Here is a 114,774-nt window from a genome sequence, read left to right on the forward strand (position 1 = left end):
AGCGCAGGCCGATCGTGGCGTACGTGCCGTGCGCGGGCGTCTCGTCGACGGAGCCGGTGACGTCCTGGACGCGGATGTTCCAGCCGCCGGCCGGGGGCTCCCCCGCCACCGCCGTGTCGCCGCCGAGGCTCACCAGCACTCCGCAGCCGGCCACGTCGGCGAGCATCGCGGCGGCCTTGTCGGCGGCCCAGGCCTTCGCCGTCGCGCCGAGGTCCAGACGGACGCCGGCCGGGACGGTGACCGTGCCCGTCGTACGGTCGAGGGTGATCGTGCGCCAGCCCGGGGCGCGCTTCACGGTGAGCCGGACCGGGCAGTCGTCCTCGCGGACGAGGGTGAAGTCGCGGTCGTAGCCGATGGCGTTCATCGCCGAGCCGACCGTCGGGTCGACCGCGCCGTCCGTCGCCTCGGCGGCGCGCAGGGCGACCGCGAGGGCTTCGGCGAGCAGCGGACTCACGATCACCGGGCGGCCCAACGAGGCGTCCAGCGCGGCCAGTTCGGAGTCGGTACGGAATCGGCTGCACGCCGCGTCGACCTCGGCGAGGTGCCGGGCGAGGAGCAGGTTGCAGGAGTCCAGCAGAGCCGGGTCGGTGACGACCAGGCGGACGCCGGTGCCGAGGGCACGCCAGTCGGCGGCGGCGGTCGTACGCAGGGTCGTTGTGGTCATCACGACGCCCCCGACGTGGAGTCGGTGGAGCCGCCGGAGGAGGACGTCACACCGGACGAGGACGACTGGAGGTCCGACGAGGACGAGGACGAAGAAGATGAGGAGGAGGATGAGGAGGACGAAGAGGTCGAGCTGTCCGACGCAGAGGAACTGGATGAAGAGGCCGACGGCGACGGGGACGATGTGCTCGTCGTGCCGGTGCTGCCCGTCGCCGTGTCCGCTTCCGCGTCCGACTGCATCGTGCCGACCAGGGCGAACACCCCGGCCGCCGCCGCCAGCGTGACCGCCGCCGTGGCGGCCGCGACGCGCCGCTTGCCTCTGCGGACCGCCGTAGCGGCCCCACGCTCCTTGACTGTCATGACCGTTCCCCTCCGCAGTGACGCTCTGTCACGTACTACGGTCGGGGACCAGCCTGAGAGAAGTCTGTGAGGCGCCCATACGCCTGCGCAGAACTCCCTGAGAGATCTCTTACAGGGCGGGCGGCGCGGTGGCCAGGCGGGCGATCGCCTCGTCGACGGTCAGTTCCTCGCGCTCGCCGGTCCTGCGGTCCTTGAGTTCCAGGACGCCCTCGGCCGAGCGGCGGCCCGCGACCAGGATCTTCGGTACGCCGATCAGCTCCGAGTCGGTGAACTTCACGCCCGGGGAGACCCCGGCGCGGTCGTCGACCAGGACGCGCAGGCCGGCCGCGCGCAGCTTCTCCGAGACGTCCAGGGCCAGTTCGGTCTGGAGGGCCTTGCCCGCGGCGACCACGTGCACGTCGGCCGGGGCGACCTCGGCGGGCCAGCACAGGCCCTTGTCGTCGGCGGTCTGCTCGGCCAGGGCGGCCACCGCGCGGGAGACACCGATGCCGTAGGAGCCCATGGTCACGCGGACGGGCTTGCCGTGCCGGCCCAGCACGTCGAGCTTGAGGGCGTCGGCGTACTTGCGGCCGAGCTGGAAGATGTGGCCGATCTCGATGGCGCGGTCCAGCTTGAGGCCGGTGCCGCACTTGGGGCAGGGGTCGCCCTCCTGCACCACCACGACGTCGACGTACGCGCCGACCTCGAAGTCCCGGCCCGCGACGACGTACTTGGCGTGCGTGCCCGCCTTGTTGGCGCCGGTGATCCAGGAGGTGCCGGGGGCCACGCGCGGGTCGGCGATGTACGTGACCTTGTCGCCCAGGCCCTGCGGACCGACGTAGCCGCGCACCAGGTCGGGACGGCCGGTGAAGTCCTCCGCCGTCACCAACTCCACGGCGGCGGGGGCGAAATGGGCCTCGACCTTGCCCAGGTCGACCTCGCGGTCACCGGGGACTCCTACGGCCACGATCTCGCCGTCGACCTTCACGAGGAGGTTCTTCAGGGTGGCGGAGGCCTCGACGCCGAGGTGCGCGGCGAGGGTCTCGATGGTGGGGGTGTCGGGGGTGGGGATCTCTTCGAGCGCGGGCACGTCGGTCGCGTCCACGGACGTCAACTCATACGTGATCGCTTCGGTGTTGGCGGCGAAGTCGCAGTTCGGGCAGTCCGCGAAGGTGTCCTCGCCGGCCTCGGCCGGGGCGAGGAACTCCTCCGACTTGGAGCCGCCCATCGCGCCCGCGGTCGCGGCGCAGATGCGGTAGTCGAGGCCCAGGCGCGCGAACACCTTCTGGTACGCCTGGCGGTGCAGGGCGTAGGAGTGGGCGAGGCCCTCGTCCTCCGTGTCGAAGGAGTACGAGTCCTTCATCAGGAACTCGCGGCCGCGGAGGATGCCGGCGCGGGGGCGGGCCTCGTCGCGGTACTTGTGCTGGATCTGGTAGAGGATGACCGGCAGGTCCTTGTAGGAGGACGCCTGGTCCTTCACGATCAGCGTGAAGATCTCCTCGTGGGTCGGGCCGAGGAGGTAGTCGCCGCCCTTGCGGTCCTGGAGACGGAACAGCTCGGGGCCGTACTCCTCCCAGCGGCCGGTCGCCTCGTACGGCTCGCGGGGCAGGATCGCGGGGAGCAGCACCTCCTGGGCGCCGATCGCGTCCATCTCCTCACGCACGATCCGCTCGACGTTGGAGAGCACCTTCTTGCCCAGCGGCAGCCAGGACCAGATGCCGGCCGCGGTACGGCGGACGTAGCCGGCCCGCACGAGCAGCTTGTGACTGAGGACCTCGGCGTCCGCCGGGTCGTCGCGCAGCGTCTTCGCCATCAACTGGGACATGCGCTGGACCGGTACGTTCGCCATGGTTCCTGTACTCCTGCCGGGAAAGGGTGATGGCTAGGAGGTTAGCCGGGCGTGCTGTGCCGGTGGAAATCGGTTAGCGACGGCGGAGGGGCAGCGGGGCACCCATGACCGCGTACGGCTTGGGGGCGCTCGGGAACAGGACCTGGCGGGCGAGGTCCTCGTAGCCGAGGGAGCGGTAGAGGCCCCGGGCCGGGCTGTCGGTGTCGATCGCGGAGAGGATCGAGCGGGGTTCGGTGGCGGCGTCCGTGATGGTGGTGATCAGGGAGCGGCCGGCGCCGCGGTTCTGGTAGTGCGGGTGGACGTGCAGCTCGGTGATCACGAAGGAGTGGTCGAGCCACTCGTCGTGATCCCGGGCCCGGAGGTACGGCTCTACGACCGTGGACCACCAGTGGGCGCGGTTGTTCGGCATGCCGTAGACGAAGCCGACCAGGCGGCCTTCCGTGGTGGCGCCGAGGGCGCGGGCGCCGGGGTAGGTCATGTGGCGCAGGACGATCTGGCGTCTTACCGCTACCTCGTCCGCGCCCAGGCCGAAGGCGAGGGCCTGTACGGCGAGGGCTTCGTCTACGTGGGTCGAGAGGTCCAGGGGGGCGATCACGACGTCTTCGGGGTGGCGGTGGCCGTGACCGGGAAATCGCATGTGGGGAGAGTACAGGGGAGTTTTGGTTGTTGTTCGGGTGCGGGTCTGTCGTGGTTGCTCGCGCAGTTCCCCGCGCCTCTGGGGGGTGGGCCCTTAGGTGGCTCAGAAGAGAATGCTCATGAAGGCGCCGACCTCTTGGAAGCCCACCCTCAAGTACGCCCTTCTCGCTGGGGTGTTGAAGTCGTTGACGTAGAGGCTGACCATGGGGGCCACGTCCGCGAGGGCGAAGCGCAGTACCGATGCCATCGCGGGGGCCGCCACGCCCATCCCCCGGTACTCGGGGGCCACCCAGACGCCCTGGATCTGGCAGGCCTTCGGTGTCGCCGCGCCGATCTCCGCCTTGAAGACGACCTTGCCGTACTCGTCGAGGCGGGCGAACGAACGCCCGGCGCCCACGAGTTCGGCCACTCGGGCCTGGTAGAGGAGGCCGCCGTCGCCTGCCAGCGGGGAGACCCCTACCTCCTCGGTGAACATCGCCACGCACGCCGGCATGATCGTGTCCATCTCGTCCTTGCGGATACGGCGGACGTACGGGTCGGGGGCGATGTCGGTGGGCATGCGGTCGGCGACCATGAGGGGCTGACGGGCGCGGACCTCGCGGGCCGGGCCCCAGCTCGGTTCGAGGAGCCGCCACAGCTGGGCCGTGGCGTCGGCGGGGCCGACGATCGAGGAGCAGCGGCGGCCTGCCCGGCGGGCGCGGTCGGCGAAGGCGCGGACCGCGCGGGGCGTGGCGCAGATCGGGACGAGGTTGGCGCCCGCGTAGCAGAGGGACGTCAGCATGCCGTCCTCGTACCAGCCCCACATCTCGCCGCCGAGCCGCCAGGGGTCGAGGCCCGCGACCTGCACCCGTGACGTCACGAAGGCGTTGGTGACCGGCTCGCGGTCGAGTACGGCGAGCGCGGCGTCCAGGTCGCTCGGTTCGAGCACCCGAGAGGTGGTCTGGGTCAACACGTGCGGGGCCTCACCCTGAGGGTCTGCTGATCTCCGCACTGTACCTGCGGAAGCTGAGCGGTGCCGCACCGTGCCGCCGGCTTTTCCGTGGGGGTGGGGGGTGTGGGCGTCTCTGGGGGCTGCCGCCCCCAGGCCCCCGCTGTCGGCCTGGACGGCCTCGTCCTCAAACGCCGGACGGGCTGGGGATGCGGCCTGCGCTGAGAAGTGGAGCCTCCAGCCCTTCGCGAGTGGAGCCCAAGACCTCGACCGGTGCGGGCCAAGACCGTTGAGCTCGCCTCGGATCCTTCAGCCGGCGCCAGACCCACCGGCCCGCCTCGGTCCCTTCAGCCACCCCAGACCTTTGGCCGGCGTCAGACCAATCGCCCCGCCGAAGCCCCTTCAAACCGCCTCGGTCCCTCAGCCCGCCTCAGGCCTTTGGTCCGCCTCAGGCCCATCGACCCGCCTCAGACTTTGGCCTGCCTCATACCCATCGGCCCGTTTCAGACCTTGGCCGACCTCAGACCTTGGCCCGCCTCAGACACATCAACCCGCCGAAGACCCCTCAGCCGGCCTCGGCCCCATCCGGCCCGCCCCAGCCCCTCAGGCCCGCCCCAAACACGTCAGCCCGCGACAGCCACCGTCGGCTCGCCGGAGGCGACCCCGTCCGCCTCCATCTGCTCGGCGATCTTCATGGCCTCCTCGATGAGGGTCTCCACGATCTTCGACTCGGGGACGGTCTTGATGACCTCGCCCTTGACGAAGATCTGGCCCTTGCCGTTGCCGGAGGCGACGCCGAGGTCGGCCTCCCGGGCCTCGCCCGGGCCGTTCACCACGCAGCCCATGACGGCCACGCGCAGCGGGACCTCCATGCCCTCCAGGCCCGCCGTGACCTCCTCGGCCAGCTTGTAGACGTCGACCTGGGCGCGGCCGCAGGAGGGGCAGGAGACGATCTCCAGGCGGCGGGGCTTGAGGTTCAGGGACTCCAGGATCTGGAGGCCGACCTTGATCTCCTCCACCGGCGGGGCGGAGAGCGAGACGCGGATCGTGTCGCCGATGCCCTGCGAGAGGAGGGCGCCGAAGGCGACGGCCGACTTGATCGTGCCCTGGAACGCGGGGCCCGCCTCCGTGACGCCGAGGTGCAGCGGGTAGTCGCACTGCGCGGCGAGCTGGCGGTACGCCTCGACCATCACGACCGGGTCGTTGTGCTTCACCGAGATCTTGATGTCCTGGAAGCCGTGCTCCTCGAAGAGGGACGCTTCCCAGAGGGCGGACTCGGCCAGCGCCTCGGGGGTCGCCTTGCCGTACTTCTTCAGCAGTCGGCTGTCCAGCGAGCCCGCGTTCACGCCGATCCGGATCGGCGTGCCGTGGTCCTTCGCGGCCCGCGCGATCTCCTTGACCTTGTCGTCGAACTGCTTGATGTTGCCCGGGTTCACACGGACCGCCGCGCAGCCCGCCTCGATCGCGGCGAACACGTACTTCGGCTGAAAGTGGATGTCCGCGATGACCGGGATCTGCGACTTGCGCGCGATGGTCGCGAGGGCGTCCGCGTCGTCCTGCGTGGGGCAGGCGACCCGGACGATCTGGCAGCCGGACGCGGTCAGCTCGGCGATCTGCTGGAGCGTGGCGCCGATGTCCGACGTACGCGTGGTCGTCATGGACTGCACCGACACCGGCGCGTCGCCGCCGACCGCCACGGATCCGACCTGGATCTGGCGGCTCTTGCGGCGCTCGGCGAGCCGGGTGGGAACGGACGGCATGCCGAGAGAAATCGCAGTCATGTGCTGTGCAACCCCAAGTCGTGGTTCAAGGCCTGGTCCCGGAACAGCGGGCTCCAATATTCGAGATTACGGCACGGCCGTGAACGAGGGCACACAGTCTCCTGACGGTGCACTGAAGAGTGACGGCTGTCGGTCGGGCCGCAGGCCCAGGGAGAGCAGGGCAGGCCGCGCGGCGGAAGGGTCGCGGACGCGGTGGCTCCGAGCGGCCGACCGTCGGGTGCTCCTCGGCACGGCGGGATTCGTCCTCGCGGCCGACGGCCTGCGCCTCGCCGTGCGGCGCGGAACGTACCGCACGGCGAGGCAAATTTCTGCCCGGATGGCAACTCCGATGACAGACTTGATGACAGACCTGATGATCAACCGCTGTAAATCGGCGCGCTGGCGTGATTTCTCACAATTTCCTCGGCCTGCCCGGGATCGTCTATTTTCGTGAGACCGGCGAATTCCTCGGCATCGATATCCAATTCCCCGATCCTGCTGTCCTCGCTGCTGACGTACAGGACAACAATGCAGCGAAGGATTTCGGTCTGACTCGTCCTGTCGCGACGGGACGACTGGACGATCGCGAAGTGCTTGTGCGTCTGATCCAGATGCGGGCCAACCGGATCCGGGGCGATGCTGCGCAGGCCGCGCGCGAGGGCCGCATCCTGTAGCCGGGACAGTTCTCCGGCGGACATCTCGGCGACACGCACCGTCGACTCCCGGCCGGTGCCCCGCACTTGGGCAAAGAATATGCCCGCCACAACCGCGAAGACCGTCGCGGCGACCCAGGCCCAGGACCGACCGATCAACGCAGCGGCGAGCAGTGCGAGCGCGGTCAGTGCGAGGAGGCTGGCGGCTTTCGTCCTACCGGCACTCTTCTGCATTTCGAGTTCCTTCTCCGATCGAATCTGATACCGGCCGCGCCGGCGCGGCCTGTTGACGGCCGCGCCGGCGCCCAGTCTAGTGCGCTACCGGAACCTCCTCCAGCGCCACCTCATCCTGATTCGGGCAATCCGCAGCCGCATCCGGAGTCGCCATAGGGCCGCCCGGGTACCGAAACTGCTGCCCGCGGAAAGGCGAGCCGCTAGCCCGCCGCCTATCCCGCCGGCGGCGACACTGATGCCGAAGGAACCCCAGCTCCAATGCCCTGTGTGGTAATTGGAGACCGTATAAGCGGCCGCCGCGGCAGCCATGCCCACGGCTACACCGCACACCACGCTCGCGGCGCAGGCGACACCGCCGATGAACCCGGCCACGCCGAAGGCGCCCGCGGCGTAGTCGCGCCAATGGTTCCTGAAGTGGTGCCCGACCGCTCTGGCGCTACGGCACGCCCAGCCCCAGTGCCGCCAGCAGCGACCGTCGAGGTCGAACTTGTTCAGCGGATCGGCGCCGACGTAGTCGTAGGCGTTGGCCGATCCTCCGGGGACGGGATCCACCTGGAGGAACCGACCCGACGTCGGGTCGTAGAGGCGGATACCCATGAGGGTGGCCCCGGTGACCGTCTCGGTGGAGCGCTGCTTGCCGCCGAGCCAGCCGTAGCGGGCGGTGGTGGCGGTGCCCTCCGGGCTTCCGTACTCGTCGTAGGCGAGTGCGGTCGCGGCCTGCGAGGTGTCCAGCGGCAGGGTGACCGTCACATCGCCGTGGATGTCGGTCAGTTGCAGGATCGTGCCGCCGGTGGCGGTGGTGGTCGCGTCCAGATCGCCGCCGCTGCCCTGGACGTTGCGGGTGATGGTTGAACTGGTCTCCTGGATCCAGTCGGGGCTGTCACTGTCGGAGCCGTAGTGGTTGGTCCTGGATCCGGTCTGGATCCAGGTGCCGCTGGTGTCGGATTCGGTGGTCCAGGCGGCGAGGCGGCCGACCGCGTCCAGGTTCCAGGTCTGCCGGCCGGTGCCGGAGGTCTGCTGGCGGACGAGGTCGTTGGCGTAGTAGCCGATGGTGGCGCCGGAGGCCTGGGTGGTGGTGCGGCCGAAGGCGTCGTAGACCGTGCCGGTGGTCTGTAGTCGGTCCGCGCTGTCGTAGGAGTACGACGTCGTCGTTCCGCCCGTCGAGGTGCAGGCCGCGCCGATGTCGGCGGTCTCGGTGGCCAACGCCGTGCGGTTGGTGTTGTTGTCGAAGGTGTAGTCGCGGCGCGTGCAGGCGCCGTCCGGGTCGGTGTCGTCCGCCCTGGTGAGGCGTCCGGCCGCGTCGTAGGTGTAGCCGCGCGCCCGGGTTTGGCCGGCGGTGTCGGTGTCGGCCACGATCTGGCCCTGGACGCTCTCGTCCGTGCTGTCGGCGGCGACGACGGTGCCGTCACTGTCCTGGGTGTAGACCCGGGAGATCTCGGCGCCGGTCTCGTCCTGGCCGGTGGTCAGGGTGTAGCCGCCCGGCAGGGACTCGGTGCTCAGGTCGCCGTCCGCGTCGTAGGTCGCGGCGAAGGAGCCGGCGACGGAGTCGGTGCGGGAGGTCTCCAGGCCGCGCGGGTCCTTGGTGGTGTCGTAGGTGTAGGTGGTCGTCGAGGGGGCGGAGTCGGTGGTCCTGGTCACGCGGCCGAGTGCGTCGTAGGACGTGGCGGCGGTGTTGCCGGCGCCGTCGTTGTAGGAGATCTCCCGGCCGAGCTGGTCGTAGGTGTGGGTGACGGTCTGCCCGTTGGAGGTGACCGTGGCCACGTCACCGCTGCCGGCGTCGTAGGTCGTGGTCGTGTCGGGTACCGCGGTGCCCACTCCGCCGCTGACCGCGGTGGTCGTCAACCGGCCTGCCGCGTCATGGGTGTCGGTGGTGGTGCGAGTGACGGAGTTCGCGGTCTCGGTGGTCTTGGCGGTATTGCCCCAGCGGTCGTACTCGATGGTCTTGGTGGGCAGTTGGGCGGGGTTGGAGCCGCCGCCGGTGATGGTGCCGGCCGGGCCGGTGGAGCAGAGCAGGTCGGCCCATTCCGGTCTGCCGTTGCACGTTCCGGTGCCGGTGGCCGCGTAGTAGGTGGTAACCGTGGCGCCCGCGTCCGAGCCGGACGACTTCGGCAGGGTGGTCTTGATGACCCGGCCCTGCGAGTCGTACGACGTGGTGGACTTGAGCGCCAGCCCGGACGGGTCGGTGGTGGTGCTGGTGGCCACGCCCTTGACCCAGTCGTACGCGGTGCTCGTGGTGCGGGTGTCCGCGTCGGAGGGGTAACCGTCCACGTACGCGCCGACGGTGGAAGTGGTGACCTGGTTGGCGACGGTGGCCGTGCCGTCGGTCGGGCGACCCTCGTCGTAGGTGTTGACGGTGTGCTCGCGGGCCGGGATCTCCGTGCCCGTGGGCAGGTCGGTGCCGGCGGTGCCCGCCGCGAGCGCCGAGGTGAGGGTCACCTGGTGCAGCGGCCCGTACTCGTCGGTCTCGCGCAGTCCGTCGGAGGAGTACACCGAGCGGGTCGACAGCAGCTCGGCCCGGTCGGCCGAGGTCAACTGGTCGATGCTGAGCGCGACTTGCTCGGCCAGCCCGGCACCGCTGGTGGTCAGGGCCAACTCGCGGTTGGACGCCGTGAGTTGCCGGACGGTGTTGCCGAAGCGGTCGTATTCGGTGGTGGTGAGGTGTCCGCCCGGTGTGGCGGTGTTGACCTCCCGGCCGGAGGCGTCGGTGTAGGTGACGGTCGCCCGGGTGTAGGCCGAGGCCGCAAGGTCCGAGCCCGTGTTGGACGTCGGTACCGAGTCGGCGGGGAAGACCGCGGTCGCGTCCGTCGGTACGTCCGACTGCCCCCAGCCTCCGACGTCCGAAGTGCCCATGGCGTCGGGCGCCTTCGAGCCCGTCAGGGGCACGTCGTAGACCACGCTGGTGGTGGCCGTGGTGCCGTCGGTGGTGCTCTTCGTGCCAGCCGTGAGGTTGGGGCGGGAAGCCGACAGCAGCATGCCCGCACCGGCGGTGGCGGCGCTGCCGGCCGTGCCGTAGGTGAAGGTCCAGGGCAGTTCGCCGGGCGGGGTCAGCGTCGTGATCCGGCCCGAACTGTCGTAGGTGTAGGCGGTCTTCAGCGCGGGGCTGATCCGCGGGTCCCACTGCTCGCGCAGGTGGCCGGTGGTGTCGTAGGCGTACTGCGAGACCACGGTGGCGGTCGCCGCCGAGGCGCCCGGGTCGGTGGCCCACTCCTTGATCTGCTGGACCTGTCCGGTGTAGTCACCCAGCGCACTGGACGTGGCGGTGGTGGAGGTGGCGTAGACGAACTCCAGCAGCCGGCAGCCCGCCGTGGACGGTGTGGTCTGGCAGGTGGAGGCCGTGGCCGCCGAGGCGGGGGCGATGACGTACTTCGGACGCGCCAGGGTGCTGCTGCCCGAAATCACCTTCTCCGAGACCACTTTGGTGGTCGAGTTGTCGGTCGGCAGGTAGGTGCTGGACACCTGCCAGGTCGTCGCCGTCGGGTCCACCTTCACGAAGGTCGTCGTGGTGCCCGCGTCGTCCTTCAGCGTGAAGGAACCGGTCAGCGACCCGGTCAGGGTCAGGTCCTCCGAACCGGGTTCCGACTTCCAACCGCCCGCCGAGGTGGCGGTGAAGCCGGTCTCGTCCCCGTCGACGTCCACCAGCGCCACCGAAGTCGCCGACGTCCGGCGCACGTCCACCCAGTCCGAGTCGGTGATCTCCGCCGTCGTCCCCGAGGTCCACTGCGGGCCGAAGATCGCCACTTGGCCCTCGGCATCCGCGCCCGCCGTCGGGCGGCGGGACGAAGCCGTACGCGACACCGACAGGTCGAAGCCCGACGCGTCGGTCGCCGAGAGCGTGAAGTCGCCGGTGAGGGTGTTGACGGAACCCGGGCCGACGTCCGTGCTCGGGGCGGTGCCGGCATTGCGGTCGAGAGTGATCGTGTGTGGCTGGGAGTAGGCCGTGGTGGTGCCGTCGGTGAAGGCCGCCCGGATGTCGATCGGGCCGTCCTGCGACAACGAGGTGGTGACGTTCCACGTCAGCTCCGCCGGGGAGCCGCCGGTGACCGCGATCGGCCAGGCCGAAATCGCCGAGCCGTCCGCCGACTTGGTGACGTCCGCGGCCGGGACACTGGTCCAGGAGTCCGTCTCGCCACGCCGGTACTGGTAGGTGACCCCGGTGTAGGTGGACTTGCCGGTCGAGGTCAGGCTGAGGCGGCGGGCCGCGCTGTCGCCCGCGCCCGGGGTGAGCAGGCCCGCACCGTCGCCGACGCCGAAGGCGTACGTGGTGGTGGCCGTGGAGAGGTTGCCGCCGGAGTCGACGGTCTTGGCGTACAGCTTGTGCCAGTCCTCGCCCGGGGTGACCGTGATGGTCAGCGGGTCGCCGCCGTTGCCGTCCGTGGTGTCGTAGACCCGGTTGGGGATCGAGGAGTCGTCGAGACCCCAGGCGAAGCCCATACCATCCGTGGACGTGGTGTCCAGGGTGCAGGTCGCGCCGCCGGTCGCCGTCGCCGTCCAGGTGTCGGCGGTGTACGGGTCGCAGCTGATGGTGGGTGCGGCGGGCAGCGCGGTGTTCATCACGAACGTGGTGTAGCCGGACCAGGCCCCGTAGTCCGTGCCGTCGTAGCCGCGCACCCGGAACCGCAGGTGCGTGCCGGCCGGGAACGCGGACGCGGAGGGGATCTTGAAGGTCGCGCTCGCGCCGGAGGCCACCGAGGCGGAGGTGCCGGTGTACGTGTACGTGGTGTCCGCGTACACCGGGTCCGCCGTGATCTCGAACTGGCCCTTGACCGTGGAGCCGTCCGCGTCGGTGACCTTCGCCGACAGCGTCGGGGTCAGCGAGGTCACGTACCGCTTGCCGTTGTAGGCGTTGACCGCGCTCGGCGAGATCGCCGACGCGCTCGTCGTCGCGTACGAGTTGTAGGTCACCACCAGCTTCGGCGCGTACCCGGCGGTCGAGTAGTTCGCCGAGCGGAACCGCCGCCAGGTGGTCGAGTCGGTCTCGCTGTCGCCTCGGATCTGGAGGCCGTAGTTGGCGGAACCGTCCGCCCACGCCTGCGTGATCGTCTGGAGGCTCCAGTTCGACCAGTTCGCCGCGCAGGTGGAACCGCCCCAGTGACCGGTGTTGCTCGACTGGCCCGTGGTCGTCGTCGACGGCTGCGCACCCCAGGTGATCGCCGAGGACGTCCACGTCGAGGTGATCCGCTTGGCCAGCGTGGGCGAACCGCTCGTGTCACAGGTCGCCGAGTAGTAGTTGTACAGCGACATCACCGACGAGGTGATGTGCTTGCCGGCGAACTTCGACGCGTCGAACTTCAGATACGAGCGGGCGGTGTCCGTCCCCGCGTCGTACGTCCCCGACTTCAGTTCCTCCGAGGAGATCTGCGAGTCGGGATAGTCCGGGTTCTGCACCCAGGTGTCCGTGGTCACCGCGAGCGTGGTGGTCGGGTCGACCGTCACCGGGTACGTCGCGGTCGCCAGGAACGTGCTGTCCGGGGTGAGGACGAGGGCCTGCGCGCCATCCGCGGCGGTCTCGACCTTCGTCGCCACCTGCTCCTGATGCGCCGACTCGCCGGACGCCTTGTCCTTGCTGGCGTCCCACATCATCGGGGCGGGCGCCTCGGCGACCAGCTTCCCGGCCGAGTCCTTCAGCAGCAGATGCCCGGAGGCGGCCTGCGAGAGCTTCAGTCCGTCCAGGTTCAGCGGGATGCGGTAGGAGACCGCGTCACCCGTCGGCTGCTGGGTGAGCCGGATGTTCTCGGAGAAGCCCTGCGCGAGCGCGCTGACGGACAGGCTCTGGCCGCTGCCCAGGTCGTAAGTGGCCGTGTTCTTGGCCACCTTGGGCGTGGGCAGCTTGTCCTGCCAGCCCAGACCGAAGGACTCCTTGCCCTTGGCCACCGACGCCAACTGCTTGTCCCCGCCGTCCGACACGGCGATGTCGGCCGCCGCGGCGGCCGGGGTGAGGTCGGCGCCGGTGTCGGACAGCGCGGTGTCGATGTTCTTCCACGTGCCGTCGACCTTGGTCCGGATCGGTCCGGCGTACGCGGCTGTCTCCAGCTCCCCACTGGGCAGCGCGTACGTCGTCGAATCCGACGCCCGCTCCGACAGCACCTCGATCTTCCGGCCCTGAAGGCGGGCCATCAACACCGCCGACGCCTCGTCCTGCGCCTCGGCAGGGCCCTGCGCGCTCTTGGAATCGGCCTTTGTGGACGCGGAACCGGTACTCGTCGCGGGGGCGGCGAACGCCAGCCCGCTGTCCTCGGCCACCAGTGCCGTCTCGACGGCCATGACCATCACGATGCCGACGGCTATCTGCCGCAGCCACCTGGCCCGGTCTCGCCGGCTCGGTCTCGATCTGCCCTGGGGCAGGGTTCTGTGACGCACGATCGGAATCCCCCTCCGTCGTTTTGGCACCCCCGCGACTGGGGGCGCGGAAAAACGAACCGATCTTCACAGAGGGCTTAGATCGCGATCGTGGAGGCAGCACGAGGTCCCAAGCCAATCCCAAGTCGAGGCCAAGGACTGGGTGATTCCTCTTCTCGACCACCGCGCCGAATGCGGTGAATCGCCCCTCATCGAGCACTTCCGTTTCGGCTCGGCCGGGTACGACGAGACGCGGCCGGGACGACGAGGGGACCCGAAACTTTCCCCATAGTTGACGGAAGAGCCGACCAAAGCGCAAAGACCGTCGCGAGCGGGGTGAAGCGCTTGCTCAAGGCCACCAATCGCCACCAGCGGGACAAAGGTACGTCGTCACCAACACGACAAAGACGCGCTGCCCACTCGCGCACAACGCGAGCGGGCAGCGCGCCCCGAGGTCACCGCGACAGCGGACGAGCACTCACATCCACTGCCTATGTGATCTTGACCGGGTTCACGACATCCGCGATCAGGACCAGCAACGTGAAGCAGACGAAGATCCCCGCCACCACATACGCGACCGGCATCAGCTTCGCCACGTCGAACGGGCCCGGGTCCGGGCGCTTGAGCACCTTCGCCAGGTTCCGCCGCAGCGCCTCCCAGAGCGCGCCCGCGACATGCCCGCCGTCGAGCGGGAGCAGCGGGAGCATGTTGAAGAGGAAGAGGGAGAGGTTGAAGCCGGCCACCAGCATCAGGGCCATGGCCAGTTGCTGGGTCGGCGGGATGTCCAGGGTGAAGATCTCGCCGCCTACGCGGGCCGCGCCGACCACGCCCATCGGGGAGTCGGCCTGGCGGGGCGCGCCGTCGAAGGCCGCGTTCCACAGGGCCGGGATCTTGCCCGGGAGGGCCGCGATGGAGTCGACGGCCTCGCCCATCCGGTCTCCCATCCAGGTGAGCGAGTCGCCGAAGTCCTGGCGGACGATGCCGGTGGCCGCGCTGAAGCCGAGGAAGCCGGCGGTGACGTACTGGCCCTGGACGATCTGGCCGCCGGAGTCCTTCTTGGCGACCTGGTTGCTCGCGATCTTCGCGTGCAGGGTGACGTCCTGGCCCTTGCGCTCGACGACGATCGGGACCGTCTTGCCGGGCGCGGCGCGGATCAGGTCGGAGAGTTTGTTCCAGTCGGTCGTCTTGACGCCGTTGAAGCTGAGGATCTTGTCGCCCGCCTTGAGGCCCGCCGCGGCGGCCGGGGAGGCGGGGTCGGTCGCCTTGCAGGTGTCGCGGTTCTGGTTCTGCGCGATCACGCACTGGGAGACCGAGCTGACCGTGTTGGTCTGCTGCGAGATGCCGAAGCCCATCAGGACGGTGAGAAAGAGCGCCACCGCGAGGATGAGGTTCATGAAGGGGCCCGCGAACATCACGATGACCCGTTTCCAGGGCTTGCGGGTGTAGAACAGGCGGGTCTCGTCGCCGGGCTCCAGCTCCTCGAAGGCCGCCGAGCGGGCGTCCTCGATCATGCTGCGCCAGGGCGAGGTGGAGCGGGACTCGATCCTGCCGTCGGGGCCGGGCGGGAACATGCCGATCATGCGGATGTAGCCGCCGAACGGGATGGCCTTGAAGCCGTACTCGGTGTCGCCCTTCTTCCGGGACCAGATGGTCGGGCCGAAGCCGACCATGTACTGGGGCACCCGGATGCCGAAGAGCTTGGCCGTGGACAGATGCCCCAGCTCGTGCCAGGCGATCGAGACCAGCAGGCCGACCGCGAAGACGACTATGCCGAGGATCATCATCAGGGCTGTCATGCACGCGCCTCCGCGTTCGCCGTGGTCGTCTGCGCTGTCAGTTCGCGGGCCCGGGCGCGTGCCCAGGTCTCCGCTTCGAGGACGTCCGGCACGGTCAGGGAAGTTCCCGTGGCCGGTGTCCCGTGTTCCTCGACCACCCTTGTCACCGTCTCCATGATTCCGTTGAACGGCAGCGCGCCCGCGCGGAACGCCTCCACGCACTCCTCGTTCGCCGCATTGAACACCGCCGGGGCCGTACCCGCGAGCTGTCCCACATGCCGGGCGAGGCCGACCGACGGGAACGCGTCGGTGTCGAGCGGGAAGAACTCCCATGTCGACGCCTTGCTCCAGTCGAACGCGGGCGCCGCGTCGGGCACCCGCTCGGGCCAGCCGAGCCCGATGGCGATCGGCCCGCGCATGTCGGGGGGCGTCGCCTGGGCGAGTGTCGAACCGTCCGTGAATTCCACCATCGAGTGGACATACGACTGCGGGTGCACGACCACCTCAATGCGATCGAAGGGAATGTCGTACAGCAGATGCGCCTCGATCACTTCGAGACCCTTGTTCACCAGGGTCGCGGAGTTGATCGTGATCACCGGGCCCATCGCCCAGGTGGGATGCGCGAGAGCCTCTTCTACGGTCACCCGCGCCAGGTCCGCCTTCGTACGGCCGCGGAAGGGGCCGCCGGACGCGGTGACGACCAGCTTGCGGACATCGGCGCGGGTACCGGCGGCGAGCGTCTGGAAGAGCGCCGCGTGCTCGGAGTCCACCGGGATGATCTGGCCGGGCTTGGCGAGCGCCTTCACCAGCGGGCCGCCGACGATGAGCGACTCCTTGTTGGCGAGCGCGAGGACGCGGCCCGCCTCCAGGGCGGCGAGGGTGGGCGCGAGGCCGATGGACCCGGTGATGCCGTTCAGCACGGTGTGGCAGTCGGAGGCGGCGACCTGGGTGGCCGCGTCGGGACCGGCGAGGATCTCGGGGAGCGGCTCCCCTTTCCCGTACCGCGCCGCGAGCGCTTCGCGCAGTGCCGGTACGACGTCCTCGCGGGCGACCGCGACCGTCCGTACCCCCAGCCGGTGCGCCTGCTCGGCGAGGAGCCCGACCCGGCCGCCGTTCGCGGAGAGCGCGGTGACCCGGAAACGGTCCGGGTTGCGCAGTACCAGGTCGATGGCCTGGGTGCCGATGGACCCGGTGGACCCCAGGATCACCAGGGCCTTGGGACCGTCGCCCACGACGGGGTCGTAGACGAGATGTGGGTCGGCGAGGGGTGCTGGACTGTCGCTCATCCCTCCATTGTTGCCGCAACGGGTGCCCGGGGGGACAGCGGTTCCCTCGGGCGGGTGGCTTATCGGCTCTCGTCGGTGATTGAAGGGAAATCCCCCTTTGTGAATGAGGCGTGAAGGTCTTGTGATAACACTTCTGTCCTACGTCGGTGGACGACCGACGAGTGGACGACATCCTGGGGGGATTCTCCATGCGGATACGCGCTGCCCTGCCCGCGCTCGCGGGCGCCGCGATACTCACCGGCACCCTGCTGAGCACTCCGGCCGAGGCCGCCGGCGGGGTCACGATCTACCACGTCTGGTTCGACAGCCCGGGCTCGGACAACCGGTCCAACACGAGCCTGAACGGCGAGTGGGTGCAGATCAAGAACACCAGCAGGTCGGCGATCTCGCTCAAGGGGTGGGTCCTCAAGGACGTCTCGAACCACCGGTACGTCTTCAAGAACATCAAGATCGGCGCCGGCAAGTACATCAAGGTGCACACCGGCAAGGGCTCGGACACCGCGTCGAACACGTACCAGGGCCGTGCCGCCTATGTCTGGAACAACACCAGCGACACGGCGACGCTGACCAGAGCGACCGGCAGCAAGGTCGACACCTGCTCCTGGACGACACGGGATCCGAGCGACAAGTACTGCTGATCCAGGGTCAGTCGATGGTCCGGTGCACATTGTCCAGCTTGCTCGGACCGGCGGAGGCGTCGGCGATCCACGGGCCCTCGCCCGACGGGTCGACGATGCCCTCCTCCAGCCATGTGTACGCGCCGCCCATGACTCCCTTGACCACCTTTCGGTCGACGGCGTCGGTGTTGGTCCACAGCCGGCCGAAGAGTTCCTCGACGCGGATGCGGGACTGTTGGCAGAAGGCGTCGGCGAGTTGGTAGGCCTCGCGGCCGTGATCGCCCTGGGTGCGCAGGAGTTCGGCCCGTACACAGACCGCGCTCATCGCGAAGAGCTCCGCGCCGATGTCGACGATCCGGCCCAGGAAAGCCTGCTTGGTCTCCATCCGGCCCTGCCAGCGGGACATGGCGTAGAAGGTGGAGCGGGCGAGCTTGCGGGCGTTTCGCTCGACGTAGCGCAGGTGCTTGGAGAGGTCGATGCCGTGGCGGAACTCGCCGTAGGTGCGCGGGAGTTGGCCGCTGCCCGCGACCAGCTTCGGGAGCCACTTGGCGTAGAAGACGCCCGCGCCGGCACCCGCTTTCGCCTTGTCGGCAAGGGACTTGTCGGGGTCGATGAGGTCACCGGCGACCTTGAGGTGGGCGTCGACGGCCTCGCGGGCGATGAGGAGGTGCATGATCTCCGTCGAGCCCTCGAAGATGCGGTTGATCCGGAGGTCGCGCAAGACCTGTTCGGCGGGGACCGCCCGTTCGCCGCGGGCCGCGAGGGACTCGGCCGTCTCGAAGCCCCGCCCGCCGCGGATCTGGACCAGCTCGTCGGCCATGAGCCAGCCCATCTCGGAGGCGAAGAGCTTGGCCAGCGCGCCCTCGATACGGATGTCGTTGCGGTCCTCGTCCGCCATCTGGCTGGAAAGGTCGAGTACGGCCTCCAGGGCGAAGGTCGTCGCCGCGATGAAGGAGATCTTCTTGCCCACGGCCTCGTGCTCGGCGATCGGCCTGCCCCACTGCTCACGGGCCGCCGACCACTCGCGGGCGATCTTCAGGCACCACTTGCCGGCCGCGACACAGGACGCGGGGAGGGAGAGACGGCCCGTGTTGAGAGTGGTGAGGGCGATCTTGAGGCCCGCGCCCTCGGGACCGATGCGGTTCGCGGCCGGGACCCGGACCTGGTGGAAGCGGGTCACGCCGTTCTCGATGCCGCGCAGGCCCATGAAGGCGTTGCGGTTCTCGACGGTGATGCCGGGCGAGTCGGTCTCCACGACGAAGGCCGTGATGCCGCCCCTGCTGTCCTTGCCGTCTTCGGGCTTCGGCACCCGGGCCATCACGACCAGCAGGTCGGCGATCACGCCGTTGGTGGTCCAGAGCTTCACGCCGTCGAGGATGTACGCGTCCCCGTCCCGCACCGCGCTGGTCGCGAGGCGGGCCGGGTCGGAGCCGACGTCCGGTTCGGTGAGCAGGAAGGCGCTGATGTCGGTGCGGGCGCAGCGGGGCAGGAACTCCGCCTTCTGCTCGTCGGTGCCGAACAGCTTCAGCGGCTGCGGTACGCCGATCGACTGGTGGGCCGAGAGCAGCACGCCGACCGCCGGGCAGGCCGAACCCGCCAGCGCCAGCGCCTTGTTGTAGTACACCTGGGTGAGGCCGAGGCCGCCGTACTTGGTGTCGATCTTCATGCCGAGGGCGCCGATCTCCTTGAGGCCGGAGATGACCCCGTCGGGGATGCGCGCCTCGCGTTCGATGCGGGCCGCGTCGATCTCCGTCTCGCAGAAGACGCGCAGCTTCGCGAGGAACTCCTCGCCGCGCCGGGCGTCCTCGTCGGCCGGGAGGGGATGGGGATGGATCAGATCGAGACGGAGCCGACCGAGGAACAGTTCCTTGGCGAAGCTGGGCTTGCGCCAGTCCTGTTCCCGGGCCGCTTCCGCCACCTGCCGGGCCTCTCGCTCGGTGACGGTGGGTTTGCTGGATGGAGCGGACATGAGGCTCACCTCGCCGCGAATCGGACCCTCGGTGCCGTGTGGTTACCGATGGGTGCTACCCGTTCGTATGTACCCGATCCGCCGCGAAGCGGCCACCCTTCGCGCGTCCGTTCAGCCGATGTCGACGGAGTACGCCTTGGTGTCGAGGCGTCCCGAGCCCTTGAAGACCTCGGTGCCGGACTCGATGCCGGAGAGGTACTTGTCGTTGCTCAGCAGCTTGCGGCGGACCAGGGCCTGGGTGAAGTCGTCGATGTTCAGGCTCGCCTTCGTGGTGTTGGTCCGGCGCACGAAGGAGTACACGTTCCAGCCGATGTTCCCCTGGTAGATGTCCCACATGGCGCCGTCGAGGCTGACGCTGCCGTACTTGGTGCCGAGCGGGCCCGCGCCGCCCTGCCGGTTGAGCCAGATCATGATCTCGTCGGTGGGCTGGTCGGCCCAGTCGGCGGTGTTCCTGGAGTGCAGCCACAGGTCGTAGGCCACGTCGAGCGTGCCGGGATTGGAGCTGAGCGTGAAGTCCCAGGTCGTCTTCACCGGCTTGCGGTCGCCGACGCGGATCGGCAGTCCGGTGGTCGCCTTGTCGGCCTTCCAGCCCCAGTGCCAGCCGAGGACGGTACTGGCATACGACTTCACGTCGGCGTCGGTGCCCTTGCTGTTGTTGGCCCAGCCGAAGGACGTACCCCACGAAATGGTGGACCCCGACCGGGAGTTGTCCCAGACGCACTGGCTGCCGGTGGCCTTGTCCTGGCCCCAGAGGTTGTTGTTCACGTAGTACTTGCCGAGCGTGACGGTGTCGAAGGCCCCGCACTTCTTGGCCGACTCGCCCGCCTGGGCGACGGTGACGCCGGCGAGGGCCGTGAGCGCGACCGCGCCCGCGGCCAGCACCTTCGCCTTCTTCGAGAGGCGGGGTCTGCGGTGTTGCATCGGGGGTCCTTCCGAGGGACGGTTCGTCTACGGCCCACCAGCGGCCGCTACGACCTCTCAGTGGCCGCCGACCCGCCCGGAGGTTGCCTTCCCTCGCGGAGAATCTCGCCGAAGCGGCCTCGGAACCGACCTCGGGGCCGACCCCGACGAGAAAGTGTCGAAGCGCTTCGACAACCTATGGACACCCACACCGCCTGAAGCTAATGTCGAACCACCCTCACTCGCCCTTGTCAGCAACGCGCACTGTCGAAGCGCTTCACAAAGCTTGGAGAGCTGGATGGTCACCCTCGCCGAGGTCGCCCAGCACGCCGGAGTCTCGGCGAGCACGGTGAGCTATGTCCTCAGCGGCAAGCGGTCCATCTCCGGAGCCACCCGGCAGCGGGTCGAGCAGAGCATCCGCGAGCTGGGCTACCACCCGAACGCGGGCGCCCGCGCCCTGGCCAGCAGCCGGTCGAACATCATCGCGCTGATGGTGCCGCTGCGCACGGACATGTACGTACCGGTGATGATGGAGATCGCCATCGCGGTGGCGACCACCGCCCGGCTGCACGGCTACGACGTGCTGCTGCTCACCGGCGAGGAGGGTCCCGACGCGGTACGCCGGGTCACCGGCAGCGGGCTCGCCGACGCGATGATCCTCATGGACGTCGAACTCGACGACGAGCGGCTGCCGTTGCTGCGCGGCACCGACCAGCCCTCCGTACTCATCGGCCTCCCCGCCGACACCACCGGACTGACCTGCGTCGACCTCGACTTCGGGGCGACCGGCGCGCTGTGCGTCGAGCACCTCGCGAAGCTGGGTCACCACGACATCGCTGTCATCGGCGAGGCGCCCGCGGTCTACGAGCGGCACACCGGTTTCGCCGAGCGCACCCTCGACGGACTCCGGTCCCGGGCAAGGGAGTTGGGCCTGCGGGTGCTGCACCGCCCGTGCGAGGGCGGGTACGACGCGATGACGACGACCCTGGCCCGGATCTTCGACGAGCGCCCCGGCACCACGGGCTTCGTCGTGCAGAACGAGTCGGCGGTCGAGCCGCTGCTCGCGCTGCTGCGCCAGCAGGGCCGGGCCGTACCGGAGGACGTGTCGGTGGTCGCGGTCTGCCCCGACCAGGTCGCCACCCAGGCCTCGGTGCGGCTGACGTCCGTCGCCATCCCCGCGCAGGAGATGGGTCGTTACGCCGTGGAGCACCTGGTGGCCAAGCTGGACGGGCGCGGCAGTGACGAAGTCGTGCTGATCGCGCCGGAGTTGACGATGCGGGCGAGTACAGGACCGGCTCCGTCCACGTCCTGAACAGCCACGTTCCACGTGCTTGTGCGGTCACCCCTGTCTGTTTTCCTCCAGGAGCACTCCTCGTGAATCAGCCTGTCGAAACCCAGCCCAAGGTCAGCCTCGCGCAGTCCTCCCCCACCGTCGGCACCTTCCGTGAGCGGGACGGCGCGCTGGAGTGGAGCGGCCGTCAGGAGACCCTGCGGATCGAAGCGTGGGGGCCCGACGCGGTCCGGGTCAGGGCCCGGCTCGGCGGTCCGCTGCTCGACGGGCTGCCGGGCGCGCTCCTGGACTCGGCGCCGCCCACCGGGGCCACCGTCAAGATCGAGGAGGGTCAAGCGACCCTGACCGTGGGCAGGTTGACGGTCGAGGTCGACGCCGAGGGCCTGGTCCGCTTCCTGCGCACCGAGGACTCGGCCGAGCTCCTCGCCGAGGCCCGCGCCCACTTCTGGTGGCCCGGCTCGCGCCTCTACACGGCGGTCGGCAACGGCCATCACCGCCTGGAGCAGCGCTTCGCCGCCTACGAGGACGAGAAGCTGTACGGCCTCGGGCAGCACCAGCACGGGCAGTTGGACCAGAAGGGGCTGGTCCTCGACCTGGTCCAGCGCAACGCCGAGGTGAGCATCCCGGTGCTCGTCTCCAGCCGCGGCTACACCCTGCTGTGGAACAACCCGGCGATCGGCCGCGTGGAGCTGGCGGGCAACGGCACACGCTGGGTGGCCGATTCGGCCCGGCAGCTCGACTACTGGATCACCGCGGGCGACCCGGCCGACGGCCAGCGCCGCTACAGCGCGGTGACGGGCCGTACGCCGATGCTGCCGGCGTGGGCGGCGGGCTTCTGGCAGTGCAAGCTGCGCTATCGCACCCAGGCCGAACTCCTCGCCGTGGCACGGGAGTACAAGCGCCGGGGCCTGCCCCTCTCGGCGATCGTCTGCGACTTCTTCCACTGGACGCATCTGGGCGACTGGAAGTTCGACCCGGCCGAGTGGCCCGACCCGGCGGCGATGGTCGCCGAACTGGCCGACATGGGCGTGAAGTTGGTGGTGAGCGTCTGGCCGTCGGTGTCCCCGCTCAGCGAGAACCACTCGCTGCTGGAACAGCGCGGCCACCTCATCGGCACCCAGTACGGCCCGATGGCCCACGCCGACTGGCCGGACAAGGGGGTCGCGTCGACCGTCCAGGTCGCCTTCTACGACGCCACGAACCCCGAGGCCCGTGCGTTCCTGTGGTCGAAGATCCGCGACAACTACCTTGTGCCGTACGGCATCACGGCCTTCTGGCTGGACGCCTGCGAGCCCGAGCTGAAGCCGGGCTTCCCGGAGAACCTGCGCTACTGGGCGGGCCCGGGCCTGGAGGTCGGCAACCTCTACCCGGCCGAGAACTCCCGCACGTTCCACGAAGGCCTGCTGGCCGAGGGCGAGTCGGAGATCATCACCCTCAACCGCTCGGCGTGGGCGGGCAGTCAGCGCCACGGCGCCGCGCTCTGGTCGGGTGACATCGGCACCGACTTCCCGACCCTGCGCCGCCAGATAGCCGCGGGCCTCAACACCGCGCTCTCCGGCATCCCTTGGTGGAACACGGACATCGGCGGCTTCCACGGCGGCGACCCGGACGACCCGGCGTACCAGGAGGTCATGGTCCGCTGGTTCCAGTTCGGCGCACTGTCCCCGCTGATGCGGCTGCACGGCTTCCGCGACCCGGGCATGCCGCTGGGCCCCGACATGACCGGCGGCCCCAACGAGGTCTGGTCGTACGGCGATCGGGCCCTGCCGATCCTGGAGAAGTACCTGCGGCTGCGCGAGCGCCTGAAGCCCTATGTGCTGGACGTGATGCGCGCCGCGCACGAGGAGGGGCTGCCGGTGATGCGGCCGCTGTTCCTGGAGTTCCCCGAGGACCCGGCGGCCTGGTCGGTGGACGACGCGTATCTCTTCGGCCCCGACCTGCTGGTCGCGCCGGTGCTCACGGCGGGCGCCACGGTCCGCACGGCCTATCTCCCGGCGGGCGTGTGGTGGACGGACGCGTGGACGGGCACGGCGTACGAGGGCGGCACGGCGGTCACGGTCGACGCGCCGCTGGACCGGATCCCGCTGTTCCTGCGGGACGGGGCGACGTTGCCGGTGGCGGAGTAGTCGAACGCGGAGGGGAGTTGGGCCTCCCCTCCGGGCCGTGACGCTTCCGTTGCGCGGAACTGTGGCCTCCGTCACAGCCGTGCCGATCTTGTTCTGCTGGACTCCTCCGATGGTCTTACGCAAGCTCGCCGGCGCGGCGGGCCTGGTCGCTTTCGCCCTGTACCTCTGGGGCCTGCTGAACATCATGGGCGCCCTGCTGGAGGTGGGGGACGGCGGCAACGACTCCTCCCCCCTGCGGCCGTGCCGCACGGCCGACTGGCAGTACGACCAACGGGTGTTGAGCGTCACCGGCTACTCGGTGGACTTCGTCCCGCTGCGGTTCGTCTGCAAGACGAAGGACGGCGGCAGCTTCGTCTCCGGCACGGTTCCCGGTTACGTCAACCCGGCCGTGTTCGGCCTCGTCCTGACCGCCCTCGGCTGCTGGGTCGCCGCCCTGGTCATGGCGCCGCCCGGCCCTCGCGGAGTGCGGGGACCGGGCGGCTGAGCGAGGTGCCGTCGTGCCGGGTGGGTCAACTACTGGTGACACTCTCGCTGTTGGTGGTGAAGGCGAGCCCGCCGGACGAGGACGTGATCTCGAAGCCGAACTGCAGGTCCCCGATGGTCACGTTGCCGAACCAGCCCTTGGTGTCCTTGATCCACTTGAGGATGGGCAGGATGTCGACCGTGCCGGAGGTCGAGTTGGAGGTGCGCAGGAACGAGAACACGTCGTTGCTGCCGTTGTTGCCCTTGTAGACGGTCCAGGTCGAACCGCCCAGCGTGAGGGTGCCCTGCGAGGTGCCGAGGGCGCCGACGGCTCCGGTCCTGTTGACCCAGAGCATGATCTCGTAGTCGTAGTTGGTGTCCCAGATGTCGTACGACGTGTTGTACGAACCGGACGACGGCACCGTGACGTTGTAGCTGCTCTTGAGCGAACCGAGCGAGGTGATCGACTTGTTGATCACCTTCTTGGCGTTGGGGTAGGACTTGATGCCGCCGGTGTTGGGGTGGTTGGCGGTGACGCCCCAGTTGGTACCGGAGTTGGCCCAGATGCACTGGCTGCCGGCGCCGGAGCCCCAGATGTTGTTGTAGAGCGTGTAGCCGTTCAGGGTCGTGGTGCCCCACTGGTCGCAGGAGCTCCAGACGGCGGCGGAGGCGGGGGCCGAGGCGAGTCCTACGGTGGCGCCGAGCGCGAGCGCGGGGGCGAGCAGCGCCATGGTGAGCCTGCGGGTGCGTGTTGCCATGGTGTCCCTTCCATGGGTGGGGGGAGGTGCGAGTGGCTACCGCGCCCCCAGGGTGAGGACGCGGTCTTCTCCGGCGACGAGGTGGAGCGGCTCCGTGCCGGAGGAAGTCCGGAGTTCGACGCGGTGCGTACGGGACGGTCTGATGAGTGCGGTGACGGTTCGGGGCGTCCAGGTCAGGTCGATCTCCGCCCCGAACCTCGTGCGGACGCCGGTGAGTTGACCGTGCGGATACGCGGCCGGCAGCGCGGGCAGCAGGACCAGCCGGTCCGGGGTGGACTGCACGAGCGCCTCGATCAGCACGCCGGGGAGGGTGTGCGCGGCGTCCGCGTTGTAGACATCGCGGTTCGGGTAGTGCGCGCTCATCAGCGAGGCGTGGAAGAAGTCGCCGTCGAGGACCTGGCCGAGGGCGTGCGCGACCCGTTCGCCGTCGCGGAGCCGGGCGGCGACGAGCGCGTGGTGGAGGTGGCCGTGCGCGGAGTCGTTCTCGGCGCCGCGGAGTTGGAGGGCACGGTGGGCGGCCGCCGCGAGTTCCGGGGTGTCGTAGGGGTTGATCTCGTCGAGCGGCCAGACGCCGTAGAGGTGGCTGAGGTGCCGGTGGTCGTAGCTGTCGTCGAGACCCGGCCAGGCCCATTCGGCCAGCGCGCCCTGGGAGTTGACCCGGTGCGGCGGCAGCCGGTCGGCGAGCGTGCGCCAGCGGTCGGCGTCGGGGCCCGGGTGGTAGTCGGCGGCGGTGTGGAGTGCGTGGCGCGCGGCCGAGAGGTCCATCGCCGCGTTGATCGCGCCCCAACTGGCGTTCGCGGGGCGGTTCTCGGGTGAGTAGGAGGGGACGACGGCGAGTCGGCCCTCCGTATCCGTGCGGGTCAGGAAGTCCTCGTAGAACAGGGCGACTTCGGCCAGCGCGGCGGCGGTGCGGGGGTCGCGTGCGCCGCGCGTCTCGTCGTGGTCGACGAGTGGCTTGAGCAGCCAGTCGGCCCCGGCGGTCCACAGGTGCAGCGGGTACTCACGGCTGAAGTGGTACGACAGCCCGGACTCGCCGTCGGTGTGCGCGGGGGCGACGACACCCCGGGCGCCGAAGACGGCACGGGCGTTCTCCCGCCAGTCGTGGAGTTGACGGTGGATCAGGGAGGCGAGGGAGTCGGCGACTTCGGGGAGGGCCGCGCTCGCGGCGGAGGCGGTCTGGAGGTTGAGGTTCGCGTCGTTGGTGAACGCCCCGGACCAGGCAGTGTTCCAGTCGCCGGTCCACAGGCCGGTGAGACGGGGTGGGAGCAGGCCGCTGGCGGAGAGGAGGTGATAGCGGCCGGCGGCGAAGAGCCGTTCGAGGAGGGCGGGGCTGCGGGTGCGCTTCAGCAACTCCGAGCCGGGGAGGGCGCGTTCGGCGACGCCGGCGTCACGGTCGTTGTCGGCGTCGTCAGCTTTGCCCGCGCGGAGATCGAGGGTGACGCGGGTGTAGGCCGTGCGGTGGAGAGCGAGGTGCCGGTCGAGGAGGGCGTCGAAGGGCTGCTGGTCAGCGAGCAACTCCCGTAGGGCACGCGTCTCCGCTACGACGTCCAGCTCGCCCGTGTGGCGTCGGACTCGGGTGAGGAGCAGGACGTCGGTGGCCCCGGCGACGCGAACTCCCGGCGAGGTGAGCCGTGTTGATCCGCCGGTGACTACGGCCAAGGTGACCCCGGTGTACGCGCGATCGCTGTCGGGATAGCGGACGCGGAGGGTGAGGACGGCGCCGTCGGGGGTGAGGAGGGTGCCGTGGCCGACACCCAACCCGGCAGGACCGCCCGGGAGTTGATGGTCCGGGGCGAGGTCGAGCGTGAGGTCGGGGGCCGTGACGTGCTGGACGATCACGTCGTCGGCGCGGGAGACGAAGACGCGGCTGCGCCAGCCCTCGCTGTGGGCGGTGACCTCGCCGGTGGCGAAGTCGACGGATCGGCGGTAGTCGCTCCCCGTCTCGCCGGCCGGCCTGCGCAGCCGTAGCTGGAAGGCCGGGTGGAAGGGCTGCACCCACTGGAGCGGGCGGCCGTCGGTGAACTCCTCGGCGGCGGTGAGGTCACCGGCGAGCAACCGGTCCTGGAGTGCGGGGAGTTCGGCGGCCAGGCGGGGAGGCCGGGCGTGTTCGGCGCCGTTCGGGCGGACGAGGGTGTGATGGGTGACGATGACACGGTCATCGCTCGGATCGCCGAACACCAGGACGCCGTGGTGGCCGTTGCCGCTGAGGTAGGCGTCCTCCCAGCGGGTTGCCGGGAGGGGTTCCCAGGTGCCGTGCGTGGGACCGCCGGGCCCCGTATCGCCTGTCATGGTCGCAGCACCGCCACGCCGTAGCGGCCGAGGGTGATCTCGCCCTCGACGGTCACTCCGGTGAGCAAGTCACGGTGACTTCCCGGGAGTTCGACGGTGACCGGGTCGCGCCCGTGGTTGAGCAGGAACAGCGACTCCCCGCGCCGTACGGCCTCGACGCCCGGGGGAACCCCGTCGAGGACCGGACGGACGCCCGCGCCGTCGGCGATCCGGGCGAGCAGGGCGCGCAGCGCGTGCGGCTCCGGGAGCGTCGAGACGTACCAGGAACGGCCCGTGCGCAGGACGGCGGGGAGGCCGTCCAACTCGCCGCCCTTGTAAGGGATCGCCTCGTCGACGGTGTCCTCCTCGGGCTCGATCTCCTCCGACCAGAGCGTCCCGCGGAAGCCCTCGCACTCGACGGTCTCCCCCGCGTCCAGCGGCCACCACTCGTGCAGGGTGCGGATGCCGAACAGTTCGCGGAGGCGGCCGTCCATACCGCCGGGGCGTACCCGGTCGTCCTCGTCGGCGATGCCGGTGAGGAAGCCGGAGACGAGGGTGCCGCCGCCACGGACGTACGCGAGGAGGTTGTCGATCGCGGTGTCCGTGAGGAGGTAGAGCTGCGGAACGATCACCAACTTGTAGGCGGACAGGTCGCGTTCGGGGTGGGCGAAGTCGGTGGTGAGGTGGGACTCCCACAGGGCGCGGTGCCAGGCACGGACGACTTCGGGAAGGTCGACCTCGGTGGAGAGCCGACCGTCCTGCGCGCCGGCCCACCAGGCGTGCCAGTCATGCAGAATCGCGATGTCCGACGTGATGTGACTGTCCGCCACTTCCCCGCCCACGCGGGCGAGTTCGGCGCCGAGCTGCTTCACCTCCTGGAAGGTGCGGCCCCGCTCCCCCGCGTGACTGAGCATCCCGGAGTGGAACTTCTCGGCGCCCTGCCGGGACTGACGCCACTGGAAGTAGCAGACGGCGTCGGCGCCGCGGGCCACGGCCTGGAGGGACCAGAGGCGGTTGAGGCCGCGGGGCTTCGGGTGGTTCACACCGCGCCAGTTGACCGGTCCGGCCGCCTGTTCCATGAGCATCCAGGGGCCGCGCGCCTGGGAGCGGGTCAAGTCCTGTATCAGGGCGGCACTTTGGGCGGCCAGCGGATCGCGCGGATCGGGATAGAGGTCGACCGAGACGACGTCCTCCTCCTCGGACCAGCGCCAGCCGTCCTGCCCCACCCACAGCGGCATGAAGTTGGTGGTGACCGGGAGGTGCGGGGTGTGCCGGCGGACGATGTCGCGCTCGGCGGTGTAGCACTCCAGGAGCATGTCGGAGGTGAAGCGCCGGAAGTCGAGCACGTGGGTGGGGTTGTTGAGGTAATGGGCGTGACGCGGCGGCAGGACGCCGTCCCAGGTGTCGTAGCCCTGGCTCCAGAATGCCGTGCCCCAGGCCGAGTTGAGGGCGTCGAGCGTGCCGTATCGCGCACGCAGCCAGCGGCGGAAGGCGACGGCGGCCTCGTCGCCGTAGTCGAAGGTGCAGTACTCGTTGTTGATGTGCCACATCGTGAGGGCGGGGTGGCCGGCGTAACGGGCGGCCAGGGCCTCGGTGATGGCGGCGGCGTGGTGGCGGTAGACGGCGCTGGAGTGGGAGAAGTGCTGCCGTCCGCCCCACCACTCGATACGACCCTCCGCGTCACGCGGCAGCGTCTCCGGGTGGAGGCGCCCCAGCCACGGCGGCGGGGAGGAGGTGGGGGTTGCGAGCACGACCCCGATCCCGCCCGCGTGCATGAGGCCCATCAGCCGGTCGAGCCAGCCGAACTCCCGTGCTCCCGGCTCGGGTTCGAGCTTGGCCCAGGAGAAGACGCCGAGGGTGACGGAGTTGACGCCGGCGTCCCGCATCAGCCGGACGTCCTCGGCCCAGGTCTCCTCGGGCCACTGTTCGGGGTTGTAGTCACCGCCGAAGAGGATGCGCCCACGGGTGGTGTCGCTGAGCTGAGGCATCAGACGCGCTCCCCGTACTGGATGCCGCGCCCGTTGGTGGCGAGGTACACACGGCCGTAGACGCGCGGGTCACCGACGATGCACTGTCCGGTCCAACCCCACTGCTGCCGGTCGTCGTTGACGCGCACCCAGGTCTTCGCCTCGTCGTCGGAGCGGTAGACGGCGGTGATGGTCTCGGTCGAGCCGACCTGGTAGATCGCCGGATAGTCGGCGCCGGGGGCGGGCCTGCCGAAGCCGAGGGTGTAGGAGGCCCAGCAACTGGCGACCTTGCTGAAGCTCGCACCACCGTCGACGGACCGGTAGAGGCCGTTCCACTTGACGCTCAGCCACAGGTCACCGGAGCGCCCAGGCGCTGCGACCAGCTGGAACTGGCTGTCCCCGGCGGGCAGCCCACCCGCACGCGCAGTGAACGAAAGGCCACTGTCAGTGCTGGCGTATAGCGTTCCTGTGTCGGTGTCGTATGTGTAGAAGAGCGTCGGGTCGGCCGGGTCGGCGACCGGCGTGGCGCCCTTCGGGAAGGAGGAGACCTCGGACCAGGTCGCGCCGTTGTCCGCCGAGCGGTGGGCCGCGTACTTCGTGCCGTCCCAGTGCACGAAGGACCACAGCAGCGTACTGCCGTCGGCGCTGGTGGCGATCGGCCCCGGTGCGTCGTGGGCGAGGGAGGGCTGGGCAGCGAAGGGCGCCCAGGTCCGGCCGCCGTCGCCCGAGTAGGCACCGTTGCCGTTGTCGCCCCAGCCCGTGCGGACGACGTACGACGGCCTGCCCGCGGCCTGCGCGATCCCGGTCGCCGACCCGAACACGGGGTTCGTCGCCATGCCGCGCGACGGAGACGCCGTGAGCCGCTCGTGGTACATCACCCCGATGTCCCGCGAGGCGCTGATCAGGTGCGCCTCCCCGACCGGGGGCGAGATCAGCTGGATCACGGACGTCTCCTCCAGGCCACGGATCCGCGGTGCCCAGTGGGTGAGGTCACGCGTGCCGAAGAGCGTGGCGCCGGTGCCGTAGAGGACATGCTTCGAGTCGTACGGGTCGACGGCGACGGCCTGGATCCACCAGCCGAACTTCGGCTGATCCGCACCCCACTTGAGGAAAGGAGTCTCGGACACGTCGAAGACAGCGGTGTCCTTGAGGGAGGTCCAGGTACGGCCGCCGTCGGTGGTCCGGTACAGGGTGTCGACGGCCGCCCAGCGGTTGTTGGTGGAGACTACGACGGTTCCCGCGCGGCGGGCGTCGACGGCGACCCCGCCATAACCGAAGGAGTCGCTGCCACCGGGCTGGACCGGGGTGACGTCCGCCCAACGACCGGTGACGGTAGCCACCTTGTGCACGCTGCCGGCGGACTGCCCATTGGGCCCGGGCGCGTCGGCGTACGTCACATACAGCTCGCGCGCGTGACGGTCGTAGGCGGCACGGATCGGGACCTTGGCGGAGGTGCCGGTGGGCTGACCGGGTACGGCCGTCCACGTGGTGCCGTCGGTGGTGCGGTAGAGGTTGACGGCGCTCGCGCTGCCGTCGCCGTCACCCCACCCGGCATAAACGGCACGGCCGGCGGCGACGAGGAAGGTGACGCCCTGGCCGGACGCGCTCGCGGTAGCGGGGAAGCCGCTGACGGCTGCCCAAGTGGCGCCCCGATCGGCCGACTTGAGCAGCCCGTCGTGCCGGGTGCCGAGCCACAGGGTGTCACTGTCACGCGGATCGACGAGCAGCCGCTCTCCGGTGCCGCGCCCGTCCTCGTTGCCACCGACCTTCACGGTGAGGTCGGTGCGGGTCCAGGTGGTGCCTCGGTCCTCGGAACGGAGTACCGCACCATTGCCGGCCCAGGACTGCGCGTACGTACCGACGGCGAGGTACAGCCGGTTCGGATGCACCGGATCGACGGCGAGGGCCTCCACCCCGAGCAGATTCCAGTCGTCCCAGCCGAGTTGGTCGGTGAGGGGGGTCCAGCGGGCGGTCCGGTCGTCCCAGCGGTAGGCGCCGCCGATATCGGTACGGGCGTAGGCGAGACCGGGGACGGCGGGATGGAACAACACTCCGGTGACGAATCCGGTGCCACCGATTACGGCGTTGCGCCAGCGGTAGGAGGAGCTGACGGTGTCAAGTTCCCCTGCGTGCGCCTTCGTTGTGAGTGCCGGCAAGCCGGTGAGGGCGGCGACGGCTGCGGTACTGGCGAGAACGACACGCCGACTCGGGCGGGACGCACGCATGAGACATACCTCGCTCTATGAGATGGGGTGAGGAGTCCTACCTAAGGGGCGCGGGGAACTGCGCGACCAGCCCCAACGCGCCCGCAGACAAAAACGAATCAGCCCTTAACGGCACCCGTCAGCATCCCCTTCTTAAAATGCCGCTGCACAAACGGCGAAAGCACAGCCACCGGCAACAAAGCCATCACCATGACCGCCATCTGCACAGCCAGCCCCGACAACTCCCCCGTCTTGATCGCCTGCCCCAGCCCCACGGGAGCCTCCTGCTTCTGTACCAGCTGAATCATGACGTTCTGCAACGGCATCATGTCCTGGTCATTCAGATACAGAGACGCGTTGAACCAGGCACTCCAGTACCCCACGGCATAAAACAGCGTGATAACCGCCAGCACCGCACGGGACAACGGCATCACGATCTGCCACAGAATCCGGAAATCACCGGCTCCGTCGATCCGCGCACTGTCGGTGAGTTCCTGCGAGATCCCCATGAAGAACCCGCGCAGCACAAGGATGTTGAAGACGCTGAGCGCACTCGGCAGGATCAGCGCGAGATAGCTGTCGGTGAGGCCGAGCGACTGCACCAGCAGGTACGTGGGAATGAGCCCGGCGCTGAAGAACATCGTGGCGAGCATCATCATCAGGATCCACCGATGCCCGAGCGACCCGATACGCGAGAGGCCGTAGGCGCAGAGAACAGACACGGCCATGGAGAACGCCGTGCCGACGACGGTGATGAGGACGCTGATGACCGCCGCGCGGGTGACCTGGCCACCGCTGAGGAGTTCCTTGTAGGCGATGAAGGTGATGCCCTTGGGCACCATGACAAGCCCGCCGGCCTGGTCGATGGTCTTGCGTGAGGAGAGGCTGGTGACGAGGACGATCCACAGCGGGAAGAGAATGGCGAAGCAGGCAAGGGTGAGGACGAGCCCCTTGCCCGCGAGGCCGGCCCTGCCGGGTTCCTCCTCCCAGGTGGGACGAGGCGGCGCGGCCCAACGACCGGGCTGTCGTGGGGACTTGGTGGCCTTGACGGCTTTGACGGGTTTTTCGATGACGGCGGTCACTTCTTGTACACCCCCTGCTCGCCCATGAGGTGGGCCACTTTGTTCGCGGCGAGGACCAGGCCGAGGCTGATCACGCCCTTGACGAGTCCGGCGGCGGCCGCGTAGCCGAAGTCCTGGTTGCGGACGCCGTTCCACCAGACGAAGGTGTCGAGGACCTCCGCCGCTCCCGGTCCCACGGCGTCGCGTTGGAGCAGGATCTGTTCGAAGCCGACCGTCAGCGCGTCACCGACGCGCAGCACGAGCAGCAGCGCGATCACCGGCCGCAGCGCGGGCAGCGTGACGTGCCACATGCGGCGCCAGCGCCCGGCGCCGTCCATCGCGGCGGCCTCGTAGAGGTCGGGACTGACGGAGGACAGCGCGGCGAGGAAGACGATGATCCCCCAGCCCGCGTCCTTCCACACGCTCTGCGCGGTGATCAGGAACTTGAACGTGTTCGGGTCGGTCATGACGTCGAGGCCGTCGAAGCCGTGTTGCCGCAGGAGTTGCGAGAACAGGCCCGCCCCGCCCAGCAGTTGCTGGAAGACGGCGATGACCAGCACCCAGGAGAAGAAGTGCGGGAGGTAGAGGATGGCCTGCGACAGCGCCCTGACCCGGGGCCTGACCACGCTGTTGATGAGCAGCGCGAGCAGGATCGGGATCGGGAAGAACAGGATCAGCTGGAGGAAGAACAGGACCAGCGTGTTCTGTACGGCGCTCCAGAAGGAGGAGTCCGCGAAGATCTGCTGGAAGTTCTCCACGCCGACCCAGGGGCTGTGCAGCATCGAGACGATGCCGTTGTCGCTGACGTAGGGGTCGTAGTCCTCGAAGGCGACGATGTTGCCGAGGATCGGCAGGTAGTTGAAGACCAGGATGAGCAGGACGGCCGGCAGGGTCATCAGGAGCAGGACGCGGTCGCGTCTGAACCTGAGCCGCAGGCTCACCTTCGCCTTGGGCTGGTTGTGCTGGGAACCCTTGATGTCGCCGGACGCCACCGGGGTCCCGCCCGTCGTGTCGGCCTCGGTCCTGCTCCGAGGCACCGTGCTGTGGGACACGGCCGTTCTCCTTGCCTCGGTACCCGGTCAGCTCGTCGCGGTGCCGTTGTCGTCGAGCAACTTCTGGTACCAGGCGCGGAGTTGGTCGCCACCCTTGCTCTTCCAGTCCGACACGGCCTGCTGCATGTCGCTGATCTTCTTGCGGCCGCGGGTGATGTCGTCCTCCAACTGCTCGAAGTCGTTGGAGAGGTTGGTGTAGCGGCTCGGTTCGGTGATCTGCTGGCCGTAGAAGCTCGACTTCTTTGTGAAGGCGCCCATCCGCTGCTGCCACTCGACCTGCGCCTTCGCCACCTCGGGGAAGTCCGGGTGGGCGATGGTGGAGGCGGGGCTGGCGACCATGACGTAGGCGTTGATGACCTCGTTGTTGCCCTGGTCGGTCTTGGTGGGCACACCGTCCTTGACGGTGTAATGGGTGCCCTCCACGCCGTAGTTGGTGAGCATGTACTCCTTGGTGCCGTACGGCGCGGCGGTGACGTTGGCGACGGCCAGCGCGTCATGGATCACGGACTCGGAGGCCTTCTTGCTGATGAAGGCGAAGATGCCGGCCGGTTCACCGGCCCAGAGGGTCGGGGCGCCGCCCGCGTGGCCGAAGATGTCCATGCCCCAGATCTTGTAGTCCGGGTTCTGGGTGGCCTGTTCGGCGGTGCGGCTCCACCACTGCGAGATGTCCTGGTTGTAGATGAGGAACTCGCCGGCGGCGAACTTGGGGCCCGGGTCGGTGGCCGCGCTCTTGCCCAACTTGGCGTCGGGGTGCACGTATCCGGCGGCGAACAGCTTGCGGGTCCACTCCAGCGCTTCGAGGTACTCCTGGGTCTCGATGCGGTTGACCAGCTTGCCGTCGACGAGGTTCCAGCCGAGGGACTTCTCGCTGCCGGAGAGCACGCCCCAGGCATTGAACGCGGTCCACTTCATGTCCAGGCAGGCCCAGCGCTTGGCCTTGGCGTTGGTGATCTCCTTGGCCAGGGCCATGAACTCGTCGGCGGAGGTGGGGACTTCGTACCCCTCCTTGTCGAAGATGTCCTTGCGGTAGAGCGGCACGATGTTGGGCACGTACGAGGACGGCATCGGCAGTCCGCGCAACTTGCCGCCGAAGATGCAGCGTTGCCAGGCGTCGGACGGGATCGCGGCGAGGTTCGGGTAGTCCTTGACCTTGTCGCCGGAGAGGTAGGGGCCGAGGTCGGCGAACTTGCCGATGATGGCGCTGGGTATCTTGCCGCCCATGTTCCAGCCGGGGACGACCACGATGTCCGGGAGGTCGCTGGAGGCGAGGACCGCGCCGAGCTTCTGGTCGTAGGTGTTGCCGTCCTGGTTCTGCCAGGCCACGTCGACGCCGATCAGCGCGTTCATCGCCTTGTAGTAGGCGTTGTCGCTCTTCGGCGGGGAGCCCCAGAACGGCGACATGATGGAGACCTTGCCGCCCTTGCCGAGCTGCTTCGGCACCGAGGTCTTCAGGCCGGCGAGGTCGAGCTTGCTGGTGAAGCCGACCGAGGAGCCGTTCTTGGAGGCGATGTCCGGGGTCACCACATTGCCGGCGACGAAGGCCGGCAGCAGCTTCTTGACTCCCTTGCCCTCCGAACTGCCCCCGCCCGAACCGCTGTCCGAGGCGCCGCAGGCGGAGAGCAGCGGTACCCCTCCCGCCACCGCTGCGGCGACGACCGCCGTGGAGGCGAGGAAGCTTCTCCGGCTGGGAGCGGAGGCGGCGGAGGCGTTCGGCGTCATTGCGTCAACCCTTCATGGCGCACCAGGACACCCGGCGGTGGAGCCGTCGGCTGCGGTGTCTTGAGTGGAACAGAGCACTTAGTCGAAGCGCTTCGATGTTGCTGCGAGGTTAAGTGAACACCCAAGGGTGCACAAGGGTCGCTCCCAAGATTCCTCCGAGGTGTGTGAGGTGACCTGTCCGTATGCGCTGCTTGAAATTACGGTGAAGGTCTCTTGACACCCGGCGTTCGTCGAATCAGCATCGAAGCGCTTCGAAAGCGCCGCGCCGCTCCATCGCAAGGGGAACCCCACGTGACCGCACAAACGCCGCCTACGCCGCCTTTCCGCGATCCGCACCTGCCGTTCGCGAAGCGCATCGACGATCTGCTGGCACGGCTCACCCCCGACGAGAAGATCGGATTTCTGCACCAGTACGCGCCCGCCGTGGACCGTCTGGGCGTCGCCGCGTTCCGCACCGGCCAGGAGGCCCTGCACGGCGTCGCGTGGATGGGCCCGGCGACGGTCTTCCCGCAGGCTGTGGGCCTGGGCGCGACCTGGAACGAGGAGCTTCTGCGGCGGGTCGGCGACGCGGTGTCCAAGGAGGTCCGCGCGATGCGCGCCCGCGACGACCGCGTCGGCCTCAACGTGTGGTCCCCCACGGTGAACCTGCTGCGCCACCCGCTGTGGGGCCGTAACGAGGAGGGCTACTCGGAGGATCCGAAACTGACCTCGGCGATCGCCACCGCGTACACGCGCGGCCTGCGCGGCGACCACCCGACGTACTGGCGCACCGCGCCCGTCCTCAAGCACTGGCTGGCGCACAACAACGAGACGGGCCGCGACGTCTCGTCGTCCTCCGTCCGCCCGCGCGTGCTGCACGAGTACGACCTGCGGGCGTTCCGCGAGACGGTCGAGGCGGGCGCGGTGGCCGGGGTGATGCCCGCGTACAACCTGGTCAACGGCCGCCCCAACCACGTCTCGCCGTATCTGCGCGAGCACCTGCGCACCTGGACCGACGAGGACCTGCTGGTCTGCTCGGACGCGGGCGCGCCCTCCAACCTGGTCGACTCCGAGCACTACTTCGACACCCACGAGGAGGCGACGGCGGCCTCGCTGCTCTCCGGTGTGGACAGCTTCACCGACCACGGCACGGACGGCTCGACGATCGTGGCGCGCGTCCAAGGCGCCCTTGACCAGGGCCTGTTGACGGAGGCGGACCTCGACGCGGCGGTTCGCCGGCAGCTCTCGGTCCGGTTCCGGCTCGGCGAGTTCGACCCGGCGCACGACCCGCACGCGGACATCGAGGACTTCGACACCCCGGCACACCGGGCCCTGGCCCAGGAGGCCGCCGAACAGGCGGTCGTCCTCCTCAAGAACGCCGACGACCTGCTGCCCCTCGCCCACGACACCCGTCTCGCCGTGGTCGGTCTGCTCGCCGACGAGTGCAAACTCGACTGGTACAGCGGCACGTTGATCCACCGCTCCACTCCGCTGGAGGGCCTGTACGAGCGGTTCGGCGCCGAGCGCGTCGAGTTCGCGGAGGGCGTGGACCGGGTCAGGCTGAAGACCTCCCAAGGCGCCTACCTGTACGTCCCGTTGGCGGACGTACCCGACGAAGTACGCGGCGCCGAGGGCGCGCTGGACCCCGCCCTCCTCGCGGGCCGCACCGACCTCCCGCCGCTCACCACCGACCCCACCGGCACCGAACTCGCCCTCGTCGACTGGGGCGAGGGCATCCTCACCCTCCGCGCCCCCGACGGCCGTTACCTCTCGGTCGCCGAGGACGGCTACGTGCGCGCCGCCGCCGACCAGCCCGGCGGCTGGGTCGTCCAGGAGACATTCCGCCTGGAACCCCATGAGAACGGTCACCTCCTGCTGCACATCGGTACGGGTCGCCACGTCTCTGTCGCCGCCGACGGCGTGAAGGTTGCCGAGGAGGACGGGGAAGTTTTCGAGCTGCTGGTCGCCGAGCGCGGCGAGGACGCGGTGGCCCGGGTCGCGGAGGCGGCCGACGTGGTGCTCGTCGTCGCGGGCAACGACCCGCACATCAACGGCCGCGAGACCGAGGACCGTACGACACTCCAACTCCCCGCCCACCAGCGGCGCCTGCTGCGCGCGGCCCGCGCCGCGAACCCGAACACGGTCCTGGCGCTGGTCTCCGCGTACCCGTACACGGTCGACCCGGCCGACCTCCCCGGCCTCCCCGCGATCCTGTGGACGGCCCACGGCGGCCAGGCGGCGGGCACCGCCCTGGCCCGCGTCATCGCGGGCGACGTCTCCCCGGCGGGCCGCCTCCCCCAGACCTGGTACGCGGCCGACTCCGATCTGCCCGACCTCCTCGACTACGACGTGATCGGCGGCCGACAGACGTACCTGTACTTCGAGGGCACACCCCTGTTCCCGTTCGGCCACGGCCTGTCGTACGCGTCCTTCTCCTACGGCGACCTGAGCGCGCGGGTCGAACTCGGCGCGGTACAGGTGGAGTTCACGGTCACCAACACGGGGGACGTGACGGCCGACGAGGTCGCGCAGTTGTACACGCGCGCCGCCGACCCTTCGGTCCCGCGCCCGCGCCGCGAACTGGCCGCGCACCGGCGCGTGACCCTCGCCCCGGGCGAGACGGCGGACCTCTCCTTCGAACTCCCTCTCTCCGCCTTCGAGTTCTGGGACGTGGCCCGGGGTGGCCACCGCCTCGAACCGGGCGCCTACGACCTCCTCGTCGGCGCGTCCAGCGAGGACATCCGGGTGCGGACGACGGTGACGCTCGCCGGTGAACCCGCCGCACCCCGGACCGTCCTCCAACAGGGCCTGGCGGCGGCCGACTTCGACGAGCAGTCGGGCGGCGAGATCGTCGACCGGACGAAGGTGACGGGCGACGCGGTGACCCCGGCGGGCGGCGGCACGGCCGAACTGGTCTACCGGCACTGCGACTTCGGCGCCGGCGTCACGGAGGTGACCGTGGAGGTGGCGGGCGAGGGAGTCGTAGAACTGTCCCTGGACGGCGGCCCGACCCTCGCCCAACTCGCCCTGCCCGCGCCCACATCCGGGCCGTACGACTACACCACGCTCGTGGCCGGGATCGTCGCCGAGGGCGTGCACGACGTGCACATCGGGCTGCGTGGTTCGTTGCGGCTCGCGCACGTCGGCTTCTCCGGCTGAGGGTCCGGGGAAGGCCGACGCCGGTCCGGGGAACCGGCAGCAAAGTAGGGGCCCGGCACCGGAAGGCATCGGTGCCGGGCCCCTACGGGGAGACTACATGAAAATGGTTCCCATTAGCTAGTGTCGCTCGGTGAGAGAACGGTCAGAGCGCGAGCCCCGTGAGCACCAGCACCCGCTCGTAGGTGTAGTCGTCCATCGCGAACTTCACGCCCTCGCGGCCGACACCGGACTGCTTGGCGCCGCCGTACGGCATCTGGTCGGCGCGGTAGGACGGGACGTCGCCGATGATCACGCCACCGACCTCCAGCGCGCGGTGGGCGCGGAAGGCGACCTGCACGTCATGGGTGAACACCCCTGCCTGGAGGCCGTACTTGGAGTCGTTGGCGGCGGCGAAGGCCGCTGCCTCGCCGTCCACCTTCGTCACGGTCAGCACCGGTCCGAAGACCTCCTCGCAGGAGATCGTGGTGTCGGCCGGGACGTCCGTCAGCACGGTCGGCGCGTACGAGGCGCCGTCGCGCTTGCCGCCGGTGAGGAGGGTGGCGCCCGCCTCCACGGCCTCCTGGACCCAGGACTCGACGCGCTGCGCGGCGGCCTCGCTGACCAGCGGCCCGACGTCGGTCTTGTCGTCACCGGGGTCACCGGTGACCTGGGCTTCCACCGCCGCGACGATACGCGGGAGCAGCCGGTCGTAGACGGCGGTGTCCGCGATGACCCGCTGCACGGAGATGCAGGACTGGCCGCCCTGGTAGTTGGAGAAGGTGGCGATACGGGTCGCGGCCCAGTCGAGGTCGGCGTCGGAGGCGTAGTCCCCGAGGACCACGGCCGCGCCGTTGCCGCCCAGCTCCAGGGTGCAGTGCTTGCGCGGCACCGAGTCCATGATCGCGTAGCCGACCTTCTCCGAACCGGTGAAGGAGATCACCGGCAGCCGCTCGTCCTGGACGAGGGCGGGCATGTGGTCGTTGGCGACCGGGAGGATGCTCCAGGCGCCGGCGGGCAGTTCCGTCTCGGCGAGCAGGTCGCCGATGATCAGGCCGGAGAGCGGGGTGGCCGGGGCCGGCTTGAGGATGATCGGGGCGCCGGCCGCGATGGCGGGGGCGATCTTGTGGGCGCACAGGTTCAGCGGGAAGTTGAAGGGGGCGATGCCGAGGACGACGCCCTTCGGGAAGCGCCGGGTGAGGGCGAGCCGGCCCTGGCCGCCGGCGTCGGTGTCGAGGCGCTGGGCCTCGCCGCCGTTGAAGCGCCGGGCCTCCTCCGCGGCGAACCGGAACACGGACACCGCGCGGCCGACCTCGCCGCGGGCCCACTTGATCGGCTTGCCGTTCTCGGCGGAGATGAGCTGCGCGATCTCCTCGACGCGCTCGGCGAGACGCCGGCTGACGTGGTCGAGGGCGGCGGCGCGGACGTGGGCGGGGGTGGCGGCGAACTCGTCCCGTACGGCGTACGCGGCGGCCACCGCCTCCTCGACCTGGGCATCGGTCGGCAGGCTGACCTTGCCGACGAGGCGTCCGTCCCACGGTGAGGTGACGTCGAAGGTGTCCTCGCCGGTGGCCTGGCGGCCGGCCAGCCAGAAGGCGTGGGTGGAAGTCATGTCCCGGCCCTTCCGCGTTGGGGGTGGTCTTGGGGCTTCTCGGTCAACCGTAGGTGCGGGGAGAGCGCGGTGCGTTTAGCCGAGTCGTAGTGGTACCGGACGGGAACACTACAGATCGGCAGATCCCGTCACTCGGCCGCAGTCGTCGCCTTCAGCGCCAGCCACAGCTCCATCCGTACGTCCGGATCGTCGAGCGACCGCCCGAGGATCTCCTCGACCCGCCGCATCCGGTACCGCAAGGTGTGCCGGTGCACCCCGAGGTCCGCAGCCGCCGCGTCCCACTGCCCGTGCCGGGACAGCCACGCCCGCAGCGAGGCCACGAGATCCCCCCGCCCGGTCGCGTCGTGCTCGGACAGCGGCCGTAGCAGACCGTCCGCGAAGGCGCGCACCGCGTCGTCGGCGAGCAGCGGCAGCACGGACCCGGCGGCGAGTTGCTCGTGCTCGACGAGCACTCGTCCGCGCCGCCGGGCCACGGAGAGCGACTGCTCGGCCTGCTTGTAGGCGGCGGCCGCGGCGATGGGGCCGGACGGCGCGGAGAGCCCGACGACCAACTCGTCGCCCTCGCCGCCCTGTTCGCGTACGTCCGAGGAGGCCCGTACGTCCGAGGCGGCCCGCGCGGCCTCCAGCGTCGCCGCGTACTCCCCGCACGCCTCGACCGCGGCACCGCCGTCGACGGCCAGCACCACCAGCCGCCGCGGCCCTTCCGCCACGACGAGCACGGCCTCGCCAGCCCTTGCCGCCGCCGACTCGACGACCTCGGCGAGCCCGCCCAGGGGATCGCGTTCCGCGGGTCCGCCCTCGCCGACGATCACCCGGAACGGCGCGTCGAGGAGCCCGCCGTACAGCTCCCCGGCGACCGCCCGCGCGTGGTCCGGATGCCCGGCGAGCAGCAGCCGCAGCACCGCCGCCCCGATCCGGTCCTGGGCGGCCTGGAGGGAGCGCGAGCGTTCCGTGGTGAGGGTGAGCAGCGCGATCGCGGAGTGCACGGCGTACCGCTCCGCCGTCCCGAGCGCCGACGCCGTCCCTACGGCGAGTGCGGCGCGCGGGCGGCGGCCGGTGCCGAGGGTGTGCAGTTCGACCCGGTCCTCGTTGTCGGGGTTGTCGGGCCCGCCGACCACGGACGAGGCCGGCGCCGGCCGGTCCCGCAGCCGTTCCACGTCCGGGGTGAGCCGGGCGGCGCGGCGGCCCGCCCAGTCCGGTGCGGTGGCGACGAGGGCGCCGGACGCGTCGTAGAGCGCGGCCCAGCCGTCGACCTGCGCGGCGAGTGCGGCGAGCAGCCCCTCCGGGCCGTCGGTGAGGGCCTGCTTGGTCAGCTCGCGCTGTGCGGCGAACCCGGCGGTCACGGAGCGGTACTGATCGGCGGCGATCGCGGCGGAGACGGCTTTGCTGATCGCGATGAAGGGGGTGCGCCGGGGCACTTCGAGGAGTGGCAGCCCCTCTTCCTCGGCCGTGTCGACGAGCACCTTCGGAATCTCGTCGTAGTTGACCCCGACGGCGAACCCCAGCCCCACGACCCCGGCCGCCACCAGCCGCTTCACATACCGCCGCATGGCCTTCGCGTCCTCCGCGTCCAGCTTCAGCGCGGTGGTCAGCAGCAGTTCCCCGCCCTCCATGTACGGCACCGGATCCGCCAGCTCACTGACATGCGCCCAGCGGACGGGCACGTCCAGCCGGTCCTCGCCGGCGCGGACGGTGAGCTTGAGCGCGGAGTGGTGGGCGAGGGAGGCGAGGGTGGGGGGCATGGGGCCTTCAGACGGGATCAGAGGGGAGGAGAGCGGGTGATCGGCGCGATCTTTTGGCCGCCGCGTATGAACGGCCTGTGCCGATTCTGCCTCACCGTATGGGCGTCAGGGCCTTGTATGTCCGGTTCAGGGGGTTGGGGGGCGTAGGTCCACGAGGGAGGGTGGTGTGTGCTTGCCCTCGACCGTCGTGAGCGACAGCACCGCGTGCCCCGGCGGGACCTCGTGCGCGAGCTGCGACGCGGACCATCGCTCCCGCTCGACCTGCCGTACGGTCACGGCCTCCGTCGTCACCGCCCGGCCCGTCACCAGTTTGCGCAGGGCGTGGATGGCGCGGGTCATCGGCTGGTCCGCGAAGACGGTGTGCTGGGCCACGTCCCGGGTCTCCACCCACTCCGTGCCCCAGGCGTGCGCGAAGCGGCTGCCGTCCCAGGTGGTGACTCCGGAGAAGGCCATCCGGCAGCCGACCGCCCCGTGCAGCGGTCCGTGCAGCGCCTCGGGGACATCGCCGAGCGTGCGCAGGGCGAGCAGCACGCCCGCGTTCTGCGAGCGCAGCCGCTGCATGTGCCGTACCGACTCGGTGGTCACCGTCCCGGTGGCGTCGTCGAGGACGAGACACGCGAAGTGACGGCGGCCGGTGTCGTGCACGACATGGTCGAACTGGGCCAGGACCAGCCGGGTGATGAGCCGGGCGGCCTCCTCGTGCCCGTGGGCCGGCACGTCGATGCGGACCCGCAGGGGGTGGTGCGCGACGGCTCGCAGCGAGAACGGCCGGGCTGCCGCGTCGCCGGTGCCGAAGAACTCGGCGAACACGGGCCGGTCCAGCAGCGCGAGCCGGTCGGCGAGCACGGGGCCCGGGTCGGCGGCGCTTCCGGTCTGCCGGGCACGGGCGTCGAGATCGCGGCGCAGGCCCGCGTGCTCCGGCGCCGACAGCGCTTGGCGCAAGGCGGCGAGCGCCGAGGGTTCGCCCTCCAGGAGTTCCCGCAGCACGGGCAGCGACGGGAAGGTGCCGTGCACCGCCCGGTACGGCCCGAGCAACTGGGCGAGCGCGGTCGTGGCCCGTTGGGCACCGACGGTGTCGAGGTCTCCGGCCAGTGCCTCGGCGAGGAACGCGGCGGCCGCGTCGGGGTCGGTGGTGTCGGCGTAGGGGTCCAGGTCGTAGACGGAGGCGGGGTCCCCGATCCGCACCACGACGTCGAACGCGGAGTCCGGGCCGAGCGGGGTACCGGCCGCGCAGACCGCCACGACGGCACACTGTCCGGTCAGCGCCCGCAGGGCGAGGGACTCGACGACCGGGGCGACCACGTGCCTGGTCTTGCCGGAGCCGGACGGCCCCACGACGAGGAGCGAGGTGCCGAGCGCGTCGGGGCCGAGGGCCGTGCCCGCACCTCGGTAGGCCGACGGAGTGCGGTCCCCGGCCGTCCACTGTCCGATGCGGACCTGCCCTTCGAGCAGGTCGTGCGGTGCGACACGGCCGGGCAGGTCCCGGGCGCCGGACGGGTGGACCCAGGCCACCGCCCCCGTGCGCAGCACCGTGTCGGTGAAGACCGCCAACTGGGCTTCCCTGCGGGCGGTTTCCCACGCGTACCCGACCCGGGAACAGTCCACGTCGTTCATCCGGCCGGTGAGGACTTCGGCGGTGAGGAGCTCGGCCGCTTCGTACTGGCCCGCCTCACGCAGTTCGGGCCACTGGGCGGGCACGAGAACAGCGGGAGCCGGGCGGATCTCCCCCTCTCCCGTACGGTTCCGCGCGACGAGTCGTTCCTTCGCCAGCGCCCACCAGCCGCCGAGGCGGGCGAAGGGCCACAGGACCGCCGCGGTGATGAGCGTGTACAGCGTGTCGGTGAAGAGCACCGACTGGAAGAGATCGGGGCCACCGTCGATCAGGACGACAAGGGAGAACAGCGGGTCCTGGACGGGGAGGGGCGCCCAGCCGACACCGGGGAACGCGGAGGGGAACACGAAGCTGAGGGCGATGAGGCCACCGACGAGCGCCAGCAGAGCACGAGCGGGCTGGGGGCGACCGCCGACGACATGGCGGGCCACCTCAAGCCAGCCGCCGAGCTTGACGACGGCATAGACGAGCAGGGCGAAGAAGGCACCGTCGTAGACGCTGATCGCGTCCACGCCCTCGGTCCCCTTGGGAGACACGGTGCCGGCCCACCACCAGTCGCTCGGGGTGAACAGCTTGAGCAGGGCCCATTGGTACGGCACGGCGCCGTGGCGCCAGAAGGACCACACGATCAGCGCCACCACGAGGGGGATCAGCAGACCGAGGATCGCGACCTTGGAGAGCCGCGTCGCCGCGCGGTCGGCCTTGGGCGGCCGATATCCGTAGCGCCAGATGCCGGGCGCGGCGGCCGGCCGGGGCTCGTTCAGCCAGTCGGCGACGGCCGGGGCGAACCGCGGCGGCTGTTCGGGCGCGGGCGCCGCACCCGGTGTCCGCGGTGGCCGCGGCGGCATGGCCGGCACGTCCGCCGGCCCCCCCGGACGCGGCACAGGATTCGCATGCGTACCCCGCGCGTCCCGCGTCCCGTCGCTGTCCATCGTCGTCGTCCTCGCCCTCGCCCCTTGACCAGCCGTTCCGTACACCGTCAGCGAGTCAATCTAACGCGCCCAGAAGGGGAGTTCACCGTTTACGCGGCCGGGCCCACCGCAAGCTCCGCGAACCCGGCACTGTCCACGGCGGACAACCCGCGTCGCCGACACCGCCCACATGGAGCATGCCCACCCCCCGTCCTCCGTCCTAGCCTGCGAGAAAAGAAGGAATACGAAAGCGCGTAAGCGTCCGCACCACCCCAGGAGCCCCTCATGACCGCACTTCCGCAGGAGCGCCGCGTTCTCACCGCCATCCCCGGCCCGAAGTCGCAGGAGCTGCAGGCCCGCCGTACCGCCGCGGTCGCGGCCGGTGTGGGCTCCGTGCTGCCCGTGTTCACCGCGCGCGCGAGCGGCGGGATCCTGGAGGACGTGGACGGGAACCGGTTCATCGACTTCGGTTCCGGTATCGCGGTGACGAGCGTCGGCGCCTCCGCCGAGGCCGTCGTCCGCCGGGCCACGGCCCAGCTCGCCGACTTCACCCACACCTGTTTCATGGTCACGCCGTACGAGGGGTACGTGGAGGTCGCGGAGGCGCTCGCCGAGCTGACCCCGGGTGACCACGCCAAGAAGTCGGCCCTGTTCAACTCCGGCGCCGAGGCCGTCGAGAACGCCGTGAAGATCGCGCGGGCGTACACCAAGCGGCAGGCCGTCGTCGTCTTCGACCACGGGTACCACGGCCGGACGAACCTGACCATGGCGCTCACCGCGAAGAACATGCCGTACAAGCACGGGTTCGGGCCCTTCGCGCCCGAGGTGTACCGCGTGCCGGTGGCCTACGGCTACCGCTGGCCGACCGGTCCGGAGAACGCGGGTGCCGAGGCCTCCGCGCAGGCCATCGACATGATCAACAAGCAGATCGGGGCCGACAACGTCGCCGCGATCATCATCGAGCCGGTCCTCGGCGAGGGCGGATTCATCGAGCCGGCGAAGGGCTTCCTGCCGGCGCTCAGCAAGTTCGCCGCCGACAACGGCATCGTGTTCGTCGCGGACGAGATCCAGTCGGGGTTCTGCCGTACGGGTCAGTGGTTCGCGTGTGAGGACGAGGGTGTCGTCCCGGACCTGATCACCACCGCGAAGGGGATCGCGGGCGGGCTGCCGCTCGCCGCCGTCACCGGGCGTGCCGAGATCATGGACGCCGCGCACGCCGGTGGCCTGGGCGGTACGTACGGCGGCAACCCGGTCGCCTGCGCCGGAGCGCTCGGCGCCATCGAGACCATGAAGGAGCTGGACCTCAACGCCAAGGCGAAGAACATCGAGGCCGTCATGAAGGCCCGCCTCGGTGCCATGGCGGAGAAGTTCGACATCATCGGCGATGTCCGCGGGCGCGGCGCGATGATCGCCATCGAGCTCGTCAAGGACCGTACGACCAAGGAGCCGAACCCGGAGGCGACGGCCGCGCTCGCCAAGGCCTGCCACCAGGAGGGGCTGCTGGTCCTGACCTGTGGCACCTACGGAAACGTGCTGCGCTTCCTGCCCCCGCTGGTCATCGGGGAGGACCTGCTGAGCGAGGGGCTCGACATCATCGAGCAGGCGTTCGCACGTATCTGAGCCATGTCCGAGCCGGGTCCGAGCCGGGTCCGAGCCATGTCCGAGCCGTGTCCGAGCCGCCCCACGAGTGCGTCCCGGCCACACGGAACCCGCGGCTCCCGCACAGAAGTCGCACCCCACGCGCCCCATCCGCCCCAGCCCTTTCATCCACAGTGATTCACAGGCTGGGGCGGCGGGCGTCAGGCCGTGTGAAGAAGGTGTGCGGGGTGCATGACGGGACGCGATTCCGCCTGTCGTACCCGCAGCCACTGCCGTAGGTTCTACCCAGATGAGAGATACACCCCGCCCACAGGGGACTGTGGGCGACATCAGGCCGGGGCCTCCCCAGCTTCGACCTGGTCGTGCCCTCGCGCACACAACAGGAGCCTCTGGCTCCGAATCTCCTCACCGATCGGACAGTCGCCCGCCCCAAACCCCCCGGGGCGGCCGACCCGCCGATCCGGACGGCCGGCCTGGAACTACCCCCCCTGTTCCAGGTCGGCCGACCTCCTTTCTCTGGCTGTTTCTCGCCCTTCCCGCGCTCCTCTTCGCGCTGATCACCTGGCAGGTCGCCGCCGACGGCCCCCTCCTCCGCCTGGACACCCGCCTCAGCCGCGCACTCGTCCACCCGGACCGCTTCTCCGAACTCCTCGCCGACCTCGGCAACATCCAGGTCGCGGTACCCGTCCTCGTCGTAGTCATCGTCTACGTCGGCCGACGCGCCCGTGCCAGTGGTACGGACCACTGGTGGCTGCCGTCCCTCGCGGCGGCCGTGCTGATGGCCCTGGTCCCGGCGCTGGTCGTCCCCGTCAAGGAACTGATCGCCCGCGGCGGCACCCCGGCGGTGCCGCCCGGCACCGGCTACTACCCCTCCGGCCACACGGCCACCGCGATGATCGCGTACGGCGCCTCGGCCCTGGTCCTCCTCCCTTGGATCCGGACGTCGTACGCCCGCCGCGGAGCCGTCGCCGTCTGCGTCCTCCTCGTCGCCTGCGTCAGCTTCGGGCTCGTCAGGCGTGGCTACCACTGGCCACTGGACGTGGTGGCCAGTTGGTGCCTCGGGACCGTGTTGCTCGCGTCGCTACTGCTGTTCCTCGGCCGCCCGACGAGAGAGCCTCAGCCGAAGTAGCCGTCGAACGTCTTCTGGAACTCCCAGTTCGAGTAGCGGTCCCAGTTGACCGACCAGGTCATCAGGCCGCGCAGGGCCGGCCAGGTGCCGTGGGTCGCGTACGAGCCGCAACTCACCTTCCTCGTCAGGCAGTCCAGGGTTTTCGTGACCTCGGCGGGAGCCACGTAACCGTTGCCCGCGTTGACCGACGCCGGCATGCCGATGGCGATCTGGTCGGGGCGCAGGGCCGGGAACACGTTGTTCGTGTCGCCCGCCACCGGGAAGCCGGTGAGCAGCATGTCCGTCATCGCGATGTGGAAGTCGGCGCCGCCCATGGTGTGGTACTGGTTGTCGAGACCCATGATCGGGCCCGAGTTGTAGTCCTGGACGTGCAGCAGCGTCAGGTCGTCGCGCAGGGCGTAGATGACCGGCAGATACGCCCCGCACCTCGGGTCCTGGCCGCCCCATTTTCCGGTGCCGTAGAACTGGTAGCCCATCTGCACGAAGAACGTCTCGGGCGCCATGCTCAGCACGAACTTCGCGCCGTACTTGGCCTTCAGGGTCTTCAGGGCCGCGATCAGGTTGACCACCACGGGAGTTGTGGGGCTCTTGAAGTTCGTGTCGCTCGCGTCGAGTGAGAGCGAGTGGCCCTCGAAGTCGATGTCCAGGCCGTCGAGTCCGTAGGTGTCGATGATGTTCGAGACGGATGAGACGAAGGTGTCCCTCGCCGCTGTCGTGGTCAGTTGGACCTGGCCGTTGGCGCCACCTATGGAGATCAACACCTTCTTGCCCGCTGCCTGTTTGGCCTTGATCGCGGCCTTGAAGTCGGCGTCACTCTCGACGTTCGCACATTCGCTGACCGGGCAGCGGTTGAAGCGGATGTCGCCCGAGGTGGCGGAGGTGGGTTCACCGAAGGCCAGGTCGATGACGTCCCAGCTGTCGGGGACGTCGGCCACGCGGGTGTAGCCGGAGCCGTTGGCGAAGCTCGCGTGCAGATAGCCGACCAGGGCGTGGGTGGGCAGGCCGGTGCCGGGACCCGAGCCGGTGGACGTGGTCGCGGTGACCGCCGTCGACTTCGCGGACTCGCCCGCGTCGTTGACCGCCGTGACCTGGAAGCTGTACGCCGTCGCGGCCGACAGTCCGCTCACGGTGGCCGAAGTGCCGCTCGCCGTCTGGACTTTCACGCCGCCGCGGTAGATGGCGTAGCTCGTCGCGCCGGTGACGGCGGACCAGGAGAGGGCGACGGAGGAGGAGGTGATCGTGCCGACGGCGAGGCCGGTGGGGGTGGTTGGCGGTTGGCCCGGGTCGACCGCCGGGCCGGTGAGGGAGATGTCGTCGGCGTAGTAGGCGCCGGTGGCGTACCAGCCGTGCGTGTAGATCGTGACCTTGGTGGTGGACGGGCCGGTGGTGAAGCTGGTCGTCAACCGCTGCCAGTCGGGGGCCGATTGGGTCCAGGTGGAGACGTCGGTGGTGCCGGTGCCGCTCGCGCCGAGGTAGACGTAGCTGCCGCGGACGTAACCGGCGAGCGAGTAGGACGAGTTCGGTTTCACGGTCACCGTCTGCGCGCACTGGGCGTAGTCGTTGCCGGCCGGGGTCGCCTGCAACGCCGAACTGCCGCCGTGCACGGGCGACTTGACCGTCGTACCGCTGTTCGCGGAACAGGACCAACTGTCGAGGCCCGCTTCGAAGCCTCCGTTCTTCGCCAGGTCCGCGTCGGCCGCACGGGCGGCCGACGAGAGCGCGGTGATGCCGGACACGGCCAGGGCCGCGGTCACGAACACGGCAAGGACAGGTCTGGAGCGATCCACAAGTGCCTCCGGGCATGGGGGAATTGGAGGGGTGGAGCGCGCCCAATTTGGTCCAGACCAATTCGCTTGTCAAGGCCTGCCGGTGCCGGGACCTCGTATGTCGAAGCGTCTGTCGGCTACCCGTCCATCACTGCTCCCCCTCCGTCGCCAGCCCCGCCGCCGCCTCGTGCATGGCGAGTTCGAGGAGTGCGGGATCGGTGAGGGTGCCGGAGCCGTCCGGCGGTACCAGCCAGCGGACCCCGCCGGTGGCCCGGCCGGGGTACGGCACGACGATCCAGGTGCCGAGTCCGGCCGTACGGATACCGGTGCCCAGCCAGCGGGCTGCGGTGCCCGGCGGGACCAGGAAACCCATCCGTGCGTCGCCGAAGTCGACGAGTACCGGGCCCAGTTGATCGATGACCCTGGTGAGCACATCGAGTGTGGGATAGCCGAGCTCACCCGGCAGGATGAGTACGTCCCAGGCCTTGCCGGCGGGCAGCAGCGCGACCCCGAGGGGGTTGCGCTCCCATTCCCAGCGGCAGGCCTCCGGATCCGGAGCCACGGATGCCAGCCACTCGACGGCCGTCTTCGCCCCAGTCATGAGGAGACCTCCCTTTCTCATGTCGACGCTGGTCGCGTCACAGGAGAGAGGGAGGTCTCCGCCAGGCATTACGCGGGTTCCGGCGCCCCGAAGGAGTGAACCGGATCACACCCGTAGAAGGGCGCGGGGCTCAACTGTCGAAGCCGAGGCCCAGCTTGTCCATCGTCCTCAGCCACAGGTTGCGCCGGCCGCCGTGCGCATCCGCGTGCGCCAGCGACCACTTGGTGAGCGCGATGCCGGTCCAGGCGAAGGGCTCGGGCGGGAAGGGCAGCGGCTTCTTGCGGACCATCTCCAACTCCGTGCGCTCGGTGCGCTCCCCCGCGAGCAGGTCCAGCATCACGTCCGCGCCGAAGCGGGTGGCGCCGACGCCGAGTCCGGTGAAGCCCGCCGCGTACGCCACCTTGCCCTGGTGGGCGGTGCCGAAGAACGCCGAGAAGCGCGAGCAGGTGTCGATCGCCCCGCCCCACGCATGGCTGAAGTTGAGCCCCTCCAACTGCGGGAAGCAGGTGAAGAAGTGCTCGGCGAGCTTGGCGTACGTCTCCGGCCGGTCGTCGTACTCGGCGCGCACCCGGCCGCCGTACGGATAGATCGCGTCGTAACCGCCCCACAGGACGCGGTTGTCGGCGGAGAGGCGGAAGTAGTGGAACTGGTTCGCCGAATCGCCGAGACCCTGGCGGTTCTTCCAGCCGATCGACGCCAACTGGTCGGCGGAGAGCGGCTCGGTCATCAGCGCGTAGTCGTAGACCGGGACGGTGTACGAGCGGACGCGCTTGACCAGGTTCGGGAAGATGTTGGTGCCGAGCGCGACCCGCCGGGCGCGGACCGAGCCGTACGAGGTGCGTACGGCCATGCCGGCGCCGTGCGGCTTGAGGGCGAGGGCGGGGGTGTGTTCGTAGACGCGGACGCCGAGTTGGAGGCAGGCGCGCTTCAACCCCCAGGCGAGCTTTGCCGGGTTGAGCATCGCGACGCCCCGGCTGTCGTACAGGCCGGCCAGGAAGGTCGGGGAGTCGACCTGTTCGCGGACCGCTTCGGCGTCCAGGAACTCGGTACCGTCGGCGAGGCCCTTGCTCTCCAACTCGCCGTACCAGTCGTGGAGTTCCTCGGCCTGGTGCGGTTCGGTGGCGACGTCGATCTCGCCGGTGCGCTCGAACTCGCAGTCCAGGGAGTAGCGGGCGACCGCGCTCTCGATCGCGTCGAGGTTGCGGGCGCCCAGCTCCTCCAGTTGGTGGATCTCGTCGGGCCAGCGGGTGAGGCCGTTGGACAGGCCGTGGGTGAGGGAGGCGGCGCAGAAGCCGCCGTTGCGGCCCGAGGCGGCCCAGCCCACCTCGCGGCCTTCCAGCAGGACGACATCCCGTTCCGGATCGCGCTCCTTGGCGATGAGCGCGGTCCACAGTCCGCTGTAGCCGCCGCCGACGACCAGCAGATCGCAGGTCTCGGCGCCGGTGAGCGCGGGCTCGGGGTGGGGCTTGCCGGGATCGTCCAGCCAGTACGGGACCGGCCGGGCTTCGGAAAGGGACTTCGTCCGATTGGTGTTACGGCTCATGGCGCTTGGGGCCATGATTTCAACTCCCTACAGGGCGCTAGCGGTTATGCCTTCACCTTGTTGCGGCGGTTGGTGACAGCCATCGAGAAGAGCACCAACAATACGGCGACGAGGAACATGGCCGTACCGATGACATTGATCTGGACGGGTGTCCCGCGCTGTGCCGAACCCCAGACGAACATGGGGAAGGTGACGGTCGAACCCGCGTTGAAATTGGTGATGATGAAATCGTCGAAGGAGAGCGCGAAGGAAAGCAGCGCGCCCGCCGCGATTCCGGGGGCCGCGATGGGCAGGGTGACGCGCAGGAACGTCTGCACCGGGCCGGCGTAGAGGTCCTGGGCGGCCTGTTCCAGGCGCGGGTCCATCGACATCACACGGGCCTTGACGGCGGTGACGACGAAGCTGAGGCAGAACATGATGTGGGCGATCAGGATGGTGTAGAAGCCCAGTTGGGCGCCCATGTTGAGGAACAGGGTGAGCAGCGAGGCGGCCATGACGACCTCGGGCATCGCCATCGGCAGGAAGATCAGCGAGTTGATCGCGCCGCGGGCGCGGAAGCGGTAGCGGACCAGCGCGAAGGCGATCATCGTGCCGAGGACGGTGGCGCCGATGGTCGCCCAGACGGCGATCTGGAGGCTGATGCTCAGCGAGCCGCACATGTCGGCGACTCCGCACGGCTGCTTCCAGGCGTCCAGCGAGAACTGCTGCCACTCGTAATTGAAGCGCCCCTTCGGCTTGTTGAAGGAGAACACCGTGACGATGACGTTCGGGAGCAGGAGATATCCGAGGGTCACCAGGCCCGCGATGACTACGAGATGGCGTTTGAACCAGCGTACGACGGCCATTTAAACCAGATCCTCCGTCCCGGACTTGCGAATGTAGATGGTCACCATGGCGAGAATGGCGGCCATGAGGATGAAGGAAAGAGCCGCCGCCGTCGGGTAGTCCAGAATGCGCAGGAACTGCGTCTGGATGACGTTTCCGATCATGCGGGTGTCGGTGGAGCCGAGGAGTTCGGCGTTGACGTAGTCACCGGCCGCCGGGATGAAGGTCAGCAGGGTGCCGGAGACGACGCCGGGCATCGACAGCGGGAAGGTGACCTTCCGGAAGGTGGTGAACGGCTTGGCGTACAGATCGCCGGCCGCCTCGTGCAGCCGTCCGTCGATGCGCTCCAGCGAGGTGTAGAGCGGCAGCACCATGAACGGCAGGAAGTTGTACGTCAGTCCGCAGACGACCGCGAGTGGTGTGGCGAGGACGCGGTCGCCCGAGGTCCAGCCGAGCCAGTTGGTGACGTCCAGGACGTGCAGCGTGTTGAGGGCGCCGACGACCGGGCCGCTGTCCGCGAGGATCGTCTTCCAGGCGAGCGTGCGGATCAGGAAGCTGGTGAAGAACGGCGCGATCACCAGGATCATGATCAGGTTCCGCCAGCGTCCCGCGCGGAAGGCGATGAGATACGCGAGCGGGTAGCCGAGCAGCAGACACAGGATCGTCGCGGCGGCGGCGTAGAGGACCGAGCGCAGGAACTGCGGCCAGTACTCGGACAGCGAGTCCCAGTAGGTGACGAAGTGCCAGGTGACCTTGTAGCCGTCCTCCAGGGAGCCCGTCTGGATCGACGTGGAGCCCTGGTAGATCATCGGCAGCGCGAAGAAGACGATCAGCCAGAGAATGCCGGGCAGCAGCAGCCAGTACGGCGTCCAGCGGCCCCGCTTCTTGCGCGCCGGGGGCTTCTCCTCCGGCGCGGGCGCCAGGGGCGGCGCCTCGGTAACAGCGGCCATCAGGCGGCCTCCTCCACGATGTCGACGCCGGCGTCGATGTCCTGCGCCGCGTCGAGGCCGAAGGTGTGGGCCGGGTTCCAGTGCAGGACGACGTCGGTGCCGGGCCGCAGCCGGGCGTCGCGGTCGATGTTCTGGGCGTAGACCTCGAACTCGGGGCAGACCGGGCTGTCGATGACGTACTGGGTGGAGACGCCGATGAAGCTGGAGTCGGCGATCTTGCCGGTGATGCGGTTGCGCCCGGCCGGGATCTCGCCCGCGTCGTCCGCGTGCGTGAGCGTGATCTTCTCCGGGCGTACGCCGACCAGGACCTTGCCGCCGGTCGTCGTGGGCGCGGAACATCGCGCCTCGGGGAGGACGAGTTTGCCGCCGCCCGCCTTGAGGATGATCTCGTCGCCGCTCTTGGAGTCGACCTCGGCCTCGATGAGGTTGGAGGTGCCGAGGAAGTTGGCGACGAAGGTGGTGTTCGGGTTCTCGTACAGATCGCTGGGCGAGCCGAGTTGCTCGACCTGGCCCGCGTTCATCACGGCGACCGTGTCGGCCATGGTCATGGCCTCCTCCTGGTCGTGCGTGACGTGGATGAACGTGATGCCGACCTCGGTCTGGATGCGCTTGAGCTCCAGCTGCATCTGGCGGCGCAGCTTGAGGTCGAGGGCGCCGAGGGGCTCGTCGAGGAGCAGCACCTTGGGGTGGTTGATCAGGGCGCGGGCGACGGCGACCCGCTGCTGCTGGCCGCCGGAGAGCTGGTGCGGCTTCTTGCGCGCCTGCTCGCCGAGCTGGACCAGGTCGAGCATGTCGACGACCTGCTGCTTCACCGACTTGATGCCGCGCCGGCGCAGACCGAAGGCGACGTTCTCGAAGATGTCGAGGTGCGGGAAGAGGGCGTACGACTGGAAGACGGTGTTCACCGGCCGCTTGTAGGGCGGGAGGTTGGTGACTTCCTGGTCGCCGAGGAACACGGTGCCGGAGGAAGGTTCCTCCAGACCCGCGATCATGCGCAGGGTGGTGGTCTTGCCGCAGCCGGAGGCACCGAGCAGGGCGAAGAAGGAGCCCTGGGGCACGGTCAGGTCGAGCGGCCGTACGGCGGTGAAGCCGTTGTCGTAGGTCTTGCTGATCCCGGAGAGGCGGACGTCGCCGCTGGTGTCCTTGGTGTTCATCGTCGTCACGCCCCTGTGAGCTTTGCGAACTTCTGCTGGTAGGCCGTCTCTTCCTTCGAGCTCAGGGAGCGGAAGGCGTGGGACTTGGCCGCCATGGCCTTGTCGGGAAGGATCAGCGGGTTGTTCGCCGCCGACTTGTCGATCTTGGCGAGGTAGGGCTTCACGTCCGCGACCGGGCTGACGTAGTTGACGTAGGCGGCGAGTTCGGCGGCCGGTTCGGGCTCGTAGTAGTAGTCGATCAGCCGCTCGGCGTTCGTCTTGTGGCGCGCCTTGTTGGGGATCAGCATGTTGTCGGTCGACGTCATGTAGCCGGCCTCGGGGATGACGTAGCCGACGTCCGGGTTGTCCGACTGGAGCTGCACGATGTCGCCGCCCCAGGCGACGCACGCGGCGAAGTCGCCCTTGGTGAGGTCGGACGTGTAGTCGTTGCCCGTGAAGCGGCGGATCTGGCCCTTGTCGACGGCCTTCTGGAGGCGGGCGATGACCGCGTCGTAGTCGTCGGTGGTGAACTTCGCCGGGTCCTTGCCCATGTCGAGCATGGTCATGCCGACGCTGTCGCGCATCTCGGTGAGGAAGCCGACGCGGCCCTTGAGCTTGGCGTTGTCGAGCAGGTCGGAGATCGACTTCACCTCGACGCCGTCGAGCGCCTTCCTGTTGTAGGCGATGACGGTCGAGATGCCCTGCCACACGTACGAGTACGCCCGGCCGGGGTCCCAGTCGGGGCTGCGGAACTGGTCCGACAGGTTGGCGTAGGCGTGCGGCAGGTTGGACGCGTCCAGTTTCTGGACGTAGCCCAGGCGGATCATGCGGGCGGCCAGCCAGTCGGTGAGGACGATCAGGTCGCGGCCGGTGGACTGGCCGGCGGCGAGCTGCGGCTGGATCTTGCCGAAGAACTCGTCGTTGTCGTTGATGTCCTCGGTGTACTTGACCTTGATGCCGGTCCGCTTGGTGAACGCGTCCAGCGTGGGACGGTGCTTGCCGCTGTCGTCCGTGTCGATGTACTCGGGCCAGTTGGAGAAGTCGACCTCCTTCTCCTTGGCCGAGTGGTCGTCGGCGGACACGCCGCCCTGTGTCTTGCCTGCCGCGGGGATCCCGCAGCCGCTCAGGGCCCCGAGTCCGCCGACCGCGAGCGCGCCGCCCGCGGAGGCGCGCAGCACCGAACGGCGGGTCGTCATCGCGGACCTGCTCTTGCGGAAGCTGCGCCGCACGGCGGCCACTTCGGCCGGGGTCAGGCGGTCGGGCTCGTACTGCTTCATGCGCGTGCTGCCCTTTCGGGAGGAGACGGCCGCGGCTCGGGCGGCCGTCAGTTCTGCTATCGGTCCCCGAAGATCGTGCGGTGCCAGTCCTTCCTGGCGACCGCGGTGTTGTCGAACATGACGTGCTTGATCTGGGTGTACTCCTCGAACGAGTAGGCGGACATGTCCTTGCCGAAGCCGGACGCCTTGTAGCCGCCGTGGGGCATCTCGCTGATGATCGGGATGTGGTCGTTGATCCACACGCAGCCCGCCTTGATCTCGCGGGTCGCGCGGTTGGCCCGGTAGACGCCCTGAGTCCACGCCGAGGCGGCCAGGCCGTACGGGGTGTCGTTGGCGAGCGCGATGCCCTCGTCGTCGGTGTCGAAGGGCAGCACCACGAGGACCGGTCCGAACAGCTCGGACTGCACGATCTCGCTGTTCTGGGCGGCGTCCGCGACCAGGGTGGGGCGATAGTACGCGCCGTTCTTGAGGTCTCCCTGAGGAGCCTCGCCGCCGGTCACCACGCGCGCGTAGCCACGCGCACGGTCGACGAAGCCGGCGACGCGGTCGCGCTGGACGTGCGAGATCAGCGGCCCGAGATCGGTGCCCGGGGCGAAGGGATCGCCGACCCGAACGCCTGCCATGAGGGCTGCGGTCTTCTGGACGAACGCTTCGTAGAGGGGCCTTTGCACGTACGCGCGCGTGGCGGCCGTGCAGTCCTGCCCCGAGTTGATGAGCGAACCGGCGACGGCTCCGTTGACGGCGGCTTCGAGGTCGGCGTCGTCGAAGACCACGAAGGGCGCCTTGCCGCCGAGCTCCAGGTGGATGCGCTTGACGGTGGCGGTCGCGATCTCGGCGACGCGCTTGCCGACGGCGGTGGAGCCGGTGAAGGAGGTCATGGCGACGTCCGGGTGACCGACGAGATGCTCACCGGCGACCTTCCCGGTGCCGGTGATGATGTTGATGACACCGTCCGGGATACCGGCCTCGGTGGCGGCCTGCGCGAACATCAGCGAGGTGAGCGGGGTCAGCTCGGCGGGCTTCAGGACGATCGTGTTGCCTGCGGCGATCGCCGGGAGGATCTTCCAGGCGGCCATCTGGAGGGGATAGTTCCAGGGCGCGATGGAGCCGACGACACCGATGGGTTCACGGCGTACGTACGACGTGTGGTCGCCCGAGTACTCACCGGCGGACTGCCCCTGGAGGTGCCGTGCGGCACCGGCGAAGAAGGCCGTGTTGTCGATGGTGCCGGGGATGTCGAACTCGCGGGTCAGCTTGAGGGGCTTGCCGCACTGGAGGGACTCGGCGCGGGCGAGGTCGTCCGCGCGCTCGGCGAGCACGGCGGCGAAGCGGTGCAGCGCGTCGGAGCGCTCGCCGGGCGTGGCGCCCGACCAGCCCGGGAAGGCGGCGCGGGCGGCGGCCACGGCCGCGTCCACGTCGGCCGTGCCGGCCAGCTCGTACGTGTACACGTCCTCGCCGGTGGCGGGGTCGACGACCGCGTGGGTGCGGCCGGAGGTGCCCTTGGTCAGGCGGCCCGCGATGAACTGCGCGCCGTCCGCGAAGAACTCCTGTGCGGGGAATCGTTCCGGGGTCTCGCTGCCCGGGTGGTGCATGTCGCTCTCCTCCGCCTTCGCCCCGCTTCGTCCGCTGGCGGGTGGCGTAGCTCCAGCTCGATTTGAATGCCGATCCTGACAGAGCAAAGGGACTCCAACAAGTGATTCCGTTGTTGCCTTTTGGTTACGCGACGGAATCCTTCGACCAGGTGTCGAGTCCGTATGGAAAAGGGGGGACGGAGTGTCAGTGGTGCCTGCAAGACTCGCGTGTATGGACAAGATCACGGGGAAGCTCGCCGGAGCGATCGATTCACAGGAAGCCCTGATCAGGGAAGTGCGCGCGGGGGTCAGGGTCAAGTATCTGCACTTCTGGGGCCATCGGCCACGCCCGGACGGACGGGTGGGCGCGAGCTGTCTGAGCCAGTGGTGGCCGTCGCCGTTCACCGTGGCCGGGGTGACGTATGCGACCGCCGAGCACTGGATGATGGCGGGCAAGGCGCGGCTGTTCGGCGACACGGAGGCGCTCGCGCGGGTGTTGGCCGCCGGTCATCCGTCCGTGGCGAAGAAGGCGGGGCGCCTGGTGCGGGGCTTCGACGAGGAGATCTGGACGCGGGAGCGGTTCGGGATCGTCGTCGAGGGGAGCGTCCACAAGTTCGCGGCGGACGCGGAGATGCGGGCGTTTCTGCTGGGCACGGGCGAGCGAAGCGAGATGGGGGTCCCCCCGGCCGAAGGTTGGGGGAGGGTGCTGGTGGAGGCGAGTCCGGTGGACCGGGTGTGGGGGATCGGGCTGGCCGCGGACGACGCGGCGGCGGAGGATCCCGAGCGGTGGCGGGGGCCGAATCTGCTGGGGTTCGCGCTGATGGCGGCGCGGGAGCGGCTGCGGGCGGGCTGAGTCGGGCCGCCTGCCCCCGGGGGCCGGGGCGACGACAGGTTGTACGGCGGGTCGGGACCGGACCAGTTGGACGGGGGCCCGGCAGGGACGTCGTAAGCCAGGGCTGACGGACGGCGGGACGGACCGTGGGGTACGTCGGGCCCGTCAGGCCTGGAGCAGGAAGGGGGCCGTCAGGCTGGGCGCGGAGTTGTAGAAGGGGTCGGAGTCCGTGGTGTCGGTGTCGTCGCCGTGCTTCACGGCGAACGCGATGAAGATGATCATCAGGGTGACCGTGATGACGCCGAGGACGGTTCCGATGATCCCCGTGATCAGCCCGGCCTGGGCCTGACCCCGGTTCGTGGCCTCGCCCCGGTCGGCCCGCCTCTTGCCCTTGACGCCGAGGATGATCGCGGTGATGCCGAGGCCCAGCGAGACGACGCCGTAGATGCAGAACAGGCAGCACGACAGGATGCCCAGCACCATCGCCGCGGTGCCCATGTTGTTCTGCGGGGCCATCGGCATACCGGGCCAGCCGTAGCCCTGCGGGTAACCGGGGTAGCCGTAGCCGCCGGGGGCGCCGGGGCCCACGCCGGGACCGGGTTGGGCGTAACCGCCGGGGGCGTTGGGCTGGGCGTAGCCGGGAGCGCCGTAGGTGGGGAGGCCCGGGGGTGTGCCGGGGTGACCGTAGCCGGGGGCGCCTGAAGGGGTTCCGGAGCCGGGCGCGGCGAAGCCGTCGGCCGGCATGGAGGTCACGGTGGCCTGGCTGTGCACGGACTGCGACTGTGCCTGCGGCGGCACCGCGGTGGGCGGGGGCTGGTCCTGCGGCTGAGGCTGGTTGCCGGGGGCGGGCGACGAGGCGCCCTTCTCCAGCGACGTCCTGTTCTCCGGCGGTGCCCACGGGTCGCTGCTCGCGCCCGCTCCCGCACCGGCGTCCGGCTGTGTCTGGTCCCCCACGTCGTTTCCCCGTCCCCGTCCCCGTCGGTCCATCGTCAGAGCGACCATGCTAAGGCGTGCCGGTGACGGTTCCGCCACGCGGGCTGTTACGGATGACGTCGGCGCCGGCGCCACCGGTTCCGGGCCGGGTTGGTTGCCCCGGCTGACCCGGCTGACCCGGCTGACCCGGCTGACCCGGCTGACCCGGCTGACCCGGCTGACCCGGCTGACCCGGCTGACCCGGCTGACCCGGCTGACAGCATGGTCGCCCTCTTCGGTGCGGCACCGGCACCGGCATCGCCGTCGAGGTCGGGCCGCCCAACTGGCCGTTGGCCACTGGTCGCCGCCAACTGTCAGCCGCCCGGTACCTGTTTGCCGTGCCCGCTGCCCGAAAGCCCCCGCCGCAATCACCGTCCCCGCATCACCCGCACCGCGCCACCCGCCACACCCCACGCCCCACGCCCCACGTCCCGCCAATCCGACCCGCACCCCCAGCGCCACCGCTGACCCCCGCCAACCGCTGGCCAACCACCGCCCACCGCCCCGGCACTGCCGGCCCCCGCACCCCCGCCGCCCCCGACCCGCCATACCCCCCACCCCGGCCTACGATGATCCCGAGTCATCGATCAGCCGATCACCCGCGTCCCGCCCGGCAGGGCCCGGGCGCCGTTCCGGGGAGGAACCTTGTCCGACCACAGTGCCGTCATCGCCGGCGGTCAGGCCCGTGACCTGCATGCCTTTATCGCTGGGTTGCCGAAGGCCGAGCTGCATGTCCATCACGTCGGCTCCGCCTCCCCGCGGATCGTCTCGGAGTTGGCCGCCCGGCACTCCGACTCCAAGGTGCCCACGGACCCCGAGGCCCTGGTCGACTACTTCAGCTTCACGGACTTCGCGCACTTCATCGACGTGTACCTGTCGGTGGTGGATCTGATCCGCACGCCGGAGGACGTACGGCTGCTGACGTACGAGGTCGCCCGGGACATGGCCCGGCAGCAGGTGCGGTACGCCGAGTTGACCATCACGCCGTTCTCGTCGACCCGGCGCGGGATCGACGAGCGGGCCTTCATGGACGCGATCGAGGACGCCCGCAAGGCGGCCGAGGCGGACTTCGGGACCGTGCTGCGGTGGTGCTTCGACATTCCCGGTGAGGCGGGGTTGGAGGCCGCCGAGGAGACCGCGCGGCTCGCCACCGATGAGCGGCTGCGGCCCGAGGGGCTGGTGTCGTTCGGGCTCGGCGGCCCGGAGGTCGGCGTGCCCCGGCCGCAGTTCAAGCCCCACTTCGACCGGGCCATCGCCGCCGGCCTGCACTCCGTGCCGCACGCCGGTGAGACCACCGGCCCCGGGACGGTCTGGGACGCCCTGAACGACCTGCGCGCCGAGCGCATCGGACACGGCACCAGTTCCGCCCAGGACCCGAAGCTGCTCGCCCATCTCGCCGAGCACGGCATCGCGCTGGAGGTCTGCCCGACCTCCAACATCGCCACCCGCGCCGTCCGCACGCTCGACGAGCACCCGATCAGGGAGTTCACCCGCGCCGGGGTCCTCGTCACGATCAACTCCGACGACCCGCCGATGTTCGGCACCGACCTCAACAACGAGTACGCGGTCGCCGCCCGCCTCCTCGACCTCGACGAACGCGGTGTCGCCGAGCTCGCGAAGAACGCCGTGACGGCCTCCTTCCTCGACCCGGCCGGCAAGGCCCGCATCAACGACGAGATCGACACCTACACCTCGACGTGGCTCGCCCCCTGACCGACGGCGCTCCCTGACAACCAGCACAATGGCCCCATGCAGAACGTGACCGCCGTGGGCCATCGCGGCGACCCCTACCGTGTCCGCGAGAACACCACCGACTCGCTGCGTTCCGCGCTCGACCAGGGCGCGGACGCCGTCGAGTTCGACGTACGGCTGACCCGTGACGGCGTCCCCGTGCTGCTGCACGACGAGACGCTGACCCGGCTGTGGGAAGTGGACCGGCCGCTGAAGTCGCTGTCGCTGGACGAGGTACGCGGGCTCACGGGCGACGCGGTGCCGACGCTGGTGGAGGCGCTCGCCGCGACCGAGGGCAGCCGGATCATGGTCGATCTGCCCGGGCCCGCCGACCCGCGGGCCGTGCGCCGGATCGTGGACGTGATCCGCGAGTACGGGGCGGACGACCGGGCGTACTACTGCGCGGGCGCCGACGCCATGCTCGCCGTCCGCGCGGCCGAGCCGTCCGCCGAGATCGCCCTGACCTGGACCTCGCTCGCGCCCCCGCGCCCCGCCGTGCTCAAAGCGGTACGGCCGCGCTGGCTCAACTACCGCTTCACACTGGTGGATCGGGACCTCGCCGCACATGTCCACCGCGAGGGCTACCTGCTGTCGGTCTGGACCCCTGACACCCGTCGCTCGATGCGCCGGCTCCTCGACATGGGCGTCGACTCGATCACCACGAACCGCGTCGGCGTCCTGTGCGGACTCAGGAAGCAGGGCTAGGGCTGAGGGCGGCCTCCTCGGCACGTGGCCCAGCCAACTCCCTTGGCGGGGCGATGGATTGGGCGTCCACTCCCTCCCCCACCCACAGCCGGATCAGCAGCGCGGCGGTCGCCTCCAGCAGCCCCGCGCCCTGGTCCAACTCCCCCGCCGCGAAAGGCTCACAGCCCACGTCCCGCACCAACTGCCGTACGACCGCGAGGGCTTCGGCGTCGTCTCCGCTCACGGGGACACCCAGGGGGCGGCCGTCGAACACCGGGGGTGTCAGGCGCCAGACGTCCTCGTGGCAGAGATTGAACGCCTTGACGACGTGGGTCTGGGGGCCCGTGGCGGTGGCGAGTTGTACGGCGGCGGGCGGGCCGCCCGCGGTGAGCAGGCGGAAGCCTTCGCCGACGGGGTTGGTGCAGTCGATCAACACGCGGCCGGTGCACGGGAGTTGGCGGGCCACTTCCACTGCCGCCTGCCACGGCAGTGCCATCAGTACGGCGTCGGTGCCGAAGTCGGCGGCCTGGCGAAGGCTGCCGGACGCGCCGCCCCTTCGCCGTGCCAGCGCCTCCGCGCGCCCCAAGTCCCGTCCGCCGAAGAGCACTTCGTGTCCGGCTCTGATCCACTGCGTACCCAGGGCGTCCGCCATGCCGCCGGTACCGAGAATTCCTATCCGCATCCGCATGCCACGACAGTAGGAAGCGGCTCGGGCACCATGTGGTGCGTGACCTCCGACCCCGTGTTTCTCGCCGACTGCCGGGCCCGGCTCGCCTTCGACCTGTTGGGCAACACCTGGAACTGTGTGGTGCTGTGGGCGCTGCGGCACGGTCCGCGACGGCCGGGTGAGCTGCGTGGGCGGATCGGCGGGATCAGTCAGAAGGTGCTGACCGAGACACTGCGGCGGCTGGAGTTCAACGGGCTGGTGGCGCGGCGGTCCTACGGTGGTTCACCGCCGCGGGTGGAGTACGAACTCACCGCGCTGGGGCGGACGTTGCTCGAACCGATCGACGCGTTCGGGGCGTGGGCCTTCGAGCACGGGGACGAGGTCATGGCCGCGCAGGACGCCTCCGTACGGGACGGTCAGACCCGGGAGGCCTGAGCCACCGTCGCCGGGTCGGCCGGGGTGGCGCGGGTGAGGTACTGGGGGACCGGGCTGTTGTCCTTGCCGGTGTCGCGGGTGAGGCCGTAGCGGGTCGCGCCCTGGGCGGGGCTGGTGGTGATGTCCTGCTCCACCGCGTCCCAGGTGGTGGGGAAGACGTTGAGGCCGTAGTCGGCGCCGCGTTCGTTGACCGTGAGGGTGACGCTGCCGTCGACGTAGAAGTACTCGTTCTGCCACATCTGTTGGGTGCCGGTGGGCAGGACGTCGTAGCCGGTGGTCTTGTTGCCCATGCCGGTGGCGGTGGTGTCGGTGGTGCTGACCGGGTCGTCCATACGGCGGCCACCGCCCGAGGCGACGTGGAAGAGCTTGCCCTTCAACGCGGTCCAACTAGGCATGACCAGCGCGCCGGAGCGGTACTGCGGCGAGACCTGCCAGCGGACGAGGACGTAACCCTGGCCGCTGAGCGTCACGTTGTCACCGCGGTGGTTCATGGTGGCGTGCGCGCCACCGGTGCTGGTCACGCCGGACGCGGGGCGGTGCGGGAGCGCGGCGGGCGGGCTGTCGGGGTCCGGCGCCCGGTCCACGGCGTCGACGACCGAGCCGTAGGGCGTCGCCGTGGTGCTCGTCTTCGACGAGGAGGGGGAGGGCGAGGGAGTCGGCGAGGAGGACGTGGTCCGCGAGGGCGCTGCGCTCGCGGACGGGGTGAGGAACGTACCGGCCGTCACCGAGGGGCTGACGGCCTTCGGGACCGGGGCGTCCGGGCTGTGGGTGACGACATACACACCCCCGGCGGCGATCGTCGCACCGGCCGCCACGGCGACAACGGGCTTGGTCAACACCCCGACAGCCTTCCCCACCCACCCGACCGGCGCCCCGGCCGAGCCGGCGATCCCGGCGGACCCTGCGGCACCGGAGGAGACTCCGGCCGCCCCCGAACCCGCGGCCCCTGCAACACCCGAAACTCCCGCACTCCCGGCCGAACCCGCAGCACCTGCGGCCCCGGCAAATCCCGTAGAGCCGGCAACGCCCGCAGTGCCCGCGACGCCTGAAGCTCCCGCAGCGCCCACGGTCCCCGCAGCATGCACCGCGCCCGCGGCACCGGCCGCGCCTGCCGAACCCGAAGCCCCCGCAACCCCCGTCGAACCCGCAGCCCCGGCCGCATGCGCCGCCCCTGCGACGCCCGAGGCCCCGGCCGAACCGGCGAAACCCGCAGCACCCCCCGCCCCGGCCGAACCGGCAAACCCCGCCGAACCCACGGACCCGGCCACCCCGGCCGCCCCAACCACCCCCGCCGTCCCGCCCACCCCACCCGTCCCCGCCGCGAAAGCCGCCCCCGCTGCCCCGGCCAACCCCGTCGCAGCCGCAGCCGTCTTCGCGCCGAAGGCGAGCGACAGGGTGAAGCCGATCGGGAGGGGGACCAGGGCGATGCCGACGAGGAGGCGTTCCGCGGGGACGACGGATTCGCGGGGGTCGCCGCAGTAGGTGCAGCCTCGTAGGTGGCGGGCCAGGCGTTTGCGCCAGACCGAGTCCTGGCGGCCGTCCCAGCGGGTGGTGACGTCGCGGAGGTCGGGGCAGGCGCCGTCGAGGGCGCGGACGATGCCTCGGGCGGTCTCCAGGCGTTCCTTCATGCGCTGGACGCGGACCGCCGCGTGCTGGCGGCTGATGCCGACCGCCGACGCCAGTTCGCGGCGGGTGAGTTCGCCGGCGACCTCCAGCCACCACAGGGAGAGGAGTTGACGGTCCTCGTCGTCGAGCCAGCGGACCGCCTCCGCGACCTCGCGCCGCTGGCCCTCCAACTGGAGGCGGAGGACGGTGAGTTCGGCGAAGTCGGCGGCGTCCCCGGGTAGCCCGTCCGGGAGTTGGTCGGGGGATTTGCGGCGGCGCGCCCGGTCCCGGATCTGCCGCATGGCGATCGCCACCAGCCAGGACCGGAAGCTGTCGGGGTCGCGGAGCGAGCCGAGGTGGTCGACGGCGCGCAGCATCGTCTCCTGGACCACGTCGTCCACGTCGGCATGGCCGTTGAGGGCGCGGCCGACCACGTTGTAGACCAACGGCAGCCAGCCCGCGACCAGTTCGTCCAGCGCCCGCCGGTCACCGGCCTGCGCCGCCGCGATGGTGGAGCCCCACTGCCGCCCGTCCACGTCGTTCCCCGCCCTCCCCGGCATCATCCGATGTCCCCCGACGTCACTTGCTGTACAGCAGGGTGCCGAAGCCCAGTTGGTCGAAACCGCCGCTGTTGGGGCCGTAGTCGCCACCACCGCCCTCCGCACGCACCTTCTCAGCCATGAGGCTGATGAAGGGGGTGGTCAGGCGGCGACGTCGCGCGTAGTGGTTGTGCAGAATCTCCCAAACCGGGCGAACGGCGCCCCGGGCTATGTCCGAGATCACAGGCTGTTCCATGTACCGGCCGTTGCCCTGGCCGCTGCGCCAGGCGTACGTCGTGAAGGGCACGGCCGCGCCGAGGTTGTACTTGGCGACGTACTCGGCGGACTTCATGAACCGGTTGTCGAGGTAGCCGTAGAGGTCGACGCCCTGGTTCCAGGCCATCTCGCAGACTGCGCCCATCAGGCCCATGCCCATCATGGTGTGGCCCTGGTCGCGGCCGCTCTCCTGCCACTGGGCGAGGTTCTGGCCGCCGTAGACGATGGGGATGGCGTGCTTGAACGAGCCGTTGCCCGCGCCGGACTTCATGTAGGTCACCGCGCGCTGGAAGTCGGCGCTGTTGTCGCACAGGATGCCGGTCGCCATGAGGGAAGCGACGTTGCACAGGTCCCAATTCGCCCAGTAGTTGGTGATGTTGGCGGTGTTGTGGTTCGTCAGGAAGTCGGTGTTCATGGGCAGGAAGACCGTGCGCAGCATCTTCTTGAAGCGGGCGAACTCGAAGTCGGGGTGGTCGCGGACGAGTTCGGCGGCGTTGGCGAACTGGTAGCCGTAGATCCCGGAGGCCAGGAAGCGGTCGGCGTTGCCGTCGACCGAAGTGAGCGTGGCAGACCAGGCGTTGAGGATGGCGACGGCCGTGTCGCCGTGGGCCTTGGTGCCGCCGATCCGCCAGCGCAGGGCGTTCTGGTAGGCGGCGTGGATGTCGTTGTAGAGGGTGACGTAGTTCTGGCCGGTGCCGCCGCGGACGACGACGGCCTGCGGGCGGGGCTGCCAGGTGCTCGCGGAGTGCCGGTTGCCGGTGAGCCGCGTCCAGCCCTTCAGCCAGGGGTCCTTGCGGGCCGCGACACGGACCTTGGCGCGGTGCAGGTCGCCCGCGTTGTGCAGCATGCCCGGGTGGACCAGGGCCTGCGGGCGGGCGGTCGCGGTACCGACGGCCGCGCCCGGCTGCGCGGCGTCGGCCCCGCCGCCGGAGAGCGCGGCGATCCCGCCCCCGACGACTCCCGCCGCCGCGACTCCACCGCCGAGTGTGAAGAGCCCCCTGCGGGTGAGGCGGTGCTTGTTGAGGGGGTTGCGGGCGCTGGCGGCCATGTGGGTGGCTCCGGTGCGTGAGGAGACTGCGGACGCAGGGGGAGACGTGGTGAAGGCTTCCGCGATAACAGTTTTTACGGCCGCCACGGCTCCGAGTGGGAAACCCGTAGGGGGCAACCCCGGCAAAACCCTTGCCCGGTAAGGGAGTTGGCCTTGGCGATACCAGGGGCGTGTGCCCTCCTCACCGACGATCCGCGGACGGGCGCGGCGGACGAGGCTGATCACCGACAGCCACCGGACATCCCAGCAGGAGCAGCCGATGCGCACCCGCCACCGCACCGCCACCGTCCTCACCGCCTCCCTCGTACTCGCCCTCGCCGCAGGGCCGTTGGCAGCCCCCGCGTTCGCCGTGTCCCCTCCGGCCACCGCTCGGCAGACGACCGGACCGGACGCCATCGCACTGCGCGCCGCGCTCGCCGGGCTGCCGGACGCGGACGCGACGGCGGCTCTCGTACGGGTGGGAGGGACGGACGGGAGCTGGCGCGGGATTGCCGGTGTGCACGACCTGGAGAGCGGTGCCGCGGCCGATCCCGACGCACGCTTCCGGGCCGGTTCGACGACGAAGGTCGTGACCGCGGCGACCGTGCTGCGGCTCGCCGCGCAGGGGAAGGTCGACCTGGACACGCCGGTCCAGCACTACCTGCCGGGGCTGCTCACGACGGCCTTCGAGCCCGTCTCCGTACGGCAGTTGCTGAACCACACGAGCGGCATCCGGGCCGGTGACGGTTTCGGGGACGCCTTCGAGGACCAGTACGCGCACCGCTTCGACACGTTGACGCCTCGTCAGGTCGTCGCGTCGGCGGTGGCGAAGGGGCCGGAGTTCCGGCCGGGTGAGCAGCAGGACTACCTCAACATCAACTACACGATCCTCGGCCTGCTGATCGAGAAGGTGACGGGACACTCGTACGCCACGGAGGCCACCCGGCTCGTGCTGCGCCCGGCGGGCCTGCGGGACACCTACTTCCCCGGCACCGACCCGCGCATCCTCGGCCCGCACAACCACGGCTACCAGGCGGTCCAACGGCCCGACGGCACAACGGAGTTCGTGGACGTCACCGACTGGAACCAGGCGGACCGCTGGGCGGCCGGCGACATGATCTCGACGACCGCCGACCTGGAGCGGCTGATCACGGCGCTGTTCCGGGGCCGGATCGTACCGCGACCGCAGTTGCGGGAGATGTTCACCGTCCCGGCCGGCATCGAGGGCGCGAGCTACAGCGCGGGGCTCCAGCGGTTCGAGTACGGCGGGACGGTGTACTGGATCAAGTCCGGTGCCCGGTACGGCTACAGCACGGCCGTCGCCGCCACCCGCGATCTGTCCCGCACCCTCGTCTACTCGGTCGGCTCCACGGACGCGAAGGGCGAATCGATGAACGCGGTGGCGATGCGGATCGCGCTGGCCGCGCTCAAGTAGCCGGGCGGGGACGGAAGTCGGTGCGGGCACCGCCTCGGGGTCGTGGGAGGGGCCGTAGGAGGCGACCGCGATGACGAGGCGCGGGAAGGGCGGCCGGCTCGATCCGTAGCGCGGCGGGGCCGGCCGCCGCGCACGAGGAGTACCGACTGGGCCCCGCCGTCCGGGAGGCAGGCGCCGCTGTCGGCGGCGTACTCGACGGGCCGCCGCGCACGCGGCGACCGTAAACGCGTCAGGTGCTCGGTGTCCCGAGGCTCCCCCAGAAGGCCAGGTCGTGTTCCTGGGCGAAGTCTCGGGTGGACCGGGAGCAGGCCGCCGGGGGGCGGTTGCCCGAGGGGGCCGTGTCGCAGGCCTTCAAGGACATCAACTCCCCTGTCTGTGTGCGGTACTTCGGCCAGGTCGGGGTGCCGGAGCCGTTCGGGTCGCCGGTGGTGGTGAAGTGGTCCCAGAAGGTGATCATCTGGCGGGACAGCTCCAGTTGGTCGTCGTCGTAGGGGAGGGTCTGGCCCAGGTAGTCCCAGAGGTAGCCGAGGTCGTCGACGTGGATGGCGCCGCCGAAGGGGAAGTCCCGTGCCGTGGCGCTCTGTTGCTGGAGGCGGTGGATCGAGGTGAAGTGCGGGGTGTCGCTCTCGGCGAACTCGTAGGCGTACGTCGGCACCCATCGCGACAGCCGTGCCATCAGCTGTCGGCGGTCGTAGGAGGTGGAGCCGTTCTGGACCGCCGTCCAGGCCTGGCCCGGGGTGGGGTAGGCCGTGAGCGGGTACTCGGCCAGGACCTTGGCCGCGTTCGTGCCGTACGTCGACCTCACCGCCTGGGTGTACTGGTCGGCGGTCATCGGTGTGCCGAGGTAGTCGTAGTTCTGGAAGGTGAACAGGCCGCGTTCGCTGTTGGTCTGGCCGAGCATGACCGGGACCCTGGTGAAGTGTCCGGTCTGTACGGCTGTTCCCGGGTCGAGAGGGAAAGCCGTGCCGCCGAGGGACGGGCGGACCGGGGCCTTGAGTTGGGCCGCGATGATCGATGTGGTGGGCTTGGCGCGCAGACAGGCCAGGACGTCGGGGGCGGTGGCGCAGCCGATCTCCTGGACGAAGGCCCGGCTCTGTGTCTCACCGGCCGCCGCCGACTGGAGGGCGCAACCGCCGCTCATGACGACCGCGCGGGCGAACAGGCCCTTGGCGGCGGGCGAGGCGATCTGGTCGCAGACCGAACTGCCGCCCGCGGACTGGCCCGCGATGGTGACGTTCCCGGCGTCGCCGCCGAAGTGCCCGATGTTGGACCGCACCCAGCGCAGCGCCGCCTGCTGGTCCAACAGGCCGTAGTTTCCTGCCCCGTCGGCGTTCTCGGCGCGCAGTTCCGGGAGGTTCAGGTAACCGAGCGGGCCCAGGCGGTAGTTGACGGTGACGACGACCGCGCCGGTCTGCTGGACGAACTTGCGCGGGTCGGTGTCCTGGCCCGCGCCGCCGAAGAAGCCGCCGCCGTGGATCCAGACCACGACCGGGGTGTCCGCTCTACTCCCCTGCGGGGCATAGACGTTGAGGTCGAGGCAGTCCTCGGTGGTGATCGCCTTCTCGTAGCCGGGGTCCCAGCCGGAGGGCTGGGCGCAGCGGTCGCCGAAGCGGGAGGCATCGCGGATGCCGGTCCAGGAGGAGGCGGGTAGAGGGGCCGTCCAGCGGTCGGCGGCGGTGGGGGTGGCTGCGTAGGGGATGCCGAGCCAGGCGTCGTATCCGGCCTGGGCCTGGCCCTCGAGCTTGCCGGCGGTGGTGGCCACCACCAGGGACGTGCGTTCCGAACTCCCTTGTGCGGGAGGGGACTTCAGTACGTGTACGGCGATCGGGGACAAGAGCCCGAGGCCGAGCACGCTCGCGGTCGCCAGGATGGTGCGGACTCTGCTGCGGAGTGTGATCGTCCTTCCCATGACCCACGTGTGTAATCGCTTGGCAATATTGTCGGCAAGATGCGCGACAGGATTGGCTGCAATTGCCCCTGTGGGCGCGGGAGTTACGGCGTGTGGGTCGGCACGGCCGCCGACGGTTCGTCGGTACGGGTGGCCTGTGACGCCGATGTCGTGGGGGCCCGGGACGGTTCCGTGCTGGGGAAGTTGGTGCGGCTCGGGTCCTGGGAGCTGTCGGCGGACCTCTGGCTCGCGGCGGAGCTGGGGGCCTTCGTCGCGGAGGGGACGGGCGAGGCGGGCAAGGCGGACGGGGCGGGCGGGGTCGTAGGACTGCTGCTCGCGGGGGGTGGGGCGAGGGGGACCGTGGGGGTCACGGGGGCGTCGTGGTGGGCCAGGCGGAAGGGGAGGGCGGCGAGGACGAGCACCGCGCAGGTCGCGCCGGCGCCGATCGTCGCGCGGAGCAGGCGACGGCGGTTCGCGCCGCGGCGGATGGTCTCGTAGCGGCCGGGGGGCGGGCCGAGGTACTCGGCGGAGGAGGGGCGCAGGATGACCGTGAGGGGGTCGTCGAGGTCGCGGCCCGGTTCCCCGTCACCCTCGTCAAAGTGTGTGGTCAAGGCTTCTCCTCAGATGGGCGCGGAGCAGTTCGCGGGCCGCGTGGAGGTCGGCCTTGATGGTTCCTTCCTTGCGTCCGGTCAGCACGGACACCTCCCGGATCGGCATGTCGGCGTAGTAGTGCAGGAGGATCGGGACGCGCAGTCGTTCGGGCAGCGACTGCACGAGCAGCCGTACGGACGGATCGGTCTGTTCGGTCGGCGGCCGGATCGCCTCCTCGGTGGTGGCGCGGCGCACGGCCCGGCGTTCGCGCTCCATTTTGCGCCAGTGGTCCCGGACGAGGTTGGCCGCGGTGACGTAGAGGAAGCCGCGCGGTTCCGCCACCTTCGTCCAGCGCGCCCAGAGCCGGGTGAACGCCTCGGAGGCGATCTCGTGGGCCGTCTCGTCGTCGTCGACGAGACGGCGGCACCAGCCGGCGAGGCGCGGGTAGACGGCGGCGAACAGTTCGGACGCTGCCGTCTCGCGGGACCGTTTCAACGCTCTCCATGGTCGTGATGTGGTGCGGGCGGTACGGGTGTCCGGGACATCACGCGGTCAGCGTGGCGAAGACGATCACGTTGTCCAGGTATCCCGTTCCGGTGCGGGTCCCGCCGCAGGTGATGAGACGCAGTTCGGGGCGGGCCACGTTCCCGTACACCTCGTCCGACGGGAAGTCGGCCTTGGCGACCGTCCGTACGGTGGTGACGGTGAACGTGGCCGTCGTGCCGTTCTCCAGGCCCGCCTCGATCCGGTCGCCCTTGCGCAGTCGCGTGAGGTGACGGAAGACACCGTCCCCGTACGCGCCGACGGTCACATGCCCGAGGATCACCGACGGCCCGGTCTGGCCGGGCGTGGGCGAGTGCCGGTACCAGCCCGCCCGGTCGTGCGCGGTGATCGGCGGCACCTGCACGGTGCCGTCCGCGGCCAGCCCCAGCTGCATGACCGGGGTGTCGACCCCGATCGCGGGGACGCGCAGGGTGACCGGGACGGAGCGGGCGAGGGCGTGCGCCTTGCCGCTGCCGGCCTTGGCGGGCGGCGTGGAACTCCCCCGGGTCGAACTCCCTTGTGTTGAACTCCCTTGATCGGGAGCGGAGTTCGCGGCCCGGGTGGTCGTCCCGTGACCGCCGCCGCAGCCGGCGAGCAGCGATGCCGTCGCCGCGGTGACGAAGGCGCGCCTGGAGAGCGAGGTCATGCCCCGGTCGCCCTCCGACGGCGTACGACGACGAAGGCGCCGCCGCCGACGAGCAGCGCGGCGGCTCCCCCGCCGAGCAGCGTGGTCGACGTGTCGTCGGACGACTTCGCCGCCGGTACGACACCGGTGTCGGGGGCGCCGACGGGGACCGCGGCGACCTGGCTCGGTGCCCGGCTGGGCGCGGTGGACGGTTCGGCGCTGGGCGCGGTGCTCGCGCTCCGGGTGGGCTCGGGGGTGGGGGCCTTGGTGGCGCTCGGCGCCGGGGACGGCGCGGTGGAGGCGGCGCGGGTGGGGGCCGCGGAGGCCCCGTCCGCGAACGCGGGCGCGGCGGACGCCAGGACCGCGCCGCAGGTGAGTGCCAAGGCGCTGAGGACAGTTCGGCGCATGAATCGCTCTCTCTCGTCGGCCGCGCCGCCGGGTCCGTGGGCAGGACCGGCGGCGGGACGGGCAGTTGATCGAGCGGAGAGACGAGGCAGCGGGAGGGCGGGTTGTAAAGAGCTGGCAAAGTCCCCGGAGGGGTCGGCGAGTTGAGCGGCGGGCCAGGCGGCGCCTCACATGTTGATCATGTGTCCGGCGAGGCCGTGCACCGCTTCCTTCACCGCCTCGCCCAGGGTCGGGTGGGCGTGCACATTGCGGGCGACCTCGTGGACGGTGAGGTCCCACTGCTGGGCCAGGGTGAGTTCGGGGAGGAGTTCGGTGACGTCGGGGCCGATGAGGTGGCCGCCGAGGAGTTCGCCGTACTTCGCGTCGCTGATCAGCTTCACGAAACCGGTGGTGTCGCCGAGGCCGTGCGACTTGCCGTTCGCGGTGAACGGGAACTTCGCGACCTTGACGTCATGGCCCAACTCCCGTGCCTGCGCCTCGGTGTGGCCGAAGCTGGCGATCTGCGGCTGGCAGTAGGTGGCGCGCGGGATCATCGCGTAGTCCAGTTCCATCGTCTCCGCGTCCGCGAGGGTCTCGGCGGCGATCACGCCCATCGCCTCGGCGGCGTGCGCGAGCATCAGCTTCGCGGTGACGTCGCCGATGGCGTACAGGTGCGGGACGGACGTACGGCAGCGGCCGTCGACGTCGATCGCGCCGCGCTCGGTCAGCCGTACGCCGGCGTTCTCCAGGCCGAAGCCGGTGACGTTCGGCGCGAAGCCGATCGCCTGCAACACCTTGTCGGCTTCCAGGACTTGCCGGGTCCCGTCCTTGCCGGTGACGGTGACGCGGACCTGCGGGCCGGACTCGTCGATCGACTCGACGCGGGTGGAGGTGAGCACGTCGATGCCCAACTTGCGGTACTGCTTGGCGAGTTCGGTGGAGACCTCGATGTCCTCCAGGGGCGCGACCCGGTCCAGGAACTCGACGATCGTGACCTTCACGCCGTAGTTGTGCAGCACGTACGCGAACTCGATGCCGATGGCGCCGGCGCCCGCGATGACGATCGAGCGCGGCAGGTCGTCGGCGAGGATCTGCTCCTCGTACGTCACCACACGCGCGGTGCGCTTGGTGCCGGGCAGCAGCCTGGGGGTGGCGCCGGTCGCGATGACGCAGTGCTCGAAGCCGATGGTGCGCGACTCTCCGTCGTAGCCCGCGACTTGGAGGGTGTGCGGGTCGAGGAAGGTGCCGCGGCCGTCGATCTCCGTGATCTTGTTCTTCTTCATCAGATAGTGGACGCCCTTGACCCGGCCGTCCGCGACCCGGCGGCTGCGCCGGAACGCCTCGCCGTAGTCGAAGGAGACCTCCCCCTCGACCTTGATGCCGAAGGTCTTCGCCTCGCGGGTGAAGATGTGCGCCAACTCGGCGTTGCGCAACAGGGCCTTGGTCGGGATGCAGCCCACGTTCAGACAGACACCGCCCCAGTACTTCTCCTCGATCACCGCGACCCGCTTGCCGAGTTGGGCGGCGCGGATGGCGGCGACGTAGCCGCCGGGGCCCGCGCCGAGTACGACGACGTCGAACCGGTCGTCCGGCCCGCCCTGCGCGTCCTGCTGACCCTGCTGGCCCTGCTGGTCCATCGGAAGATCCTTTCCCACGGGGAAGTCCACGCCCTCCAGGATGCCGCGCCGGTCGACGATCACGCGCATCGGCGCATGTGCGTTACGGCGGCATCGGCGCTACGACGGCTGCGGCTCCTCCGCGCCCGCCGGTGGCGCCCCGCGTCGGTACACGTCCTTCAGGTAGAGCACGAGGGCGGCGCCGAGCACCCACACCGGGAGGATCACCAGGGCGCGGGAGAGGCCGTCGTTCTGGAAGCGGGACAGGCCCTGCATCGCGCGGACGCCGATGCCGACCGGCAGGATCTCGGAGAGCGGGCGCAGCCAGCCCGGCAGATAGGCGGCCGGCAGGATGCCGCCGCTGCTGCTGTTGCCGAGGATCAGCATGAGGATCGAGGCGAGGGTGACTCCGGCCGGGCCGCACAGCCGTAGCAGGACCATGGTCGTGGCCGCGACCGCCGCGCCCATCAGGGAGATCACGACGACGAGGGGCAGGAAGGAGCCGGGCAGCGCGCCGAAGCCGGTGCTTCCGGCGATGGTGGCGATCAGCAGCCCGCCGACGATCCCGAACAGGGCCAGGCTGGCCATCCGCCAGCGGTACTGGAGGCGGGGCGCGAGTTGGTAGGTGGTCATACCGAAGAGGTAGCCCGCGAGGACCAGGCCGAAGGCGGCGTAGAAGACGGAGAGGCCCCGGGTGTCCCCCGCCGCCGCCGGGGCGACGTCCTCGACGGCGAGCTTATGGTGCTCGGCGTGCGCCACCGAGCCGAAGGCGGTGGTCACGGTCGCGGTGACGGCGGCCCCGTTGGCGCTGCCGTAGAGCAGCGTTCCGTCGCCGAGGTAGGCCGCGTAGACCTTCCGGTCCTGTACGGCGTTCCGGGCGGCGGACTCGTCGGGGTAGGTCTCGACGGTGAAGCCGCCCGGGGCGATGTGGTCGAGGTCCTGGCTCAGGCGGGCCTGCGCGGTGCCTATCTCCGTTGTGCCGACGCGGAGTTGATGGGGGCGCGGGGCGTGGAAGGCGGCGAGGTAGACGCTGACGAACACGGCGCCGATCAGCAGCACGACGGCCACGGGGAGCAGGACGGCACGCACGTTTCCGGGGCCCGGGGGCGGGTGGGCCACGTCGAGGGCGTGCTTGTGAGGTTGCCGGACGGCGACTTGCTGGGACATCGGAGCGGCCCTAGATTAGAAGGAAACTGATAATATTTGTACATCATAATCAGCTGCCTTACAAAAGAGGTCCACCCTGTGAACCATCCCGACCGCCGTACCGGCTACGTGACCTGGCAGATCGGCCAGATCATGGCGGCCCGGATGGAGCGCGCCCTGCGCCCGCTCCGGCTGACCCTCGCCCAGCACCGGGCCCTGATGCAGGCCGTCCTCGACCCGGGGGTGTCCAGCGCGACCGCGGCCCGCAGGGCGGCGATCACCCCGCAGTCGATGGGTACGGCGGTCAACGGGCTGGTCGAGCGGGGAATGCTGGAGCGACGCACCACGCCCGGCGACCGGCGCACCCAGCGCCTGCACGCCACGGAGGCGGGTGTACGGCTCGCGGCGGAGGCCGCCGAGACGGTGGACGCGGCCCATGCCGAGGCGCTTCAGGCCCTGACACCGGCGGAGCAGGAACAGGCGCATGCGCTGCTGCTCAAGCTGTTGGCCTCACTGAATCCCTCGGCGCTGGAGGGGGGCGACAGAGGGTGAGAGGCCGGGGGTGGGACTGTTCCTACGCCGATTCCGGCCGCGGGCGCCACGTGCCGTCCAGCGGAACGCCTGCCGCCGCCGCGATCCGGTCCCGGGAGGCGAGCAGCCGGGTCCGCAGTGCGGGCAGGTCCACGCCCAGGAGTACGCCGTCGCGCTTGACCACACGGCCGGCGACGAGGACGGTGTCGACCAGGCCGGGGTGACCGGCGCTGACGATCGTGCCGGCCGGGTCGGTGACAGGGAACACGGTCAGGTCGTCGGTGCGCAGCAGGATGATGTCGGCGTCCTTGCCGGGCGTGACGCTGCCGGTCCGGGCAGCCAGCCCGCAGGACCGGGCGGCGTCGACGGTGGCGAACTCCAGCAGGTCCCGGGAACGCAGACCGCCGTCCAGGCCCCGCTGCACGGCGAAGGCCGTACGCATCGTGGAGAACATGTCGCCGCCCACCGACGGGACGTCGTCGATGGACAGGGTCGGTCGCACTCCGGCGGCCAACGCCCGTCCGGTGACCGGCGATCCGAACCCCATCTTCAGTTCGACGTCCGGGCTGATCGACAGCGAACCGCCCGCGCCGGCCAGCATCCGCAGCTCTTCGTCGCTGATCCCGTTGGCGTGCACGAACGTGGTGGTGTCCCGCAGCAGGCCGTGCTCGTGGAGGTCGGTGACCGTCCCGGCGGCCTCGATGTGCAGGCTGGTGCGCAGGCCGAGTTCGGCCGCCAGCTTCAGTTCGCGGGCGACGGTGTCCATGCCGGTGTCGTCGGGGCCGCGCAGGCCGAGCGCCATGGTGACGAGCCCGTCCCCGGCCAGGTCGGCGCGGACCCTGCGGATGTCGTCGTCGACGGGGTCGGCGGTACCCCAGCCCGCGCCGAGGCAGAAGATCGACCGGCCCGGCGCGTCCCGCAGCGCGGCGACCGCGGCGTCCTCGTGCGCGTGGCTCTGGGCGACGTGGTACCAGTCCAGCATCGTGGTCACCCCGGAGTGCAGCGCCTCCAGGCGGCCGAGCCGGGTGCCCGCGTAGACGTCCTCGGGCCGGTAGTGGGGCTTGACCGTGCGGTGCATGGCCAGCGCCCACTCCAGGAACGTCCAGTCGGCGCCGACGCCCCGGAACGCGGTCTGCCAGGAGTGGCGGTGGTTGTCGACGAAGCCGGGCATGACGATCCGGTCGGTCGCGTCGATCACCTCGGCGTCCGGCGCGTCGACGCGCTCGGCCACCTCGACGATCACACCGTCCTCGATCAGTACGTCACCGCGTTCGAGATCGCCGACGGCCGGGTCCATGCTGAGCACGGTGCCGCCACGGAGCAGGGTCTTCATCGGAGTAACTCCTTGCTGGTGGGGGGTAGTTGGAGGTGGTGGCAGGTGGTGGGAATAGCGAGGGGAGTTGGGGACAACGGGGGGCGTTGGGGATAGGGAGGGAAGTTGGGGACAACGGGGGGAAGTTGGGGACAGCGCAGGCATGGCCGCACGGTCGGGTGAAGCGACGCGGCCCATCGCCGGGCGGCCGAGCCGGTGCCGCTCAGGCGGTCGAGGCTTCGGTTCCGGTCGGCACCGCGTCCGACACCGCGTCCGCCGCCGCGACCGCGTCCGCGACCAGATCCGCCGTGTCCTCCGTGCCCGCCGCCAGCCTGACCAGCCCCAACGGGACGGATTCCGCGAGCTGTTCGTCGCTGAGCATGCCGCGCCACATGGACGCCGGATGCACGGCCAGCGACTCCACACCGCCGAGGCCGGCCGACCGGCGCGGGTAGCGCAGCTTGCCGAGAAAGGCGTCGGCGGTCTCGAATCCACCCGTGAACTCGATGCCGAGCACCCCGCCGAAGCCGCTCATCTGGTCGACGGCCAGCTTGTGTTGGGGGTGGTTCGCCAGACCGGGATAGTGCACCTTGCTCACCGCCGGATGCGCGCTCAGCGCCTTCGCGAGCGCGAGGCCGTTGGCGTTGTGCCGCGGCACCCGCAGCGGCAGGGTGCGCATACCGCGCAGCAGCAGCCACGCGTCGATCGGGCCGAGCGTGGCACCGGTGAGCAGACCGACGTCCCATACGCGGTCGAGGAGTCGGGCCGGCCCGGCCAGCACTCCGGCGGAGACGTCCGAGTGGCCGTTCAGGTACTTGGTCGCGCTGTGCCAGACCAGATCGATGCCGAAGTCCACCGGCCGCTGGTTCAGCGGGGTGGCGAAGGTGTTGTCCGCCATGGTCAACACACCGTGCGCGCGGGCGAGTTCGGCCACCGCACGGAGATCGGTGATCTGCAGCAGCGGATTGCTCGGGGACTCCACCAGGATCAGCCGGGTCTTCGGGGTCAGCGCCCGCGCGAACGCCTCCGGGTCGGTCTGGTCCACCAGCGTGGTCTCCACCCCGAGCCGCGGCAGCAGGTTCAGCAGCACCGACGCCGTACCCCCGTAGGTGGATCGCTGCCCGACGACATGGTCGCCGGCGGACACCAGGGCCAGCACGGCCGTGGTGAGCGCGGCCATCCCGGACGCGGTGACCATGGCCGCCTCGGTGTTCTCCAACTCGGCTACGACGGCGGCGACTTGGGCATGGTTCGGGTTGCCGAACCGGGTGTAGAAGTCCTTGCCGCGCGACTCCACGGCGCCCCGCGCGAAGGTCTCCGCGTCCTCGGCCGAGAACGCCGCCGTCTGGTAGATGGGCGGGGCCACGGCACGGCTGGGGTGGACCTCGCGGTCGGCGTGAACGGTGACGGTGCTCTTGCCCGGCATGGCTGCCCTTCCATGGACTGGCGGTGCGGCTCCGGGAGGCCCGACTCCAGAGGGCCGGACTCCAGGACGCGTGTCTCCATGAAGCGTGACCGACCGACGGCCCGAAGTGTCCGATTCTCGGCAACTCTGGCAGCAAATTGCGCTCTGTAGGGGCGTACGATTGTGGTAGTGAGGCCCTCCGCACAATAATCTGCCGTCATGGACGAGGTGGACCGGTCGATTCTGGCCGTGCTGGAGCAGCACGGCCGCATCAGCAACAACGAGCTCGCCGCCCGGGTCGGCCTGTCGCCGTCACCCTGTCTGCGGCGCGTGCGCCAACTGGAGGAGGCCGGGGTCATCCGCGGCTACCGCGCGCTGATCGATCCCGCCGCGATCGGCCGCGGCCTGCGCGTCTTCGCGGGCGTACGGCTGCTGCGGCACACCCGCGCGGACGTGGTCGCGTTCGAGCGCGGGGTCACCCGGCTGCCCGAGGTGGTCGCCTGCCACCACATCACCGGCAACTTCGACTATCTCCTCCAGGTCGAGGTGGCCGACCTGCCCGCCTACGAGGACTTCCACGCCCACCGGCTGGCCACCCTGCACGGCGTGGCGACGGTGAGCAGCTACGTCACCATGAAGACACTCACCGCCGACACCGAGTCCGAGTGACGGTCAGAGGGCGATGGTCCCGCGGACGCACACGACGGCGGCCCCGCTGACCCACACCGTGCCGTCCGCGTCGGCGGTGACCTCGATGCTCGCGGCCCGCCCGAGGCGCGTGCCCTGGGAGACCCGGTAGGAGGAGGGCGCGGCGCCGGTCGAGGTGAGCCACTGCCCGACACCGGCGTTCATGCTGCCGCACGCGGGGTCCTCGGGCACACCGGCGCCGGGGGCGAAGGTACGCAGCTCGAAGCGGTGCGGGTGCCCGTCCGGGTGGGCCCCGATCGCACCGACCATCGCGTCCGGGAAACCGGAGAAGCCGGGTTCGAGGGCCAGCACTTCCCCGGCCGTGGCCAACCGCACCACCGCCCACCCGGGCCCGTTGTCGACCCACTGATGGTCCAGGATCCGCTCCCGCGCGACACCGAACGCGGCCACGATCCGCCGTAGCGACTCGTCGTCGAGCGCGCCTTCCCGCACCCGGGGCGGAGCCGCGAAGGCCAGCGTGTCCTCACCGCGCCGCACGGCGACCAGTCCTACGGCGCACTCCTGCACGATGCGTTCGGCGTGCCGGGGCGTGCCGCCGCCGTCCAGCCACGCGCGCGCGGAGCCGAGGGTGGGGTGCCCGGCGAACGGCAACTCGCCCCGCGGGGTGAAGATCCGCAGCCGGTAGTCCGCCTCGGGGGTGGTCGGGGGCAGCACGAACGTGGTCTCGGACAGGTTCGTCCACCGTGCCAGCCCTTGCATCTCCTCGTCGCTCAGGTCCGTCCCGTCCAGGACGACGGCGACCGGATTGCCGGAGTAGGGGCTCGTGGAGAACACGTCGACCTGCACGAACGGGCGGGTACGCGGCTTGGTCATCAGGGGCCTCTCGATCGACTGCGGCGGAAGCGGGTCCCTCCCGGGGCCGTCCCAGATCCATTCCGGGTCCATCCCAACGGGCGCCCGCCCGCCGAGGACAGGGCCAGTCACAACAAAGTGGATCCACCGGTTGCTCCGGGCCGTTTCCGGCTGCCGGCATCGATCTGAGCCGGATACGTATGGTCGCAGCGCGGAAGACGGACAGAGGACCGGACCGGCATGCTGAAAGAAAGCCACCCGCTGAGCGAGACGGACCGTCGGATCGCCGCCGCGATGCCGGCGTCCCCGCGGGCCTCGTGGCGCACGGTCGGCCGGGTCCTGGGCATCTCGGAACGCACCGTGGTGCGGCGCGCGGCGCCCCTGTTCCACGACAGGACGCTGCGCGCCACCGCCGTACGCAACCCGCTGTGGTTCCCGGACCTGATCCCGCTGGCCCTGCGCATCCGCTGCCGGCCGAACCGGATCAGCGCGATCGCCGCGACCCTGGCCCGCCGCCCCGACACCGTCTGGGTGGACATCCTCGGCGGCGGCGACGAGATCTGCACCATCCTGTTCCTGGACGGCCCGGACGCGCGCAACTCCCTGCTGCTGCGCGACCTTCCGGCCACCCCGGCGGTCCAGTCGTGGACCTCGCACATCCTCCTGCAGGTGTTCCCGGCGGCCTTCGACTGGAGCGGCGGCCTGCTCACGCAAACGGAACTGACGAGCCTACGGCCGGAGCCCCCGCGCCCGGACAGCTCCGCCCCGGCCGCCCACCCAGCCCTCCAGCCCCTCGACCACGCGATCGTCACCACCCTGATCGAGGACGGCCGAGCCTCGTACACCGACCTCGCCCGCCGCGTCGACACCACCGCCCTCACCGCCCGCCGCCGACTGGAGGCGCTGACGGCCGGCCAGGTCGTCCGCCTCGCGACCGAGGTCGATCTGGCCCGCCTCGGCATCCGCACCGAGGCGTTGCTGTGGATCACGGTCGCCCCCGGCGGGCTGGAGGAAACGGGCCGCCGACTGAGCAGCCACCCCCAGGTCCGCTTCGCCTCGGCCACCACCGGCCCGTCCAACCTCCTGGTGGCCGTCGCCGCCGCCGACCTCAACGCCCTCTACCACTTCCTGAACGACACCATCGGCGCCCTCCCCCACATCGCCACGCTGGACGTCACCCCCATCCTGAGCGGCGTGAAGAGAACGGGCCTGGTCCGCCCAGGCAGCCTCTGACCCGCCTCTCCCCGGGGCCAGGTGAGCGAGCCGTCGCCCGCCGCCGTCCGGTCGGGCCGCGACCGCGCCTCCGACATCGTTGTCGAAAGCGCGGCCTGCCCGAAGCACGGAGCTACGGGAAGCGGCGGGCCCCGAGGGGGCACCGAACGCCGGGGCGTGTGGTCTGCCTACGGCGTGTAGCGGGCGTCACTGCCGTACAACTGCCTGGTGAACGCGGAGACATCGGCGCTGCGATCGGCGCCGTCGAGGTTGTACGTCAGAAAGACGCCGTACCCCTCACTGACCGTGCGGGCGGCGAGTGCGGCGGACGCGCTCTGCGAGGTCCCGCCGATCTGGACGGCCGCCGGCGACAGCTTCGACTTGGGCAGGGCGATGCCGGGGACCTGCCAGCTGCCGTAGTACGGGTTCCAGGCGTAGTCGAACTTGGACGAGACGTCGACGCCGCCGTAGGACAGACGGGACGCGGCCGGACCGATGTTGTAGAGGCTGATGATCTTGTTCGGCATGTTGGCGCGCAGTGCCGACACCAGGTACACGAACGAGCCGGCGTTGGGCTGGGTGGTGCCGTTGTTGCCGTAGTCGGCGTACTCGTCGTCGAAGTCGATGCCGTCGAGGCCGTACTTGGTCACGGTGTCCGACAGTTGCTTCGCGAACACCGAAGCCGTCTGCTGGGACGGGAAGTTGGCGAAGCCCGAGCCCTGGTGGTTGCCGAGCACCGAGAGGACGACCTTGATGCCCTTCTGCTGCAACGGCCGTATCTGCGTGGCGGCGTTGTCGAGGACGCGCTGCACGTTCGGGTTGAAGTACAGGGTCCCCGTCTTGGTGCCGGCGTCGTAGTTGATGTTCGCCGCGAAGATCACGGCGATGTCGAAGACGTTGGCGCCGCCGTTGGAGAGGGTGTACTTGCCGACGTTCAGCATGCTGTTGTTGTTCACCTCGACGTACGCCACCGAGGTCGGTCCCTGTTTCGCGGCAGCGGGGGCCGCTGACGCGCCGCTCGTGGCGGTCGCGCCCAAGGCGAGTGCCGCCATGGTCGAGAGCGCGAGCGCGGCCGTCCGTACTCTTCTCCGCACCGGAGTGAACATCGTTGATCGGTCTCCCATCGCATGGAGCGGCGCCCGCCTGCTCGCGAACGCCGAGTGGGTCCCCCGCCCCTTCCGTTCCCGGGACCGAATCCCCGGAACCATGCGAGAACCCTTCCCGACTCCACGCACATCGCGCCACAACTCTCAATCCGGGCAAGGGAGTTGCCGGAACGCTACGCCGACGCGGACGGACAGCGCACGCACGCCGCGGATCCGCGGCACCTCCCCTACAGCCCCACGATCTTGTTCCACTCCTTCGCGAACTCCACCCGTTCCGTGGACGTGATGTCCCGCGCGATCGCGAGGTGCTTGCGCATCGTCGCGTCCGGGAAGATCAGCGGGTTCTCGGCGAGGGCCGCCGTGTCCTTGTCCTTGGAGGCCGCGAGGACGGCCTGGGCTGCCGGGACGGGGCAGACGTAGTTGACCCAGGCGGCGAGTTCCGCGGCGACCTCGGGGTCGTAGTAGTAGTCGATCAGCTTTTCGGCGTTGGTCTTGTGGCGGGCCAGGTCGGGGATCATCAGGGAGTCCGCCCAGAGTTCGGCGCCCTGCTCGGGGACGACGAAGCGGATGTCCGGGTTGTCGGCCTGGAGCTGGATCACGTCGCCGGAGTACGCCTGACAGGCCAGGACGTCACCGCTGACCAGGTCCTTGGTGTAGTCGTTGCCGGTGAAGCGGCGGATCTGCTTTCTGCTGATCTGGGTCTGCACCTGGTCGCACACCTTGTGGAAGTCCGCGGCGGTCCACTTGGTGATGTCGACGCCGTTGCCCTGCATCAGCAGCGCGAACGCCTCGTCGAGGCCGGAGAGCAGGGTGACCCGGCCCTTGAGGTCGCTCGCCCAGAGGTCGGAGACCTGGCGGATCTCGCGGCCCAACTTGCGGTGGTTGTATGCGATACCGGTGATGCCCGACTGCCAGGGCACCGTGTACCGGCGGCCCGGGTCGAACGCGGGCGAGCTGAGCTGCGGGTCGAGGTACTTCGCCACGTTGGGCTGCGTGGAGCGGTCCATCCGCTGGACCCAGCCGAGGCGGACGAACCGCGCGCACATCCAGTCGCTCATGACGATCAGGTCGCGGCCGGTCTGCTGGTGGTTCATGAGCGCCGGGCTGATCTTGCCGAAGAACTCGTCGTTGTCGTTGATCTCCTCGATGTAGTCGACGGAGATCCCGGTCTTCTTCTCGAACGCGTCCAGCGTCGGCCGCTTCGTCTCGTCATCGTCGTCGGTGTCGATGTAGAGCGGCCAGTTCGCCCAGGTCAGCCGCTTGTCCGTGGTGGACAGATCGGCGCCGGCGCGGTCGCTCGCCTTCACATACGCGGCGGGCACACCGCACCCGGCGAGCGCGCCGAGCGCGCCGGCAGCGCCGAGCGCGCGCAGCAGGGAGCGACGGGAGGGCGGGTACGACTTCGGAGTCTTGGGCACCCGCGCAGCATGACCCGTCGCCCCGCGCCCGATCAATGGACGCTGCGTCGAGCGGCTCCCCAGGGACCCGACACCTTGTCGATCGGTTGCCTGTGAAGTAACCGCCCGTTCACACGCGACGATCAGAAGAGCGAGTAAAAAGCGCGGCCCCGGACGGTCAACTCCCGTCCGGGGCCGCGCAGTTGGTCGTACGACAGCAGCGGTTGCCTACGCCTCCAGCGAGGTCATCACGTGCTTGATCCGCGTGTAGTCCTCGAAGCCGTAGCCCGACAGGTCCTTGCCGTAACCCGACTTCTTGAAGCCGCCGTGGGGCATCTCCGCGACCAGCGGGATGTGGGTGTTGATCCACACGCAGCCGAAGTCCAGGGACTTCGACAGCCGCATCGCGCGTCCGTGGTCCTTCGTCCAGACCGAGGAGGCGAGGGCGTAGTCGACGCCGTTGGCCCACTCGATGGCCTGGGCCTCGTCCGTGAAGGACTGGACGGTGATGACCGGTCCGAAGACCTCGTTCTGGATGATCTCGTCGTCCTGCTTCAGGCCGGAGACGACGGTCGGGGCGTAGAAGTAGCCGACCTCGCCCACCCGGTGGCCGCCGGACTCCACCTTCGCGTGCGCCGGCAGCCGCTCGATGAAGCCGGTCACCTGCTTGAGCTGGTTGGCGTTGTTGAGCGGGCCGTAGAGCACGTCCTCGTCGTCCGGCTGCCCGGTCTTCGTCTCGGCCGCCGCCTTCGCGAGCGCCGCCACGAACTCGTCGTGGATCGACTCCTGGACCAGGACGCGCGTCGCCGCCGTACAGTCCTGCCCGGCGTTGAAGAAGCCCGCGACCGAGATGTCCTCGACGGCCTTGGCGATGGCCGCGCTGTCGAGGTCCTCGAAGACCACGACGGGAGCCTTGCCGCCCAGTTCCAGGTGGACCCGCTTGAGGTCCTTGGACGCGGACTCGGCGACCGCCATGCCCGCGCGCACCGAACCGGTGATGGAGGCCATCGCCGGGGTGTGGTGCTCGACCATCGCGCGGCCGGTGTCCCGGTCGCCGCACACGACGTTGAAGACGCCCTGGGGCACGATCGAGCCGATGATCTCGGCGATCAGGACCGTGGAGGCGGGGGTGGTGTCCGAGGGCTTCAGGACGACCGTGTTACCCGCGGCCAGCGCCGGGGCGAACTTCCAGACGGCCATCATCATCGGGTAGTTCCAGGGCGCGACCTGCGCGCAGACGCCGATCGGCTCGCGCCGGATGATGGAGGTCATGCCCTCCATGTACTCGCCGGCGCTGCGGCCTTCGAGCATCCGGGCGGCGCCCGCGAAGAAGCGGATCTGGTCGACCATCGGCGGGATTTCCTCGGAGCGGGTGAGCCCGATCGGCTTGCCGGTGTTCTCCACCTCGGCCGCGATCAGTTCCTCCGCGCGCTCCTCGAACGCGCTGGCGATGTCCAGCAGGAACTTCTGCCGCTTGGCCGGGGTCTCGTCCCGCCAGGCCGGGAAGGCCGCGGCGGCGGCCACCATGGCGGCGTCGACGTCCGCCTCGCCGGACAGCGGCGCGGTCGCGTACGCCTCGCCCGTCACGGGGTTGACCACCTCGGTGGTCCGTCCGTCGGCGGCGTCCCGGAACTCACCGGCGATGTAGTTCTGTAGTTTGCGCAGCCGTCCCAGTTCGGTGCTCACTGCCGGCCCTCCAAGTCCAGGTGTCCAATCACTGAGACACCCACCCTAATCGCCCGGCCCACGTTTTCAACACCCCTGATCGCACCAAGGCTGCGAAATCCGCAAGTCTCGGCCACGTAAACAACGAATTTCATCGAAGCGGCCTTGCGGAACGGTCGAGACGTCGTGCACAGTGAAGCCGTGGCCAGTCGCAGCGCAGAACCCAGGGACTCCCGCGAGTCCAGGAACGGGACTCCTCACCTGGATTCCGTCTCCCTCGCCATCATCGAACAGCTCCAGGAGGACGGCCGCCGGCCGTACGCCGCGATCGGCAAGGCCGTCGGCCTCTCCGAGGCCGCCGTGCGCCAGCGCGTCCAGAAGCTGCTCGACCAGGGCGTCATGCAGATCGTCGCCGTCACGGACCCGCTCACCGTGGGCTTCCGCAGACAGGCCATGGTCGGTGTCAACGTCGAGGGCGACGTCGAGAACGTGGCGGACGCGCTGACGGCCATGCAGGAAGTGGAGTACGTGGTGATGACCGCGGGCTCGTACGACCTCCTCGCCGAGATCGTCTGCGAGGACGACGACCACCTGCTGGACGTCATCAACAAACGCATCCGGGCGCTGCCCGGGGTGCGCTCCACCGAGAGCTTCGTTTATCTGAAGCTCAAGAAGCAGACCTACATGTGGGGAACCCGATAACCGTGAGCAAGGACCTCAGCCGCACCGCGTACGACCACCTGTGGATGCACTTCACCCGCATGTCCTCGTACGAGAACGCGCCCGTTCCCACGATCGTCCGTGGTGAGGGCACCTACATCTACGACGACAAGGGCAAGCGCTACCTCGACGGTCTCGCGGGCCTGTTCGTGGTCCAGGCCGGTCACGGCCGCGCCGAGCTGGCCGAGACCGCCGCCAAGCAGGCGAAGGAACTGGCGTTCTTCCCCATCTGGTCGTACGCCCACCCGAAGGCCGTGGAGCTGGCGGAGCGTCTCGCGAACTACGCGCCCGGCGACCTGAACAAGGTCTTCTTCACCACCGGTGGCGGCGAGGCCGTCGAGACCGCCTGGAAGCTCGCCAAGCAGTACTTCAAGCTGGTCGGCAAGCCCACCAAGTACAAGGTCATCTCGCGCGCGGTCGCCTACCACGGCACCCCGCAGGGCGCCCTGTCCATCACCGGACTCCCGGCTCTGAAGGCCCCCTTCGAGCCGCTGGTCCCGGGCGCGCACAAGGTCCCGAACACCAACATCTACCGCGCCCCGATCCACGGCGACGACCCGGAGGCGTACGGCCGCTGGGCCGCCGACCAGATCGAGCAGGAGATCCTCTTCGAGGGCCCCGAGACGGTCGCCGCGGTCTTCCTGGAGCCGGTGCAGAACGCCGGCGGCTGCTTCCCGCCGCCGCCCGGCTACTTCCAGCGCGTCCGCGAGATCTGCGACCAGTACGACGTGCTCCTGGTCTCCGACGAGGTCATCTGCGCCTTCGGCCGCCTCGGCACGATGTTCGCCTGCGACAAGTTCGACTACGTGCCGGACATGATCACCTGCGCCAAGGGCATGACCTCGGGCTACTCCCCGATCGGCGCCTGCATCATCTCCGACCGCCTGGCCAAGCCGTTCTACCAGGGCGACAACACCTTCCTGCACGGCTACACCTTCGGCGGCCACCCGGTCTCCGCCGCGGTCGGCCTCGCCAACCTCGACATCTTCGAGCGCGAGGGCCTCAACCAGCACGTCCTCGACAACGAGGCCAACTTCCTCCAGACCCTCCAGAAGCTGCACGACCTCCCGATCGTCGGCGACGTCCGCGGCAACGGCTTCTTCTACGGCATCGAGCTCGTCAAGGACAAGGCCACCAAGGAGACCTTCACGGACGAGGAGTCGGAGCGCGTGCTCTACGGCTTCGTCTCCAAGAAGCTCTTCGAGTACGGCCTCTACTGCCGCGCCGACGACCGCGGTGACCCGGTCATCCAGCTCTCGCCGCCGCTGATCGCCGACCAGTCGACCTTCGACGAGATCGAGGGCATCGTCCGTCAGGTCCTCACGGAGGCCTGGACGAAGCTCTAGCCTTCGGCGGTTCAACGGTTTATACGGCCAGGGGTGCACCCGTACGAGTGGGAAGGGCGCACCCCTGGCCGTGTGCTGTCCGGGGTCACGTCCCCCGCTCCTTAGCGTGCCTGGTAACCGATCGGCCCCGTCCTCGTTCCCCCGCTTGGGGGATTGCGGTACGGGAAAACGGATCTGAACGAGGTGTACGCGCATGGTGACCCCGCCGGACAACGACGTGCTCTGGGCACGTGCCCTCCACTTCCAGCACCAGGACGGAACGCCCGCGCTCGGCGGCGTCTCGCTCGGGGTCCGGGAGGGCGAGATCCTCGCCGTCATGGGCCCGCGCGGCAGCGGCAAGACGACCCTGCTGCGCTGCCTCTCCGGTCTGGAGCGCCCCGGCCGCGGCGAGGTCTGGTTCAACAGCGTGCCCGTGCACACCATGGGCCCGATGACCCGGGAACGGCTGCGCCGCGACCGCTTCGGCTGGATCGACCCGGCGCCCGTGCTCGTCCCGGAGCTGAACGTCTGGGAGAACGCGGCCCTCCCCCTGATGCTGCGCGGCACCAGCCGCCGGCGTGCCAAGACCGCCGCCCTGGAGTGGCTGGACCGCCTCGACATCGGCGACCACGCGCGCAAACGCCCGCACGAACTGCGCCAGGCGGAGCGCCAGCGCGTCTCGATCGCCCGTGCGCTGGCCCCGGCGCCGACGGTCCTGTTCGCCGACGAGCCGACGGCCCCGCTGCACCGCGCGGACCGCGCCCAGGTCCTGCGCACGCTCACGACGGCCGCCCGTTCGCACGGCATCACGGTCGTCCTCGCGACCCACGAGGCGGAGACCGCGGCCCTCGCGGACCGTACGGTGTCGCTCCTCGACGGACGCCGTGTGAACACGGTTCACCTTCCCCCGGTCACCGAGTCGGAAGGCCGGGCCGCGTGCTCGCTCTCCGTCTGACCCGCGGCTCGCACCCCGCCGTCCAACTGCGCCGACTGCTGGTCGCGTCTGCCTCGGCGGGCACGGGCTTCCTCCTCCTCTGCACCCTCGGCTACGCGATGGGCCACCCCGACTCCCCCGCCGCCGCGGCCCTCCGCCTCGGCTGGTGCGCGACCCCGCTGGCCGCCACCGTCTACTTCGCGATGGCCGTCGCCCGCACCGACCCGGCGACGAGACCCCGCCCCGGCCTCTCCGCGATCGGCCTCGGCCCCGCCCGCCTGATGGCCATCTCGGCGACCACGACCGCGCTGGCCTGCACCCTCGGCTCCATGCTCGCGCTGCTCTTCTTCCTCCACCTGCGCGGCGACCTCACGGGCATGCCCTTCGACGGAGCGGCCGCGGAGTTCCTGGCCGCCGACCAGCCCCTGCCCCTCCCGGCCGCACTGACCCTCCTCGCCCTCGTCCCCCTGATCGCCTCCGTCGCGGTGGCCCTCTCCCTGCGCCCCCGAGACCTCCGCCCCGCCTCCGAGAAGGGCCCCTCGAGGTCGTACGGCCGCTTCGGCGCGCAGGGCCGCCCGGGGTCCCGCGAGACCTTCGGGACGTACGGCCGCTTCGGCGCGCACCTGCGCGGCGCCGGGCGCGGCAGCGGTCCGGAGGCCGAGCCGGCCGAACAGCCCGCGCGGCCCGAGGAGTTGGAGGCCACGACCGCCACCGCTCCCGGCGACCACCCCGACCCCTCGCGCCCGGCCGCTCCCCGAGAGGCCCCTCGCGGGCTCCCCTGGGGCATCGCGGTGCTGGCCGCCGGGCTCGCCGTGGAGGCGTACGCGAGCCGGGTGAAGGACGGCGGCGGACTGTCGCTGCCCGGCGGTCTGTCCGACGGACCCGCGAGTGTCCTGGTCGGCTGGGTACTGACCGCGATCGGGCTGGCACTGGCCGGTCCCGGGCTCACGCACCTGTGCGGACGGCTGCTCCAGTCCGTCAGCCCGGGCGCGCTGCGGCTGCTGGCGGGCCGGGTGCTGATGGAGGAGGCGACCCGGATCGGCCGCCCGCTGGGCGTGGTCTGCGCGGTGGCGTCCGGCGGCTTCGCGATGACGGCGCTCTACGACGCGGACGCCCCGGCCTTCGGCCCGCTGACCACCCTCGGCCTGCTCCTGGTCACCGGCTGCACGGTGGCGACCCTGCTCACCGCCGCCCTGGAGGCCAAGCACGCCCGCGCCGACACCACGGCCGCGCTGCTCCGCCTCGGCGCCCCCGCCACCATGCTGCGCAGCGCGGCGGCCCTGCGCACGGGCGCGCTGCTCGCCCTGTTCCTCCCGCTGACCCTGTTCGTGGCGGAGCTGGCGGCCCTGCCGCTGGCCGGCCGATGAGTTTTCCACGGACCGCCGGTCTACCCACCGAACAGCACGCACGCCCGATGGGAGACACTCCGCATGTACCAGCAGATGATCTTCGTGAACCTGGCCGTGAACGACGTCGACGCGTCGAGGAAGTTCTTCACGGAGCTCGGCTACTCGATCAACCCCCAGTTCAGCACCGACGGCTGCGCCTGCGTCGTGATCAGCGACACGATCGTCACGATGCTGCTGAGCAAGGAGCGGTACGCCGACTTCACCAAGAAGGAGATCGCGGACTCGACGAGGACCAGCGAGGTGCTGCTGTGTCTGAGCGCCGAGAGCCGCGAGAAGGTCGACGAGCTCGTCGACCAGGCCATCGCGTCCGGTGGCACGGGCACGGGGGAGGCCATCGACCACGGCACGATGTACGGCCGCGCCTTCGACGACCTGGACGGCCACACCTGGGAGGTCATGTGGATGGACCCGGCGGCGGTCCAGAACTGACCGGCTCACTGCCTAGCATGGGCCCGTGCAGACGAGCCCGGCCCATGCGGCCTCCCACGACGAACGCGAGATCGAGACGGTCGAGGACTTCGACGCGACCGTCTCGGCCCGCGGCACCCTCGCCGGACACCGCGTCCAGGGCGTCGATCTGACGGACCGTACGCGGGAGTTGCTCACCACGAGCGCCGCGGGCGCCGTCTTCCTCGGCTGCCCGATGCGCGAGGAGGCGGCGGCGAAGGTCCGCGCCGACGGCGCCCTGGTCTTCCCGCCCGTCCCGCATCTCCCCTTCGACCCCTACCGCGGTCATCTCTACACGCCGGACGAGCTGTTCGCCTCGCTCGACAAGGGGTACGAGCGGACGCCGGACGCGCTCGCGTACGCCTGGTTCCAGCGGACCAAGGCGGACGGCGACATATACGCGTCGATGCTGCGCGCCGTCCACGACGACTCCGTCTCCGACGCCCTCGACGAACTCCTGCGCGGCGCACGGGTGGTGGGCGTCATGGGCGGCCACGCGATGGCGCGCGGGACGGAGGCCTACGGCGGTGCCGCGCGCCTGGGCCGTGAACTGAGCCGCGCCGGCTTCACGGTGGCGACCGGCGGCGGTCCCGGCGCGATGGAGGCGGCCAACCTGGGCGCGTACGCGGCGCCGTACGAGGACAAGATGCTGGAGGAGGCCTGCGAACTCCTCGCCGCCTCCCCGTCGTTCAGCCCCTCGATCACCGACTGGGCCCAGCGCGCCTTCGAGGTCCGCACCCGCTGGCCCAAGGGCAACCACTCGATCGGCATCCCGACCTGGTTCTACGGCCACGAGCCGCCGAACGCCTTCGCCTCCCACATCGCCAAGTACTTCGCCAACGCCACCCGCGAGGACGGCCTGTTGGCCCGCTCGAACGCGGGCGTGGTGTTTCTGCCGGGCGCGGCCGGGACCGTACAGGAGATCTTCGACAACGCGACGCCGAACTACTACGCGTCGCGCGGCGAGCCCACGCCGATGGTTCTGGTGGACCGGGAGCACTGGACCGAGCGGCTGCCGACCTGGCCGCTGCTGTGTGCACTTGCCCGGGAACGGTCGATGGAGAGCCGTATCGCCCTAGTTGACCGGATCGAGGAGGCTCCGGAAGCATTGAAACGCCTCGCAGTGTAAAACGCAGGTAAAGCCAACTGCCGCACACCGCATATGCATTGACACTGCTTACGCAGCACTTATAGACCAGTGAGACCCCTGGGGGCGGTGGTGCCTCACCTCGATTGCTGCCTCATCTCCCCCTAAACCCCCCGCAGTTGCACATCCCGTGAAGGGCAAACGTGTCCATATCTCGACGTTCCGTACGCATCCTCGGCGTCGCGTCCGCCTCGGCCGCTCTCGCGCTCGGATTCGCGGGCAACGCGCTCGCCTGCGAAATCGGCGACTTCTCCGCCTCGGCCAGCTGTGACGGCGCCAAGGGTGTCATCACCGTCACCGACGATGACGCCAGCGGTACCGAGGCGACCATTACGGTGTTCCTGGAGAACAACAACGCCGACGTCCGGCAGGTCGGCGAGGCGCAGACCGTCAAGGGCAAGGGCGAAACGGTCTCCTTCTCCGAGGACTGGCTGCCGAATGCCACGTACCGCGTCCACGTCAAGGCCGGCAACAAGGTCGACAAGGACATCTCGCCGAACCTGACCACCCCGTCCAAGGCCTGCGCGACGGAGTCGCCCAGCCCGAGCCCGACTCCGAGCGAGACCACTCCGGCCCCCTCGGACTCCGCCTCGACCCCGGCCGAGTCCGACACCCCGACCCCGTCGGCCACGGAGAGCGGCAGCACCGCTCCCGCGACGACGACGGACAACGCGCCGTCCCCGGCGGCCGGTTCCTCGAACCTCGCCGAGACAGGTGCCAACTCCAACACCGGCATGATCGCCGGTATCGCGGGCGCCTTCGTCGTCGCGGGCGGCGGAGCCGTCTACTACGGCATGCGCCGCCGCGGTGCCACCAACGGCCGCTGATCCACCTTTTGTTGTGGCCCGTCCGGTTCGTGGGGACGGGCCACACGCATGTCCGCTAGCCGCCGAGCACGACGATCTCGGTCGCGTCGAACTCCACCCCGACCGCGCTCCCGACCTCCGGCGCCTCCCGCAGCGCGCAGGCCGCCTCCAGGCGAGGCGCGTCATCCGGCCGCAGTCGTACGGCGACGTGGGTGCCCTTGAAGGTGCGGGCGACGACCGTGCAGCGCAGGCCCTCGTCGGCGGGCAACAGCCGTAAGCCCGCGGGGCGTACGAGGAGCGGGTGGGTGCCCTGGGGGGCGTCCTCCGGGACCGGCACCTTCCCCCAGGGGGTGTCGGCGGCCGCTCCGGCGATCGTGGCCTCGACGACGTTGTCGAAGCCGAGGAAGCGGGCCACGAACTCGTCGGCGGGGTGCTGCCAGACCTCAAGTGGCGTACCGGACTGGGCGATCCGCCCGTCCCGCATCACCACGACCCGGTCGGCGAGCGCGAAGGCCTCGCCCTGGTCGTGCGTGACCGCGAGCACGGTCGTGCCCAACGCGCCGAAGAGCTCACGGAGTTCGACGACCAGCCGCTCCCGCAGTGACCGGTCGAGCTGGCCGAGCGGTTCGTCGAGCATGAGGAGACGGGGACGGGGCGCGAGGGCGCGGGCGAGTGCCACCCGTTGCTGCTCACCGCCGGACAGCCCGGCGACGGCTCGGCGGGCGGCGCCCGGCAGTCCGACGAGATCGAGCAACTCGCCGACCTGGACTTCTTGTTGTTGCCTGGACGCTCCGTGCATGCGCAGGCCGAAGGCGACGTTGCCGGCCACGTCCCGCTGCGGGAACAGCTGATGGTCCTGGAACATCAGGCCCACCCCCCGCTTGTGCGCGGGCACGGTCGACTGGTCCCGGCCGTCGAGCAACACCCGCCCGGAGTCCAGGGGTTGGAGCCCGGCGACCGCCCGCAGCAGCGTGGACTTGCCGCTGCCGCTGGGCCCGAGCAGGCACACGATCTCGTGCTCGGCGACCCCGAGGTCCACGGCGTCCAGCACCGGGCGGCCGCCGAACCGTACGGTCGCGCCCGCGAGACCGAGCAGCATGTTCGGCGACGTCTTCGGCGGCATCTAGAACTCCCCGGTCCGGTCGGTGCGCAGCCGCTCAAGGACCAGCAGGGCCACCGCGCACACCACCATCAGAATCGTCGAAAGGGCCATCGCCTGGCCGTAGTTGAGGTCACCGGGCCGGGACAGCAGCCGGGCCACCGCGACCGGCAGCGTCGGGTTGTCGGGCCGCGCGATGAACACGGTCGCGCCGAACTCCCCCAGCGACACCGCGAACGCGAACCCGGCGGCGATCAGCAACGCCCGCCGCACGAGCGGCAGATCGACCTCCCGCCACACCCGCCACGGCGATGCCCCGAGCACGGCCGCCGCCTCCCGCAGCCGCCCGTCCACCGCCCGCAGCACGGGCAGCATGGTCCGTACGACGAAGGGAACGCCCACCAGCGCCTGCGCGAGCGGTACCAGGATCCATGAACTCCGCAGATCCAGCGGGGGTTTGTCGAGTGAGATCAGGAACCCGAAGCCGACCGTCACCGCCGACACCCCGAGCGGCAGCATCAGCAGCGCGTCGAAGCCCCGCACCAGCCGCCCGGCATCGCGCCGGGTCAGGGCCGCGGCGGCGAGTCCGCCGATCACCACGGCGATGGCGGTGGCGCCGACGGCGTACTCCAGCGAGTTGCCGATCGCGGCGATCGGCGGGACCAGGAAGGTGCCGCCGTCGTCGTGGGTGAGCGCCCGGTAATAGCCGAAATCCGGTGTGTCGAGCGACCGTTGGACCAGCACGGCGAGCGGCAGCACGAGCAGCAGCAGGACGGAGACCAGCACTCCGGCGAGCAGGGACCACTGGCCGGCCCCGCGCGGGCGCCTCGCGGTCACCGCCGGGTCCACCAGCCGTAGGGCCGTCTCCCGCCGTCGTACCGTCCAGGCGTGGACGGCGAGGATCGCGCCGACCGCGACGAACTGGACGATCGTGAGCACGGCCGCCGTGGAGAGGTCGAAGATCTCCGAGGTCTGGCGGTAGATCTCCACTTCGAGGGTCGAGAAGGTCGGACCGCCGAGGATCTGCACCACACCGAAGGAGGTGAAGGTGAACAGGAACACCATCAGCGCGGCGGCGGCCACGGCGGGCGCGAGCGCGGGCAGCGTCACCTTCCGCCAGGCCCGCAGCCGGGAGGCGCCGAGCATCCGGGCGGCCTCCTCCTGACGCGGGTCGAGTTGGGCCCAGAGGCCGCCCACCGTCCGTACGACGACCGCGTAGTTGAAGAAGACGTGCGCGAGCAGGATGGCCCACACGGTGGTGTCCAGCCGTACGCCCCACAGGTCGTCGAGGAGTCCGCCCCGGCCGACGAGCGCGAGGAAGGCCGTGCCGACGACGACCGTGGGCAGCACGAAGGGGACCGTCACGACGGCCCGCAGCACCTGCCGTCCCGGGAAGTCGAAGCGCGCGAAGACATACGCGCCGGGGAGCGCGATCAGCAGCGTGAGCGCGGTCGAGGCGAGCGCCTGCCAGGTGGTGAACCACAGGACGTGCCGGATGTCGGACTGGGCCAGCACGTCCCCGATACGGCCCAACTGCCAGGCGCCGTCGGCCTTGAGACCCCGTCCGACGATGGCCGCGACGGGGTAGGCGAAGAACACCGCGAAGAACGCGACGGGCAGGGCCATGAGGCCGAGCCGTGTCGCACCACCCCTGTTTTTAAGGGACTTGCGCGGTGCCTCTTCCGCTACTTCAGTACGAGCGAGGTCCACGACTTGACCCACTGGTCCCGGTTGGCGGCGATCTTCGCGGGGGCCATGGTCTCGGGATCCGGGGCCTGGCGACCGTACTCGACGAACTCCTGCGGCACCTGGGCGCCTTGGATCACCGGGTACACGAACATGTTGAGCGGCATGTCCTGCTGGAACTCCTTGGTCAGCAGGAAGTCGATGAAGGCCTTGCCGCCCTTGGTGTTCTTGGCGTTGCTGAGCAGTCCCGCGTACTCGGTCTGCCGAAAGCAGGTGCCGTACGACACCCCGGTGGGCGCGGTGGTCGGCTTCGGGTCGGCGTAGATGACCTCGGCGGGCGGCGAGGAGGCGTAGGAGACGACGAGGGGCCGGTCACCGCCCGCCTTCCTGCCGCCGGCCGAACCGGAGAACTCCTGGTCGTAGGCCTGCTCCCAGCCGTCGACGACCTTCACGCCGTTCGCCTGGAGCTTCTTCCAGTACGCCTGCCAGCCGTCGTCCCCGAACTGCGCCGCGCTGCCCAGCAGGAAGCCGAGGCCGGGTGAGGAGGTGGCCGCGTTCTCGGTGACGAGGAGGTTCTTGTACGCGGGCTCGACCAGGTCAGCGAAGGAGGCCGGCGGGGTCAGCTTGTGCTTGCTGAAGTAGGCCTTGTCGTAGTTGACGCAGATGTCGCCGGTGTCGATGGGCGTGACCCGGTGCTTGGCCTCGTCGACGCGGTACGCGGGCTTGACGGTGGCGGAGCCCTTCGCGTCGTAGGACTGGAAGAGGCCGTTGTCGAGCGCGCGGGAGAGCAGGGTGTTGTCGACGCCGAAGAAGACGTCGCCCTGGGGGTTGTCCTTGGTCAGGATCGCCTTGTTGACGGCCTGGCCGGCGTCGCCGTCCTTGAGGACCTTGACCGTGTAGCCGGACCGCTTCTCGAAGTCCTTGAGGACGCTCTTCGAGACGGCCCACGAGTCGTGGCTGACGAGGGTGACGGTCTTGGAGTCTCCGCTGCTCCCGTCCGACCCTGACCCGCACGCGGAGAGCGCGACCAGGCCGAGGCCGACGAGGACAGCACAGTACTTCTTGGTGTTCACGGTGATGACCGAACTTCCTACCCAGAATGACCTGGGCGAGGTTCAGAGGGTCTGCGGCCCGATTGCCGCACTCTCAGCGCTGCGCGCTCCCCTGTCGGATATGAAGGTGTACGTACAGGTGGTACGGGTGAAGATTACCGCTCGGTGGCCGCGAGCTGGCCGCACGCTCCGTCGATCTCCTGGCCACGGGTGTCCCGGACGGTGACCGGCACCCCGTGAGCCGCGATGGCCTCGACGAACGCCTTCTCGTCCTCGGGACGGGAGGCGGTCCACTTCGAGCCCGGCGTCGGGTTCAGCGGGATCAGGTTGACGTGCACGGGCTTGCCCTTGAGGAGGCGGCCGAGGCGGTCGCCGCGCCACGCCTGGTCGTTGATGTCGCGGATCAGCGCGTACTCGATGGACAGCCGGCGTCCCGACTTCGCGGCATACTCCCAGCCGGCGTCGAGGACCTCGCGGACCTTCCACCGGGTGTTGACGGGGACCAGGGTGTCGCGCAGGTCGTCGTCAGGCGCGTGCAGCGAGATCGCGAGGCGGCACTTGAAGCCCTCGTCGGAGAAGCGGTGGATCGCCGGAACCAGTCCGACCGTCGAGACGGTGATCCCGCGCTGGGAAAGCGCGAGGCCGTCCGGCTCGGGGTCGGTGAGGGCGCGGATGGACTGGACGACCCTCTTGTAGTTGGCGAGGGGCTCGCCCATGCCCATGAAGACGATGTTGGAGAGACGGGCAGGTCCGCCCGGGATCTCGCCGTCCCGCAGCGCCCGCATGCCGTCCACGATCTGGTGCACGATCTCGCCGGTGGACAGATTGCGGTCCAGGCCGGCCTGACCGGTCGCGCAGAACGGGCAGTTCATCCCGCAGCCCGCCTGCGAGCTGATGCACATGGTGACCCGGTCCGGGTACCGCATCAGCACGGACTCCACGAGCGTCCCGTCGAACAGCCGCCACAGCGTCTTGCGGGTGGTCTCCTGGTCGGTCGACAGATGCCGTACGACGGTCATCAGCTCAGGAAGCAGCGCCTCCTGGAGCTTGGCGCGGGAACCGGCGGGGATGTCGGTCCACTCCGCCGGGTCGTGCGCGAGGCGCGCGAAGTAGTGCTGCGAGAGCTGCTTGGCGCGAAACGGCTTCTCCCCGATCGCGGCGACGACTTCCTTGCGCTCCGCGGGCGTGAGATCGGCAAGGTGCCGCGGCGGCTTCTGGGCTCCGCGGGGGGCGACGAATGTGAGTTCTCCGGGCTTAGGCATGGCCCTACCAGTGTCGCAGACATACGAAGAGGGACTCGCCGCCCTGTGGACAACGAGCCCCTCACGTACAGAACCGCAGGTCAGGCCGTATTTCAGCCGGATCCCACGAACAGCACCAGCAACAGCCACACCACGGGCGCCGTCGGCAGCAAGGAGTCAAGCCGGTCCATGATGCCGCCGTGGCCCGGCAGCAGCGTGCCCATGTCCTTGATGCCGAGGTCCCGCTTGATCATGGACTCGCCGAGGTCGCCCAGGGTGGCGCTGGCCGCGACCGCGAGGCCCAGGACGAGACCCTGCCACCAGCTGCCGTCGTCGATCAGGAACTGCATGCAGAGCGCGCCCGCCACCATCGCGAAGGACACCGCTCCGAACAGGCCCTCGCGGGTCTTTCCGGGGCTGATGCGCGGGGCGAGCTTGTGCGTGCCGAAGCGCCAGCCGATGGCGTACGCCCCGGTGTCGCTGACCACGGTCAGCAGCAGGAACGTCAGGACCCGCCAGGCGCCGTCGTGGGCGGTGAGCATCAGGGCGACGAACGTGGCCAGGAACGGCACGTAGAACGCCGCGAAGACGCCCGCCGTGACGTCCTTGAGGTAGCCCTCCGGCGGTTCCGTCATCCGCCATACGAGGACGGCGAGCGCCGTGAGCGCCATGGCGACCCAGGCGCCCTCGGCACCCCGGACGTATCCGGCGACGACCATCGCCGCACCGCCGACCGCCAGGGGCACGAGGGGCGCCTTGATGCCCTTGCGCTCCTGGAGCCGCGAGGTGAGCTCCCACAGACCGACCACGACGGCGACCGCTATCACTCCGACGAACGCGGCCTTCACCACGAAGAGGGACGCCACGATCACCACGGCGAGCCCGACCCCGACCCCTATGGCCGCACCCAGGTCCCGGCCCGCGCTCTTCTTCTGCGGGGCGGGTGCCGGTGGCGGGACGTCGGGCATGGGCTCCGGATTCTGCGGCACCGCCCCGTAGGGCTGCGCCTGCGGCGTGTCAGAGGGCTGCGTCCGCGGGTCGTACGACGGCGACTGCCGTACGTCGTACGGCGGCTGCTGCGTCTCGTCGCGGAACAAGGGGCCGCTCAGCCGAGCGGCCCCCCGGTCGTCATCCTGGTGTCCGCCGTATGCGGGCTCGTCGGGCACGATGGGCATGGGGCGAGTCTGCTGCGCCTCAGGCGCATCGTACGTGGGACCCGCCGGGGCAGCCCCCTGGACAGGCCCCTGGTCGGACGGCCCCCAGTACCCGGCTTGTGGCGGTGCTCCCCAGGAAGAGTCGTTCATCAGACCTCGAGCAGCTCCGCTTCCTTGTGCTTCAGGAGTTCGTCCACCTGGGCGACGTACTTCGCCGTGGTGTCGTCGAGCTCCTTCTCCGCACGACGGACCTCGTCCTCGCCGGACTCCTTGTCCTTGACCAGCTTGTCCAGGGCGTCCTTGGCCTTGCGGCGGACGGCGCGGATGGACACCTTGGAGTCCTCGGCCTTGGTCCGGGCGACCTTGATGTAGTCCTTGCGGCGCTCCTCGGTCAGCTCGGGGAACGTCACTCGGATGATGTTGCCGTCGTTGCTGGGATTGACGCCCAGGTCCGAGTCGCGGATCGCCTGCTCGATGTTCCGCATCGCGGTCTTGTCGAACGGGGTCACCACGGCCATGCGCGGCTCCGGCACGGAGAACGAAGCCAGCTGGTTGATCGGCGTCAGCGCTCCGTAGTAGTCCGCCACGATCTTGTTGAACATCGCCGGGTGCGCACGGCCGGTGCGGATCGCGGCGAAGTCCTCCTTGGCGACCACGACGGCCTTCTCCATCTTCTCCTCGGCCTCGAGGAGGGTCTCTTCGATCACCACTTGCTCCTGCGTGTCTTGAGTAGGCCCGGCTGCTGTGCTGTGTCGGCGTCGGCGGCCGGCTGCGTCGCGTCTTCTTCCTGCACGGTTCCCGACCGGCAGGACATTGTCCATCCCCCGGTCAGGGTCATCAGGCCTGGCTGCCTTGGTCACCCACAAGCGTGCCGATCTTCTCACCCTTGACGGCGCGGGCGATATTGCCCTCCGCCAGAAGCTCGAAGACCAGGATCGGAAGCTTGTTGTCGCGGCACAGGGTGATGGCGGTCATGTCCGCGACCTTGAGGTCCTGGGTGATGACCTCGCCGTAGCTGAGCGCGTCGAACTTGACGGCCCCGGAGTTCGTCTTCGGGTCGGAGTCGTAGACCCCGTCCACGCCGTTCTTGCCCATCAGCAGCGCCTCGGCGTTGATCTCCAGGGCGCGCTGGGCGGCGGTGGTGTCGGTGGAGAAGTAGGGCATGCCCATACCGGCGCCGAAGATGACCACGCGGCCCTTCTCCAGGTGCCGCACGGCGCGCAGCGGGATGTACGGCTCGGCGACCTGGCCCATGGTGATGGCGGTCTGGACGCGGCTGTCGATGCCCTCCTTCTCCAGGAAGTCCTGGAGCGCGAGGCAGTTCATCACCGTGCCGAGCATGCCCATGTAGTCGGAGCGGGCCCGGTCCATGCCGCGCTGCTGGAGTTCGGCGCCGCGGAAGAAGTTGCCGCCGCCGATGACGACGGCGACCTCCGCGCCGTCCCGTACGACGGCCGCGATCTCACGGGCGATCTTGTGCACCACATCGGGGTCGACGCCCAGGCCCCCGCCGCCGGAGAAGGCCTCTCCGGACAGCTTCAACATGAACCGGCCGCGTACTTTGCCGTCGTCGCTCTTCTGGGCCTTGGTGGTCATGACGTTCTCGCCTCTTTTACGTGGTCGCACATACGAAGAAGGCCACTGCCGGTGGGGTGTCGTTCGCATCCCATGCTCGGCAATGGCCTCCTCGTCAGATCTGCTGTCGTCCGCCACGCGCGCGTGCGCGACGGCGTACCGGCCCGACTGTTGACGACCCTAGCGGGATTCCGCGGGGCGCCGCGCGTCGATCGCGGTACGGACTCAGATGCCGACCTTGATGCGCGTGAAGCGCTTCAGGGTGACACCCGCCTCGTCCAGAACCTTCTGGACGGACTTCTTGGGGTCGAGCGCGTACGGCTGACCGAGCAGCGTCGCGTCCTTGAAGAAGCCGTTGACGCGACCCTCGACGATCTTGGCGATCGCGGCCTCGGGCTTGCCCTCGGCGCGGGTGGTCTCCTCGGCGATACGACGCTCGGAGTCGACGACCTCGGCCGGCACCTCGTCCTTGGCCAGGTACTTCGGCGCGAAGGCGGCGATGTGCTGGGCGACACCGCGGGCGACCTCGGCGTTCGGCTTGTCCAGCTCGACGAGGACACCGATCTGCGGCGGCAGGTCGGGCATCGTGCGGTGCATGTACGCGGAGACGTAACCGTCGGCGTACTGGGCGAAGCGGTCCAGGACGATCTTCTCGCCCAGGTTCGCGTTGGCCTCGTCGACGAACGCCTGGACCGTCTTGCCGGACTCGATCTCGGACGCGAGGAGCGCCTCGATGTCGGCCGGGGCGGTCGCGGCGACGTGCTGCGCGATCTGGTTGGCGACGGACTGGAACTTCTCGCCCTTGGCGACGAAGTCCGTCTCGCACTTCAGCTCGACCAGGACACCGGAGGTGTTGTCGTCGGCGATGACGGAGACCACGGCGCCGTTCTCGGCGGAGCGGCCCTCGCGCTTGGCGACGCCCTTCTGGCCCTTGATACGGAGCGCCTCGACGGCCTTCTCGACGTTGCCTTCGGCCTCGTCCAGGGCCTTCTTGCAGTCCATCATGCCGGCGCCGGTGAGCTCACGGAGCTTCTTGACGTCGGCGGCGGTGTAGTTCGCCATGATCTGAAAATCTCTTCTCGGAGTTCGAAGTCTCGAAGTCGGCGGCGGCCGCGTGGTGAGCGGGCTTCCGCCAAAGATCTACGGGCTACGAAGATCTAGGGGCTGTAGGTGAACGGCGGGTGGCGCGGTCGGCACCACCCGCCGTCACTTCAGCTCAGCCCTTTGGCCCGGAAGGTCAGGCCGTTGGCCGGAGGGTCAGGCCTGCTCGGCGTCGGCGGCCGGAGCGGCCTCGACCTCGGCAGCGGGAACCTCGGCAGCGGCTTCGGCGGCGGGCGCCTCGACCTCGGCAGCGGCCTCCTCGACGGCGACCGGAGCCTCGGCCTGCTCGGCGTCGGCGACCTTCTCGGTCTCGGCGGAGGTCTGCACCTCGGCGTCGGCGGCCGGAGCCTCGTCAGCCTTCTTCTCGCCCTCGAGCAGGTCGCGCTCCCACGCGGCGAGCGGCTCGCCGACGGCCTTGTCACCCTTGGCCTCGGCGGCGACACCGGAGCGGCTGATGAGGCCCTCGGCGACGGCGTCGGCGATCACGCGGGTGAGCAGGGTGACGGAGCGGATCGCGTCGTCGTTGCCCGGGATCTTGTAGTCGACCTCGTCGGGGTCGCAGTTCGTGTCGAGGATGGCGACGACCGGGATGTTGAGCTTCCGGGCCTCACCGACCGCGATGTGCTCCTTCTTGGTGTCCACGATCCAGACGGCGCTGGGAACCTTGGACATCTCGCGGATACCACCGAGGGTCTTCTCCAGCTTGGCCTTCTCGCGCGAGAGCACGAGAAGCTCCTTCTTGGTGAGACCGGACGCGGCGACGTCCTCGAAGTCGATCTGCTCGAGCTCCTTGAGGCGCTGCAGACGCTTGTAGACGGTGGAGAAGTTGGTGAGCATGCCGCCCAGCCAGCGCTGGTTGACGTAGGGCATGCCGACGCGGGTGGCCTGCTCGGCGATGGCCTCCTGCGCCTGCTTCTTCGTGCCGACGAACATGACCGTGCCGCCGTGGGCGACGGTCTCCTTGACGAACTCGTAGGCGCGGTCGATGTACGACAGCGACTGGAGCAGGTCGATGATGTAGATGCCGTTGCGCTCGGTGAAGATGAAGCGCTTCATCTTCGGGTTCCAGCGACGGGTCTGGTGACCGAAGTGGACGCCGCTTTCCAGCAGCTCCCGCATCGTGACGACGGCCATGGCCGTTCTCCTTGATTTTCTCGGTTGTGCCGCGAGTACCGGGACGGCACTCGCGCCTGACGCCCACGTGCGCGTGCCCAGAGGACCGAGGAGCGCTGACACCGGTTCTCGTCTCTCGACGGAGGACCAGATGTCGGGGCGTGCGAAGTCGACCCGGTGACCCGGATCGCCAAAGGAAGTGTACGGGACCCGCGAGGTACCGGGTGACGCCGTTGTCCACAAGCACCCGGCGGTCCACAGGTCCCGGCCATGATCGGCACGGGTACGGCACGGTTTGTGCCATGCGAACGCGACGACGTGACCAACTCGTGCACGCGGCCCTGGCGTTACTGCTGGCCCTGCTGCTGCCCCTCCTGACCTGCGCGGCCCGCGCGAGCGACAGCCCACCACCGGCACCAGGGGTCCCACCCCTTCCCGTAACGGCCCTGGCTCGCACCTGGCCGGTCGGCTCCCACCCCTTGGTCCTACGAGGCTGGGAGCCCCCGCCGAAGCCCTACGCCCGGGGCCACCGGGGTGTGGACCTGTCGACCCTGGCCGGCGCTCCGGTACGAACGGTGGCACCGGGCCGGGTCTCCTTCGCGGGCCGGGTGGCGGGGAGGGGGGTGGTCGCGGTCGAACTGACCGGCACGGACCTCCGCACGACCTACGAACCGGTGAGCGCGACGGTGAAGAAGGGGGACGAGGTGGAGCCGGGCCAGGTGGTGGGAACCGTGGAGCTCACGGGCTCCCACTGCGCGACGACGTGCGTGCACTGGGGCTTGCTGAGAGGGGAGGTGTACTTGAACCCGCTGGAGCTACTGCCTCCATGGCTGCTGAACAGGGGCCCGTCACGCTTGCTGCCGATGCTCGGAGCTTTTTAGGGGCGCGGGGCTGTATCGATTTGCGGCTCCGCCGCCGGGCGCGACCAGCCCCCACAGACCCGCAGCCAACACTCAGCTCAGGACGCCCCGCAGAGCCATACTCACCGCAGCCTCGGTAATCACCGAGGGCTCCTCCGCGGCCCCCAGCTCGATCCGCCGCACAGCCGCATCGACAACCCCTTGCAGCAACATCGCCGCCAACCGAGGCTCCGCATGCCCCATCTCCGCCAACGCGGAGACGATCATCGCCACCAACCCCCCGTGCGCGGCCCGGATCTTCTCCCGTGCCCCCGCGTCCAACTCACTCGCGGAGATGGCGACCACAGCCCGATGCCGCCGGTCCCCGACCAACGCGAGCTGCTGCCGTACATACGCTTCGACCTTGCCCTCGGCGGAGCCGGCCCGCTCCATCGCCGCCGACACATCCGCCGCCCAGACGGGAAAGTCGACCTCGCACAGCTCCTCGACGACGGCGGCCCGCGAGCGGAAGTACTCGTACACGGACGACCGCGCGAGCCCCGTCCGCTCGGCCAGGGCCGGGAAGGTCAGCGCCTCCGTCCCGCCCTCGGACAGCAGGTAACGAGCCGCGTCCAGCAGGGCGGCTCGCTGCATCGACCGGTGCTCGGCCACGGAGGCCGCTCGAATCCTTGGCACGTCAACCACTCTACGGACGGTCCACGCCCGGCGGGAGTGACAGGGGCCATGCAGGCACGATTCTGCGAGGTCGAGGAGGTCGTACGACTTCTGTTCAACGGCCGAAACTCGCCAGTTTGGCGCGCAACTGCAGCACCGACTTGGTATGGATCTGGCTGACCCGGCTCTCGGTCACCCCGAGCACGTTGCCGATCTCGGCGAGGGTGAGGCCCTCGTAGTAGTACAGCGTGACGACGGTCTTCTCCCGCTCGGGCAGGGTGTTGATCGCCCGCGCGAGGAACCGCCGCAGTTCGCGCCCCTCGGCCACCTCCACCGGGTTGTCGGCGGCGGTGTCCTCCAGGGTGTCCATCAGGCTGAGCCGGTCACCGCCCTCGCCGCCGGCGTGCAGCAGTTCCTCCAGGGCGACTACGTTGGCCAGCGACAACTGGCTGAAGACGGCGTGGAGTTCCTCCACCGCGATGCCCATCTCGGCGGCCACCTCTCCCTCGCTGGGGGTGCGCCTGAGCTTCGCCTCCAGCGTGGCGTACGCCCGCTCGACGTTGCGCGCCTTCTGCCGTACCGAGCGCGGGATCCAGTCCAGCGCGCGCAGTTCGTCGATCATCGCGCCCCGGATGCGGGTGATCGCGTACGTCTCGAACTTGATCTCCCGCTCGATGTCGAACTTCTCGATCGCGTCGATCAGTCCGAACACCCCCGACGACACGAAGTCCGCCTGTTCCACATTGGGCGGCAGCCCGACGCTCACCCGTCCCGCGACGTACTTGACCAGCGGCGAGTAGTGCAGGATCAACTGCTCACGCAGCCGCTCGTCGCCCGTCGTCTTGTACGACCGCCACAACTCCTCGAGCGTCGAGGGAGCGGGCGGCCGGACGCTGCCACCGTCACGGGCGGCTGGGGGGATCGCCGCCCGGTCGGACCCGGAGGTGTGCTGGGGCATTCGTCGCCTTGTGCCGTTCTGCTGTGAAGTGGGGTTGCCTGGGTGAGCTGTCGGAGTGATGTGGAGATGCCGGTCTGTGCCGGAATCCCCGTGAGCGTAGCGTGACTGGAGTGTCGCGGTGTGCGAAGGGCGGGGCCCGGACCGGGCACGGACGCGTTCGACAGGGCGCCGGAACGGGTTGCCCCGATCGCTCTGCGTGATCATCAGAATGCGCCAACTGCGGGAATTCCCAAGGGTGTCGGGGTTCCCCCGGACGGCCGAACACACTCGGTCAGCGGCGCCCCCGACCGGGCCGGACCGAGATCATCGCCTGGCGTGTCAACTTCCAGCCGTCGCTGTGTCGTTCGACGTAACCAAGTGCTCGGAGTTCGTACAGTCTCGCGACCGCGTCGTCCTCCGTGGTCTGCGCACCACGCGCGATCTCCCCCGGCGGCGCCGCCCTGTTGCCGGGCAGTGCCGCGAGGACGCGCCGGGCGGCCGGCTCCAACAGGTCGCGCGGGAGCACCGGTCCGCGTCGGTCCGGGGCCAGTTCGCCCATGTCACCGACCAGTTCGACGACTTCCGCGGCGTCGGTGACCAGCACCGCCTCCCCGCGCAGGAGTTCGTGCACACCGGCGGACAGTCCGCTGGTGGCCGGGCCGGGCACGCCCATCGTGTGGCGCCCCAACCGCTGCGCGGCCCGCGCGGTGACGAGCGATCCGCTCCGGTACGCGGCCTCGACCACCACGGTGCCCCGCGTGAGCGCCGCGATCACCCTGTTCCGGAGGATGAACCTGCTCGGCGTCGGATGCTCGCCGGGCGGCAACTCGCCCATCACCAGGCCCTGTTCGGCGATCCTGCCGATCAACTCGGCGTGGCCGCGCGGGTATGGCCGGTCGACACCGCAGGCGAGCACGGCGGCGGTGGCCCCGCCCGCGCCGAGGGCGCCGCGATGGGCGGCGCCGTCGACTCCGTAGGCGCCGCCGGACACGACCACCCAGCCGAGCTCCGCGAGGCCGGCGGCGAGGGTGGCCGCCATGTGCGCGCCGTACTCGGTGCAGGCGCGGGCGCCGACTACGGCGACCGACTCGAGCGCCCACACCCGCAGGTTGGGCAGCCCGCGCACCCACAGCCCGACGGGCCGCGCGTCCCCGAGATCGTCGAGCTGAGCGGGCCACTCGACACCACCGGGGCACACGAACCGAACCCCCGCGTCCCGCGCGACGGCCAAGTCCCGCCCGGGCTCGACCAGTCCGGCCCGCGCACACAACCCGGCCCACCGCTTGTCGGTCACCCCGACGAGTTGCGGCCCTCCGCTCCGCAACCTCCGAGCCACTTCCACGGCCCCGAACTCCCGAATCCACCGACCGGCGACCTCATCACCGGGTTCGACAACCCGGGCCAGAAAGACACGGGCGAGCAGGTCGTCGCCGTCGTCAGGGGGGCCTGTCCGGTCATCGGGCCAGACTCGGTCATCGGTCCGGACTCGGTCATCGGTCCGGACTCGGTCATCGGTCCTGGCCAGGCCATTGCCCCTGGCCCTGTCATCAGCCCCGTCTCGATCATCCGTCCCGGCCCAGCCATTGGCTCCGGTCGCGCCATCGGTCCGGGTCCGGTCATTGGCCCCATCAGTGTCATTGGTCCCGGCCCGATCCCAGCTCCCGGTCCAGCCATCGACCTCCGTCCGGGCACCGGCCCCGGTCGCGCCACCGACCCCGGTCCGATCACTAGCCCCGGTCGCGCCATCAACCCCGGCCGGACCATGACTCCCGTCCCCGCCACCAGCCCTCGCCCGGGCACCGGCCCCCCTCCGGTCGTCGGTCCCAGTCGCGTTATTGGTCCCGGTCCGATCGTCGATCCCGCCCGCGCCATCAACCTCGGCACGATCGCGACTCCCGGCCCAGCCAGCGGCTCCCGCCCGATCGTCGATCCCGCCGGCGTCATCGATTCCGGCCCGATCACAGCTCCCCCTCCAGTCATCGGCCCCCGCCCGGGCACCGGCCCCGGTCGCGCCATCAACCCCGGCCGGACCATGACTCCCGTCCCAGCCACCGCCCCCCGCTAAGGCACCACCCCCCGCCCGGCCATCAGTCCCAGCCGCACCATCAGCCCGGGCCCACTCATCGACCCCGCCCACACCATCGCCCCCGATCACGTCATCGCCCCGATAGCCATAGGCACACCCCGCGGCACTCCCGTACGCAGTTGCAGAGCGAGGGCGACATCCCTCGCGCCGGGGCGGTCGTGGCCGACGAGGTCGGCGACCGTCCAGGCGACGCGCAGGACCCGGTCGAGCCCGCGTGCGGTGAGCGCACCGCGCTCCAGGCTGCGTTCGGCCTCGTCCATCGCGCCGCGCTCGGCGTGCCAGCGGCTGCGCAGTTCACGGCCGGGCACCTCGCTGTTGGTGCGCCAGGGCGTGTCCGCGAGCCGTGCCGCCGCCCGCTCCCTGGCCGCCCGCACCCGGTCCGCGACAGTCGCCGTGGACTCGCCCCGCGAGCCACGTCCGGTGAGCTGGTCACGCGTGACGCGGTCCACCTCCACGCGGAGGTCCACCCGGTCGAGCAGTGGCCCGGAGAGCCGGGCCTGGTACCTCCGGATCGACATCGGCGCGCACTCGCACAGGTCGTCGGCCTGCGAGAAGCGGCCGCATGGACAGGGGTTGGCCGCGAGGACCATCAGGAACCTCGCCGGGAACCGGACCACACCCGCACTGCGCGCGATCACCACATGCCCGGCCTCCAGGGGCTGCCGCAGCGCGTCCAGGGCCTGACCGCTGAATTCGGGTGTTTCGTCCAAAAACAGCACACCCCTATGCGAGAGGGACACCGCCCCGGGCCGCGCGATCCCCTGCCCGCCCCCGACGAGCGCCTGCATCGTGGCCGAGTGGTGCGGGGCGCAGTACGGAGCCACGTCGATCAGGGGTTTGCCCGGCGGCAGCAGGCCCGCCACCGAGTGCACCGCCGTGACCTCCAGCGACTCCTGCCTGCCGAGCCGGGGCAGCACGGCGGGCAGCCGCTCCGCGAGCATCGTCTTGCCGGCCCCCGGCGGGCCCTCGAGGAACAGATGATGGCCGCCGGCCGCCGAAACCTCGACCGCCGTCCGCGCCGAGTACTGGCCGACGACATCCGCCAGATCGTGCCCCGCGTCGTGCTGGGCCGCGCCCATGCTGTGCATCCCCGTGGCGGCGCCCGTGCCCGGCATGCGCAGTCCGGCGAGCAGCGGGTCAGGGCGTCCCAGTTCGTCGGGTTCCTCGTCGGGTACGGGTTCGTCGGCGAGCACGGCGATCAGCTGCCGCAGGGTGCGCACGCCCAGCACGGACACCCCGGGCACGAGCGAGGCCTCGGCGGCGGCGCACTCCGGCACGACGACCTGCTCGTATCCGGAGTCCGCGGCGGCCAGTACGGCGGGCAGGATGCCCCGGACCGGCCGGACCCGCCCGTCCAGGCCGAGTTCGCCGATCATCACGATGTCGGCGAGCACGCGCGGATCGATCCGCTCGGCCGCGCCGAGCACGGCCGCCGCCACGGCGAGGTCGAACCCGCTGCCGCTCTTCGGTACCGACGCCGGGCTGAGCCCTACGGTCAGTTTCTTCTGCGGCCAGGGCGCTCCCGAGTTGACGACCGCGGCCCGCACCCGGTCCTTGCTCTCCGTCAGGCTCTTGTCGGGCAGTCCCACCAGCGTGAACGCGGCGACGCCCGGTTCGAGGTCGGCCTGGACCTCGACCACCACACCCTCGACGCCCACCAGCGCCACCGAACACGTACGAGCGAACCCCATCTCAGGCCACCCCCCGCGCATGCTCGACCACGGGCCCGCCGCGCCGGGGCAGGACGACACCCACCAGGTCGATACGGACCCCTCCCGGCGGGGCTCCGCCGTGCGCGTGGATCCACCGCTCGGCGAGGCCTCGCAGGCGCTCCGCCTTCTCGGGTGTCACGGCGGCCATCGGGTGCTCGAAGGCACCGGCCCGCCGTGTCTTGACCTCGCAGACGACCAGGACGTCCCCGTCCCGCGCCACGATGTCGATCTCGCCTGTCCTGCCACAGCGCCAGTTGCGCTCCAGGACCGTCATCCCGGCCTCCGCCAGCCGTCGTGCGGCCAGCGTCTCGCCGTACTTGCCGAGTGCGTTGCGTGCGTTCATGTCGGCACCACCTCCGGCACCAACCGTCACGCGGAACGGTCCACCAAGTGGATCTTGGTGGACCGTTCAGTGATTGTGGAGAACTCCGCCACCCACACGAGTGACGGCCACCCCGCGGCCGGCCGCCGTCACCCGCGCCGCCGTCACCCGCCCGGCAGCTCCAGATCGCTCTTGTTCAGCTCCTCGATGTTCACGTCCTTGAACGTGAGAACGCGGACCTGTTTCACGAAGCGGGCCGGTCGATACATGTCCCACACCCAGGCATCCGCCATGGACACCTCGAAGAACACCTCGCCCTGGACCGAGTGCACCTGCATCTCGTAGTCGTTGGTGAGGTAGAAGCGCCGTTCGGTCTCGATCACATATTTGAACAGACCGACGACATCGCGGTACTCCCGGTAGAGCTTCAGCTCCATCTCGGTCTCGTACTTTTCGAGGTCCTCGGCGCTCATGGCATGTTCCCCTTCAGCCGTGCGATCCCACCATTGTGCGCCAGTCCCGTACGCCCCTAGACGATTTCGGTGTCAAGGGTCACGGGCCCGGCCGGGGGACCTTCGTCGAGCAGCCTGCGGAGCAGCTCGGCGAGTCTGGTCGGATACACCGTCTCATGCGCCCGGTCCAGTTCCCGGCACGTCCACCAACGTGCTCCGGAGACGCTGCGTCGCTCCAGTTCCGTGAGGGCCGTGGCGCCGGGCACGCCCTCGGCCGTGGCGGACGTCCTGGCCAGGTAGTACCACTCGTCCTGGTCCCAGCGGCGGCCCGCGAACGGGAAGGAGCACGTCCGGGTCCACAGCACGGGGCCGAGTTCGACCTGGGTGATGCCGGTCTCCTCCGCGAGTTCCCGTAGTGCGGCCTCCTCGCGGGTCTCGTCGCCCTCCAGGCCGCCGCCGGGCGTGAACCACCAGTCGTCGGACGGGTCGTCGGGCTCATGGCCGTGGAGCAGCAGGATGCGGTCCTGCGGGTCGAGGAGGACGACCCGGGCGACCTTGCGCAGCCCGCTCTCGTACGAGTCGCCGTACGCGCCCTCCTCGGTGGCCTCAGCGGGCACCGGCGGGCTCCGTCCGGGTGCGGGTGCGGCGGCCGGCCGCCAGCTTGGCGATCGGGCCGTAGGCGCCGCCGCCGAGGACGAGGACCGCGCCCGCGACGATCAAGGCGATGATCGTGCTCAGCGGGCCGGGTTGGGAGAGGGCACCGAGCGGTTCGAAACCGGTGGGGCGGGCCAGCATGCCCTTCATCGGCCAGACGACGGCGTCCACGCGGGCGCTCACCGCGCTGCTCGCCACGGTGCCACTGGCGACATCCGTGAGGTGGGCGCTGGAGTCCAGGGACCCCTGGCGTTCGTCGCCGAGCAGGAACAGCCGGCCCTTGGGGACCTTCACCGCCGGGATCGTCTTGATCTCGGCCGGGCCACCCTTGAGGTAACTCTCGGCGATCTGTTTGCCGTTGACGACCAGCTTGCCGTTCGTGCAGCAGGAGACGGTGTCCCCGCCGACGGCGACCACGCGCTTGACCACGGGGGCGTTCGTCACCCAGGTCGAGTCGGTGAAGACCACGACGTCGCCGCGGCGCACCTCGTCGCCGTCGACGCGCTGGGCCAGCACCCGGTCGCCCGCGTCGATCGTCGGTGTCATCGAACTGGTCGGTACCGTGTACGGCCGGTAGACCACCGCTCCCCAGCCGAATCCCCCGAGGAACAGCACAAGGCCCAGCGCGACGGCCAGTCCGGACAGTCGCTGTCCGGTCCGGCTGCCCACCGGGCCCTTGCCAGTGCCACCGCCGGTACGCGGGGCCGTACGTGTTGCGCTCTCGCCACCCATGGGTCCGCACCCTACCCGGCGGTACCGAGGGTGGTCAGCCCTTCCTCCGGGACCAAGGTCACAAGCTCTACAAGGCCTTTACCCGACCTTGGCGGACCGCCTGCGGCGCCACAGGGCGATCGGCAGGACGCCGACGAGGGCGAGGCCCTCCGGAGCGGCCGTCAGGAGGCGGGAGCCCGAGGCCCGGGTGTTGATGCCCGCCTGGTCGAAGGTGTCCGGGATCGGCAGCGTGCCCCAGCGGTTGATGGGCCAGGCCTTGACGATCGCGCGGCCGACGACGTCCTTCACCGGGACCATGCCGTGGTGCTTGTCGGACTGGTTGTAGCGCGAGTCCCGCGAGTTCTGCCGGTGGTCGCCCATCACCCAGATGTCGCCCTTGGGGACCTTGACGGTGAACTGGCCGCCCTGGTCGTCGTTGGTGCACGGGGTGTTGCCGGCGTAGACGTACGGCTCGTTCAGCGCCTTGCCGTTGACCGTCAGCGGGCCGGTGCCGCTGCAGGAGATGGTGTCGCCGCCGACGCCGATGACCCGCTTGATGAGGTCCTTCTCCTGGGCGGAGGGCATCAGGCCGATCCAACTGAGCACCGTCTGCAGGGCGTTGGGGTCGGCCGCGGGCTCGCCCGCCAGCCAGTCGTCCGGGTCGTGGAAGACGACGACCTCACCGCGCTCGGGCTCGGAGCCGAACCACGGGGTGAGCTTGTCGACCAGGACGCGGTCACCCTGCTGGAGGGTGTTCTGCATCGAGTCGGACGGGATGGAGAACGCCTGCACCAGGAACGTCTTGATCAGCAGCGCGAGGACCAGCGCGATGACGACCAGGATCGGCAGCTCCTTCCAGAAGGAGCGCGGCTTCTTCGGCTGCGGGGTCGGGTCGCCCGGCCCCTGATCGTCAGTGCGGGTCGGGCCGCCCGGCGCCGTACCGTCCTCGTCGGCTCCGGAGTCACTCCCGGAGGTCACGGCGCTGTCCGCGGCCGGGACGGGTGCTTCCACGGGGTGTCCGTGGTGCTCCTCGCCGTCGTGTCCGGACCGTGCGCCAACCGCCACATCCCCCACGCCAACTCCTTACTCTGTGCCGCCGCCCGCGCCATCCTCGGCGCAGGCCCACCACTCCCATAACGAGCGGGAGTTCCGCAGGGCTCGGGAGTTGGATCGATCCGTTCGGATCGACCGGGGCAACCCTATGCGACAGTTCGGGACCGGCGGTCGTCCCCGACACCGAGTTGGAAACCGATGCGAAGGTTTTAGGTTCGTTCAGGCTGGTCCAGTGGCCCATGGGCCAGGCGATCACCTTGGCCCGTCCCACCACCGAACTGAGCGCGACCGTGCCTCCGTAGCTGGTGTTCTGGTGTGCGCGGGAGTCCGCCGAGTTGCCGCGGTGGTCGCCCATCACCCACAACCGGCCCTTGGGGACGGTGATGTCGAACGCCGTTTCGGACGGGGAGTTCCCGGGATACAGGTAGTCGCCCTCGGTCAGGGGCACCCCGTTGACGGTCACCCGCCCTTGCGCGTCACAGCACTTGACGTGGTCGCCGCCGACGCCGATGACCCGCTTGATGAGGTCCTTCTCGTTGTCCGACGGCAGCAGGCCGATGAACTGAAGGCCTTCCTTGAACTGCTTGACGACGATGGGGTCGTTCTTCTTGGTGGTCTGTTCGTCCGCGAGCCAGCCGCCCGGGTCGTGGAAGACGACGACGTCGCCGCGCTTGGGCTCGGAGCCGAACCACGGGGTGAACTTGTCGACCAGGACGCGGTCGCCGATGCGGATCGTCTGCTCCATGGAGCCCGACGGGATCACGAACGCCTGGAGGAGGAAGGTCTTCAGGACGAGGGCTATGAGGACCGCGACACCGACCAGGAGGGGTATCTCCCGGACCGCGCCGCGTCGTCGTCGCCGCTTGACCTTGCGCTGGAGCTTGCGCCGCTCGGCACGGCTGCGGCCGGCGCCCCCCGCCGGGGCGAGCGCGCCCGCGCCCGCGCGCCGGAAGCCGGTCGGCAGCAGGTTCTCGTTCCCGAAGTTGCCGCCCGGCTCAGCGCCGCGCGGCTTGCCGCGATTACCCATGGGCGCCGTCCGCGGCGGGTACGCGCGCGTAGGCACCGGGTCGGACGAGGTGGGTCCAGTGCCCGGCGGGCCAGACGATCCAATCGGCCCGTCCGATGACGTCACCAACGGGAATCATGCCTCCGCCCGGATCGCCCAGGTGGTCCCGGGAGTCGCTTGAGTCGCCGCGGTGGTCACCGAGGACGAACAGCGTGCCGTCGGGTACCACGACGTCGAAAGCCACGGTGGACGGAGCGTCACCGGGATACAGGAACGCCGTCTCGTCGACCGACCGCCCGTTCACCTCGAGCCTCCCCTTCTCGTCGCAGCAGACCACGCGGTCTCCCCCCACACCCACAACGCGCTTGATGTAGTCGGCGTCCCCGAAATAGCCGGTGCCGTCGAACACAACGATGTCGCCGCGCCTCGGATGGGCACCAAAACGGTACGCCAACTTATTTACGAGAACGCGGTCGCCGATCCTCAATCCGGATTCCATGGATCCGCTGGGAATCTGGAATGGTTGCAGTAAGAACGTGTTGAGAAGCAGCAGGAACACCAGACAGACCAGGGCAGTCAGGGTGATCCGGCCGCCGGGCACCCACTCCGCGACACGCGACAGCAACGCGAAACGCGACCGTTCCTCCGGTCCTCCGGTGTCCGAGGTGTCCTCGGAGTCGGAAGGGCTGGAGGAGCGATCGCGCTCCGTGGGCTGTGCTTCGGTGTCCATCGGAGCCAGATGCTATCCGGCCCCGATGAGAACCCCGTCGCGACCTCAGTTGTCGCGCTTCTCCTTGATCTTCGCGGCCTTGCCGCGCAGGTCACGGAGGTAGTACAGCTTCGCGCGACGGACGTCACCGCGGGTCACGAGCTCGATCTTCTCGACGATCGGGGTGTGCACCGGGAAGGTGCGCTCGACGCCGACGGAGAACGAGACCTTGCGGACCGTGAAGGTCTCGCGGACACCGGCGCCCTGGCGACGGATGACCACGCCCTTGAACTGCTGCACACGGGAGCGGTTGCCCTCGATGACGCGGACGTGGACGTTGACGGTGTCACCCGGGCGGAAGGCCGGGATGTCGGTGCGCAGCGAGGCGCCGTCGACGGTGTCGAGCAGGTGGGACATTTCGTCTGCTTTCTTCATCGATGCCACAGGTCACCGACGGGAGATAGGTGTTCTGAAGGGTGCCGTGAGTGTCGGGGCGGGCGTCATGTCCCCCTGTGGCAGGGGCGCACACCGGACGACGCACAACAGCGACCTATTCTTCCACGCCGTCCGGCCCACGCCAAAATCGGCCGTACGGCTCCCCCGCCGGGTCCGGTGCCCAGCCCAGGATCGAGAGCATCTCGCGGTCCTTCTTGTCGAAGGTCCTGGGCTCGCAGCGCTCGATCAGGTCGGGCCGGTGGGCGGCCGTGCGCTTCAGGGCCTCGTCGCGCCGCCAGCGGGCGATCCTGCCGTGGTGGCCGCTGAGCAGCACGTCCGGGATCTCCCGGCCGCGCCACTGGGGCGGCTTGGTGTAGATCGGCCCCTCCAGGAGGTTGGCCATGGCCCCGGGCGCGAAGGAGTCGTCGCGGTGGGACTCGGCGTTGCCCAGGACACCCGGCAGCAGCCGTGCCACGGCCTCCGTGACGACCAGGACGGCCGCCTCGCCGCCGGCGAGCACGTAGTCGCCGATGGACACCTCGTAGACGGGCATCCGGGTCGCGTACTCGTCGATCACCCGCCGGTCGATGCCTTCGTAGCGGGCGGGCGTGAAGACCAGCCAGGGCCGCTCGGAGAGCTCCACGGCGAGTTCCTGGGTGAAGGGCCGGCCACTGGGCGTGGGCACGATCAGCGCGGGCGCACCGGAGCCCGTCTCGTAGCCGTCGGCCAGGACGGAGTCCAGGGCGTCGCCCCAGGGCTCGGTCTTCATGACCATGCCGGGGCCGCCGCCGTAGGGGGTGTCGTCGACCGTGTTGTGGCGGTCGTACGTCCAGGAGCGCAGATCATGCACGTGCACATTCAGCTGTCCACGCGCGCGTGCCTTGCCGACGAGGGAGACGTTCAGCGGTTCGAGGTACTCCGGGAAGATCGTGACGACGTCGAGCCTCATGCGTCGCTGTCCTTTACGGAGTCGCCGTCCACAGAGTCGCCCTCTACGGAGTCGTCATCCGAAGGGTCTTCCTTGGAGGACACGATCTCCGCGCGGTCGTCGATCAGCCCGGGCGGCGGGTCGATGACCGCGCGCTGCTCCTCCAGGTCGATCTCGATGACGATGGACTCGACGAACGGGATCATCACCTCGCTGCCGTCGGGCCGCTCCACGATGAAGAGGTCCTGGGAGGGCAGGTGCGAGATCTCGGTGATCCGGCCGACCTCCTCGCCGTCCTTGGTGACGACGTCGAGGTCCATCAGCTGGTGGTCGTAGTACTCGTCCTCCTCCTCGGGCAACTCCTCGGGATCGATCTCGGCGATCAGGAGGGTGTTGCGCAGGGCCTCGGCGCCGGTGCGGTCGCTGACGCCCTCGAAGCGCAGGAGGAGGCGGCCGCTGTGGACCCGGCCTGTCTCGATGGTCAGAGGGCCGGTGGCGGCGGGTTCGGTGGCCAGGACGGCTCCGGGGGCGAGCCGGAGTTCCGGCTCGTCGGTGCGTACCTCGACGGTGACCTCGCCCTTGATGCCGTGGGCGCGGCCGATGCGAGCGACTACCAGCTGCACTGTGCTTGCTCTCCTGTATTGCGACGAGTACGACGACTATTACGAGGGCCAGTTACGACGACGGGCCGGGGACGGCCCGCAGGCCCTCCCCGGCCCGAGCCGGTGTGCGATGAACGTCAGCGGACGTGGTCCACGTCGACGAGGTCGACGCGGACACCACGGCCGCCGATGGCGCCCACGACGGTGCGCAGAGCGCGAGCGGTGCGGCCGTTGCGACCGATCACCTTGCCGAGGTCGTCGGGGTGTACCCGGACCTCCAGCACGCGCCCGCGGCGCAGGTCGCGCGAGGCGACCTGCACATCGTCAGGGTTGTCGACGATGCCCTTCACGAGGTGCTCGAGAGCCTCCTCGAGCATGCTCAGGCCTCGGTCGACTCGGACTCGGCCGGAGCCTCGTCCTTCTTGTCGGCCTTCTTCTTCTGGGTGATCGCCTCACCCTTGCTCGAGTCGTCGCCACCGAGGGCGTCGAACACCGGGCGGGCGGCCTTCGGCGCGGCCACGAGCAGCGGCGCCGGGGCCGGCAGGCCCTTGAACTTCTGCCAGTCGCCGGTGAGCTTCAGGATGGCGAGCACGGGCTCGGTCGGCTGCGCGCCGACACTCAGCCAGTACTGCGCGCGGTCCGTGTCGACCTCGATGCGCGAGGGGTTCTGCACCGGGTGGTACAGACCGATCTCCTCGATGGCCCGACCATCACGGCGGGTACGGGAGTCGGCGACGACGATGCGGTAGTGAGGCGAACGGATCTTGCCCAGACGCTTCAGCTTGATCTTGACTGCCACGGGAGTGGGTTCTCCTGGTTTTGACGTGATTGGGCACGGCGGGACGGCCGCGTGGGGTTGCGGTACCCGAGTGCCCGATGGACGCGTCAGCCGGAGGCGAGAGGGTTCCTGTGCGGCTGTCGAGTACAGCTAGACATTGTGCCACACCCTGGCGGTCCGCCCGACCGGGGAGCATGCCCCCGCATGCCCCCGCCCATGCGGAAGCGACACCCGGCGCCGGGAGGTGACCGGCGCGGGTGTGCGCAACCCCGACCCGCGGGATGCGGCTGCCACGAGCAGCCGTGTCCTCAGGCCGCGCCCACGACCTCCGGGATGCGGAAGGGCTTGCCGCAGCCCCCGCACACGATCGGCGCCTGGGCCAGCACCGACGGAACGACCCGGACGTTACGACCGCAGTCGCAGACCGCCTTGACGCGGACGCCGCCACCGGACGAACCGTGCCGGGCGGCCGGGCCGCGGAAGGTGCGGGAGGTGTCCGCCGAGGTGGCGACGGTGTGGGCCTTGAGCGCGCGCTGGAGGCGCTCGATCGTCGGCCGGTAGCGCCGCTTGGCCTCGGGGTTGAGCTGGACCAGCGAGAAACCGCTGCTGGGATGCGGTTCGTCGGGGTGGTCCAGGCCCAGCTCCTCGGCGATCGCGAGGAATCTGCGGTTGTGGTAGCGACCGGCACGGGACGTGTCGCGCAC

At 70.1% G+C, this 114,774-nt stretch carries 96 protein-coding genes, 1 pseudogene and 1 riboswitch (2 of these 98 running past the window's edge); of the genes and pseudogenes, 25 read left to right on the forward strand and 72 right to left on the reverse strand.

Annotated features, from left to right (window positions below; all coding sequences use genetic code 11):
• On the reverse strand, window positions 1-664 hold the 5' portion of the coding sequence (locus ACIRRY_RS30005) for an FAD:protein FMN transferase (RefSeq protein WP_403978504.1). 296 nt of this gene lie to the left of the window's left edge; the window shows 664 of its 960 coding nt (coding positions 1-664); it begins with the start codon at window positions 662-664; its stop codon lies off the left edge, out of view.
• A gap of 15 nt (window positions 665-679) precedes the next feature.
• Here ACIRRY_RS30005 and ACIRRY_RS30010 point away from each other — a divergent pair, with 15 nt between their 5' ends.
• The gene (locus tag ACIRRY_RS30010; protein WP_403978507.1) at window positions 680-1,093 is read left to right on the forward strand and encodes a hypothetical protein; all 414 of its coding nucleotides are present in this window, start codon (window positions 680-682) and stop codon (window positions 1,091-1,093) included.
• A 39-nt stretch (window positions 1,094-1,132) separates the two neighbouring features.
• On the opposite strand, the gene ACIRRY_RS30015 is transcribed toward ACIRRY_RS30010, so the two are convergent.
• From ACIRRY_RS30015 to dxr, 8 genes are all read right to left on the reverse strand, one after another.
• Window positions 1,133-2,851 carry a proline--tRNA ligase gene (locus ACIRRY_RS30015; RefSeq protein ID WP_403978510.1) on the reverse strand — a complete coding sequence of 573 codons (1,719 nt, stop codon included), beginning with the start codon at window positions 2,849-2,851 and terminating at the stop codon, window positions 1,133-1,135.
• 73 nt (window positions 2,852-2,924) lie between these two features.
• The gene (locus ACIRRY_RS30020) at window positions 2,925-3,488 is read right to left on the reverse strand and encodes a GNAT family N-acetyltransferase (RefSeq protein ID WP_403978513.1); all 564 of its coding nucleotides are present in this window, start codon (window positions 3,486-3,488) and stop codon (window positions 2,925-2,927) included.
• A 102-nt stretch (window positions 3,489-3,590) separates the two neighbouring features.
• Window positions 3,591-4,439: a GNAT family N-acetyltransferase gene (locus ACIRRY_RS30025; RefSeq protein ID WP_403978516.1), complete on the reverse strand. Its 849-nt coding sequence runs from the start codon at window positions 4,437-4,439 to the stop codon at window positions 3,591-3,593.
• A 599-nt stretch (window positions 4,440-5,038) separates the two neighbouring features.
• Window positions 5,039-6,196, reverse strand: a complete 1,158-nt coding sequence (gene ispG / locus ACIRRY_RS30030; protein WP_403978519.1) for a flavodoxin-dependent (E)-4-hydroxy-3-methylbut-2-enyl-diphosphate synthase — start codon at window positions 6,194-6,196, stop codon at window positions 5,039-5,041.
• 356 nt (window positions 6,197-6,552) lie between these two features.
• Window positions 6,553-7,062, reverse strand: a complete 510-nt coding sequence (locus ACIRRY_RS30035; RefSeq protein ID WP_403978522.1) for a hypothetical protein — start codon at window positions 7,060-7,062, stop codon at window positions 6,553-6,555.
• Window positions 7,063-7,146: 84 nt separating this feature from the next.
• Window positions 7,147-13,323 carry a DNRLRE domain-containing protein gene (locus ACIRRY_RS30040; RefSeq protein ID WP_403978525.1) on the reverse strand — a complete coding sequence of 2,059 codons (6,177 nt, stop codon included), beginning with the start codon at window positions 13,321-13,323 and terminating at the stop codon, window positions 7,147-7,149.
• A gap of 566 nt (window positions 13,324-13,889) precedes the next feature.
• Window positions 13,890-15,182, reverse strand: a complete 1,293-nt coding sequence (locus tag ACIRRY_RS30045; RefSeq protein WP_403979062.1) for a M50 family metallopeptidase — start codon at window positions 15,180-15,182, stop codon at window positions 13,890-13,892.
• A gap of 8 nt (window positions 15,183-15,190) precedes the next feature.
• Entirely contained in the window at window positions 15,191-16,459 is a 1,269-nt protein-coding gene (gene dxr, locus ACIRRY_RS30050; RefSeq protein WP_403978528.1) for a 1-deoxy-D-xylulose-5-phosphate reductoisomerase, read from the reverse strand.
• 188 nt (window positions 16,460-16,647) lie between these two features.
• On the opposite strand from dxr, the gene ACIRRY_RS30055 reads away from it, so the two are divergent.
• Window positions 16,648-17,097: a lamin tail domain-containing protein gene (locus ACIRRY_RS30055; protein ID WP_200678272.1), complete on the forward strand. Its 450-nt coding sequence runs from the start codon at window positions 16,648-16,650 to the stop codon at window positions 17,095-17,097.
• A 7-nt stretch (window positions 17,098-17,104) separates the two neighbouring features.
• Here ACIRRY_RS30055 and ACIRRY_RS30060 read toward each other — a convergent pair whose 3' ends face one another.
• Window positions 17,105-19,045, reverse strand: coding sequence for an acyl-CoA dehydrogenase family protein (locus ACIRRY_RS30060; RefSeq protein ID WP_403978531.1), 1,941 nt, complete (start codon window positions 19,043-19,045; stop codon window positions 17,105-17,107).
• A gap of 111 nt (window positions 19,046-19,156) precedes the next feature.
• Entirely contained in the window at window positions 19,157-19,966 is an 810-nt protein-coding gene (locus ACIRRY_RS30065) for an endo-1,4-beta-glucanase (protein ID WP_403978534.1), read from the reverse strand.
• 277 nt (window positions 19,967-20,243) lie between these two features.
• On the opposite strand from ACIRRY_RS30065, the gene ACIRRY_RS30070 reads away from it, so the two are divergent.
• From ACIRRY_RS30070 to ACIRRY_RS30080, 3 genes are all read left to right on the forward strand, one after another.
• On the forward strand, window positions 20,244-21,257 hold the full coding sequence (locus ACIRRY_RS30070; RefSeq protein WP_403978536.1) for a LacI family DNA-binding transcriptional regulator: 1,014 nt from the start codon (window positions 20,244-20,246) through the stop codon (window positions 21,255-21,257).
• A gap of 62 nt (window positions 21,258-21,319) precedes the next feature.
• Complete coding sequence (locus tag ACIRRY_RS30075; RefSeq protein ID WP_403978539.1) at window positions 21,320-23,362, forward strand: TIM-barrel domain-containing protein; 2,043 nt, start codon at window positions 21,320-21,322, stop codon at window positions 23,360-23,362.
• Window positions 23,363-23,471: 109 nt separating this feature from the next.
• A complete protein-coding gene (locus tag ACIRRY_RS30080) occupies window positions 23,472-23,846 on the forward strand; it encodes a hypothetical protein (RefSeq protein ID WP_403978542.1) in 375 nt (124 codons plus the stop codon).
• 25 nt (window positions 23,847-23,871) lie between these two features.
• Here ACIRRY_RS30080 and ACIRRY_RS30085 read toward each other — a convergent pair whose 3' ends face one another.
• The 7 genes from ACIRRY_RS30085 to ACIRRY_RS30115 form a co-directional block, all read right to left on the reverse strand.
• Complete coding sequence (locus ACIRRY_RS30085) at window positions 23,872-24,582, reverse strand: hypothetical protein (protein ID WP_403978544.1); 711 nt, start codon at window positions 24,580-24,582, stop codon at window positions 23,872-23,874.
• A gap of 36 nt (window positions 24,583-24,618) precedes the next feature.
• Entirely contained in the window at window positions 24,619-26,871 is a 2,253-nt protein-coding gene (locus tag ACIRRY_RS30090; protein ID WP_403978546.1) for a glycosyl hydrolase family 95 catalytic domain-containing protein, read from the reverse strand.
• Window positions 26,868-28,838 (reverse strand): beta-galactosidase, encoded by a 1,971-nt coding sequence (locus tag ACIRRY_RS30095; RefSeq protein ID WP_403978549.1) that lies wholly within the window; start codon window positions 28,836-28,838, stop codon window positions 26,868-26,870. The genes ACIRRY_RS30090 and ACIRRY_RS30095 overlap by 4 nt, the downstream gene beginning before the upstream one ends.
• A complete protein-coding gene (locus tag ACIRRY_RS30100; RefSeq protein WP_403978552.1) occupies window positions 28,838-31,042 on the reverse strand; it encodes a 1,4-beta-glucanase in 2,205 nt (734 codons plus the stop codon). Before ACIRRY_RS30100 ends, ACIRRY_RS30095 begins: the two co-directional genes overlap by 1 nt.
• 98 nt (window positions 31,043-31,140) lie before the next feature.
• Window positions 31,141-32,103: a carbohydrate ABC transporter permease gene (locus ACIRRY_RS30105; RefSeq protein WP_403978555.1), complete on the reverse strand. Its 963-nt coding sequence runs from the start codon at window positions 32,101-32,103 to the stop codon at window positions 31,141-31,143.
• Window positions 32,100-33,134: an ABC transporter permease gene (locus ACIRRY_RS30110; RefSeq protein WP_403978558.1), complete on the reverse strand. Its 1,035-nt coding sequence runs from the start codon at window positions 33,132-33,134 to the stop codon at window positions 32,100-32,102. The genes ACIRRY_RS30105 and ACIRRY_RS30110 overlap by 4 nt, the downstream gene beginning before the upstream one ends.
• A gap of 27 nt (window positions 33,135-33,161) precedes the next feature.
• Entirely contained in the window at window positions 33,162-34,853 is a 1,692-nt protein-coding gene (locus tag ACIRRY_RS30115) for an extracellular solute-binding protein (protein ID WP_403978561.1), read from the reverse strand.
• 291 nt (window positions 34,854-35,144) lie between these two features.
• Between ACIRRY_RS30115 and ACIRRY_RS30120 the strand changes: the two genes are divergently transcribed.
• The gene (locus ACIRRY_RS30120) at window positions 35,145-37,991 is read left to right on the forward strand and encodes a glycoside hydrolase family 3 C-terminal domain-containing protein (protein WP_403978563.1); all 2,847 of its coding nucleotides are present in this window, start codon (window positions 35,145-35,147) and stop codon (window positions 37,989-37,991) included.
• A 142-nt stretch (window positions 37,992-38,133) separates the two neighbouring features.
• On the opposite strand, the gene ACIRRY_RS30125 is transcribed toward ACIRRY_RS30120, so the two are convergent.
• The 3 genes from ACIRRY_RS30125 to ACIRRY_RS30135 all read right to left on the reverse strand — a co-directional run bounded on the left by ACIRRY_RS30125 (window position 38,134) and on the right by ACIRRY_RS30135 (window position 43,865).
• Window positions 38,134-39,579 carry an aldehyde dehydrogenase family protein gene (locus ACIRRY_RS30125; RefSeq protein ID WP_403978566.1) on the reverse strand — a complete coding sequence of 482 codons (1,446 nt, stop codon included), beginning with the start codon at window positions 39,577-39,579 and terminating at the stop codon, window positions 38,134-38,136.
• Between the two features lie 128 nt (window positions 39,580-39,707).
• Window positions 39,708-41,321, reverse strand: a complete 1,614-nt coding sequence (locus tag ACIRRY_RS30130) for a PucR family transcriptional regulator (protein WP_403978569.1) — start codon at window positions 41,319-41,321, stop codon at window positions 39,708-39,710.
• Window positions 41,322-41,447: 126 nt separating this feature from the next.
• Entirely contained in the window at window positions 41,448-43,865 is a 2,418-nt protein-coding gene (locus ACIRRY_RS30135) for an ATP/GTP-binding protein (RefSeq protein WP_403978572.1), read from the reverse strand.
• 264 nt (window positions 43,866-44,129) lie between these two features.
• Here ACIRRY_RS30135 and gabT point away from each other — a divergent pair, with 264 nt between their 5' ends.
• The gene (gene gabT / locus ACIRRY_RS30140) at window positions 44,130-45,464 is read left to right on the forward strand and encodes a 4-aminobutyrate--2-oxoglutarate transaminase (protein WP_403978575.1); all 1,335 of its coding nucleotides are present in this window, start codon (window positions 44,130-44,132) and stop codon (window positions 45,462-45,464) included.
• A 268-nt stretch (window positions 45,465-45,732) separates the two neighbouring features.
• Entirely contained in the window at window positions 45,733-46,572 is an 840-nt protein-coding gene (locus ACIRRY_RS30145) for a phosphatase PAP2 family protein (protein WP_403978578.1), read from the forward strand.
• Here ACIRRY_RS30145 and ACIRRY_RS30150 read toward each other — a convergent pair.
• The 8 genes from ACIRRY_RS30150 to ACIRRY_RS30185 all read right to left on the reverse strand — a co-directional run bounded on the left by ACIRRY_RS30150 (window position 46,560) and on the right by ACIRRY_RS30185 (window position 56,259).
• A complete protein-coding gene (locus ACIRRY_RS30150) occupies window positions 46,560-48,359 on the reverse strand; it encodes a chitinase (protein WP_403978581.1) in 1,800 nt (599 codons plus the stop codon). The two genes, ACIRRY_RS30145 and ACIRRY_RS30150, sit on opposite strands and share 13 nt — an antisense overlap.
• Window positions 48,360-48,486: 127 nt before the next feature.
• Window positions 48,487-48,939: a hypothetical protein gene (locus ACIRRY_RS30155; RefSeq protein WP_403978584.1), complete on the reverse strand. Its 453-nt coding sequence runs from the start codon at window positions 48,937-48,939 to the stop codon at window positions 48,487-48,489.
• Window positions 48,940-49,069: 130 nt separating this feature from the next.
• The gene (locus ACIRRY_RS30160) at window positions 49,070-50,497 is read right to left on the reverse strand and encodes an NAD(P)/FAD-dependent oxidoreductase (protein ID WP_403978587.1); all 1,428 of its coding nucleotides are present in this window, start codon (window positions 50,495-50,497) and stop codon (window positions 49,070-49,072) included.
• A 29-nt stretch (window positions 50,498-50,526) separates the two neighbouring features.
• A complete protein-coding gene (locus tag ACIRRY_RS30165) occupies window positions 50,527-51,327 on the reverse strand; it encodes an ABC transporter permease (protein WP_403978590.1) in 801 nt (266 codons plus the stop codon).
• On the reverse strand, window positions 51,328-52,257 hold the full coding sequence (locus ACIRRY_RS30170) for an ABC transporter permease (RefSeq protein ID WP_403978593.1): 930 nt from the start codon (window positions 52,255-52,257) through the stop codon (window positions 51,328-51,330).
• Window positions 52,257-53,411, reverse strand: coding sequence for an ABC transporter ATP-binding protein (locus tag ACIRRY_RS30175; protein ID WP_403978596.1), 1,155 nt, complete (start codon window positions 53,409-53,411; stop codon window positions 52,257-52,259). The genes ACIRRY_RS30170 and ACIRRY_RS30175 overlap by 1 nt, the downstream gene beginning before the upstream one ends.
• Before the next feature lie 5 nt (window positions 53,412-53,416).
• Window positions 53,417-54,667 carry a PotD/PotF family extracellular solute-binding protein gene (locus tag ACIRRY_RS30180; protein ID WP_403978599.1) on the reverse strand — a complete coding sequence of 417 codons (1,251 nt, stop codon included), beginning with the start codon at window positions 54,665-54,667 and terminating at the stop codon, window positions 53,417-53,419.
• Window positions 54,668-54,723: 56 nt separating this feature from the next.
• Window positions 54,724-56,259: a gamma-aminobutyraldehyde dehydrogenase gene (locus ACIRRY_RS30185; protein ID WP_403978602.1), complete on the reverse strand. Its 1,536-nt coding sequence runs from the start codon at window positions 56,257-56,259 to the stop codon at window positions 54,724-54,726.
• A gap of 211 nt (window positions 56,260-56,470) precedes the next feature.
• Here ACIRRY_RS30185 and ACIRRY_RS30190 point away from each other — a divergent pair, with 211 nt between their 5' ends.
• Together ACIRRY_RS30190 and ACIRRY_RS30195 are read left to right on the forward strand one after the other, a co-directional pair.
• Window positions 56,471-57,091 (forward strand): NADAR family protein, encoded by a 621-nt coding sequence (locus ACIRRY_RS30190; RefSeq protein WP_403978604.1) that lies wholly within the window; start codon window positions 56,471-56,473, stop codon window positions 57,089-57,091.
• Between the two features lie 21 nt (window positions 57,092-57,112).
• A pseudogene (locus ACIRRY_RS30195) lies at window positions 57,113-57,187 on the forward strand (hypothetical protein); the annotation flags it as partial.
• 48 nt (window positions 57,188-57,235) lie between these two features.
• Here the strand turns inward: ACIRRY_RS30195 and ACIRRY_RS30200 are convergent.
• Window positions 57,236-58,024: a DUF4190 domain-containing protein gene (locus ACIRRY_RS30200; protein ID WP_403978607.1), complete on the reverse strand. Its 789-nt coding sequence runs from the start codon at window positions 58,022-58,024 to the stop codon at window positions 57,236-57,238.
• A 663-nt stretch (window positions 58,025-58,687) separates the two neighbouring features.
• Between ACIRRY_RS30200 and ACIRRY_RS30205 the strand changes: the two genes are divergently transcribed.
• Both ACIRRY_RS30205 and ACIRRY_RS30210 read left to right on the forward strand, forming a co-directional pair.
• Window positions 58,688-59,755 (forward strand): adenosine deaminase, encoded by a 1,068-nt coding sequence (locus ACIRRY_RS30205; protein WP_403978610.1) that lies wholly within the window; start codon window positions 58,688-58,690, stop codon window positions 59,753-59,755.
• Window positions 59,756-59,791: 36 nt separating this feature from the next.
• On the forward strand, window positions 59,792-60,478 hold the full coding sequence (locus tag ACIRRY_RS30210; RefSeq protein WP_403978613.1) for a glycerophosphodiester phosphodiesterase: 687 nt from the start codon (window positions 59,792-59,794) through the stop codon (window positions 60,476-60,478).
• Here the strand turns inward: ACIRRY_RS30210 and ACIRRY_RS30215 are convergent.
• Window positions 60,462-61,139: an NADPH-dependent F420 reductase gene (locus ACIRRY_RS30215; protein WP_403979065.1), complete on the reverse strand. Its 678-nt coding sequence runs from the start codon at window positions 61,137-61,139 to the stop codon at window positions 60,462-60,464. The genes ACIRRY_RS30210 and ACIRRY_RS30215 overlap by 17 nt on opposite strands.
• Before the next feature lie 36 nt (window positions 61,140-61,175).
• On the opposite strand from ACIRRY_RS30215, the gene ACIRRY_RS30220 reads away from it, so the two are divergent.
• A complete protein-coding gene (locus tag ACIRRY_RS30220) occupies window positions 61,176-61,559 on the forward strand; it encodes a winged helix-turn-helix transcriptional regulator (RefSeq protein WP_403978616.1) in 384 nt (127 codons plus the stop codon).
• Here ACIRRY_RS30220 and ACIRRY_RS30225 read toward each other — a convergent pair.
• Window positions 61,541-63,700, reverse strand: coding sequence for an RNA polymerase sigma factor (locus ACIRRY_RS30225; protein WP_403978619.1), 2,160 nt, complete (start codon window positions 63,698-63,700; stop codon window positions 61,541-61,543). The genes ACIRRY_RS30220 and ACIRRY_RS30225 overlap by 19 nt on opposite strands.
• Window positions 63,701-63,743: 43 nt before the next feature.
• The gene (locus tag ACIRRY_RS30230; RefSeq protein WP_403978622.1) at window positions 63,744-65,027 is read right to left on the reverse strand and encodes an alginate lyase family protein; all 1,284 of its coding nucleotides are present in this window, start codon (window positions 65,025-65,027) and stop codon (window positions 63,744-63,746) included.
• Window positions 65,028-65,286: 259 nt separating this feature from the next.
• Here ACIRRY_RS30230 and ACIRRY_RS30235 point away from each other — a divergent pair, with 259 nt between their 5' ends.
• Window positions 65,287-66,441: a serine hydrolase domain-containing protein gene (locus ACIRRY_RS30235; RefSeq protein ID WP_403978625.1), complete on the forward strand. Its 1,155-nt coding sequence runs from the start codon at window positions 65,287-65,289 to the stop codon at window positions 66,439-66,441.
• A gap of 229 nt (window positions 66,442-66,670) precedes the next feature.
• Here ACIRRY_RS30235 and ACIRRY_RS30240 read toward each other — a convergent pair whose 3' ends face one another.
• The 7 genes from ACIRRY_RS30240 to ACIRRY_RS30270 all read right to left on the reverse strand — a co-directional run bounded on the left by ACIRRY_RS30240 (window position 66,671) and on the right by ACIRRY_RS30270 (window position 73,255).
• The gene (locus ACIRRY_RS30240) at window positions 66,671-68,350 is read right to left on the reverse strand and encodes a carboxylesterase/lipase family protein (RefSeq protein ID WP_403978628.1); all 1,680 of its coding nucleotides are present in this window, start codon (window positions 68,348-68,350) and stop codon (window positions 66,671-66,673) included.
• A gap of 83 nt (window positions 68,351-68,433) precedes the next feature.
• Window positions 68,434-68,940 carry a hypothetical protein gene (locus tag ACIRRY_RS30245; protein ID WP_403978631.1) on the reverse strand — a complete coding sequence of 169 codons (507 nt, stop codon included), beginning with the start codon at window positions 68,938-68,940 and terminating at the stop codon, window positions 68,434-68,436.
• A complete protein-coding gene (locus tag ACIRRY_RS30250; RefSeq protein ID WP_200691890.1) occupies window positions 68,924-69,415 on the reverse strand; it encodes an RNA polymerase sigma factor in 492 nt (163 codons plus the stop codon). The genes ACIRRY_RS30245 and ACIRRY_RS30250 overlap by 17 nt, the downstream gene beginning before the upstream one ends.
• Before the next feature lie 49 nt (window positions 69,416-69,464).
• Window positions 69,465-70,109 (reverse strand): class F sortase, encoded by a 645-nt coding sequence (locus ACIRRY_RS30255; RefSeq protein WP_403978634.1) that lies wholly within the window; start codon window positions 70,107-70,109, stop codon window positions 69,465-69,467.
• On the reverse strand, window positions 70,106-70,495 hold the full coding sequence (locus tag ACIRRY_RS30260; protein WP_403978637.1) for an LPXTG cell wall anchor domain-containing protein: 390 nt from the start codon (window positions 70,493-70,495) through the stop codon (window positions 70,106-70,108). Before ACIRRY_RS30260 ends, ACIRRY_RS30255 begins: the two co-directional genes overlap by 4 nt.
• Window positions 70,496-70,660: 165 nt before the next feature.
• Entirely contained in the window at window positions 70,661-72,109 is a 1,449-nt protein-coding gene (gene lpdA / locus ACIRRY_RS30265) for a dihydrolipoyl dehydrogenase (RefSeq protein ID WP_403979068.1), read from the reverse strand.
• 99 nt (window positions 72,110-72,208) lie between these two features.
• Window positions 72,209-73,255: an ABC transporter permease gene (locus ACIRRY_RS30270; protein ID WP_403978639.1), complete on the reverse strand. Its 1,047-nt coding sequence runs from the start codon at window positions 73,253-73,255 to the stop codon at window positions 72,209-72,211.
• A 78-nt stretch (window positions 73,256-73,333) separates the two neighbouring features.
• On the opposite strand from ACIRRY_RS30270, the gene ACIRRY_RS30275 reads away from it, so the two are divergent.
• Window positions 73,334-73,786, forward strand: coding sequence for a MarR family winged helix-turn-helix transcriptional regulator (locus tag ACIRRY_RS30275; RefSeq protein WP_403978641.1), 453 nt, complete (start codon window positions 73,334-73,336; stop codon window positions 73,784-73,786).
• 22 nt (window positions 73,787-73,808) lie between these two features.
• Here the strand turns inward: ACIRRY_RS30275 and ACIRRY_RS30280 are convergent, their stop codons facing one another.
• Entirely contained in the window at window positions 73,809-75,098 is a 1,290-nt protein-coding gene (locus ACIRRY_RS30280; protein WP_403978644.1) for an amidohydrolase family protein, read from the reverse strand.
• A gap of 202 nt (window positions 75,099-75,300) precedes the next feature.
• The gene (locus ACIRRY_RS30285; RefSeq protein WP_403978646.1) at window positions 75,301-76,503 is read right to left on the reverse strand and encodes a trans-sulfuration enzyme family protein; all 1,203 of its coding nucleotides are present in this window, start codon (window positions 76,501-76,503) and stop codon (window positions 75,301-75,303) included.
• A 198-nt stretch (window positions 76,504-76,701) separates the two neighbouring features.
• On the opposite strand from ACIRRY_RS30285, the gene ACIRRY_RS30290 reads away from it, so the two are divergent.
• Window positions 76,702-77,151, forward strand: coding sequence for an Lrp/AsnC family transcriptional regulator (locus ACIRRY_RS30290; protein WP_403978649.1), 450 nt, complete (start codon window positions 76,702-76,704; stop codon window positions 77,149-77,151).
• A 3-nt stretch (window positions 77,152-77,154) separates the two neighbouring features.
• On the opposite strand, the gene ACIRRY_RS30295 is transcribed toward ACIRRY_RS30290, so the two are convergent.
• A complete protein-coding gene (locus ACIRRY_RS30295; protein ID WP_403978652.1) occupies window positions 77,155-78,003 on the reverse strand; it encodes a PhzF family phenazine biosynthesis protein in 849 nt (282 codons plus the stop codon).
• Between the two features lie 219 nt (window positions 78,004-78,222).
• On the opposite strand from ACIRRY_RS30295, the gene ACIRRY_RS30300 reads away from it, so the two are divergent.
• Window positions 78,223-79,215 carry an Lrp/AsnC family transcriptional regulator gene (locus ACIRRY_RS30300; RefSeq protein ID WP_403978655.1) on the forward strand — a complete coding sequence of 331 codons (993 nt, stop codon included), beginning with the start codon at window positions 78,223-78,225 and terminating at the stop codon, window positions 79,213-79,215.
• Window positions 79,216-79,382: 167 nt separating this feature from the next.
• On the opposite strand, the gene ACIRRY_RS30305 is transcribed toward ACIRRY_RS30300, so the two are convergent.
• From ACIRRY_RS30305 to ACIRRY_RS30315, 3 genes are all read right to left on the reverse strand, one after another.
• Window positions 79,383-80,300: an endo-beta-N-acetylglucosaminidase H gene (locus ACIRRY_RS30305; RefSeq protein ID WP_403978657.1), complete on the reverse strand. Its 918-nt coding sequence runs from the start codon at window positions 80,298-80,300 to the stop codon at window positions 79,383-79,385.
• Between the two features lie 227 nt (window positions 80,301-80,527).
• Window positions 80,528-81,718 carry a spermidine/putrescine ABC transporter substrate-binding protein gene (locus ACIRRY_RS30310; protein WP_403978659.1) on the reverse strand — a complete coding sequence of 397 codons (1,191 nt, stop codon included), beginning with the start codon at window positions 81,716-81,718 and terminating at the stop codon, window positions 80,528-80,530.
• A 207-nt stretch (window positions 81,719-81,925) separates the two neighbouring features.
• A complete protein-coding gene (locus tag ACIRRY_RS30315; protein ID WP_403978662.1) occupies window positions 81,926-83,383 on the reverse strand; it encodes a gamma-aminobutyraldehyde dehydrogenase in 1,458 nt (485 codons plus the stop codon).
• 165 nt (window positions 83,384-83,548) lie between these two features.
• Here ACIRRY_RS30315 and ACIRRY_RS30320 point away from each other — a divergent pair, with 165 nt between their 5' ends.
• From ACIRRY_RS30320 to ACIRRY_RS30350, 7 genes are all read left to right on the forward strand, one after another.
• A complete protein-coding gene (locus ACIRRY_RS30320) occupies window positions 83,549-84,064 on the forward strand; it encodes an Lrp/AsnC family transcriptional regulator (protein WP_200685121.1) in 516 nt (171 codons plus the stop codon).
• The gene (locus tag ACIRRY_RS30325; RefSeq protein WP_403978666.1) at window positions 84,049-85,428 is read left to right on the forward strand and encodes an aspartate aminotransferase family protein; all 1,380 of its coding nucleotides are present in this window, start codon (window positions 84,049-84,051) and stop codon (window positions 85,426-85,428) included. Before ACIRRY_RS30320 ends, ACIRRY_RS30325 begins: the two co-directional genes overlap by 16 nt.
• A 193-nt stretch (window positions 85,429-85,621) precedes the next feature.
• Window positions 85,622-86,362, forward strand: coding sequence for an ABC transporter ATP-binding protein (locus ACIRRY_RS30330; RefSeq protein ID WP_403978670.1), 741 nt, complete (start codon window positions 85,622-85,624; stop codon window positions 86,360-86,362).
• The gene (locus ACIRRY_RS30335) at window positions 86,344-87,708 is read left to right on the forward strand and encodes a hypothetical protein (RefSeq protein WP_403978673.1); all 1,365 of its coding nucleotides are present in this window, start codon (window positions 86,344-86,346) and stop codon (window positions 87,706-87,708) included. The genes ACIRRY_RS30330 and ACIRRY_RS30335 overlap by 19 nt, the downstream gene beginning before the upstream one ends.
• A gap of 63 nt (window positions 87,709-87,771) precedes the next feature.
• The gene (locus ACIRRY_RS30340; RefSeq protein WP_403978675.1) at window positions 87,772-88,179 is read left to right on the forward strand and encodes a VOC family protein; all 408 of its coding nucleotides are present in this window, start codon (window positions 87,772-87,774) and stop codon (window positions 88,177-88,179) included.
• A gap of 25 nt (window positions 88,180-88,204) precedes the next feature.
• Window positions 88,205-89,326 (forward strand): LOG family protein, encoded by a 1,122-nt coding sequence (locus tag ACIRRY_RS30345; protein WP_403978678.1) that lies wholly within the window; start codon window positions 88,205-88,207, stop codon window positions 89,324-89,326.
• A 161-nt stretch (window positions 89,327-89,487) separates the two neighbouring features.
• A complete protein-coding gene (locus tag ACIRRY_RS30350; protein WP_403978681.1) occupies window positions 89,488-90,171 on the forward strand; it encodes an LAETG motif-containing sortase-dependent surface protein in 684 nt (227 codons plus the stop codon).
• 55 nt (window positions 90,172-90,226) lie between these two features.
• On the opposite strand, the gene ACIRRY_RS30355 is transcribed toward ACIRRY_RS30350, so the two are convergent.
• From ACIRRY_RS30355 to rpsB, 9 genes are all read right to left on the reverse strand, one after another.
• Entirely contained in the window at window positions 90,227-91,273 is a 1,047-nt protein-coding gene (locus ACIRRY_RS30355) for an ABC transporter ATP-binding protein (RefSeq protein ID WP_403978685.1), read from the reverse strand.
• The gene (locus ACIRRY_RS30360; RefSeq protein WP_403978687.1) at window positions 91,274-92,875 is read right to left on the reverse strand and encodes an ABC transporter permease; all 1,602 of its coding nucleotides are present in this window, start codon (window positions 92,873-92,875) and stop codon (window positions 91,274-91,276) included.
• A gap of 59 nt (window positions 92,876-92,934) precedes the next feature.
• Window positions 92,935-94,008 (reverse strand): thiamine ABC transporter substrate binding subunit, encoded by a 1,074-nt coding sequence (locus ACIRRY_RS30365; RefSeq protein WP_403978691.1) that lies wholly within the window; start codon window positions 94,006-94,008, stop codon window positions 92,935-92,937.
• Window positions 94,005-94,111, reverse strand: a riboswitch (TPP riboswitch). Its footprint overlaps the gene before it by 4 nt.
• A gap of 31 nt (window positions 94,112-94,142) precedes the next feature.
• Window positions 94,143-95,249, reverse strand: coding sequence for a 23S rRNA (adenine(2503)-C(2))-methyltransferase RlmN (gene rlmN, locus ACIRRY_RS30370; protein WP_403978693.1), 1,107 nt, complete (start codon window positions 95,247-95,249; stop codon window positions 94,143-94,145).
• Between the two features lie 92 nt (window positions 95,250-95,341).
• Window positions 95,342-96,532: a phosphatidate cytidylyltransferase gene (locus tag ACIRRY_RS30375; protein WP_403978695.1), complete on the reverse strand. Its 1,191-nt coding sequence runs from the start codon at window positions 96,530-96,532 to the stop codon at window positions 95,342-95,344.
• A complete protein-coding gene (frr, locus tag ACIRRY_RS30380) occupies window positions 96,532-97,089 on the reverse strand; it encodes a ribosome recycling factor (protein WP_403978698.1) in 558 nt (185 codons plus the stop codon). The genes ACIRRY_RS30375 and frr overlap by 1 nt, the downstream gene beginning before the upstream one ends.
• 130 nt (window positions 97,090-97,219) lie before the next feature.
• The gene (gene pyrH, locus ACIRRY_RS30385; protein ID WP_403978700.1) at window positions 97,220-97,978 is read right to left on the reverse strand and encodes a UMP kinase; all 759 of its coding nucleotides are present in this window, start codon (window positions 97,976-97,978) and stop codon (window positions 97,220-97,222) included.
• A 204-nt stretch (window positions 97,979-98,182) separates the two neighbouring features.
• Entirely contained in the window at window positions 98,183-99,019 is an 837-nt protein-coding gene (gene tsf / locus ACIRRY_RS30390) for a translation elongation factor Ts (RefSeq protein ID WP_403978703.1), read from the reverse strand.
• Window positions 99,020-99,214: 195 nt separating this feature from the next.
• On the reverse strand, window positions 99,215-100,192 hold the full coding sequence (gene rpsB / locus ACIRRY_RS30395; RefSeq protein ID WP_403978706.1) for a 30S ribosomal protein S2: 978 nt from the start codon (window positions 100,190-100,192) through the stop codon (window positions 99,215-99,217).
• Window positions 100,193-100,473: 281 nt separating this feature from the next.
• Here rpsB and ACIRRY_RS30400 point away from each other — a divergent pair, with 281 nt between their 5' ends.
• Window positions 100,474-101,052, forward strand: a complete 579-nt coding sequence (locus ACIRRY_RS30400) for a murein hydrolase activator EnvC family protein (protein WP_403978709.1) — start codon at window positions 100,474-100,476, stop codon at window positions 101,050-101,052.
• A gap of 72 nt (window positions 101,053-101,124) precedes the next feature.
• Here ACIRRY_RS30400 and ACIRRY_RS30405 read toward each other — a convergent pair whose 3' ends face one another.
• The 17 genes from ACIRRY_RS30405 to ACIRRY_RS30485 all read right to left on the reverse strand — a co-directional run.
• Window positions 101,125-101,682, reverse strand: a complete 558-nt coding sequence (locus tag ACIRRY_RS30405; protein WP_403979071.1) for a TetR/AcrR family transcriptional regulator — start codon at window positions 101,680-101,682, stop codon at window positions 101,125-101,127.
• A gap of 118 nt (window positions 101,683-101,800) precedes the next feature.
• Window positions 101,801-102,643, reverse strand: a complete 843-nt coding sequence (whiG, locus tag ACIRRY_RS30410; protein WP_403978712.1) for an RNA polymerase sigma factor WhiG — start codon at window positions 102,641-102,643, stop codon at window positions 101,801-101,803.
• Window positions 102,644-102,914: 271 nt separating this feature from the next.
• Window positions 102,915-104,045 (reverse strand): DNA-processing protein DprA, encoded by a 1,131-nt coding sequence (dprA, locus tag ACIRRY_RS30415; protein WP_403979074.1) that lies wholly within the window; start codon window positions 104,043-104,045, stop codon window positions 102,915-102,917.
• A 728-nt stretch (window positions 104,046-104,773) separates the two neighbouring features.
• Complete coding sequence (locus tag ACIRRY_RS30420) at window positions 104,774-106,399, reverse strand: YifB family Mg chelatase-like AAA ATPase (protein ID WP_403978715.1); 1,626 nt, start codon at window positions 106,397-106,399, stop codon at window positions 104,774-104,776.
• Window position 106,400: 1 nt separating this feature from the next.
• Window positions 106,401-106,763, reverse strand: coding sequence for a YraN family protein (locus tag ACIRRY_RS30425; RefSeq protein ID WP_403978718.1), 363 nt, complete (start codon window positions 106,761-106,763; stop codon window positions 106,401-106,403).
• Window positions 106,764-106,906: 143 nt separating this feature from the next.
• Complete coding sequence (locus ACIRRY_RS30430; RefSeq protein WP_003965949.1) at window positions 106,907-107,215, reverse strand: DUF2469 domain-containing protein; 309 nt, start codon at window positions 107,213-107,215, stop codon at window positions 106,907-106,909.
• Between the two features lie 56 nt (window positions 107,216-107,271).
• The gene (locus tag ACIRRY_RS30435) at window positions 107,272-107,811 is read right to left on the reverse strand and encodes an NUDIX hydrolase (RefSeq protein WP_403978721.1); all 540 of its coding nucleotides are present in this window, start codon (window positions 107,809-107,811) and stop codon (window positions 107,272-107,274) included.
• Window positions 107,801-108,580 carry a signal peptidase I gene (gene lepB / locus ACIRRY_RS30440; protein WP_403978723.1) on the reverse strand — a complete coding sequence of 260 codons (780 nt, stop codon included), beginning with the start codon at window positions 108,578-108,580 and terminating at the stop codon, window positions 107,801-107,803. The genes ACIRRY_RS30435 and lepB (ACIRRY_RS30440) overlap by 11 nt, the downstream gene beginning before the upstream one ends.
• A gap of 78 nt (window positions 108,581-108,658) precedes the next feature.
• On the reverse strand, window positions 108,659-109,633 hold the full coding sequence (gene lepB / locus ACIRRY_RS30445; RefSeq protein ID WP_403978726.1) for a signal peptidase I: 975 nt from the start codon (window positions 109,631-109,633) through the stop codon (window positions 108,659-108,661).
• The gene (gene lepB, locus ACIRRY_RS30450; RefSeq protein WP_403978728.1) at window positions 109,521-110,639 is read right to left on the reverse strand and encodes a signal peptidase I; all 1,119 of its coding nucleotides are present in this window, start codon (window positions 110,637-110,639) and stop codon (window positions 109,521-109,523) included. Before lepB (ACIRRY_RS30450) ends, lepB (ACIRRY_RS30445) begins: the two co-directional genes overlap by 113 nt.
• Window positions 110,632-111,348 carry a signal peptidase I gene (lepB, locus tag ACIRRY_RS30455; RefSeq protein WP_403978731.1) on the reverse strand — a complete coding sequence of 239 codons (717 nt, stop codon included), beginning with the start codon at window positions 111,346-111,348 and terminating at the stop codon, window positions 110,632-110,634. Before lepB (ACIRRY_RS30455) ends, lepB (ACIRRY_RS30450) begins: the two co-directional genes overlap by 8 nt.
• Window positions 111,349-111,393: 45 nt before the next feature.
• Complete coding sequence (gene rplS, locus ACIRRY_RS30460; protein WP_384165692.1) at window positions 111,394-111,744, reverse strand: 50S ribosomal protein L19; 351 nt, start codon at window positions 111,742-111,744, stop codon at window positions 111,394-111,396.
• A 133-nt stretch (window positions 111,745-111,877) separates the two neighbouring features.
• Window positions 111,878-112,711, reverse strand: coding sequence for a tRNA (guanosine(37)-N1)-methyltransferase TrmD (trmD, locus tag ACIRRY_RS30465; protein ID WP_403978735.1), 834 nt, complete (start codon window positions 112,709-112,711; stop codon window positions 111,878-111,880).
• Window positions 112,708-113,313 (reverse strand): ribosome maturation factor RimM, encoded by a 606-nt coding sequence (rimM, locus tag ACIRRY_RS30470; protein WP_403978738.1) that lies wholly within the window; start codon window positions 113,311-113,313, stop codon window positions 112,708-112,710. The genes trmD and rimM overlap by 4 nt, the downstream gene beginning before the upstream one ends.
• A 116-nt stretch (window positions 113,314-113,429) precedes the next feature.
• Window positions 113,430-113,669 carry an RNA-binding protein gene (locus ACIRRY_RS30475; protein WP_005479813.1) on the reverse strand — a complete coding sequence of 80 codons (240 nt, stop codon included), beginning with the start codon at window positions 113,667-113,669 and terminating at the stop codon, window positions 113,430-113,432.
• 2 nt (window positions 113,670-113,671) lie between these two features.
• The gene (gene rpsP / locus ACIRRY_RS30480; RefSeq protein ID WP_403978741.1) at window positions 113,672-114,091 is read right to left on the reverse strand and encodes a 30S ribosomal protein S16; all 420 of its coding nucleotides are present in this window, start codon (window positions 114,089-114,091) and stop codon (window positions 113,672-113,674) included.
• A gap of 287 nt (window positions 114,092-114,378) precedes the next feature.
• A protein-coding gene (locus ACIRRY_RS30485) for a hypothetical protein (protein ID WP_019058697.1) crosses the window boundary here: on the reverse strand, window positions 114,379-114,774 show its 3' portion. 201 nt of this gene lie beyond the right edge of the window; only the last 396 of its 597 coding nucleotides appear in the window; its start codon lies beyond the right edge, outside the window — the gene reads right to left on this strand; it ends in the stop codon at window positions 114,379-114,381.

The sequence above is a fragment of the Streptomyces sp. NPDC101776 genome (assembly GCF_044766845.1).
Classification (GTDB): domain Bacteria; phylum Actinomycetota; class Actinomycetes; order Streptomycetales; family Streptomycetaceae; genus Streptomyces.

Excerpts from the sequence above, each read along its gene's own strand:
- ACIRRY_RS30015 (WP_403978510.1), bottom strand. The coding sequence starts at position 2,851 with ATGGCGAACGTACCGGTCCAGCGCATGTCCCAGTTGATGGCGAAGACG.
- ACIRRY_RS30020 (WP_403978513.1), bottom strand. The coding sequence starts at position 3,488 with ATGCGATTTCCCGGTCACGGCCACCGCCACCCCGAAGACGTCGTGATC.
- ispG (WP_403978519.1), bottom strand. The coding sequence starts at position 6,196 with ATGACTGCGATTTCTCTCGGCATGCCGTCCGTTCCCACCCGGCTCGCC.
- ACIRRY_RS30035 (WP_403978522.1), bottom strand. The coding sequence starts at position 7,062 with ATGCAGAAGAGTGCCGGTAGGACGAAAGCCGCCAGCCTCCTCGCACTG.
- ACIRRY_RS30040 (WP_403978525.1), bottom strand. The coding sequence starts at position 13,323 with ATGGCCGTCGAGACGGCACTGGTGGCCGAGGACAGCGGGCTGGCGTTC.
- ACIRRY_RS30045 (WP_403979062.1), bottom strand. The coding sequence starts at position 15,182 with ATGATGATCCTCGGCATAGTCGTCTTCGCGGTCGGCCTGCTGGTCTCG.
- dxr (WP_403978528.1), bottom strand. The coding sequence starts at position 16,459 with ATGAGCGACAGTCCAGCACCCCTCGCCGACCCACATCTCGTCTACGAC.
- ACIRRY_RS30055 (WP_200678272.1), top strand. The coding sequence starts at position 16,648 with ATGCGGATACGCGCTGCCCTGCCCGCGCTCGCGGGCGCCGCGATACTC.
- ACIRRY_RS30060 (WP_403978531.1), bottom strand. The coding sequence starts at position 19,045 with ATGTCCGCTCCATCCAGCAAACCCACCGTCACCGAGCGAGAGGCCCGG.
- ACIRRY_RS30065 (WP_403978534.1), bottom strand. The coding sequence starts at position 19,966 with ATGCAACACCGCAGACCCCGCCTCTCGAAGAAGGCGAAGGTGCTGGCC.
- ACIRRY_RS30070 (WP_403978536.1), top strand. The coding sequence starts at position 20,244 with ATGGTCACCCTCGCCGAGGTCGCCCAGCACGCCGGAGTCTCGGCGAGC.
- ACIRRY_RS30080 (WP_403978542.1), top strand. The coding sequence starts at position 23,472 with ATGGTCTTACGCAAGCTCGCCGGCGCGGCGGGCCTGGTCGCTTTCGCC.
- ACIRRY_RS30085 (WP_403978544.1), bottom strand. The coding sequence starts at position 24,582 with ATGGCAACACGCACCCGCAGGCTCACCATGGCGCTGCTCGCCCCCGCG.
- ACIRRY_RS30090 (WP_403978546.1), bottom strand. The coding sequence starts at position 26,871 with ATGACAGGCGATACGGGGCCCGGCGGTCCCACGCACGGCACCTGGGAA.
- ACIRRY_RS30095 (WP_403978549.1), bottom strand. The coding sequence starts at position 28,838 with ATGCCTCAGCTCAGCGACACCACCCGTGGGCGCATCCTCTTCGGCGGT.
- ACIRRY_RS30100 (WP_403978552.1), bottom strand. The coding sequence starts at position 31,042 with ATGCGTGCGTCCCGCCCGAGTCGGCGTGTCGTTCTCGCCAGTACCGCA.
- ACIRRY_RS30115 (WP_403978561.1), bottom strand. The coding sequence starts at position 34,853 with ATGACGCCGAACGCCTCCGCCGCCTCCGCTCCCAGCCGGAGAAGCTTC.
- ACIRRY_RS30125 (WP_403978566.1), bottom strand. The coding sequence starts at position 39,579 with ATGACTTCCACCCACGCCTTCTGGCTGGCCGGCCGCCAGGCCACCGGC.
- ACIRRY_RS30130 (WP_403978569.1), bottom strand. The coding sequence starts at position 41,321 with ATGCCCCCCACCCTCGCCTCCCTCGCCCACCACTCCGCGCTCAAGCTC.
- ACIRRY_RS30135 (WP_403978572.1), bottom strand. The coding sequence starts at position 43,865 with ATGGACAGCGACGGGACGCGGGACGCGCGGGGTACGCATGCGAATCCT.
- gabT (WP_403978575.1), top strand. The coding sequence starts at position 44,130 with ATGACCGCACTTCCGCAGGAGCGCCGCGTTCTCACCGCCATCCCCGGC.
- ACIRRY_RS30145 (WP_403978578.1), top strand. The coding sequence starts at position 45,733 with ATGAGAGATACACCCCGCCCACAGGGGACTGTGGGCGACATCAGGCCG.
- ACIRRY_RS30155 (WP_403978584.1), bottom strand. The coding sequence starts at position 48,939 with ATGACTGGGGCGAAGACGGCCGTCGAGTGGCTGGCATCCGTGGCTCCG.
- ACIRRY_RS30160 (WP_403978587.1), bottom strand. The coding sequence starts at position 50,497 with ATGGCCCCAAGCGCCATGAGCCGTAACACCAATCGGACGAAGTCCCTT.
- ACIRRY_RS30165 (WP_403978590.1), bottom strand. The coding sequence starts at position 51,327 with ATGGCCGTCGTACGCTGGTTCAAACGCCATCTCGTAGTCATCGCGGGC.
- ACIRRY_RS30170 (WP_403978593.1), bottom strand. The coding sequence starts at position 52,257 with ATGGCCGCTGTTACCGAGGCGCCGCCCCTGGCGCCCGCGCCGGAGGAG.
- ACIRRY_RS30175 (WP_403978596.1), bottom strand. The coding sequence starts at position 53,411 with ATGAACACCAAGGACACCAGCGGCGACGTCCGCCTCTCCGGGATCAGC.
- ACIRRY_RS30180 (WP_403978599.1), bottom strand. The coding sequence starts at position 54,667 with ATGAAGCAGTACGAGCCCGACCGCCTGACCCCGGCCGAAGTGGCCGCC.
- ACIRRY_RS30185 (WP_403978602.1), bottom strand. The coding sequence starts at position 56,259 with ATGCACCACCCGGGCAGCGAGACCCCGGAACGATTCCCCGCACAGGAG.
- ACIRRY_RS30190 (WP_403978604.1), top strand. The coding sequence starts at position 56,471 with ATGGACAAGATCACGGGGAAGCTCGCCGGAGCGATCGATTCACAGGAA.
- ACIRRY_RS30210 (WP_403978613.1), top strand. The coding sequence starts at position 59,792 with ATGCAGAACGTGACCGCCGTGGGCCATCGCGGCGACCCCTACCGTGTC.
- ACIRRY_RS30215 (WP_403979065.1), bottom strand. The coding sequence starts at position 61,139 with ATGCGGATAGGAATTCTCGGTACCGGCGGCATGGCGGACGCCCTGGGT.
- ACIRRY_RS30220 (WP_403978616.1), top strand. The coding sequence starts at position 61,176 with ATGTGGTGCGTGACCTCCGACCCCGTGTTTCTCGCCGACTGCCGGGCC.
- ACIRRY_RS30230 (WP_403978622.1), bottom strand. The coding sequence starts at position 65,027 with ATGGCCGCCAGCGCCCGCAACCCCCTCAACAAGCACCGCCTCACCCGC.
- ACIRRY_RS30235 (WP_403978625.1), top strand. The coding sequence starts at position 65,287 with ATGCGCACCCGCCACCGCACCGCCACCGTCCTCACCGCCTCCCTCGTA.
- ACIRRY_RS30240 (WP_403978628.1), bottom strand. The coding sequence starts at position 68,350 with ATGGGAAGGACGATCACACTCCGCAGCAGAGTCCGCACCATCCTGGCG.
- ACIRRY_RS30255 (WP_403978634.1), bottom strand. The coding sequence starts at position 70,109 with ATGACCTCGCTCTCCAGGCGCGCCTTCGTCACCGCGGCGACGGCATCG.
- ACIRRY_RS30260 (WP_403978637.1), bottom strand. The coding sequence starts at position 70,495 with ATGCGCCGAACTGTCCTCAGCGCCTTGGCACTCACCTGCGGCGCGGTC.
- lpdA (WP_403979068.1), bottom strand. The coding sequence starts at position 72,109 with ATGGACCAGCAGGGCCAGCAGGGTCAGCAGGACGCGCAGGGCGGGCCG.
- ACIRRY_RS30270 (WP_403978639.1), bottom strand. The coding sequence starts at position 73,255 with ATGTCCCAGCAAGTCGCCGTCCGGCAACCTCACAAGCACGCCCTCGAC.
- ACIRRY_RS30280 (WP_403978644.1), bottom strand. The coding sequence starts at position 75,098 with ATGAAGACCCTGCTCCGTGGCGGCACCGTGCTCAGCATGGACCCGGCC.
- ACIRRY_RS30285 (WP_403978646.1), bottom strand. The coding sequence starts at position 76,503 with ATGCCGGGCAAGAGCACCGTCACCGTTCACGCCGACCGCGAGGTCCAC.
- ACIRRY_RS30290 (WP_403978649.1), top strand. The coding sequence starts at position 76,702 with ATGGACGAGGTGGACCGGTCGATTCTGGCCGTGCTGGAGCAGCACGGC.
- ACIRRY_RS30295 (WP_403978652.1), bottom strand. The coding sequence starts at position 78,003 with ATGACCAAGCCGCGTACCCGCCCGTTCGTGCAGGTCGACGTGTTCTCC.
- ACIRRY_RS30300 (WP_403978655.1), top strand. The coding sequence starts at position 78,223 with ATGCTGAAAGAAAGCCACCCGCTGAGCGAGACGGACCGTCGGATCGCC.
- ACIRRY_RS30305 (WP_403978657.1), bottom strand. The coding sequence starts at position 80,300 with ATGTTCACTCCGGTGCGGAGAAGAGTACGGACGGCCGCGCTCGCGCTC.
- ACIRRY_RS30330 (WP_403978670.1), top strand. The coding sequence starts at position 85,622 with ATGGTGACCCCGCCGGACAACGACGTGCTCTGGGCACGTGCCCTCCAC.
- ACIRRY_RS30340 (WP_403978675.1), top strand. The coding sequence starts at position 87,772 with ATGTACCAGCAGATGATCTTCGTGAACCTGGCCGTGAACGACGTCGAC.
- ACIRRY_RS30355 (WP_403978685.1), bottom strand. The coding sequence starts at position 91,273 with ATGCCGCCGAAGACGTCGCCGAACATGCTGCTCGGTCTCGCGGGCGCG.
- ACIRRY_RS30360 (WP_403978687.1), bottom strand. The coding sequence starts at position 92,875 with ATGGCCCTGCCCGTCGCGTTCTTCGCGGTGTTCTTCGCCTACCCCGTC.
- rlmN (WP_403978693.1), bottom strand. The coding sequence starts at position 95,249 with ATGCCTAAGCCCGGAGAACTCACATTCGTCGCCCCCCGCGGAGCCCAG.
- ACIRRY_RS30375 (WP_403978695.1), bottom strand. The coding sequence starts at position 96,532 with ATGAACGACTCTTCCTGGGGAGCACCGCCACAAGCCGGGTACTGGGGG.
- pyrH (WP_403978700.1), bottom strand. The coding sequence starts at position 97,978 with ATGACCACCAAGGCCCAGAAGAGCGACGACGGCAAAGTACGCGGCCGG.
- tsf (WP_403978703.1), bottom strand. The coding sequence starts at position 99,019 with ATGGCGAACTACACCGCCGCCGACGTCAAGAAGCTCCGTGAGCTCACC.
- rpsB (WP_403978706.1), bottom strand. The coding sequence starts at position 100,192 with ATGGCCGTCGTCACGATGCGGGAGCTGCTGGAAAGCGGCGTCCACTTC.
- ACIRRY_RS30400 (WP_403978709.1), top strand. The coding sequence starts at position 100,474 with ATGCGAACGCGACGACGTGACCAACTCGTGCACGCGGCCCTGGCGTTA.
- whiG (WP_403978712.1), bottom strand. The coding sequence starts at position 102,643 with ATGCCCCAGCACACCTCCGGGTCCGACCGGGCGGCGATCCCCCCAGCC.
- ACIRRY_RS30420 (WP_403978715.1), bottom strand. The coding sequence starts at position 106,399 with ATGGGGTTCGCTCGTACGTGTTCGGTGGCGCTGGTGGGCGTCGAGGGT.
- ACIRRY_RS30425 (WP_403978718.1), bottom strand. The coding sequence starts at position 106,763 with ATGAACGCACGCAACGCACTCGGCAAGTACGGCGAGACGCTGGCCGCA.
- ACIRRY_RS30430 (WP_003965949.1), bottom strand. The coding sequence starts at position 107,215 with ATGAGCGCCGAGGACCTCGAAAAGTACGAGACCGAGATGGAGCTGAAG.
- lepB (WP_403978723.1), bottom strand. The coding sequence starts at position 108,580 with ATGGGTGGCGAGAGCGCAACACGTACGGCCCCGCGTACCGGCGGTGGC.
- lepB (WP_403978728.1), bottom strand. The coding sequence starts at position 110,639 with ATGGGTAATCGCGGCAAGCCGCGCGGCGCTGAGCCGGGCGGCAACTTC.
- lepB (WP_403978731.1), bottom strand. The coding sequence starts at position 111,348 with ATGGACACCGAAGCACAGCCCACGGAGCGCGATCGCTCCTCCAGCCCT.
- rplS (WP_384165692.1), bottom strand. The coding sequence starts at position 111,744 with ATGTCCCACCTGCTCGACACCGTCGACGGCGCCTCGCTGCGCACCGAC.
- trmD (WP_403978735.1), bottom strand. The coding sequence starts at position 112,711 with ATGAGGCTCGACGTCGTCACGATCTTCCCGGAGTACCTCGAACCGCTG.
- ACIRRY_RS30475 (WP_005479813.1), bottom strand. The coding sequence starts at position 113,669 with ATGCTCGAGGAGGCTCTCGAGCACCTCGTGAAGGGCATCGTCGACAAC.